Genomic DNA, 115,006 nt, shown 5'->3' with positions numbered 1-115,006 from the left:
GCAGGCGGGTGTAGGCGAGGTTGGTGGTCCAGTGGTCGCTGAGTTGGCTTTCGATGCCCAGTTCGAAGCCGCGGCGCAGGGTGCGGCCGGCGTTTTGATAAGTCGTACGGCCGCCGCTGGATTGCTGTACCACCAACTCGTCTTCGGTCGTGATCTGGAATACGGCGGCGTTGATGCGTGTGTCCTGGCCGACGCGTGCTTTCAGGCCCACCTCATACTGCGTGCTGACCGAAGGCTTGAGCGCGAAGTTGAAGCCGTTTGAGTTGCCGGAATATGCCGATTCAGCTTGCGTCGGGGTTTCAAAGCCTTTGCCAGCGCTGACGTAGCCATGCAAGTCAGGTGTGAAGGCGTACATGATGCTGACTGACGGTGTGTTCTTCTGGTAAGTCTTGCTGCCGCTGTCGTTGCCGTCGCTGAGGAAGTGGTCGTTTACTTTCATTTCCATGGTGCTGTGGCGTAGGCCTGCTTGCAGCGTCCAGTCACCGAGTAACCAGTTGGCTTGCACGAATGGGTCAAGGCTGGTGGCGGTGTCGATTTCGTCACGGCCAAGAGCGCCTTTTACGCCGTGAACGCCATTGACGGTGTTGGAATAGCCTTGGCGATCGTCCTGGCTGCGGTCGTAGTCGACGCCGGCGATCAGGGTCAGGTCGCCCGAAACGCTGGTGATAGGTTGCAACCAGTGGACGGAACCGCCGTAGAACTTCCGGTCGAACGCCACCACTCCGCCGCGCGCATTGGCAGGGTTGGTCACGCCGCTGGCGAACTTGTCAGGGATCGACAGATACTGAATCACACTCCGCCGCCCCGTATACGCATTCACCTGCAACGTCGCATCGCCGAGGTAGCGCTCGTAATTCATGCCCAATTGCTGATGGTCGATACTTTTTCGCGTGTTGTAGGTCAGTGCATTGGCACTTACCGAACGCGGATCGGCCTTATACCCTGCCCAAGTCTGGCCGAGTGGGTCCTGCGTGCCGTTCTGTTCCAGGCTGCTGTAAATCAGGGCGAGTTTGCTGTCGTCATCCGGCTGGAAGTTGAGCTTGGCAAAGGTCTGGTCGCGTCGCGCACTGCTGTGGTCGCGGTAACCATTGGTGTCCATGCGCGAGGCGTCGAGCACGAAGCCGGCACCGTTGGCGGCGCCTTCAGCAGTCAGGTGGTTTTTGTTCAGTCCGTCGCTGCCAACCAGGGTTTCGGCGCCGATGCGCGGTGGGCCTTCGCCGTCGCGGGAGAACATCTGGATCACGCCGCCGGCATTGCTGCCATACAGAGTGGCGGCAGGGCCGCGCAGCACTTCAATGCGTTCGGCTGTATCGAGGTTGAACGTGGCCGCCTGACCCTGGCCGTCCGGGGTGCTGGCGGGAATACCGTCGGCAATCAGCTTGATACCGCGCACGCCGAATGCCGAACGGGCGCCGAAGCCACGGGAGGAGATCTGCAGGTCCTGGGCATAGTTCTGGCGGTTCTGCACTACCAGGCCGGGCACGCGGGACAGGGCTTCGGAGGCGTTGATGCCGAGCTGGCCGTCACTGATTTGTTCGCGGCTGACGCCGTCCACCGAGTAAGGCAGGTCGAACGTCGGGCTGGCGCTGCGCGAACCGGTGACGACGCTGGGGTCGAGGGTCAACGAGCCGTCATCGGCCAGTGCGCTGGAGCACAGGCCCAGCAGTAACAGGGCAAGGCGAGTGGGGGCGGTTGTGTTCATGGAAAGGCCGGGTCCGTGGCGCAACGCGTCAGTAAGTGGCGTAGGCGCAAAAAAAAGCGCGAGTTTAACGGCTACCTCCCTCGTTTACCGAATTTCTGACACGTCAGGGATATGGGAAGGTTCCTACGCATATTAACGTTGTCGGGAGGCTGTGAAGGGCGGTGTGCGATGGTAGGTTTTTGGTCCCTCTACAGGATGAGCGACTTATGAAACCTAACGTTGCAGGGTTATTGGCATTGCTGGGTGTATGTTTGATAGTGGCCGGTTGCGGCACAATGACCACGGTGCTGCGTGAAGACCGTGTCACGGTCCAGTCGCTCAAAGCGAAAAAAACCTACTGCCAGTCGGTTCCGCGTGTCTACAGCGGCGTGTCTTATGATTTGTGCGTGCTGCATGCACCCCCCAGCTCAGGAAGTGGGCTTTCCTTGAACGATGTTCCATGGCCTTATCTCGATGTGGCTGTATCCGCTGTCCTGGATACACTCTTCTTGCCCTATACCGTCTACCGGCAGAGTGCCGACGGCAGTATTGAGCTTCGCTAGCCGCTTGCCGCTAACAGTTTCCTGCTGCTTTTACGCTATAATCCCGCCCTTTAGCTGTTTCCTGCCCAGGCGGGAAGCACACTTTTTTCAGGCGCACCCCGCCTGTATGCAGACTAAAAGAGGCTAGACCCCTGTGGCATTGACGATTCTTGGCCTGTCCGGCGCCCTTAGCCATGATCCTTCCGCAGCCTTGTACATCGACGGCAAGCTGATCGCGGCCGCCGAAGAAGAGCGCTTCGTACGCGACAAACATGCAAAGAACCGCATGCCCTACGAATCGGCGAAGTTCTGCCTGGAGCAGGCCGGCATCAAGCCTTCCGACGTTGACGTGGTGGCGATCCCGTTCGCCCCGATCAGCCTGTTCGGCGAGGCGCGCTGGCACTACGCCAAGCGTTACTGGTACGCCCCGGACCGCGCCCTTGACGCGATCCTGATGGGCAACCGTCGCTACAAGCGCTATCGCAACAAGATCGTCTGGTGCCTGGAGCAACTGGGCTTCGATCCGAAGAAAATCAAGATCGAGCCGGTTGAACACCACCTGGCCCACGCTTCCAGCGCCTACCACTGCTCCGGCTTCCAGGAGAAAACCGCGATCCTCGGCATCGACGGTAAAGGTGAGTACGCCACCACGTTCTTCGGCTACGGCGAAAACGGCAAGATCCACAAGATCAAGGAATTCTACGATCCGGACTCTCTCGGCGGCCTGTACGGCGCAATCACCGAATTCCTCGGTTTCGAGATGCTTGACGGCGAGTTCAAGGTCATGGGCATGGCCCCGTACGGCGATGCCAGCAAGTACGACTTCTCGCGCCTGGCCTCCTTTGAAAACGGCGAGTTGGTGATCAACACCGACTATGCCAACGTGATCGGCCTGCGTCGTTACAAAGAGAAGGGCAAGGGTTTCTACTTCTCGCCAAAACTGATCGAGTGGCTGGGTCCGAAGCGCGAAGGCGATATCGCCGACGAGCCTTACATCCACTACGCCGCGAGCATGCAGGCGCTGTTCGAGAAGCTGGCCCTGCAGATGATCGACCACTACCTGGGCGACATCCTGAAAGACACCGGCAAGCTGGCCTTTGCCGGCGGTTGCGCGCTGAACGTGAAGCTGAACCAGAAGATCATTGCCCGCGACGACGTGAAGGAGCTGTTCGTACAGCCGGCCTCCGGCGATGCCGGCACTGCTGTCGGTGCCGCGGCCTATGTGTCCCACGCCCGTGGTGTACCGGTGGAGAAGATGGAACACGTCTACCTCGGCCCGTCCTACAGCAACGAAGATGTGATTGCCGCGTGCGCCAAGCACGAAAGCAAACCGAACTGGCGCAAGATCGAAAACATGCCCCAGCGCATCGCCAAGATCATGGTCGACGGCAATCCGGTGGCCTGGTTCCAGGGTCGCATGGAGTTCGGCCCGCGTGCCCTCGGCGGTCGTTCGATCATCGGTTGCCCGAGTGCGACCGGCGTGGCTGACCGTATCAACCACCAGATCAAGTTCCGCGAGCGTTGGAGGCCTTTCTGCCCGTCGATGCTCGACACCGTGGCCCCGCAGATGATCAAGGTCGATCACCCGGCGCCGTTCATGACCTTCACCTTTGAAGTGGCGGAAGAGTGGAAGACCCGCGTGCCGGAAGTGGTCCATGAAGATGGCACCTCCCGTGCCCAGGTGCTCAAGCGCGAGTACAACCCGCGCTACTACGACATGATGAAAGAGCTGGAAGTGCTGACCGGCAACGGTGTGTCCTTGAACACCTCGCTCAACCGTCGTGGCGAAGCGATGATCTGCTCGCCGAAAGACGCGCTGGACATGTTCTTCGGCTCCGACCTGCAGTACCTGATCATGGAAGACATCCTGGTCGTCAAGGACGGCGTGGACCCTTATGACGCCGTGGTCTAAATGCTGAACCGCTTCCAGGCGTGGCGTGAGCGTGGCTGGACGCCTGTCGAGGCCGAGGTTTACGCCCAGGCCTGGCAGCGGTTTGGCGGCAGCGTGGCGACCCATCCGCAGGTGGTCGAGCGGTTGGCGGGCCTGGCGCAGATTCCTGTGCGTTACCTGGGCTGGGAGCAGGACGGCGAACTCAAGGGCGCGATTGCCACCTGGGGGCGCGACCTGGCCCTGTCCAAGGACGTGCTCAAACGCAGCGGCAAGAAAGGCCTGTTTGACCTGGGCAATGCCGAGATCATCCTGCCGATCGCTGCCGATGCGCAGTTGCCGGTGCGCCATCGCGGGCGCTACCTGTCAGCACTGAACCAGGGCCGCATCATCACCCTCAAGCCCCAGGCCGAGCAATTGGCCATGGCGCGTACCCCCGAAGACCTGTCGAAGAAGTTTCGCTACAACCAGCGCCGCGAATTGCGCCTGCTGGAAGAGGCAGGCGGTGTGGTGCGGGCGGTGAACGAGTTTTCCAGCACCGAGCTGGCGGCAATCTACTGCGATCTGTTTCAGCGCCGCTGGGGCTTTCCGGCCACGGGGGCCGAGCGTCTGGCTGAGGTGCTGGCGCTGCTCAAGGAGTTCCTGATCGGCTCGGTGCTGTTTCTCAACGATGCGCCGATTGCCGTGCAGTTGGTGTACCGGGTCGAGTCGCCAGAGTGGATCAGCATTGAGTACGTCAACGGCGGTGTTGATCCTGAAACCCGTGCGTTCAGCCCTGGCAGCGTGCTGAGCTTCCTCAACACGCAAAGCGCCTGGGAACAGGCGCGGGCCGTGGATAAGCCGCTGCGTTTTTCCTTCGGGCGTGCCGACCGCGAGTACAAGGAGCGCTGGTGCAACCCGGTGCCGGTGTTCAGCCTATGAGCCGCAAACAGCAACTGCTCAAGCGCCACCGGCGCAATAAACGCATTGCGCTGCTGATCGGCCTGCTGCTGTTGATCGCGGCCGGTGTGCTGGTGGCCTGGTGGCTGCCGCTGATCCTGGCGGTGTTGCTGTGGGTGGCCCATGAAGCCTGGTTTGCCGACCACCTGTTTTATTCGCCCAAGGATGACTACCAATACAGTTTTGCGCCGAGTGGCCAGCAGGTCGGATTGCGTCTGGAGGGCGGCAGGTTGCTGGCAGATACGCCGCTTGAGCTGGCTGGCGATGAAACGCTGATCGTCGAAGTACAGCTCAAAAGCAACCTGTGGGGGCGTTTCTTTGATCCTGCGGTTGAGTTTCTGGACGATCGCCAGGCGTTCGAGCGCGGTGTGGTCGGCAAGCGTTACCTGAACCTCACGGGCTCGGCGCAGGCATTGGCCGCGGGTGAGCTGCGCCTGCGCGGGCGTTTTTGCCGCGTGATCGGCCAGCCGGTCTTGTGGGTGTTTCGCCAGCCCGATGCTGCGCGCCATCGCGTGATGGTGATCGCCCCTCATGCCGACGATGCCGAACTGGCCGCCTTCGGCCTGTACGGCCAGGCGGATGAAAGCTGGATCGTGACCCTGACCGCCGGTGAGATCGAGGCCGAGCACTATCAGCAGATGGGCCTGCCCAAGGCTGAAGCGGCGCGGATCAAAGGGCGCCTGCGCGCCTGGGACAGCATTGCCGTGCCACGCTGGGCCGGCGTGCCCGAGGCGCACTGCGTGCAGTTGGGGTATTTCTGCCTGCAACTGCCGGCCATGCGTAACGCCCCCGACCAACCCCAGGCATCGCGCGAAGCGCAGTTGGACGATACGCGGCTGTTCCGCCAGTTCAATGCCCTGGCGTTGCCGGGGGATGTGGACGGTGCGCCGACCTGGAATAACCTGATCGCTGACCTGCGGGCAGTGTTGCTCAAGGCGCGTCCCGAGGTGATTGTACTGCCCACGCCAGTGCTCGACCCCCACCCTGACCATATCTGCGCCCACACCGCGGTGGTGCAGGCGTTGCAGGGACTTGAGTGGCAACCGACCACGTTGCTTGGCTACGCCAACCATCTGCACGATAACGACCGTTGGCCCATGGGTGATTCCGGTGCTGGCGTCGCTTTGCCGCCGCAGTTCGATGCTGGCCAGGTGCTTGAACCTTATTGCCGGGTGCTGAGCGAGAGCCAGCAGCAGGACAAGGCCATGGCGCTGGGCATGATGCATGACTTGCAGCCCCGTGCGCCGTTCAAGCGCCGGGTGCGTCGCCTGTTGCAGCAATGGCTGGCTGGTCGTGGTCCATCGCCTTACGGCGAGAATGAGTTTTTCCGTAAGGCCGTGCGTCGTCACGAGCTGCTTTGGGTGCTGAAGCAGGACTGAAATTGACTTTTTTCGTCGGGCTGCGTGCGCGTAGCAGCCCGATTGCCTCATGGAGTGATATGAAGCCTCGTTTCAAGGTTTTGCAGTTGCAGCCTGACTACAACGTCAAACTCAATGATTTCGCCGATCTCGGTGAGCAGATCGTCAAGGCGTTGCCGACCGAGCGATTCGAGGTGACGTCGGCCTTTCTCAGCGGGCGACCGCAGCCGGGCCAGCCGTTGAGCGTGGCGGATCATTCCAAGTATTTCGAGTTTCCCGAGAAGGCTCTCAAGGGCATTCGCCTGGGCGCCATGTGGGAAATCTACAAGTACTGCCGCGAGCAGAAGTTCGACGTGGTCATCTGCAATCGCTTCAAGTCGGTGAACATGATGCTGTCGCTCAACCGCTGGTTGAAGATCCCATTGTGCATTGGTATCTCTCACGGTTTCGGCGAGTACGAGCGCGCCTATCGCCGGCGCCAGACGCGTCGTTTGGTCAGCCCGGCCTGGCGCTTTGTCGGGGTGTCGGCGGCGGTCAGGGATTACCTCGTCGGGCTCAACTGCGGTTTTACCCGAGAGAACACCACCTTCGTCACCAACGCCATCGATATTCCGCAGGCCGAAGCCTTGCAGCTGCCGCGCGAGCAGGCGCGCCAGGCGCTCGGGCTGCCGCTCGACGCGCGAATCATCGGCGCATTGGGGCGCCTGGTGCCGATCAAGGGGCACACGCACCTGCTGCAGGCGTTCGCCCGCCTCAAGGACAAATACCCCAACGCCCAGGTCGGCATCATCGGTTCCGGCCGTGCCGAGGCGGATTTGCGCGCAGACATCGAGCGCCTCGGTCTCACCGGCCGTGCGCACCTGCTGGGTTTTCGCGAGGATGGCCTCAAGTATGTGCGTGCCTTCGATATCTGGACCATGCCTTCCTTGCTTGAGGGGCTGGGCCTGGCGCTGCTGGAAGGCATGAGCGGGCGCCTGCCGGTGATTGCCTCCAACGGGCCGGCCATGCTGCCCCTGGTAGAAGGGGCGGGCGGTTTGTCCCACGAGCCGGGCAATGTCGAGCAACTGACAACTGCCCTGGACACTTATTTGGCCATGAGCGATGAGCAATTGCGCGCCAAGGGTGAGCAGGTGTTCCGTTACCTGGAAGAGAACCACGCCTTGGCCGAGTTCCAGCAGAAGTACCTGAACCTCATCGAAACCGGTTTGAAAGAAGTAGGTAGAGCATGACAGCGCAACAACCCCTGGTCTCAGTGATTATCGCGTCCTACAACCACGGCCGGTATATCGAAGAGAGCATCCTCAGCGTGCTCGGCCAGACGTACCCGAATATCGAACTGCTGGTGGTGGATGACGGCTCCACGGATGACAGTGTCGAACGCATCCAGCGCTTGCAGGCCAAGCACGGCTTTGATTTCCAGGTGCAGCAGAATCAGGGGCTGACCGCCACGCTCAACGCTGCCATCGCCCGCGCCAAGGGCAGCCTGATCGCACCGTTCGGCTCCGATGACATCATGCTGCCGGACCGTCTCGCCATCCAGGTGGCCTATATGGCGGACAAGCCGAAGGTGGGCATGTGCGCCGGTAATATCGAGCTGATCGATGGTGATGGCAACCTGCACCCGGAGAAAAAGCAGCGCCGCGACGTGCCCTTTCGCAGCCTGGATTTCGACGACATGTTCATGGACCGCAAGCCTTTCCCGCCAGCGCCGACCATGTTGATTCGCCGCGAAGTGCTGGAAGAAGTGGGTGGTTTCGACCCGTTGATTCCTCTGGAAGACCTGCTGATCCAGCTGAAGATCACGGCTGCCGGCTACACCATCGACGCTCTTGGCGTGGTGATGGCGCGCTACCGGCAGCACGCGAACAACACCTACAAGAACCACCGCTACATGATCCAGAACATTCTCAAGACCTATGCCCATTTCAGCGAGCATCCGGCCTACGACGCGGTGCGCTACAACTTCCTGAACTCGATGTTCTTGAAGACCGCCGACCGTGACCGGCCGCTGGCGCGAGAGATACTCAAGCAGATCCCGTTGAAGTTCTGGGGGCGCAAGACCTTGCGTGGCTTGGTGCGATTGTATCTGGCGCCCCTCAGGGCGTGAGGCGGCAGGCGCGGTGAAAAAGGCGACTATCAGCAGTGATAGTCGCCTTTTTTTATCAGGCGGCGGGGCGGCTCAGCGCCAGTACGTGTTCGCGGATTTTCGCCGTGGCGCCTTGACTGGCAACCGACGCATAACCTTTGGCCAGCTGTTCGAAGTGTGTCTCAAATAACCAGGCGCGGTCCTGCGGGTAGCGCTGCATATGACGCAGGTTGCGCTGGCGCAAGGCGTTGCGCAGCGGCGATGGGTAGATGCGCAGGTCGGCGATATCGATCAGGCCGAACTCGCCGTCGTCCATCAGCAGAACGTTGCCCAGGTGCAGTGAGCGGAAGTACACGCCGCGCTCATGCAGTTGGGCCATGAACTGGCCGAAGCGTTCGATCAGCGATTCGCGCAGGCTGTTGTCCAGGCTTTGCAGGGCCTGGCGCAGGGTCAGGCCGGGCAGTGGCGAATAGCTGACAGCACTGCTTGCATCGGGCAGACGGTAGAGGCCCAGAATCTGCGGTGTGGGGATACCCAGGGTGCGCAATTGCTCGGCGTTGCTGGCAAACCGTTCGGAATAGGGGTTGAAGCTGCCAGAGGTATACCACCGGCGTGGGCGGAACACTTTGAGGAAGCGACCGTCGGCCAGGCGCAGGACCTTCGGGCCCAGGCCGTCGGCTTCGATCACGTGGGCATCGGCGCACAGTTGATTGAAGCCTTCAGGCTGCAGGTTTTGCACCGGTATGCGCAGCAGGCTGCGACGGCGCTGGGCCATGCTCAGGCCGGTGATGATGGCCAGTGGAATCCACAGCAGGAACCAGTGCTCCTTGGGGCGTGACAGGATGCCACCGCCTTCGGTCAATCCGGCGCCGATGCCATAGGCAAGCAGCGACGATGCCAGGATAAACAGTGGTTGCGCACGTTCTTTGAGGCCTTTATACAGGCCCCAGCCGAGCATGAAGATCCATGGGATAAACCCGATGATCCCGACGTAATACAGCACGCCCAGGGCAAAGCTGTGCGGCTCGCGCAGCTCGTAGCCGTCGGACAGGGTCAGGTACAACTCGGAGTCATAGCTGTGGCCGATCCAAGGATGTTCAGCAATGCGCTGCAGGGACATGCCCCACAATTCGAAGCGGAACGAGCTGCCGCGAGTGGTGATCTGTTCGGGGTAGAGCAGCAGAAGCCCGACGCCGCCCAGAATCATGCCGGCTATCAGCAAGGCTGAGCGGCGGTTGCGGCTGACGAAGGTCATCCACAGGATGGTCAGTGTCAGGGCGACCAACGGTGTGCGTGAGCCCGTGGCCAGAACCGCCGCGAGCATGACCGCCAGAGCCGGGGCGCTGAACCACAGGACGTTCAAGCGCTGGGTGGTCATGCAGACATATAGCCAGTAGACGCAGAAGAAACCGAATAGATGAGAGCTGAGCAGCGGGTTGTCGAGGGCGCCACGCCCACCGATCATGCGCATGCCCGGTTCGAAGCCTTTGACGAAGGCCACCAGGTTGCACAAGCTCACCACGAGTGCAATCACAGCAGCACTGAAGAAGATCGGTTTGAACAGTTCGTTGCGGTAATGCAGTAACAGACCGCAGCCGCCAAACAGCATGAAGGTATTGAGCGGGCGCTTGAACAGGTCGGTGTCGGTGGTGGGCTCGGGGCTCCACATCAGGCTGGCCAGGGCCCAGGCAGAGAAGGCCAGGAATGCGAGCGCCAGGGGCTCACGCAGTAATTCCTTTAACTCCCGAGGGCGCATGCACAACATGAACAGGGTCGGTACGCTGAACAGGATGTAGACGATTCGATGCAGCACGTTGCGGTTGGACACGAAGAACAGCGAACTCAGTAACAACAACAAGCCAATGGGCAAAATCCATAGGACCAGGAAGTCGAAAACGCGATTTGAGCCATAGATCAGGCGCTTGGAGTGCATACAGAAAAGCCATTCCATTTAGAGAAAGCCGACCATCTTAAAGTAGTGGCTATATAATGTCGCTGGTCGGGACCGACCAGGCTGTGGGTCATGCAGGGTGCAAGTACAACAGAGAAGCTGTGCTAAAGTCAGCCTCCTTTTTCAAAACGCCGCGTGATATGACCGACTCCAGTCCGAGCGCAAGCCCTTCGAGCTTGAAAATATACTTCCGTCTGCTCAGCTATGTCAGACCCTATGCGGGTCTGTTCGCATTGAGTATCCTCGGATTTCTGATTTTCGCGTCGACCCAGCCCATGCTGGGGTACATCCTCAAGTACTTCGTCGACGGTCTGTCCAATCCTGAAGCCGTACTGTTCCCCAGCGTGCCATTCCTGCGGGACCTGCAGTTGCTGCAGGCGGTGCCGCTGCTGATCATCCTGATCGCCGCCTGGCAGGGCCTTGGTTCGTTCCTCGGTAACTACCTGCTGGCCAAGGTTTCCCTGGGCCTGGTGCACGACCTGCGGGTGCAGTTGTTCAACAATCTGCTGACACTGCCGAACCGCTATTTCGACAACCACAACTCCGGGCACCTGATTTCCCGCATCACCTTCAACGTGACCATGGTCACGGGCGCGGCCACTGACGCTATCAAAGTGGTGATCCGTGAAGGCATGACGGTGATCTTTCTGTTCGCCTCGCTGCTGTTCATGAACTGGCGCCTGACGCTGGTGATGATCGCTATCCTGCCGTTGATTGCAGTGATGGTGAGCACGGCCAGCAAGAAATTCCGCAAGCAGAGCAAGAAGATCCAGGTGGCCATGGGCGACGTGACGCACGTCGCGTCGGAAACCATCCAGGGCTATCGCGTGGTGCGCAGCTTTGGTGGCGAAGTCTACGAGGAAAAACGCTTCCTCAAGGCCAGCCAGAGCAACACCAACAAGCAACTGCGCATGACCCGTACCGGCGCGATCTACACGCCGGCGCTGCAATTGGTGATCTACACCGCGATGGCGGTGCTGATGTTCCTGGTCCTTTATCTTCGCGGCGATGCCTCGGCAGGTGACATGGTGGCCTACATCACCTTGGCAGGCCTGTTGCCCAAGCCGATTCGTCAGCTCTCGGAAGTCAGCTCGACGATCCAGAAGGGTGTGGCCGGCGCCGAAAGCATTTTTGAACAGCTGGACGAAGAGGTCGAAGTTGATCGCGGCACGATCGAGCGTGACAAAGTCAGCGGTCGTCTTGACGTACGCAACCTCAATTTCACCTACCCAGGCACCGAGCGCCATGTGCTCAAGGACATCAGCTTCACCGCCGAGCCAGGGCAGATGATTGCCCTGGTAGGGCGTTCGGGCAGCGGTAAATCGACCCTGGCCAGCCTGATCCCGCGTTTCTATCATCATGAAAGCGGCGAGATCCTGCTGGACGGCATCGAGATCGAGAACTACAAGCTGCTCAACCTGCGCAAGCACATCGCCCAGGTGACCCAGCACGTGACGCTGTTCAGCGACACCGTGACCAACAACATCGCCTACGGCGACCTGGCCGGCGCACCACGTGCGGAGGTTGAGGCGGCGGCTGCGGATGCCAATGCCAAGGACTTCATCGACCAGTTGCCCAAGGGCTTCGATACCCAGGTCGGCGAAAACGGTGTGCTGCTGTCCGGCGGTCAACGCCAGCGCCTGGCTATTGCCCGTGCCCTGCTGAAGAACGCACCGTTGCTGATTCTCGACGAGGCCACCTCGGCCCTCGACACCGAGTCCGAGCGCCACATTCAGGCGGCGCTGGACAAGGTCATGCAAGGTCGCACCACCCTGGTGATCGCGCATCGTTTGTCCACCATCGAGAAAGCTGACCTGATCCTGGTGATGGACGATGGCCGGATTGTCGAGCGTGGCACCCACGGCGAACTGTTGGCACAGAACGGCTACTATGCCCGCCTGCACGCCATGGGACTGGATGCGCCGGTTTCCGCCGACATCACCTGACCTTCTGTGCAGGAGCCGGCTTGCCGGCTCCTGCATTGCAAAACCCTCCCGCAATCCTCCTGTAACCCTGTGCTAATATCGCGCCCCTGTTCATTTTGTATGTGGGTTGCTCCATGAAGTTGTCCATGCCGCGATTCGATCAAGCCCCTGTCTTGGTGGTCGGCGATGTCATGCTCGACCGTTACTGGCATGGCGGTACCTCACGGATTTCCCCTGAGGCACCGGTACCGGTAGTCAAGGTCGAGCAAATCGAAGACCGTCCAGGTGGCGCTGCCAACGTTGCCCTTAACATTGCCGCCCTCGGCGCCCCGGCCTCCCTGGTCGGCGTGACCGGCGACGACGAAGCCGCCGACAGCCTGGCCAACAGCCTGCGCGGTGCTGGCGTGCGCGCGCTGTTCCAGCGCATCGCCCACCAGCCCACCATCGTCAAGCTGCGGGTCATGAGCCGGCACCAGCAATTGCTGCGTATCGATTTCGAAGAACCTTTCACCACTGACGCCCTTGCCCTGCGTGGCCAGGTCGATCAGTTGCTCGAAGGCATCAAGGTGCTGGTGTTGTCCGACTACGGCAAAGGCGCCTTGAAGAATCACCAGGAACTGATCCAGGCCGCCAAGGCCAAGGGCATTCCGGTATTGGCCGATCCCAAGGGCAAGGACTTCTCGATTTATCGCGGAGCCAGCCTGATCACGCCTAATCTCAGTGAGTTCGAAGCCATCGTCGGCGGTTGCACCGATGAGCACGATTTGGTGACCAAGGGCGCGGCGCTGATGGCCGATCTCGACTTGGGCGCCTTGCTGGTGACCCGGGGTGAGCACGGCATGACCTTGCTGCGTCCGGGCCACCCGGCGATGCACTTGCCGGCACGTGCCCGCGAAGTGTTCGACGTGACTGGCGCCGGCGACACCGTGATTTCCACCCTGGCCGCCTCGATTGCGGCGGGCGAAGAACTGCCCCACGCTGTGGCCCTGGCCAACTTGGCGGCAGGCATTGTGGTGGGCAAATTGGGTACCGCTGCCATCAGCGCGCCTGAATTGCGGCGTGCGATCCAGCGCTCCGAAGGTTCGGAGCGCGGTGTACTGACCATCGAACAACTGCTGCTGGCCATTGACGACGCCCGTGCCCACAACGAAAGCATTGTGTTCACCAATGGCTGCTTCGACATCCTGCACGCCGGTCACGTGACGTACCTGGAGCAGGCGCGCGCCCAAGGTGATCGCCTGATCGTTGCGGTCAACGACGACGCGTCGGTCAGCCGCCTCAAAGGCCCTGGCCGTCCGATCAACAGTGTCGACCGTCGCATGGCAGTGCTCGCGGGGCTGGGCGCGGTGGACTGGGTGATCAGCTTCCCTGAAGCGACCCCGGAAAACCTGCTGGCCCAGGTCAAGCCCGACGTGCTGGTCAAGGGTGGCGATTACTCCGTCGATCAGGTTGTCGGGGCCGATATCGTCAGTGCCTACGGCGGCAAGGTCAAAGTGCTGGGCCTGGTCGAAAACAGCTCGACCACGGCCATTGTCGAGAAAATCCGCAACAATGAGTAAACGCGTTCTTATCACCGGTGGCGCCGGTTTTATCGGCTCGCACCTGGTCGATGCGCTGCTTGCCAAAGGCTACGGCGTACGGGTGCTGGATAACCTGTCCACCGGCAAGCGCAGCAACCTGCCGCTGGACAATCCGCGCGTTGAATTGCTGGAAGGTGATGTAGCCGATGCCGAGCTGGTGGCCCGCGCCGCCGTCGACACAACGGCGGTGGTGCACCTGGCGGCAGTGGCCTCGGTGCAAGCGTCGGTGGATGATCCGGTCAGCACGCACCAGAGCAACTTCGTCGGCACCTTGAATGTCTGCGAAGCTATGCGCAAGGCCGGCGTAAAACGTGTGGTATATGCCTCCAGCGCCGCGGTCTATGGCAACAATGGCGAAGGCGCTTCGATTGACGAAGAAACCACCAAGGCGCCGTTGACGCCCTATGCGTCCGACAAGCTGGCTGGCGAGCACTACTTCGACTTCTACCGTCGCCAGCATGGCCTGGAGCCGGTGATTTTTCGCTTCTTTAATATCTTCGGCCCCCGCCAGGACCCTCATCGCCGTATTCCGGCGTGATCAGTATCTTCAGCGAGCGCGCGCAGCAGGGCGTGCCGATTGCCGTGTTTGGCGATGGCGAGCAAACCCGTGACTTCATGTACGTGGAAGACCTGGTGGATGTGCTGGTGCAGGCCATTGAAGCGCCGTCGGCACCGTTGGGCGCCATCAATGTGGGCTGGAACCGCACCACCACCCTCAAGCAGGTGTTGCAGGCCTTGGAAGAAATCGTCGGCAAGCTGCCAACGGTGACTTACGGGCCGGCGCGTTCCGGGGATATTCGGCATTCGCGGGCGAATAACCAGCGCTTGCTGGCGAGCTTCACGCTGCCGGAGCCCACGCCGTTGAAGGTTGGGCTGCAGCGCTTGCTCGAAGGCTGAACGCAATCAAGTGTGGGAGCAGGCAAGCCAGCTCCCACATTCAAGCCTTGGCTTTTTTCTTCGGCACGATCTTGCGCAACATCCGCTGTGCCAGGCGCTTCAATTTCGACTCTTTCTCAGGCATAGCCAAACCCTGTTGGCGTAGCCAATCCTTCCAGCGAATCCGCTCCTCACGCACCAGCCAGCCTTCCTGTTGGGCGAAGCTCTCCGCCAGGTACAAGCCGCGAGTACTTGCCGGGTACAGCTGGTCTTTCTTGACGGTGTACAACTCGGCCAGAGGCTGGCCATCTTTCAGCGGCATCAGGTACAGGTCGGGGCGCTGACGGTCCAGGCGTGCCACCAGTTGATCGCCTTCCAGGCGCTCGTCCACATGGAACAGGCTCAGGGACTTGGCTTCCTTGGGCACTTCCAGGCGCAGGTCGTAGATCAATTGCAGGGAGGCGGTGGGCAGGTGCACGTAGGCGCGGGGGCGCTCGATCAATTGAGTGGTGGCGCAACGTACCGGGCGGGCGGCACCGGACAGCGGGCTGAGGCGAAAGGGCAAGGCTTCACGATAATGCAGCGCGGCGGAATAGGGCGCCGGTAGCCAGGTGTCGTTGAAGCGTCCGCCAAGCCAGCCTTCCGGGGTTTCCAGCAGGCACTCTTCGGCAATTTCCTGGATCGCAGTGTGCAGCGGCAGGTTCAGTTCGTGGGCGGGCACATAGCCGGAAATCAGCTTGAGGACCACATCGCCACGGTCCTGGCGGCGCTGGCGTACCAGCACCCAATAATCGCGGTTCTGCCAATGCAGGGTCAGGCGTACGGATACGCCGAGGTTGGCCAGCTCCAGGGCGAAGCGTTCCGGGTCGGCCACCTCCACCGGTTTGCGGCGTTGCAGGGTCTGGGCAAAATTGAGCGGCATGCCGACGCTCTGGTAACTCAGGCCTTCGGGGGTGGCTTCGACGTGCAGCGGCAGTGTCTTGAAGTTGCTGGGGTTTTTTCTTATGAGCGTTCGCGGCATGTCGGCTCCTTCTTGCGACGGGGTCGGCCGCGTGGGCGGCATCAGAGTTGACGAATGACTTGGGCAGCGGTCGCCACGTTATGGGCCAGGTGCAGCGGATTAATGGTCCCGACAATAGCACTGGCGACGCCCGTTTGCGCAAACAACAGCATGAAACTCGCCCAAATTGGATCCATTCCAGGCTCCAGGCACACGTGGCCGCTGGCTAATGCCTTTTTCACCAGGATGCCCTTGCCATGGGCCGCCGCATAATCAATGACGGCTTTCTCGGTCTGTTCGTTCAAATTGTAGGTGATCATGGCGCAATCGCCCTGTTCCAGAGCCTTCACGCCGCCTTCTACGGTTTTGCCGGAGAAGCCGAAACCACGGATCTTGCCTTCCTTTTTCAACTCGGCCAGGGTCTGGTAGACCTCGCAGTCGTTGAGGATGTGCAGGTCGTTGCCGTCGGAGTGCACCAGCACCATGTCGATAAAATCGGTTTCAAGTCGTTTCAAACTGCGCTCGATCGACAGGCGGGTGTGGGCCGCGCTGAAGTCGTGGCTGGACAGGCCATTCTCGAACTCTTCACCGACCTTGCTGACGATCACCCAGTCCTTTCGCTGGCCACGCAGCAGCGGGCCCAGACGTTCCTCGCTCATGCCATAGGCCGGCGCCGTGTCAATCAGGTTGATGCCCAGTTCGCGGGCCTGTCGCAACAGCATGCGGGCTTCGTCGTCACCAGGAATCTGAAAACCGCTGGGGTATTTCACCCCTTGGTCGCGGCCCAGCTTGACGGTGCCCAGGCCCAGTGGCGAGACCATCAGGCCGGTGCTGCCCAGGGGGCGATGCAGGTCGTGAAGGGTGGGCAGGCTCATGGCAACAATTGCTCCCAGGCAGGTACGCCGATGGCGGGTTTTGGCAGGGCGGGCAGAGGTTCGCTGGCAGTCGGGCGGATCCCGTCACGTTCCAGGCGGTTGATCACCCGATCGGCGAAGTCCGGCGCCAGTGCCAGTTTGGTCGGCCAGCCCACCAGCAGGCGGCCTTCCTCGGCGATGAAAGCGTTGTCGGGACGGGTCAGGCCTGATTGCAGCGGCTCGGCACGGTCGACCCGCAGAGTGGCCCACTGGGTCTGGCTCATGTCGATCCACGGCAGCAATTGCGCCAGCTCTTTCTGCGCGGTGGCGATCTGTTCTTCCGGTGTGCGCGCTACGCCATCGGCTTCGGCAATGTCGCCGCCCATGTACCACACCCAGTTGCCATCGGCTGCCGGGTGAGTGGTGACGGTGATGCGCGGCTTGGTGCCGCCCCCCAGGCAGTGGGCATACAACGGTTTCAGGCCGGGGCCTTTGGCGATGATCATGTGCAACGGGCGCTTTTGCATCGCTGGCTGGTTCAGACCCAGCGCGGTCAGCAGGTCCGCCGTGCCGGCGCCGGCACTCAACACGATACGTTGGGCGCGGATCTCGCGGCCGTCCACGTTCAAACCCACCAGTGTGTTGCCTTCACGCAAGGGTTCGATATGTTGTCCGGCGAGCAAACCATCACCGGCCAGCTGGGCCAGGCGTTCGATCAGGCTCGGCACGTCAACGACCAACTCTGCCAGGCGATAGACTTTGCCCTTGAAACGACGGTCTTGCAGGGCAGGCGGCAGGTCGTCCCCCTTGACCTGATCGACACGGCCGCGCACGGCCTTGCTGGCGAAAAAGCTGGTGAGGTTGCCGGCGAGCGTGCCGGGGGACCACAGGTAATGAGCGTCGGACAACAGGCGCACGCCGGTCAGATCCAGCTCACCGTTACCCGCCAGCGCTTCACGCCAGCGGCGCGGCATGTCGGCAATGGCTTCGGAGGCGCCGGTGAGCGCACCGTGCAGGGCGTATTTCGCACCGCCGTGAATGATCCCCTGGGACTTCACGCTTTGCCCGCCACCCAGGGTGGCGCTTTCCACCAACACCGTGGAAAACCCCTGGCGGCGCAGGCGCGCATTCAGCCAGAGGCCTGCAACCCCGGCGCCGACAATCAGAACGTCGGTGGACATAACGGATGGCATGGGCAACCTCAGTGTTCAAGACAAGAGGCGCAGTATACAGCGTGTTGAAGGGTGGTCAGTGCCCGGCGGTTTTCGAGAACAACTGGATCACCACCACGCCCAGCACAATCAGGCCCATCCCCAGCATCGCCGGGATATCCAGCTTCTGCCCGTAGATGAACAGCGCCGCGATGCTCACCATCACAATGCCCATCCCGGCCCACACGGCGTAGGCGACACCCACCGGCACTGTGCGCACCACCAGCGTCAGCATCCAGAACGCCACACCGTAGCCGACGATCACCAGCAGCAGGGGGATCGGCGTGCTCCAGCCCTTGATGGCCTTCATGGAAACGGTGGCGATCACTTCCGAGCAGATGGCAATGGCCAAGTAGTAGTAAGCGACGTTCATGGGTCAATCCTCGGGTAAAGCAATCAGATAAGGCTGGCATTCTAGCGTTCAGTCAGATGGGGTAAAGTCATTACCTATCCGAATAAGAGATGGGTCGAGCCATGAGTGTGCAGTGGGATCTAGAGCAAATGCGCCTGTTTGTCAGCGTCGCCGAACACCGTTCGTTTTCGGCCGTGGCGCGTCAGCAGCGCAAGGCGCAGTCGGCGGTGAGCAATGGGATTGCGATGCTGGAGGCGGACCTTGGCGTCAGCCTGTTCGAGCGTAGCAGCGGCCGCCAACCGCGGCTGACGGAAGCCGGCAGCGTATTGCTGGAGGAGGCACGCGAAGTGTTGCGCCAGTGTGAACGGCTCAATGGCCGGGCACTGTCACTGACCCGCGGCGAGGAGGCTTGCCTGCGCCTGGCCCAGGATGAAGCCATGCTGTTTCAGCCGGTACTCGATAGCCTGGAGGCGCTGGCGGGCAAGTACCCGTTGCTGGAAGTGCAGCTGTCCAGCGCCGCGCAGGGCGATGTGGCCCGTAAGCTGGTGGAGCGCAAGGCTGACCTGGGTCTGCTGTTCTATCACGATCAAATCCCCGAAGCCCTGGAGCGACGGGTTGTCGGCAGTGTGGAGATGGTCACGGTATGCGGCGTGAATCATCCGCTGGCCAAGGAACCGTACGTGACGTGCCAGCGTCTGGCGCAGTTCCGTCAGTTGTTGATGTCGACCCAGACCAGCGTCTACCCCGGCAGCGAAGCCGCCAGCCCGTTGGTGTGGCGCGCCGACAGTTTCTACGTGTTGGCCGAATGGCTGATGAGCGGCCTGGGCTGGGCCTGGCTGCCCCGGCATATCGTGCAGTACCCGACCTATCAGCAACAAATGGTTGAGCTGGACAGCGAATGGACGCCGCCGGCCTTGGTGGTGGAGCTGGTCTGGCGGCGCGACGAGCATCTGGGGCCTGCCGCGCGCTTCCTGGCCAAACGATTTGCCGAGTGCTTGCAGGCGATCGACTGAAAAAGCCGATAAACTCCGCCGCCATGAATAGAACTCTCTACAGCTGTCTGTTTTACCTGGCGCTGCCCTTGGTGGCTTTACGTCTGTGGCTGCGCGCGCGCAAGGCGCCGGCCTATGCCAAGCGCGTCGGCGAGCGCTTCTCCTATGGCTTGCCGGTGATGCAGCCGGGCGGGATCTGGGTGCATGCCGTGTCGGTGGGCGAGAGCATTGCCGCCGCGCCCATGGTGCGCGGGTTGCTGGCGCGTTATCCGACGCTGCCGATCACCGTCACGTGTATGACGCCCACCGGGTCCGAGCGCATCCAGGCGTTGTTCGCCAACGAGCCGCGCATCCAGCATTGCTACTTGCCGTATGACTTGCCGTGCGCCGCCAAACGTTTCCTCGATCGCGTGCAGCCGAAACTGGCAGTGATCATGGAAACCGAGCTGTGGCCCAACCATATCCACGCCTGCGCCCAGCGAGGGATTCCAGTGGCGTTGGCGAATGCACGGTTGTCGGCGCGCTCGGCCAAGGGCTACGCACGCTTTGCCAAACTGACGGCGCCGATGCTGTCGCAGATGAGCCTCTTCGCTGTGCAGACGCAGACCGAAGCCCAGCGCTTCCTGAGCCTCGGGGCTCGCCCGGAAACCGTCGAAGTCACCGGCTCGATCAAGTTCGACCTGACCATCGACCCCGAACTGCCGGCGCGGGCCGCTGCGTTACGCGCGCAATGGGGCGCCAGCGAGCGCCCGGTGTGGATCGCCGCGAGCACCCATGAAGGTGAAGATGACGTGGTGCTGGCGGCGCATCGACAACTGCTCGACAGCTATCCCAATGCGCTGCTGATTCTGGTGCCGCGTCACCAGGAGCGCTTCGGGCCGATGTTCGAACGGTGTCAGCAACAAGGCTTTGCCACGGTGCGCCGTTCCAGCGGCGACGCGGTCACCGCGCAAACCGCGGTACTGCTCGGCGACACCATGGGTGAATTGCTGTTTCTGTATGCCCTCGCCGACAGCGCTTTTGTCGGCGGCAGCCTGGTGGCGACGGGCGGGCATAACCCACTGGAACCGGCGGCCTTGGCATTGCCGGTGATCATGGGGCCGCACGTGTTCAACTTCCTCGAAATCACGGCGATGATGCGCGAAGCGGGAGCGCTGCGCGAGGTGGATGACGCCGAAGGATTGGCCGAGGCCGTGCGCCAGTTGTTCGAATTGCCGCAGGATGCCCGCAAGATGGCGCAGGCTGGCCTCAAGGTGATGCAGGCCAACCAGGGCGCGCTCAAGCGCCTGCTGGACGGTTTGGACAAACTGCTTACCCGCTGACACCACCAATCAACTGTGGGAGCGGGCTTGCTCGCGAATGCGGTGTATCAGTACCAGATGCACTGGCTGACACACCGCATTCGCGAGCAAGCCCGCTCCCACATTGGTTATACGCTGTGTTTAATAGCCGGGACGGGCCTTGAGTTGTTCGGCGGCGGCCTTGGCCAGGTCCGGCGGCAGGAAGTCGCGGTCCGGGTTGTAGTCAGCCTTGAGGTAGCGCGCCAGGTCCTGCAAGTCGCCTGGGTTCAAGGTGCCCGCGGCTTGTTTCAGGCGCAGGTTGTCGAGGATGTAGTCGTAGCGGCTGTTGTTGTAGTTGCGCACCGACGCGTAGAGCTGGCGCTGTGAGTCCAGCACATCGACGATGTTGCGCGTACCCACCTGGTAGCCGATTTCCGTGGCTTCTACTGCGCTCTGGTTGGAGATGATCGACTGGCGGCGCGCCTGCACCTGCTCCACATCGGTGTTCACCGCACGGTGCAGGTTGCGGGTGTTTTCCACCACCTGGCGGCGCAGGCCTTCGCGCTGCTGCTCGGTCTGGCCCAGGCGCGAGTAGGATTCACGCACTTGCGAGCTGGTCAGCCCGCCGCTGTAGATCGGGATGCTCAGGCGCAGGCCGATGGTGCGTTGTTCCACATCGCCACGGTACGGCGTGCCGAAAGCATTCGGGTTGCTGAAGCCCAGGGCGTCGTTGTCACCTTTTTCGTATTGCGCCACGGCGTCCAGGGTCGGTGCATGCCCGGCCTTGCGCTGCTTGAGGGTTTCTTCGGCGGCGGTGACGGCGTAGTTGCTGGCGAGCAGGTTCAGGTTCTGGCGGCCGGCGGTTTCGACCCAGGCCTTGGCGTCGTTCGGCAGCGGCGGCAACACTGGCAGCGTGTGGACAATGCCCTGGATCGAGTTGTACTGACGGTTGGTCAAGGTGATCAATGCTTCGAACGCGTCTTCCACCTGGCGTTGGGCCAGGATGCGGTTGGCGCGGGCGGTGTCGTAGCTGGCCTGGGATTGAAGGACATCGGTCTTGTCCGACAGGCCGACGTCAAAGCGTTCGTTGGACTGGTCCAGCTGGCGTTTGAACGCATTTTCTTCGGCCTTGGTCGAGGCCAGGTTGTCCTGGGCACGCAGCACGGCGAAATAGTTTTCGGCGCTTTGCAGGATCAGGTTCTGTTCGGTGGCCGACAGTTGCAGCGCAGCCTGCTCGTTGGTGGCCTCGGCCGCCTGCAGTTGGAACCAGCGGTCGGCGCGGAACAGGGGCTGGCTCAAGGTGGCGCGCCAGGAGTGCGCGTCGCGGTTGGCGGTGGCGGCGGGCGTGTCGATCTGGGTGCGCACGTTATTGATATCGGCACCACCGGTCAGGTTCGGTAGCAGCCCGGCGCGGGCCTGGGGCACCACTTCTTTTTGCGCGCCGTATTGGGCACGGGCAGCGGCCAGGTCGGCGTTGTTGTCCACGGCTTCCTGGTAGACGCTGACCAAGTCGGTGTTGGCGGACAAGGGCGCTTCAGCTGCCCAGACCATTCCGTTGGTCGCACAAGACACGGCGAGAGCCAGTGAAAGTTTGCGCAGCATGAGGCGATCCCTAGTTTAAATATTACGGTGATAATTTAGCGCCCAAGGCTAAGGCGGGCCATTCCTGGCGTCAAGCATTGTGGCGGCAACCGAGTGTAGTGGTGCTGACTCGGCGCAACAATCCCGCAATCACGCCATTCATCACGCTGAATGCACCGCTATTGGCAATTTGCCCGCGGCATGGTCTAGACTGGCCGCGTTCTTGTCGGGGTGCCTTGTTGGAAGGCTGAGATCGGTAAATACCGGATCCCGTTGAACCTGATCAGGTTAGCGCCTGCGTAGGGAACAAGATTTCTCGTCACCCGGCGAGTCCTCTTGTGCTTCGTCCGGGATGCTGTTCATTTATTGAGCAGCCCTCGTGCACAGAGCACAGCACTGGTTTCAGTGCGTTCATCCGTCCCAGGTTCGCTCCGACAAAAATCCACCGCCTGGATAGTTGGAGAGCCCGTGATGAGCACAGAAATAAAAAGTACAAAACTGAAAAACACCGTGCACCTGAGTGAATCGGCCAAGGTCGACTCCGGCTCCGTGCAGCCGTTTACCCGCTCGCAAAAAATCTACGTGCAGGGCACTCGCCCGGACATCCGCGTGCCAATGCGCGAAATCAGCCTGGACGTGACCCCCACCGATTTCGGCGGTGAAATCAACGCGCCGGTTACCGTGTACGACACCTCCGGCCCCTACACTGACCCGAATGTGATCATCGACGTGCGCAAAGGCCTGGCCGATGTGCGCTCGCCGTGGATCGAAGTACGCAACGACACCGAACGCCTGCCGGGCCTCAGTTCGCACTTCGGTCAACAGCGTCTGAGCGATGCCGAACTGACCGCGCTGCGCTTCGCCCACGTGAAGAACCCGCGTCGCGCCAAGGCCGGCGCCAACGTCACGCAGATGCACTACGCACGCAAAGGCATCATCACCGCCGAGATGGAATACGTCGCCATCCGCGAAAATATGAAGCTGGAAGAAGCCCGCGCCACCGGCTTGCTCGACCAGCAGCATGCCGGCCATAGCTTCGGTGCCAGCGTGCCGAAAATCATCACCCCCGAATTCGTGCGCGAAGAAATCGCTCGCGGCCGCGCGATCATCCCGGCCAACATCAACCACACCGAACTGGAACCGATGATCATCGGCCGTAACTTCCTGGTGAAGATCAACGGCAACATCGGCAACAGCGCCCTGGGGTCGTCCATCGAAGAAGAAGTGGCGAAACTTACGTGGGGCATTCGCTGGGGTTCGGACACGGTGATGGACTTGTCCACCGGCAAGCACATCCATGAAACCCGCGAGTGGATCATCCGCAACTCGCCAGTGCCGATCGGCACCGTGCCGATCTACCAGGCCCTGGAAAAAGTCGGCGGCGCCGCCGAAGACCTGACCTGGGAGCTGTTCCGTGACACCCTGATCGAACAGGCCGAGCAGGGCGTCGACTACTTCACCATCCATGCCGGCGTGCTGCTGCGCTACGTGCCGCTGACCGCCAAGCGTGTGACCGGCATCGTTTCTCGTGGCGGTTCGATCATGGCCAAGTGGTGCCTGGCGCACCACAAAGAGAACTTCACCTACACGCATTTCGACGAAATCTGCGAAATCATGAAGGCCTACGACGTCAGTTTCTCCCTTGGCGATGGCCTGCGTCCCGGTTCGATTGCCGACGCCAACGACGCCGCGCAGTTCGGCGAGCTGGAAACCCTGGGCGAGCTGACCAAGACCGCCTGGAAGCACGACGTGCAAACCATGATCGAAGGCCCCGGCCACGTGCCGATGCAGTTGATCAAGGAGAACATGGACAAGCAGCTGGAGTGCTGCGACGAAGCGCCGTTCTACACCCTCGGCCCGCTGACCACCGACATTGCGCCGGGCTATGACCACATCACCTCCGGTATCGGCGCGGCGATGATCGGCTGGTTCGGTTGCGCCATGCTTTGCTACGTCACGCCCAAGGAACACTTGGGCTTGCCGAACAAGGATGATGTGAAGACCGGGATCATCACCTACAAGATCGCCGCCCACGCGGCGGACCTCGCCAAAGGCCATCCGGGTGCACAGATCCGCGATAACGCCTTGAGCAAGGCGCGTTTCGAGTTCCGCTGGGAAGACCAGTTCAACCTCGGCCTGGACCCGGACACCGCGCGCTCGTATCACGACGAAACCCTGCCGAAGGACTCGGCCAAGGTCGCGCATTTCTGCTCGATGTGCGGGCCGAAGTTCTGCTCGATGAAGATCACCCAGGAAGTGCGTGAATACGCGGCCAACCAGCGCATTGAGGCGGTGGACGTGGATGTGGCCAAAGGCTTGGCCGAGCAGGCGCAGCGGTTCAAGCAGGAAGGGAGTCAGCTGTACAAAAAGGTCTGATCCGAGGCGGCGGTGCCTGCACCGCCGTCATCGCGGGCAAGCCCGGCTCCCACAGTTGATCGCGTTGTACACAGCTTTTGTGTCCACAGCCGGTCCCTTGTGGGAGCCGGGCTTGCCCGCGATAGCGATCTCCAAAACAACACAGTGTCCCTCAGAGATAACACCCTTGAGCATTCAACCCAGCACTTATTCCCCGGACATTGCAGTGTCCGCTGACAAACGCGTCTTCGGCGCCCGCGACCTGTTCTCCCTCTGGTTCTCCCTCGGCATCGGCTTGATGGTCCTGCAAACCGGCGCATTGCTCGCGCCAGGCTTGGGCCTGTCCGGTTCGTTGCTGGCGATTTTCCTCGGCACCCTGGTGGGTGTCCTGCTGCTGGCCGCTGTCGGCGTAATCGGCAGCGACACCGGCCTGTCCGCCATGGCCGCGCTCAAGCTGAGCCTTGGGGCGAAGGGCGCGAGCCTGCCGGCGTTGCTCAATTTGCTGCAGCTGATCGGCTGGGGCTCGTTCGAAATCATCGTGATGCGCGACGCGGCCAGCCTGTTGGGCACGCGGGCGTTCAGTGAAGGCAGCCTATTGGCCAGCCCATTGCTGTGGACCCTATTCTTCGGCGGTCTGGCGACGCTGCTGGCGGTCAGTGGTCCGCTGACCTTCGTGCGCCAGATCTTGCGCAAATGGGGCATCTGGTTGTTGCTCGCCGCCTGCCTGTGGCTCACCTGGAACCTGTTCGCCAAAGCCGACCTCGCCACACTCTGGGCCAAGGCGGGTGACGCTTCGATGCCGTTCGCGGTGGGTTTTGATATCGCCATCGCCATGCCGCTGTCGTGGCTGCCGCTGATCGCCGATTACTCGCGTTTCGGCAAGCGCGCCCACAGCGTGTTCGGTGGCACGGCGCTGGGGTTCTTTATCGGTAATTTCTGGCTGATGAGCCTGGGCGTGGCCTACACCCTGGCGTTTGCACCGAGCGGTGAAGTCAACGCGCTGTTGCTGGCGTTGGCTGGGGCCGGCCTGGGGATTCCGCTTCTATTGATTCTGTTGGACGAATCGGAAAACGCCTTCGCCGATATTCACTCGGCGGCGGTATCCAGCGGGATGTTGCTGCGTTTGAAGGTCGAGCACCTGGCGTTGGCCATCGGCGTGGTCTGCACGCTTATCGCCTGCTTTGCACCGTTGGCGCAGTACCAGAACTTCCTGTTGTTGATCGGCTCGGTATTCGCGCCGCTGTTTGGGGTGGTGCTGGTGGATCATTTCATCCTGCGCCGTCGTAGCGGGGGTGCAGTAGCCAGCTTGCGCTGGCCGGCGCTACTGGCCTGGCTGGGCGGTATCGCCACTTACCACTTGCTGGCCCATCTGTATCCGGACATCGGTGCAACCCTGCCGGCGCTGGTGCTGGCAGGGCTGTTGCAACTCATCCTGGGCCGGGTCTTCAGCGGCGCGCGGGCACCAGCTCAGGCTTGAGGATGCCCTCCAGGCGCGAGTACGGAATCTGCAACTCGACGTGGCCCAGGGCATACGGTGCGATGGTGGTGGTGGGGTACTTGAGGATCACGCCGCCATAAGTCAGCGCCACGTTCGGGGTTTTCTGGAAGGGGTAGGTTTTCACATACTCCGGCTCCAGGCTCAGGCGGGTGCTGATCAGCCAGCTGTTGTGAGCCACCTGGGCGGCTTTCCAGAACGCCTCTTCCTTGCCGGGCAACAGCATGTCGGTCAGGGTCAGGGCCTTTTGCTGCTGGCGCGAATAGTTGATGAATGCACGGCCCGGTTCGCCGTGGGTGGCACCTTGGTCCAGGTAGCTGGATAACTCGATGATCACCAAGCCGTCATGCTGTTCACGTACCTTGGCCTGCAGGTACATGCTGTTGCGTGGGGCGGCCGTTTTCAGGAATTGCTCGCGGTAGGTCTCAAGACTGGTCGGCAGCGGGTCGTTCGGGCTGGTGCGGGTCATTTCCAGCAGGCGCTGTTCGATCAGTGCATCCAGCTTCGGCTCCTTGGCAAAGTGCACGGTGTCGATATTCACCAGTGGGCAGTCGGCGCTGGCGCAGCCTGGCTTGCTCTGCTCGGTGGCGTCGCGGGTGGCGTCCAGCGGGGTTTTGTAACTCGGCTGGAACAGGCTTTGGCAGGCACCGAGGGTCAATGCGATGCAGGCCACGGAGGCGATTTTTAAAAGCGACATGGATGTCCTTCGTCTAGCGATAAGAGCGAAATTTGTGGAGCTTCGACTACCGGCAGGGCAGTCAGTTCGCCACTAAGCTGATTAGAGTGAGTTTGACGCCCGCCGTCTATCCCGGCAACTGGAAAGGGGCTGCATCCAGAGGCATGAGCGCGTTAGGATGGCGCCAATTGCGCAGGCTCAACGAGGAAGGGATATGACGGACATCGCAAAATCGACGCCGAGCACTATCGAAATTGTTCAGCGCGACAATGCCTACCAGGGCTTCTACAAGCTTGATCGCGTGCAACTGCGCCACGAGAAGTTCGATGGCGGCATGAGCCGGGTGATCAATCGCGAAGTCTTCGTTCGTCACGATGCCGTGTGCGTGCTGCCCTACGATCCGAAGCGCGATACGGTGGTACTGATCGAGCAGTTCCGCGTAGGCGCCATGGGTCGGACCGACAACCCGTGGCTGGTGGAAATGGTCGCCGGCCTGATCGACAAGGATGAAGCGCCGGAGGAGGTTGCACACCGCGAAGCCGAGGAGGAAGCTGGGCTGACATTCTCGGCGCTGTGGCCGATCACCCAGTATTTCCCGTCGCCCGGCGGCAGTACCGAATTTGTCCACTTGTACCTGGGCCGTTGCGACAGCTCGGGCGCGGGGGGCGTCCATGGATTGGAAGAAGAAGCTGAAGATATCCGCGTCACCGTATGGGCCTTCGAAGATGCCCTGCAAGCGGTGCGCGACGGCAAAATTTCCAATGCAGCCAGCATTATCGCCCTGCAATGGCTTGCGCTTAATCGCGCGGAAGTGAGGGGGTTATGGCAGTAAAGGCACGGGAACGTTATCGAGTCGACCTGATCGGGTTGCAAGCGGCCTGCGAGGCCAACTATGCGCGGCTGATGCGCCTGCTGCCCGACATGCGCCATGCCCCCGAGGCGCGGCGCATCGGCGTGACCCATGGCGATCAAATGCTTGGCGTGCTGGCACTGGAAGTCATCGTCAATTGCCCGTACACCACCACCCTGCGCGTGCGCCAGGAGCACAGCCTGCCATGGTTGCCGGTGCCGCAACTGGAAGTGCAGGTGTACCACGACGCGCGCATGGCCGAAGTGATCAGCGCCGAACATGCGCGGCGCTTTCGCAGCATCTATCCTTACCCCAACGTGTTCATGCACCAGCCCGATGAGAAAGCACAGCTCAATGTGTTCCTCGGTGAATGGTTGAGCCACTGCCTGGCCCTGGGCCACGAGTTCGAAGTTGTGCGGTAGATGTGAACTGCATCTGCTTCCTAAGGTTTCCTCTTGTGTCCTGCCCCAGCATAATCACGCCACACGTCCATTCCTGTGATTGCCTTGGGAGAGCGCCTTGCCGAGCGTATCCACTGTGAGCCCCGATGCGCCTGCATTGCTGGTGCAATTGTCCGACAGCCACTTGTTTGCCGAGGCCGACGGTACGCTGTTGGGCATGAACACCCGCGACAGCCTGCAAGGCGTCATCGAATTGGTGCGCGCGCAGCAGCGGCGTATTGATTTGGTGTTGGCGACGGGGGACCTGTCCCAGGACGGCACACTGGAGTCGTACCAGCAATTTCGAGACATGACCCGGCAGATCGACGCCCCGGCGCGTTGGATTCCCGGCAATCACGACGAGCCGCAGATCATGGCCCACGCCGCCGTGCACAGCGATCTCTTGGAGCCGGTGGTCGATATCGGTCACTGGCGCGTCACTCTGCTGGACTCCGCTGTCCCCGGTTCGGTGCCGGGTTACCTGCAAGACCAGCAACTGCAGCGGCTCGCCCAGGCCCTGAGCGAAGCGCCGAATCGTCATCATCTGGTGTGCTTCCACCATCATCCGGTGCCCATCGGTTGTGCCTGGATGGAGCCCATCGGTTTGCGCAATCCCGATGCGTTGTTTGCCGTGCTCGACCGTTTCCCGCAGGTACGGGCGGTGCTCTGGGGCCATGTGCACCAGGAAATCGACCGCGAGCGCAACGGCGTGCGGCTGCTGGCATCGCCCTCCACCTGCATCCAGTTCGCGCCGGGCAGTGAAGATTTCAAGGTCAGCGAGCAAGCGCCGGGTTACCGCTGGCTGCGCTTGCATGCCGACGGACGGTTGGAAACTGGGGTGGAGCGGCTTCAAAATTTTGCATTTACCGTGGATTACGGCAGCAACGGCTATTAATAGCTGTAAACGCTGATCAACATGTGGGAGCGGGCTTGCTTGCGAATGCAGTGTTCCAGTCACCGGCGGTATTGGCTGACACACTGCCTTCGCGAGCAAGCCCGCTCCCACATTGGATCTTCAGTGTATTGGGGATAGAGGGACTCACACACCACCCCGATCCCTGTAAACTGCGCCTCTTTGGCTGAGTCACGGAGAGCCTGGCATGTCTGCCTCGATCCTGTATATCCACGGTTTCAACAGTGCGCCTGTGTCCAACAAGGCCAGCCAGTTGATCACCGTGATGGGCGCCATCGGCCTGGCCGACCAATTACGCGTGCCGGCCCTGCATCACCATCCCCGTCAGGCAATTGCACAGTTGGAAGCGGCGATCGCTGAACTGGGGCGGCCACTGCTGGTCGGCAGCTCACTCGGCGGCTACTATGCAACCCATCTTGCCGAACGCCATGGCCTCAAGGCGCTGTTGGTGAACCCGGCGGTCAGCCCCCATCGGATGTTCGATGGTTACCTGGGCACCCAGAAGAACCTCTACACCGATGAAACCTGGGAACTGACCCACGATCACGTCACGGCGCTGGCCGAGCTGGAAGTACCGGCGCCCCAGGACGCCGCGCGGTATCAGGTGTGGTTGCAGACCGGGGATGAAACCCTGGATTATCGCCTCGCCCAGCAGTACTACCGGGCCTGTGCCTTGCGCATCCAGGCCGGCGGCGACCACGGTTACCAGGGGTTCGCAAGGCAATTGCCGGCGATGTTGAGCTTTGCGGGCATTGGCGCAGATCAGTATCAATCCTTCGATTTTTCTTCACTGTAAAAATCGCAGGTCACTTTTTAATCGAACGACTCACGACGAGACCCCATGGCCACTCCCAGCGCTAGCTCTTATAACGCCGACGCCATCGAAGTCCTCTCGGGCCTCGACCCGGTGCGCAAACGCCCCGGCATGTACACTGACACCAGTCGGCCGAACCACCTTGCCCAGGAAGTCATCGACAACAGCGTCGACGAAGCCTTGGCCGGTCACGCCAAGTCGGTGCATGTCATTCTCCACGCTGACCACTCCCTGGAAGTGTCCGACGATGGTCGCGGCATGCCGGTGGACATCCACCCCGAAGAGGGGGTGCCGGGCGTCGAGCTGATCCTCACCAAACTGCATGCCGGCGGTAAGTTCTCCAACAAGAACTACCAGTTCTCCGGCGGCCTGCACGGCGTGGGTATTTCAGTGGTCAACGCCTTGTCCACGCTGGTGCGGGTCAAGGTCAAGCGCGACGGTAACGAGTACCAGATGACCTTCGCCGATGGCTACAAAGCCACCGACCTAGAAGTGATAGGCACCGTTGGCAAGCGCAACACCGGCACCAGCGTGTACTTCGCGCCGGATCCGAAATACTTCGATTCGCCGAAATTCTCCATCAGCCGCCTCAAGCATGTGCTCAAGGCCAAGGCTGTATTGTGCCCAGGCCTAGTGGTGACCTTTGAAGACAAAGGCACCGGCGAGAAGGTCGAGTGGCACTACGAAGACGGCCTGCGTTCGTACCTGGAAGATTCCGTCAGCGACTTCGAGCGTCTGCCCAACGAGCCGTTCTGCGGCAGCCTGGCCGGTAATAAAGAAGCCGTGGACTGGGCGTTGCTGTGGCTGCCGGAAGGTGGCGACAGCGTGCAGGAAAGCTACGTCAACCTGATCCCGACGGCCCAGGGCGGCACCCACGTCAACGGCTTGCGTCAAGGCTTGCTGGATGCCATGCGCGAATTCTGCGAGTACCGCAACCTGTTGCCGCGCGGCGTGAAGCTGGCGCCGGAAGACGTGTGGGAGCGCATCGCGTTCGTGCTGTCGATGAAAATGCAGGAACCGCAGTTCTCCGGTCAGACCAAGGAGCGCCTGTCGTCCCGCGAGGCGGCGGCGTTTGTCTCCGGCGTGGTCAAGGACGCTTTCAGCCTGTGGCTCAACGAGCACCCTGAACTGGGCCTGGCCCTGGCCGAGCTGGCGATCAACAACGCCGGCCGTCGCTTGAAGGCGAGTAAAAAGGTCGAGCGCAAGCGCATCACCCAGGGCCCGGCGTTGCCCGGCAAGCTGGCCGATTGCGCCGGGCAAGACCCGATGCGCTCCGAGCTGTTCCTGGTGGAAGGTGACTCCGCCGGCGGTTCCGCCAAGCAGGCACGGGACAAGGAGTTCCAGGCGATCCTGCCGTTGCGCGGCAAGATCCTCAACACCTGGGAAGTCGATGGCAGCGAAGTCCTGGCCAGCCAGGAGGTGCACAACATCGCCGTGGCCATTGGTGTGGACCCAGGCGCGGCGGACATGAGCCAACTGCGCTACGGCAAGATCTGCATTCTCGCCGACGCCGACTCCGACGGTCTGCACATCGCCACGCTGCTGTGCGCACTGTTCGTGCAGCACTTCCGCCCGTTGGTCGAGGCTGGCCACGTCTACGTCGCCATGCCGCCGTTGTACCGGATCGACCTGGGCAAGGAAATCTATTACGCCCTGGACGAAGCCGAGCGTGACGGCATCCTCGACCGCCTGGTGGCCGAGAAGAAGCGTGGCAAACCACAGGTCACGCGATTCAAAGGGCTGGGTGAAATGAACCCGCCGCAGCTGCGCGAAACCACCATGGACCCGAACACCCGGCGCCTGGTGCAGTTGACGCTGGGCGACGACTTCGCCGCCACCTCAGAAATGATGGACATGTTGCTGGCGAAGAAACGCGCGCCGGATCGCAAGTCGTGGCTGGAATCCAAAGGCAACCTGGCCGAGGTTCTGGGCTGATGCGCACAGGTTTCGCCCTGGCGATCCTGATGTTGAGCGGGCTTGCGGCTACCCAGGTGGCTGCCGCGCCCGTGGCTGAGCTGAAACTGGTGTCCGAACACCCAGTGGACGGCATGCGCGGTGGCAACCTGTCGGGTCTGGCGCTGTGTGGCAAAGAGTTATGGACGGTTTCCGATCGCGACGACGACCAGATCTATCGACTTGATACCCGCGCAGCGGTGTGGAAAGCCGAGAGGTACGGGATCGTTGTGCCGCCAGTGCCTGAGTCTGGGTTGCCCTGGGGGTTGCGCTCGCGAACCAAGGCCGCGTCGTTCATTCGCGGTGGCGACCTGGATTTTGAAGGCATCAGCTGTGATGCCGAGGGAAATCGCTACATTGTCAGTGAAGCCCATGCGGCGGTGCTGAGAGTGCCGTTTTCCGGCGAGCAGGGTGATACCGAGTGGTTGAAGATCGCCCCAGGCATGGTGCGCGAAGCGCGTGCAAGTGGCATGTTGCTGCATTTCAATGCCTTGTTCGAGGGCTTGGCAATCAGCCCGGACGGCAATCAGATCTGGCTGGCGGCCGAGCGTGAGCGACGGGGCTTGATCTCGATCAAGCGTGGGCAGAGCGTTTGGGATTGTGAGGGCGCCTGCGTGTTGCTGAGCGAGGCCGGCAAGGACGTGCAGCCAGCCAAGTTCACCAATGCCAAGGCGGTATCCAAGGATTTCGCCGACCTGGCGCTGTTCAACGGCAAACTGTTTACCCTGGAGCGCAATGCGTTCCAGATTTGCCGACGCGATCCCGCCACGGCCAAGGTCGAGCTGTGCTGGTCGTTTGCCGACGAGACCCTGGCGCCCGAGCGGCGCTACGCCCAGCCTTATGGCTTGGCCGAAGCCCTGTTGATCGACGCGGAGGGGGCCTGGCTTGGCATTGACAATAATTTCGGCCCCCGCGCCGATGGTGAAAAACGCCCCATGGTCTATCGTTTCGCCGCCCCTGCCGGTGGCTGGAGCGCCCGCCCATGAGCCCCTGTTTTTTTGAATTGACCCGGTGCAGCGGCAGTTCCGCTGCGCCTTATCCGACAATGATGAGGCCCGCATGAGTGACATCCTCGCAGACAGCTTAGACGGCGTAGAACGCCGGTCGCTGGCTGACTTCACCGAAAATGCCTACCTCAACTACTCCATGTACGTGATCATGGACCGTGCCTTGCCGCATATCGGCGACGGCCTGAAGCCTGTACAACGGCGCATTATCTACGCCATGAGTGAGTTGGGCCTGGATGCCGATTCCAAGCACAAGAAGTCGGCGCGTACCGTGGGTGACGTGCTCGGTAAGTTCCACCCCCATGGCGATTCCGCCTGCTACGAAGCCATGGTGCTGATGGCCCAGCCGTTCAGCTATCGCTACACACTGGTAGACGGCCAGGGTAACTGGGGGGCGCCGGATGATCCCAAATCGTTCGCCGCCATGCGATACACCGAGGCGCGTCTGTCGCGTTATTCGGAAGTCCTGCTGAGCGAACTGGGGCAGGGCACTGCCGACTGGGGGCCTAACTTCGACGGCACCCTCGACGAACCGTTGGTGTTGCCGGCACGTTTGCCGAATATCCTGCTCAATGGCACCACGGGCATCGCAGTCGGCATGGCCACCGACGTGCCGCCGCACAACCTGCGTGAAGTCGCCACCGCTTGCGTGCGCTTGCTCGATGAGCCGAAGGCCACGGTGGAACAGCTTTGCGAGCACATCCAGGGCCCGGACTACCCGACCGAAGCGGAAATCATCACGCCGCGCGCCGACCTGTTGAAGATGTACGAGACCGGCAAGGGCTCGGTGCGCATGCGCGCCGTGTACCACATCGAAGATGGCGACATTATCGTCACCGCACTGCCGCACCAGGTGTCGGGTGCCAAGGTGCTGGAGCAGATCGCCGCGCTGATGCAGGCCAAACCGTCGAAATTGCCGCAAGTTGCCGACCTGCGTGACGAATCCGACCACGAAAACCCCTGCCGCATCGTGATCATCCCGACCAACAGCCGGGTCGACCACGAAGTGCTGATGCAGCATCTGTTTGCTAGCACGGACCTTGAGTCCAGCTATCGGGTCAACGTCAACATCATCGGTCTGGACGGCAAGCCGCAGCTGAAAAACCTGCGCAACCTGCTGGTGGAGTGGCTGGAGTTCCGGGTGCAGACCGTGCGTCGTCGCCTGCAATTCCGCCTGGACAAGGTCGAGCGTCGCCTGCACCTGTTGGACGGTTTGCTGATTGCTTACCTCAACCTGGATGAAGTGATCCATATCATCCGTACCGCCGAGCATCCGAAAGCCGAGTTGATCGCGCGTTTCGAGCTGAGCGAGATCCAGGCTGACTACATCCTCGACACCCGTTTGCGTCAGTTGGCGCGGCTGGAAGAAATGAAGCTGCGCGACGAACAGGACGCGCTGCTCAAGGAACAAGCCAAGCTGCAAGCCCTGCTGGGCAGCGAAGCCAAGCTGAAGAAGTTGGTGCGCAGCGAGCTGATCAAAGACGCCGAAACCTACGGCGATGACCGTCGTTCGCCGATCGTCCAGCGCGCTGAGGCGAAAGCTCTGACAGAAACCGAACTGCTGCCAAACGAGAAAATTACCGTCGTTCTGTCGGAAAAGGGTTGGGTTCGTTCCGCCAAAGGGCATGATATTGACGCCACTGGCTTGTCGTACAAGGCGGGCGACGGCTTCAAGACCGCCGCCGCCGGGCGTTCCAACCAGTTTGCGGTGTTTATCGACTCCACCGGGCGCAGTTATTCGGTACCGGCCCACACCTTGCCGTCTGCACGGGGGCAGGGTGAGCCGTTGACCGGGCGCCTGACGCCGCCGCCAGGTGCAAATTTCGAGTGTGTGTTGCTGCCGGACGATGATGCGCTGTACGTGATTGCGTCCGACGCGGGTTATGGTTTTGTGGTGAAGGGTGAAGACCTGCAGGCCAAGAACAAGGCAGGCAAGGCCTTGCTGAGCTTGCCGAACAACGCCAAGGTGATCCTGCCGCGGCCGGTGGATGACCGTGAGGGCAACTGGTTGGCCTCGGTGACCACCGAAGGGCGTTTGCTGGTGTTCAAGATCAGTGATCTGCCGCAGTTGGGCAAAGGCAAGGGCAACAAGATCATCGGTATTCCCGGCGAGCGCGTGGCCAGTCGCGAAGAGTACGTGACCGACATCGCAGTGATCCCGGAAGGCGCGACTTTGGTGCTTCAGGCCGGTAAACGTACGTTGTCCCTGCGTCCCGATGACCTTGAGCACTACAAGGGTGAGCGTGGCCGGCGTGGTAACAAATTGCCACGTGGCTTCCAACGTGTGGATGCTTTGCTGGTGGAAACGCCGGTTTAACGCGTATTAGAGCCCTCGATCTACGATTTAACGCGTAGATCGACGCTTTGGCGCTGGAGTCATGGCGCATATTCACGGATGATATGGCCTTTCCAGCGCCGGCGTGGCCGAGCGTGTTTAGGTTATTTTTAGTATTACATTGTGGTTCGCCTTGTGGCAGCCACCTGGATGGGATGATGACTGCTCCACGCCTTCCTTTATTTTTTATGCTCGCTGGCCTTTTGGGGCTGGCGGGTTGCAGCACACATCAGCCGGTGTCGCTGTACCAGCTGGACAGCGGAAGTCCGGCTCAACCCGCACAGACGGCTGGCATGGCCGTCTTGCTGGGCCCGGTGATCGTTGCCGACTACCTGCAACGCGAAACACTGCTGCAACGTCAGAACGACGGCAGCCTGCAAGGTTCCACGGATGGTCGTTGGGCGGGCAGCTTGTCTTCCGACATCAACCAATTGATGTTGCGCCAGGTCGCGGGTCAACTGGATAGCCAGCGTGTGGTGCTGGCGCCCGCGCCGACCGGGTTTACCCCGGATGTGCAGGTGTTGCTGACCATTACCCGTCTTGACTCTGGTGCGTCGCAACCGGCGATTCTCGATGCGCAGTGGCGCTTGATCGATCGTCGTGGCCAGGTGCGCGATAACCGCATCGTGCACCTGCAGGAGGAGCATACCGGCACCACCGCGTCCCAGGTCCAGGCCCAGGGCGTGTTGTTGCAGCATCTGGCACAGCAGTTGTCGGTGGCACTCAAGCCATTGGCCAACCAACCGCCGATTGCCGAAGTGCCGCGTAAGCAGAGCGCTCCGGTACAGGCCAAGCCGGCACAACCGCAGAAGCCGAAGATGCCGATGGCGACGCCGATTCGCACGGATATGGAAGTGTTCAGGTTCTGATCTGAAACGCGCACAAAAAAAGGCCCGCTTACTCAGCGGGCCTTTTTTTTGGGGCCAAGCGTTGGGGCCTGGCACCGTTTCACTGTGGGAGGGGGCGCGGGGATTCAGTTATTGATGGGCTAACTGATACTTCGCTATCGCGGGCGAGCCCGCTCTCACATGAGTCATACAGGGTTATTTGGTGCGGGTCTCGTGCATCCGCGCCAACTGCCGCTCCAGCATCGATGGGTACGGCTCCATCAATCTCTCCACGCAACTGGCGCCCTCTGGGCTGGCAATCGGGCGGATACGTGCGCGTTGGCGGATCAGCGTGTCTTCGCTGATCTTGCGCTCCACCAGCAACAGGTTGCGGCTGTGCTGCGACAGCGCCAGGGCGTCTTGGGCGCTCTCGGTGAGCAGCAGGTCGATCTGGGTCATGCCAAACAGATCATCGCTCACCGTCAGGCCCAACTGCAGTTGCAAGGTAATGCCGCTGTCGGCCACTTCGATCTGCAGGGCGTGGCCCAGGGCGCGCAGCAGCTCGCCGCAGCAAATCGCGTTGGTCAGGTAGTCTTCGCCACTGTCTTCGCTGTGGAACAGCATCAGCGTGCTGCCGTCGTTCAGGGTGTGCAGTTCGCTCTGATACAGCGACGCGGCCTGGTCGAGGCAGTCGCGGTAACGCTCCAGCAGCTCGGTCAGGCGTGCACGGGGCAGCCGACGCAACTGATCCTGCGCACCCAGTTGCACAGCCAATACCGCGCTGAACTGGGGTTCGGCGTTCTTCACCGGGGCCGGTTTCGGTGCGACGGCCGGTGTGCTGGCCGAGGTGTCGCGCAGGTCGGCGAACGGATCTTCGTCGTCCAGCTCGTCTTCTTCGGCTTTGAACGCCTGGCGGGTAGCAGGCTTCAGGCCCGCTACCGGAGCGTCTTGCACTTCACGCTCAGGCTCGTCGTCGTAGTCGGTTTCGTCGAGCTCGGGCTCTGGCTCCACTTCGCGCACCACCGGCTCCGGGGCGAAGCTGGCGTGCAACTGGCGAGCGAGGTCGCCGATCTCATCCTGGCGGTCGGTGGCCGGGGTGTGTTCGTCGATATCGCGCAGCCAGATACGCAATTGCATCAGCGGCGTGGAGATATGTCGGCCCAGGCGCAGGCTCAAGGCCAACGCCAACGCCAGCAGGATTGCGCTCAAGATGCCCATGCTTTGCAGGCTGATGGTCATCGGCTGCTGGAATTGCTGCATGTCCAGGCTGATGCGCAGTTGGCCAGCCTTCACGTCCTGAAACGTAATATTGCTCTGGTACAGGCCTTCGGCTTCACCCAGCAGGCCGTTTTTCGGGCGCTGCCCGGCTTCGGCCATGATCCGGTTGTCCACGCTGTAAATAGCGGCGTGAGCCACCAGCGGGTTCTTGGTCAGGTTGTTGAGCAGCACGTTGAGGCTGAGAATGTCGTTGGACACCAACAGCTCAGTCGCCGAGGTGGCGGTCTGGGTGGTCAAGCTCTCGCCCAGGGCGTCGGCTTGCTCGTGCATGGCCTGTTTGAACTGCAAACCCATCACGCAGGCGTAGATCACCAGGGCCAGGGCGACCAGGATCACGTTATGGCTGGCGATGCGTAATGCGATCGGTACACGGCGGTGGCGCAGTGCCCGGAAGATCAGCAGGAAGAAGTTATCGGTTTTTACTGGCGTGGGCCGGTTCACTTGCGCTCGGCTCTTGGTCCGTGAAGTTGACGCGCAGTATAGCGACAGCCCTAGAACCGGCAAAGCGCTGGCTGTGCCCGATGGTCACTGAAAGTGGGTAGAATGCGGTTTTTTTCCAGCCTGGGGGTGCGCCTTGCGCGAAATTGTCCTGATTAACATCACTGGGGAAGACCGCCCGGGTCTTACCGCGGCCATTACCGGCGTTCTGGCCCAGGGTGGTGTGAACATTCTCGACATCGGCCAGGCAGTGATCCACGACACCCTGTCGTTCGGCATCCTGGTCGAGATTCCGAGCACTGAACAGGCGTCTTCAGTACTCAAGGACATCCTGTTTACTGCGTATAAGCTGGATCAGCAGGTGCGCTTCACCCCGGTGTCCGAAGAGGACTACCAGCACTGGGTGGCTGGTCAGGGCAAGAAACGCCACATTGTGACGCTGCTGACCCGTAAGGTCACCGCCGAGCAACTGCAGCGCGTCAGCTCCATTACTGCGCAATATGGCTTGAATATCGACCATATCGACCGTCTGTCGGGTCGCATGCCGCTGGATACCCCGGCCGACCAGGGCAAGGGCTGCATCGAGTTCTCCGTGCGCGGTGAGCCAGCCGACCCGCAAGCCTTGCGGGCCGAGTTCCTCAGCGTGGCCCAGGAGCTGAACGTCGATATCGCCTTCCAGGAGGATTCACTGTTCCGGCGTAACCGTCGCCTGGCGGTGTTTGACATGGACTCCACGTTGATCGAAGCCGAAGTCATCGATGAACTGGCCAAGGCTGCGGGCGTCGGCGAGCAGGTTGCCGAAATTACCGAGCGCGCCATGGCCGGTGAACTCGACTTCCGCGCCAGCTTCAAAGAGCGCCTCGCGCTGCTCAAGGGCCTGGACGTGAGTGTGCTGGATTCCATCGGCGCCTCCCTGCGCCTGACCGAAGGCGCCGAAACCCTGTTCGCCGAACTCAAGCGCCTGGGCTACAAGACCGCCATCCTGTCCGGCGGCTTCACCTACTTCGCCAAGCAATTGCAGGCCAAGCTGGGCATCGACTACGTGTTCGCCAACGAGCTGGAAGTGGTGGATGGCAAGGTGACCGGCATGGCGGTCGAGCCGATTGTCGACGCACAGCGCAAGGCGGATCTGCTCAAGGAGTTGGCCCACAAGGAAGGTTTGCGTCTGGAGCAGACCATTGCGGTCGGCGACGGTGCGAATGACTTGCCGATGCTGGCGATTGCCGGGCTGGGTGTAGCGTTCCGCGCCAAGCCACTGGTCAAACAATCGGCGAAGCAGGCGATTTCGACCTTGGGGTTGGACGGCGTGCTGTATCTGCTGGGCTTCCGCGACCGCGACGGTCAGCTGTAACTGAATAAATGCGGTAAAAAAATGTGGGAGCGGGCTTGCTCGCGAAAGTGGTGGTTCAGTCACTGACGTGTTGACTGATACTCCGCATTCGCGAGCAAGCCCGCTCCCACATTGGGTGTTTTGTCAGGCTTTAGGTAAAGCGATACCCTGGCCCATCTGCACCGGCGAACCCGCCACCAGCGCTTCAGCCCACGTCACCTGACCCGGCCCAAACAGCACGATCGCGGTCGAACCCAGCTTGAAGCGACCCAGCTCCGCGCCTTTCTCCAGGTGAATCGGCGCGCGTGCAGCCTCGTCATAGCGGAAGGTTTTCAGCTCACGCTTCGGCGGTGTCACCAAGCCAGCCCATACGGTTTCAATCGACGCCACAATCATCGCACCCACCAACACCACGGCCATTGGGCCGCGTTCGGTGTCGAAGATGCAGGCAACCCGCTCATTACGTGCGAACAGCTCGGGTACGTTTTCAGCGGTGGTCTGGTTGACCGAGAAGATGCGGCCAGGAATGTAGACCATCTCGCGCAGGGTGCCGGCCAGTGGCATGTGCACACGGTGGTAGTCCTTGGGCGACAGATAAACCGTGGCGAAGTCACCGCCCATGAACGGCGCTGACAAGGCCGAATCGCCACCCAGCAGCTCCAGCACGCTGAAACTGTGCCCCTTGGCCTGGAACACCCGACCATGCTCGATCGGCCCCAACTGGCTGGCCGCGCCATCGGCTGGGCTCAGCACCGCACCTGGGGTTTGGTCCAGTGGGCGCGCGCCGTCTTTCAGGGCGCGGGTGAAGAAGGCGTTGAAGTGCTCGTAGGCGGTCAGGTCTTCAACCAAGGCCTGGGACATGTCCACTTGATAGCGCTTGGCGAACCAGGCAGTGAAGGCATTCTTGAACCAACGCACGCGGCATTCGGCAATGCAACCGGCCAGGCGCGACAGCAAGTGGTGCGGCAGCAAGTACTGGCTGAGGATAAACAACTGCTTTTTCATAACTGTCCTTAAACCTTAAATCTCGACGGGGGTGTCGGGGTGGTTGCCCCATTCGCCCCAGGAACCGGCATAACCTTTGACTCGCGGATAACCGAGCGCCTTGGCCGCCAGGTAGGTGAAGCCAGAGCGGTGGTGAGTCTGGCAGTGGGTGATGATTTCTTTGTCTTTGGTCAGCCCGAGGTCTTCGAGGATCTGCGGCATGTCGCGGCGGATACGCAGGTTGCGCGCCTTGTCCATGCCGGACGTCCATTCGAAGTTCACTGCGCCGGGAATGTGCCCGCCTTTGGCTGCGAGCACTTTCTCGCCGGAATACTCCAGCGGACCGCGTGCGTCCCAGATACCCAGGTCGGGCGCGCCGAGGCGGCTTTGCAGGTATTCGCGGGTGGCTGTTGGGCCATCATGCAGCGTCAGGCTGACGGGGTTGCCGACCGGGGTGGGCACGTCAGTCGAAACCGGGCGTTTTTCTTCCAGCCAGGCCAGCAGGCCACCGTCGAGGTAGTGGTACTTCTGGTGGCCGATCACGTCGAGCATCCAGATGAAGCGCCCGGCCCAGCCACCGCCTTCGTCGTCATAGACCACGTAAGTGGCGTCCGGGGTGTGGCCCAGTTCGCCGAACAGTTTCTCAAGGTCGGCCTTGTTGGGCAGCAGGCCAGGCGCCGGCGGCTGGCCCAGTTGGGTGCGCTTGGGGTCAACGAAATGTGCGCCGGGGATGTGCCCTTCGGCGTAGCGGGCGGCACTGGTAAGGTCCACCAGTATCAAGTGTTCGGCATCGAGGCGACCAAGCAGGTCGCTGGGTTCGATCACCAGCGGCAAGCCAGAGAAGTCAGGCATGTGAGGTCTCCTGTGCACAAATGTTGGCGATAAAAGAGGGCGATTGTAGCGCAAGCATCAGGCGCTGCGGTTGGTAAAGCAGTGCAGGGCTTTCTCGATGCATTGGGCGGTTTTACCGAAGGCCTGCACGGTGGTTTCCGAGAACGGCCCACCGCCCTGGTCGGCCACCATCAGCATCACCACCTTGCCATTGCAACTCAGGGACCGCAGTAACAGGTGTTCGCCGGTGAACAGGCGGCGCAGGACCGGCGGCAGCAAGGCCGAGAACTGGGCGTGGTTTTCAGGGTTGAGGCGCACTTGGGCGGACTTTTCCAGCAAGCGCTGCAGCAACGTACTATTGACCACATCCAGGCTCAAATTGGCTGCATCCTTCGGCAGGCCATCGGCCTGGTGCACACGCAACGTACTCAAGGCGCGGTCAGCCATCAGCAGCATGACCCGCTGCATACCACTGGCCACCAAGGCCTCCTTGGCGCACGTGGTCAAGTGCATGGCGTTGGCAAAGCGGCTCGGCTCCACCAGCAGTTCAGTACAGCGTTTGCGCCACACGGCCAGGGCCTCGGCGGTGGGCGGCGGCGCGGGGAGCAGGCCGCGATGAATCTTCTGTACATGCCACGGCCAGATCAGCGACAGCGCCGGGTGCCAGAGGTCAGGCATCAAGGTGGTGCGGGCGCTGGTGACAGCCTGTTGGTGGACCAGTTGCTGCACCTCGCCCAAGGGCTGTTGCAGGTACAGCGCAGTGAGCAACTGCCAGCGTTCGGTGTGCGGGCAGGTCCAGGACTCCTGGGCCGACATTGCCAGGCCGTTGGCCAGCAGCACGGTGTTGGCCGGCTGGTTCAGCCAGCGGCGCAGGTTGGGTTCGGCATCGAGCAATTGCTGGTGGCGCAGCGGGTCGTCTTCACGGGCGATGTGCAGGGCCTTGACCAGCAGGCGCTGCTCGCTCATCAGCAACGTGTAGCCCTGGGATACCCAGATCGGCAGGTGCCAGGCTTCGGTCAGGCCGACGCACAGGTCCAGCAGGCGCACGCCGAACAGTTCTCGCTCGACCTCGCGGGCTGACTGGCCTTTGTGGATCACCCGCAGTTCCCATTCTTCCAGGAGTTTGGGATAGGCGACCGCCATTGGCCACAGCGGCGACAGAAACAACAGGCTGCCCCAGTGAATGTCCTGCCACAGCCGCGCCAGGCGACTGCCGAACAAGCCGTTGGCTTGCTGCGACGCGTGCTGGCTGATCAGCAGAAGTTGGCGCAATGCCACGGGGATCTCATTGGCCGGCACCGAAGGCAGACGTGCCAGCAGTTCTTCGGCGCGCTTGAGGCCCAGGCGGTTGAGCGCCACTTCAAGGTTTTCTGCCGGTTCCGCCAGGCTGCCATGGGTGTGGCTGTTGGCCTCGCGCATCACGCTGAGGACGAGCGCCGGGCTGCTTTGCATCAGCTCGGCAATATCTCGCAATGAACTGCGGCTGTCGCGGATGCCTTTGCACACGCGGTCGTGACTGGCCTGGGGGACAGGCAGCCGTACATCGTCCAGGCACTTGATCCAAGCGGCGAGAGAGTTGGGTTTTGCAGTTGGGACTGTCGTTTCATTAGCCATGATAGGGGCGCGATCATCACTTGCGGTCTACACGCCCGGAGCGGGCCGAACTGGCTTTTCGCCTTAACGGGCTATAGTCTGGCGCAGTTTTGCCGATAAGTAGAACAAGAGTTTTCTGCTACACCCAATATGTCCATGAACCCGACGGCGCAAGTACTCATCTCCTATGGCTAAAATTATCGGCATCATCGTCGTCTTCGCGAGCGTGCTCGGCGGGTACGTCCTGTCCCACGGTAAAATTGCGGCACTGATCCAGCCTTTCGAGGTGATGATTATTGGCGGTGCCGCACTGGGTGCCTTCCTGCAGGCGAACCCCGGCTACATGACCATGCACGTGATCAAGAAGTCGCTGGGCATGTTCGGTTCGCGCTTCACCCACACCTTCTACCTGGAGGTGTTGGGCCTGGTCTACGAGATCCTCAACAAGAGCCGCCGCGAAGGCATGATGGCCATCGAGGCCGACATCGAAGACGCCGCGGCCAGCCCGATTTTCGCCAAGTACCCGGCCGTGCTCAAAGATGAGCGCATGACCGCCTACATCTGTGACTACCTGCGCATCATGTCCTCCGGCAACATGGCCCCCCATGAGCTGGAAGGCCTGTTCGACATGGAATTGTTCAGCCTTAAAGAAGAGCTTGAGCACCCCTCCCACGCCGTGACCGGCATCGCTGACGGTATGCCGGGTTTCGGTATCGTCGCGGCGGTACTCGGCATCGTGGTGACCATGGCGTCCCTGGGTGAGGGCGACCAGGCTGCCATCGGTATGCACGTGGGTGCGGCATTGGTCGGTACCTTCTTCGGTATTCTCGCGGCCTACGGCTTCTTCGGTCCGCTCGCCACCTCCCTGGCCCATGACGCCAAGGAAGAAATCAACCTGTACGAGTCGATCAAGGCCAGCCTGGTCGCCTCCGCTTCCGGGATGCCGCCATCGCTGGCGGTGGAGTTCGGTCGCAAGGTGCTGTACCCCAAGCACCGCCCAAGCTTCGCCGAGCTGGAACAAGCGGTTCGCGGTCGCTAAGCCATGGAAAACAACCAGCCGATAATCATCAAGCGCGTCAAGCGCTTCGCTGCGGGGCACCATGGCGGCGCTTGGAAGATCGCCTTCGCCGACTTTGCGACGGCGATGATGGCGTTCTTCCTGGTGCTGTGGCTGATGTCCACTGCCACGCCGGAACAGAAGATCGCCATTGCCGGCTACTTCAAAGACCCGATTGGTTTCTCGGAAAGCGGCACGCCCTTCGTGATCGACCTGGGCGGCTCACCGCAGTTGGCGCCTGAGCGCACCATCAACCCGGAAATCAAGACCGAATCGCCTCAGGAGAAAATCCCGATCGAGCGCGATACCGTCGAGGCCATGGCTGAACAGGTCGAGCAGGAGCGTCTTGAGCTGTTGCTGCAAGAGCTGCAGAACAAGGTCGAGGAAAACCCGCAGTTGCTGAAGTTCAAGGATCAGATTTCGTTCGAGATCACCCCGGACGGTTTGCGCATCCAGATCACCGATGCGGCCAACCGACCGATGTTCGACTCGGGCAGTGCGCGCTTGAAGCCGTACTTCGAAGACATCCTGCTGGCCATGGCCGACACCATCAAGGCGGTGCCGAACAAGATCAGCATCAGTGGCCACACCGACGCCAAACCCTATGCGGGGCAGGGCGACTTCGGCAACTGGGAGCTCTCGGCCAACCGTGCCAACGCAGCTCGTCGTGCGTTGGTGGCCGGTAGCTACCCGGACCCGCAAGTCGCGCGCGTGGTGGGGTTTGCGTCTTCGCAGTTGTTTGATGCGAAAGACCCGTTCAACCCGATCAACCGCCGTATCGATATCGTGGTGCTGACCAAAAAGGCCCAGCGTGCGATTGAGGGTGACCCGCCGCCGGCACCGCAACCCACCCAAGGTGCAGGCGCGCCGGGTGAAGTGCCGGCCGATCCGAACGCTATTCCGCCAGGACAGGAGCCGTTGCCGGCGCATGAACTGCGCCAGAAGCTGAATTTGTTTGATGAGGGTGGGGTGAAGGATCCAACGGTGCCAGGTACGGGTTCGTAGGCTTCACATACAACAAGGCCGCGATGATCGCGGCCTTGTTGTTTCAGCAGTTTAATAACTGCTTTCGGGCAGACTCGCAATAATCGACCGATAGCTGTTCATCCGCTGCTGCTGCACACGCCCATCCTCCAGCGCCTTGAGCAACGCACAGCCCGGCTCGCGGTCGTGTTTGCAGTCGCGGAAGCGGCAGGTGCCGATCAGGTCGTTGAATTCGATGAAGCCCGCTTCCACATCGCTGCGGCTGACGTGGCCGAGGCCGAATTCGCGGATGCCTGGGGAGTCGATCAACTCACCGCCGCCGGGGAAGTGGAACAGCCGCGCGGTGGTGGTGGTGTGGGTGCCCTGTCCGGACAGTTCCGACAGCGGGCCCACGCGGGTGTCGACTTCCGGCAGCAGGCTGTTGACCAGCGAGGATTTACCCACGCCTGACTGGCCGACAAACACGCTGATGCGCCCGTCCAACTGCTGTTGCAGCTGTTCCATACCATTACCGTGATGCGCCGAAACCTCCAGCACCGGGTAACCGAGGGTGCGGTACACCGCCAGCAAGGCGTTGAGCGCCGGGGCGTTCTGTTCGTCGATCAGGTCGAATTTGTTCAACAGCAACAGCGGGCGGATGCCGGCGTGCTCGGCTGCGACCAGGTAGCGGTCGATCAGGTTGGCATGCGGCTCAGGCAGTGGCGCGAACACGATGACAATCATGTCGACGTTGGCCGCCACTGGCTTGAGCTGGCCGCGGCTGTCCGGGCGGCGCAGTTCGGTGGTGCGAGGCAGTTGGGCGACGATCACGCCGATGCCCTGGTTGCCGGCACGCCAGACCACTTTGTCGCCGGTGACCAGCGCAGGCAGGTTGGCGCGCAGGTGGCAACGGGATACCGAGCCTGCGAGTTCGCCTTCCAGCGCCTCGACTTCGACCTGTACACCAAAGTGCGCGATCACCAGGCCCGTTTGCTCGGGGCCCAGGTCGCCGCCTTCAAGCGCTTCCACGGCGGAGGATTCACGTTTGGCGGCGCGAGCGGCGCGTTCACCTTGAATCTTTTCGATGCGCCAGTTTTGGCGACGGTTGAGCTGGCGTTTGGCCATTGGTGTTCCGTGTCGATAATACAAAGGTTGGGTAAAACGGTCGCGAGTCTAGCATGCCCCTGCCTGCTAAACTGCGCAGCTAAGCCAAGGTGCCAAGAGAATCAAGCCATGCAAAACCCACAGAACCTGATTTGGATCGATCTGGAAATGACCGGTCTGAACCCTGACACCGACGTCATCATCGAAATGGCGACGATTGTCACCGACAGCAACCTCAACACCTTGGCCGAAGGGCCGGTGATTGCCATCCACCACAGCGACGCCGTCCTCGCCACCATGGACGAGTGGAATACCCGCACTCATGGCAACTCCGGCCTGACCCAGCGCGTGCGCGACAGCCGTATCAGCATGGCCGAAGCAGAAGCCGAGACCATCGCCTTCCTGGAAAAGTGGGTGCCCAAGGGCAAGTCGCCGATCTGCGGCAACAGCATCTGCCAGGATCGTCGCTTCCTTTATACGCATATGAAGGCGCTGGAAAGCTACTTCCACTACCGCAACCTGGATGTGTCCACGCTTAAGGAATTGGCCGCGCGCTGGGCGCCGGAAGTCAAAGACAGCTTCCATAAAGGCAGCACGCACTTGGCGCTGGATGATATTCGCGAGTCGATTGCCGAGCTGCAGCATTACCGCAAGCATTTCATCAAGGCCTGAAGATGTGGCGCCTGGCCCGGCGCCATCGCAGGCAAGCCAGCTCCCACGCTTGACCGTTTTGTCACGACGCGCGCGGAACAAATGGGGGAGCTGGCTCGCCTGCGGTAGGGTCGACGCGGTCTTTCGCCAAGCGCCCTCTTTTGGTGCCATCAGCAAATGATTAGACTGCCGGCCTCAATGCAAGGATCGCCATCATGCTGCTGATGCTCTACCTCATCGCCATCACCGCCGAAGCCATGACCGGCGCGCTGTCGGCCGGACGGCGTGGCATGGACTGGTTCGGCGTGGTGCTGATCGCGTGTGTGACGGCGTTGGGTGGCGGTTCGGTGCGTGATGTGCTGCTTGGGCACTACCCGCTGACCTGGGTCAAGCACCCGGAATACCTGGTGCTGACCTCCATTGCCGCACTGGTGACGATCTTTATCGCACCGCTGATGCGCCGCCTGCGCTCGCTGTTCCTGGCGCTGGACGCCGTTGGCCTGGTGGCCTTCACCCTGATCGGTTGCATGACTGCGCTGGAAATGGGCCACGGCATGCTGGTGGCATCGGTCAGCGGGGTGATCACCGGGGTCTTCGGCGGCATCCTGCGCGACATCTTCTGCAACGACATCCCGCTGATCTTTCGCCGCGAGCTGTACGCCAGTGTGTCGTTCCTCGCCGCCTGGTTTTATATGCTGTGCCTTTATCTGGAGCTGCCCAGCGAGCAAGCGATCCTGCTGACCCTGTTCAGCGGCTTTCTACTGCGCCTGCTGGCGATCCGTTTTCACTGGGAAATGCCCAAGTTCGTCTACAACGACGATGTGCACTAGCGGCTGGCGTGCTGGTTCAGTGCCCATTCCACGTGTTCGCGCACCAGTTCCGACGGGTAATCCCGGCGTGCCTTCAAAGCCTCCAGCACTGGAATGCTCGACGGCGCATTGCCCAGGCCCACCGCGAGATTGCGCAGCCAGCGCTCGTAGCCGGCACGACGCAGCGGTGAGCCTTCGGTGCTGCTGAGGAATTTATCCTCGTCCCACATAAACAACTCGGCCAGTTCTGCGTTATCCAGATTGTGGCGTGGCTTGAAATCGCTTTCGCCGGTAGCGCGGGCGAAACGATTCCACGGGCACACGATCTGACAGTCATCGCAGCCGAACACGCGGTTGCCGATCAGTGGGCGCAGGTCCTCGGGAATCGCGTGTTTGAGCTCGATGGTCAGGTAGGAAATGCAGCGTCGCGCGTCCAACACATAGGGACCGACTAAGGCATTGGTGGGGCAGATGTCCAGGCAAGCAGTGCAGCGGCCGCAGTGTTCAGTGCTGTGGGGCGCGTCGATCGGCAGCGGCAAGTCGACAAACAGCTCGCTGAGGAAGAAGTAACTGCCCGCCTTGCGATTGAGTACCAGGGTGTTTTTACCGATCCAGCCCAGCCCGGCTTTTTCGGCGATGGCTTTTTCCAGCACTGGTGCGCTGTCGACAAAGGCGCGGAAACCGAAAGGGCCGATCTGCGCCTGGATGCGGTCAGCCAGTTGCTGCACGCGCTTGCGGATCAGCTTGTGATAGTCGCGGCCCAGGGCGTAACGCGAGATGTAGGCTTTTTCCGGCTTGGCCAGTAATTGGGCCATTTGTGTATCGCCCGGTAGGTAATCCATGCGCAGCGACACCACGCGCAAGGTACCGGGCACCAGTTCATCGGGATGAGAGCGTTTGCTGCCATGGGCGCCCATGTACTCCATCTCGCCGTGATAGCCCGCTTCGAGCCAGCGTTGCAGGTGCTGCTCATGCTCGGCGAGGTCCAGGCCGCTGATGCCTACTTGTTGAAAGCCCAGTTCGCGGCCCCAGTCTTTGATCGATTGGGCGAGGGCGGGCAGATCGGTGGTGATGGCAGGCATGAGACAAGGGAAACCGCAGGTTAGATAGGTATAATTCTGCCAGACATCGGAGCTCGAAGACGCATGCCGCAGACAAAACACGCAATAACCGACGTACAGTCCCTCTTGCACGGCCATTTGCCGCAGCTGGCGGCGCGCTCCCCGGACGACCATAAAGGCCGGTTTGGCCACCTGTTGGTCATAGGTGGCGACCGCGGCTTGGGTGGCGCAGCCTTGCTGAGCGCAGAAAGTGCCTTGCGCAGTGGCGCGGGCATGGTGTCCCTGGCAACGCGCCTGGAGCACGTGCCAGCTGCTTTGGCTCGCTTGCCGGAAGTCATGACGGTGGGTGTGAGCTCAGCCAACCAACTGATGGGCCTGCTGGAAAAGATCTCGGTCATTGTGATCGGGCCTGGCCTTGGAGACGCGTCCTGGGGCAAAAGCCTGCTGTCTGTGGCCGCCAACGCCAAGCAACCGCAAGTCTGGGACGCCGATGCCTTGAACCAACTCGCCAGCGGCAGCGTCAGCTTGCCGGCCAACTGCGTGATCACCCCGCATCCGGGGGAGGCCGCGCGGTTGTTGGGCATTTCGATAGCCGAGGTTCAGGCCGATCGCCTTAAGGTGGCGCGCGCGTTGAGCCAGACATTCAATGCAGTGGCTATCCTCAAGGGGGCTGGCAGTTTGATTGCCAGCCCGGACGGACGTGTTTCACGGTGTGAACAAGGTCATCCGGCAATGGCAACTGCAGGGCTGGGCGATGTCCTGGCCGGCCTGGTGGGCGCGTTGCTGGCCCAGGGCATGCAGGCCTATGAGGCAAGCTGTCTGGCGGTTTGGTTGCACGCCACGGCGGGCGATCGCCAGGGCACCTTTGGTCGTGGCTTGGCTGCCAGCGACTTGATACCTGCCATTCGTCAATTGTTGGAGGAGCAGTCGCCGTGTCTGAAGTAATCCTTTTCCTGGCCGATGAAGAGGCCACCGTTGCGTTCGGGCAACGCCTTGCGCAGGTGACGGCAGGGACAGGGCTGATCTTTCTGGAAGGCAACTTGGGGGCGGGCAAGACCACGTTGTCCCGAGGGATTATCCGCGGGTTGGGCCACACTGGGGCAGTAAAAAGCCCTACGTTCACCCTGGTCGAACCCTACGAAATCGGTGCGGTGCGCGCCTTCCACTTTGACCTCTATCGTCTGGTGGACCCCGAAGAGTTGGAATACATGGGGATCCGGGATTACTTCGATGACGATGCGTTGTGCCTGATTGAGTGGCCAGATAAAGGCACAGGCTTTTTGCCAAAGCCTGACATGACCATTACCATTACGCCGCATGAGCACGGGCGTCAGTTGAAGTTGTTGCCCCAGAGCGCGCGCGGCCAGTCGTGGTGCGCCGCTTTGGCATTGGAATTCAAATAATTGGTGGGGTTAGGTATGCGCTTTCGCGCGTTGGTTGCTGTCGTGGGGGTGTTGCTTGCGGCAATGACTGTCAATGCTCTGGCTGCTTCACAGGTAAAAAGTGTGCGCCTGTGGCGAGCGCCGGATAACACGCGACTGGTGTTCGACCTGTCTGGGCCGGTCCAGCACAGCGTCTTTACCCTGACGGCGCCCGATCGCCTGGTGATCGACATCAACGGCGCGACCCTGGCCGCGCCGTTGAAAGTGTCCACCGCCAATACCCCGATTACCGCCATGCGCTCGGCCCAACGGACACCGACCGACCTGCGCGTGGTGATCGACCTGAAAAAGGTCGTGACCCCGAAAAGCTTCTCCCTGGCGCCTAACGCCCAGTACGGCAACCGACTGGTGGTCGACCTGTTCGACAATGCCGCCGATGCCAACCCGCCACCTGCACCGCCCCCGAGTGTTGCGACTGTCCCGGCGGTTCCGGTCAATCCGTCGCAACCGCAGGTCAAGCTGCCTCCGCCACCACCGGCTCCGGCCGGCAAGCGCGACATTATCGTGGTGATCGATGCTGGTCACGGTGGTGAGGATCCGGGTGCCTCCGGTTCACGCGGTCAGCATGAAAAAGACGTGGTACTGGCGATTGCCCGTGAACTGCAGCGTCAGATCAATGCGATGAAAGGCTACCGCGCCGAGCTGACCCGTACCGGCGACTACTTCATTCCATTGCGCGGCCGTACCGAAATCGCCCGTAAGAAGGGCGCCGACCTGTTCGTGTCGATCCATGCCGACGCTGCGCCTTCGGCCGCAGCCTTTGGCGCCTCGGTGTTTGCCCTGTCGGATCGCGGCGCTACCTCCGAGACCGCGCGTTGGCTGGCCGACAGTGAAAACCGTTCCGACCTGATCGGCGGAGCCGGCAACGTATCACTCGATGACAAGGACAAAATGCTCGCCGGTGTGTTGCTCGACCTGTCGATGACCGCTTCGCTGACGTCCAGCCTGAACGTCGGCCAGAAGGTCCTGAGCAATATCGGCCGCGTTACGCCGCTGCACAAACAGCGCGTAGAGCAAGCGGGCTTCATGGTGCTGAAATCGCCGGACATCCCCTCGATCCTGGTGGAAACCGGCTTTATCTCCAATTCCAACGAAGCCTCGAAACTGGCGACCGGCAGCCACCAGCAGGCGCTGGCGCGTTCCATCAGCGCCGGTGTTCGCCAGTTCTTCCAGCAGAATCCGCCACCGGGCACCTATATCGCCTGGCTGCGTGACTCCGGGAAAATCGCTCAGGGCCCGCGTGACCATCGCGTGCAGCCCGGCGACACCCTGGCCATGCTGGCCGTGCGTTTCCAGGTGTCGGCCGCTACCTTGCGCAGCGCCAACAACCTGAAGACGGATGAATTGAAAGTCGGCCAGGTGTTGACCATCCCTGGCACTGAATTGGCGGCACAGTAATGAGCGAATCCATTCTGGACAACGGCTCACGCATCGAACTGCTGAGCCCACGTCTTGCCAACCAGATTGCGGCGGGCGAGGTTGTGGAGCGTCCGGCATCGGTGATCAAGGAACTGCTGGAAAACAGCATCGACTCCGGCGCCAAGCGCATTGATGTCGACGTGGAGCAGGGCGGCGTCAAGCTGCTGCGGGTGCGTGATGATGGCAGCGGCATTTCTTCCGACGACTTGCCGCTGGCCTTGGCGCGTCACGCCACCAGCAAGATTCGCGACCTGGAAGACCTGGAACGGGTGATGAGCCTGGGCTTTCGCGGTGAGGCCCTGGCCTCTATCAGCTCTGTGGCGCGCCTGACCCTGACGTCTCGCACTCGCAGCGCCGAGCAGGCCTGGCAAGTGGAAACCGAAGGTCGCGACATGGCACCTCGGGTCCATCCGGCAGCCCATCCCGTCGGTACTTCGGTGGAAGTGCGCGACCTGTTCTTCAACACCCCGGCGCGGCGTAAATTCCTCAAGGCCGAAAAAACCGAATTCGATCACCTGCAGGAAGTCATCAAGCGCCTGGCCTTGGCCCGCTTCGACGTGGCGTTTCACTTGCGTCATAACGGCAAGACCATCCTCAGTTTGCACGAAGCCCACGATGACGCCGCGCGCGCTCGCCGTGTGTCGGCGATCTGCGGGCCGGGGTTCCTGGAGCAGGCGCTGCCGATTGAAATCGAACGCAATGGCCTGCGCCTGTGGGGCTGGGTCGGCTTGCCGACCTTCTCCCGCAGCCAGGCGGACTTGCAGTATTTCTTTGTGAATGGCCGTGCGGTGCGCGACAAACTGGTGGCCCACGCGGTGCGCCAGGCCTATCGCGATGTGCTGTTCAACGGGCGGCACCCAACGTTTGTGCTGTTTTTTGAGGTCGACCCGTCGGTGGTGGACGTTAACGTGCACCCCACCAAGCACGAAGTGCGCTTCCGTGATGGACGCATGGTGCACGACTTCCTCTATGGCACCCTGCACCGCACCCTGGGTGATGTGCGTCCGGACGATCAATTGGCCGCGCCCATTGTGACGGCCGTGGTCCGCCCAAGTGGCCCGCAAGCCGGTGAGTTTGGCCCCCAGGGCGAAATGAGCCTGGCGGCCAACCTGTTGCAATCGCCGCAGTCGCAACCGTCCTATACCGCGCCGAATGCCGGCGCCGGCTCGGGTTATCAATACCAATACACCCCGCGTCCACAGTCGGCGGTGCCGGTGGCTGAGGCCCAGGCTGCTTACCGCGAGTTTTTCGCGCCGCTGCCGGGTGCTGAACAGGGCGCGCCGGTTGCCCTGCCGGAAGGCGGTGGAGATATCCCGCCGTTGGGCTACGCGTTGGCGCAGCTCAAGGGCATCTACATCCTGGCGGAAAACGCCCATGGCCTGGTGCTGGTGGACATGCACGCCGCCCACGAGCGGATCATGTACGAACGCCTCAAGATTGCCATGGCCAGCGAAGGCCTCAGCGGCCAGCCGCTGCTGGTGCCGGAGTCGCTGGCAGTCAGCCAGCGCGAGGCCGATTGTGCCGAAGAGCACCACAGCGTGTTCCAGAAGCTGGGCTTCGAACTGCAGCGCCTGGGCCCGGAAACCCTGGCCATCCGCCAGATTCCTGCGCTGCTCAAGCAGGCCGAGGCCAACCGGCTGGTGGCCGACGTACTGGCTGACCTGATGGAATACGGCACCAGTGACCGCATCCAGGCCCACATCAACGAACTGCTCGGCACCATGGCCTGCCACGGTGCCATTCGCGCCAATCGCCGCCTGGCCTTGCCGGAAATGAACGGCCTGCTGCGCGACATGGAAAACACCGAACGCAGCGGGCAATGCAACCATGGCCGACCGACCTGGACCCAGATGGGCCTGGACGATCTGGACAAACTCTTCCTGCGCGGCCGTTGATGAGTGCCTTGCCCCCCGCCATCTTCCTGATGGGCCCCACGGCCGCCGGCAAGACCGACCTGGCCATCGAGCTGACCAAGGTGCTGCCGTGCGAGCTGATCAGTGTCGACTCGGCCCTGGTTTACCGGGACATGGACATCGGCACCGCCAAGCCATCAAAAGCGCTGCTGGCCCAGTATCCGCATCAGTTGATCGACATCATCGACCCGTCAGAGAGCTATTCGGCCGCGGATTTTCGCACAGACGCCCTGGCTGCCATGGCTGACATCACCGCGCGAGGCAATATTCCGCTGCTGGTGGGCGGCACGATGCTCTATTACAAGGCTTTGCAGGAGGGCCTGGCGGACATGCCGCCGGCCGACGCCCAGGTGCGCGCCGAACTGGAAGAAGAGGCTGCACGCCTTGGCTGGCAAGCCTTGCACGACCAGTTGGCGTCGGTAGACCCAATATCTGCCGCGCGCATTCACCCCAATGACCCCCAGCGCCTCACTCGCGCCTTGGAGGTCTGGCGTGTCAGCGGGCAGACCATGACTGAACACCGGCTGAAACAAAGTGCGCAAAGTGCTGACGCAGGCGCATCTGGCGCATCACAATTGCCCTATACTGTGGCGAATCTGGCCATCGCTCCGGCAAATCGCCAGGTGCTGCATGAACGAATTGCACAAAGATTCACAATTATGTTGGAACAGGGGTTTGTGGACGAGGTCGTAGCTCTGCGTTCCAGAGGTGACCTGCACCCAGGGTTACCTTCGATACGTGCTGTAGGCTACCGTCAAGTCTGGGATCATCTGGATGGCAAGCTGACGTCAGCCGAAATGCAGGAACGCGGCATCATTGCCACGCGCCAATTGGCGAAACGCCAGTTCACCTGGTTGCGCAGCTGGAGCGATTTGCACTGGCTGGACAGTCTGGACAGCGACAATCTGTCACGCGCCTTGAAATACTTGGGAACGGTCTCCATATTGAGCTGAGTCCCTGCAATTGCCGTCTATCCTTGGGGGTGTGACGGCCATAAGCTATCTATTTTCCGATTTTTTTATTATTGATCCTTAAAGGAGTGCGGCACATGTCAAAAGGGCATTCGCTACAAGACCCTTACTTGAATACTTTACGTAAAGAGAAAGTGGGGGTTTCCATCTACCTGGTCAACGGTATCAAGCTGCAGGGCACGATCGAGTCGTTCGACCAGTTCGTGATCCTGCTGAAGAACACCGTCAGCCAGATGGTCTACAAGCACGCTATCTCGACAGTCGTTCCAGTTCGTCCAATCCGTCTGCCTAGCGCAGCAGGTGATGATGCAGCTGACGCTGAGCCAGGTAACGCCTGATAGGAGTCTCCTTTGTTCTTTGAGCGCCACGGTGGTGGTGAGCGAGTAATCCTCGTTCACTTGGATGGACAGGACCCTGAGGCGCGCGAAGATCCGCAGGAGTTTCAGGAGTTGGCAAATTCGGCCGGCGCCGAGACCGTTGCGTTTTTTAACGTACCGCGTCATCGGCCAACCGCCAAATTCCTGATTGGCAGCGGCAAGGTCGAGGAACTGCGCGACCTGGTGCACGCCGAAGAAGCCGATCTGGTGATCTTCAATCACGTCCTCACGCCCAGTCAGGAACGTAACCTCGAACGTGTCTTCGAGTGTCGCGTGATCGACCGTACCGGTCTGATTCTCGATATTTTCGCCCAGCGCGCCCGTACCCATGAAGGCAAGCTCCAGGTCGAACTGGCCCAGCTTGATCACATGAGCACCCGCCTGGTCCGCGGCTGGACTCACCTTGAGCGTCAAGGTGGCGGCATCGGCATGCGTGGTCCGGGTGAAACCCAGCTCGAAACCGACCGACGCCTGTTGCGGGTTCGCCTGCGCCAGATCAAGGGTCGCCTGGAGAAGGTACGCAGCCAGCGTGAGCAATCACGACGGGGTCGTTCCCGTGCGGATATCCCGACCGTGTCGCTGGTGGGCTATACCAACGCCGGCAAATCCACACTCTTCAATAACGTGACGAAATCGGACGTGTACGCGGCCGACCAACTGTTCGCCACCCTCGACCCGACCTTGCGTCGTCTGGATCTGGACGACCTGGGGCCGATTGTCCTGGCCGACACCGTAGGTTTCATTCGTCACTTGCCGCACAAGCTGGTCGAGGCATTTCGGTCTACGCTCGAAGAGTCGAGCAACTCCGACCTGCTGTTGCACGTGATCGATGCGGCCGAACCGGATCGCATGTTGCAGATTGAACAGGTGATGCTGGTACTGGGCGAGATCGGTGCCCAGGACTTGCCGATCCTCGAGGTCTATAACAAACTCGATTTGCTTGAAGGCGTTGAGCCACAAATCCAGCGCGATGAGAACGGCAAGCCCCAGCGGGTCTGGCTGTCGGCGCGTGATGGCAGTGGTCTTGAGTTGCTTGAACAAGCCATTGCCGAGTTGCTTGGCAGCGATTTGTTCGTCGGCACCTTGCGCTTGCCCCAGCGTTTTGCTCGACTGCGTGCACAGTTTTTCGAGCTGGGTGCGGTGCAGAAAGAAGAACACGACGAAGAAGGTGTCAGCTTGCTGGCCGTTCGATTGCCGCGCTCGGAGCTGAATCGGCTGGTCAGCCGTGAAGGCGTTGTACCGGCAGAGTTCATCGAACAACACACTTTGCAATAAAAGCCTCCTAAAGCGGTTGTGCCGCGGTGGCAGGCATTCTGTAGCATTGGTCGGCGCGCCGTGGGTGCGTCTTTGCTTTATCAGATGGAGAGCGCTATGGCTTGGAATGAGCCGGGTGGCAACTCGAATAATCAGGATCCTTGGGGTGGTAAACGCCGCAATAATGGCGACCGCAAGGGGCCACCAGATCTCGACGAGGCCTTCCGAAAGCTGCAGGAAAGCCTGAATGGGTTGTTCGGTGGTGGAAAAAAACGGGGTGGTGACGACGGTGGTCGCACAAGCAAGGGCGGCGGCTATGGCCTGCTGGGCCTGGGTCTTGTCGTGCTGGCGGCCGTATGGCTGTACAGCGCCGTCTACGTGGTGGACGAGCAGGAGCAAGCCGTGGTGCTGCGCTTCGGCAAATACTACGAGACTGTCGGCCCTGGCCTGAACATCTATTTCCCGCCGATCGACAAGAAGTACATGGAAAACGTCACGCGTGAGCGTGCCTACACCAAGCAGGGCCAGATGCTGACCGAAGACGAGAACATCGTCGAAGTGCCGCTGACCGTGCAGTACAAGATCAGCAACCTGCAGGACTTCGTGCTGAACGTTGATCAGCCGGAAATCAGCCTGCAACACGCTACCGAAAGTGCCCTGCGCCATGTCGTCGGTTCTACCGCGATGGACCAGGTGCTGACCGAAGGGCGTGAATTGATGGCCAGCGAGATCAAGGAGCGCCTGCAACGGTTCCTCGATACCTATCGCACCGGTATTACCGTCACCCAGGTGAACGTACAGAGCGCAGCCGCACCGCGCGAAGTACAGGAAGCCTTCGATGACGTGATCCGTGCCCGTGAAGACGAGCAGCGCTCGCGCAACCAGGCTGAAACCTACGCCAACGGCGTCGTGCCGGAAGCCCGTGGTCAGGCCCAGCGCATCCTCGAGGACGCCAACGGTTATCGCGACGAAGTGGTCTCTCGTGCCAAGGGTGAGGCGGATCGCTTTACCAAGTTGGTCGCCGAGTACCGCAAGGCGCCAGAAGTCACGCGTGAGCGTCTGTACCTGGACACCATGCAGGAAGTCTTCAGCAACACCAGCAAGGTTCTCGTGACCGGCAGCAAAGGTGGGCAGAACAACCTGCTGTACCTGCCGCTGGACAAGATGATCGAAGGTGGTCGTAGCAGCACCAGCGCACCGTCCACCGGTTCCACTGCCGCTGCCAACGAAGCGAGCGCCCGTGCGGCCGCTGACTTGCTGCAACAGCAAACACGTACCAGGGAGAGTCGTTGATGAGCAATAAATCGCTGACCGCCCTGATTGTGGGCGTCGTCGTGGTCATCGCTGCCTGGAACTGCTTCTACATCGTGGCTCAGACCGAGCGTGCGGTGCTGCTGCAATTCGGTCGCGTGGTCCAGGCGGATGTCCAGCCGGGCCTGCATGTGAAAGTCCCCTACGTCAACCAGGTGCGCAAGTTCGACGCCCGCCTGATGACCCTGGATGCACCGACACAGCGCTTCCTGACCCTGGAAAAGAAAGCCGTGATGGTTGACGCTTACGCCAAGTGGCGCGTCAAGGATGCCGAGCGCTTCTACACTGCGACCTCCGGCCTCAAGCAGATTGCCGACGAGCGTTTGTCGCGCCGTCTGGAGTCGGGCCTGCGTGACCAGTTTGGTAAGCGCACCCTGCATGAGGTGGTTTCCGGTGAGCGTGATGCGCTGATGGCTGACATCACCCGTTCGCTGAACACGATGGCGGAAAAAGAGCTGGGCATCGAAGTGGTTGATGTCCGGGTCAAGGCTATCGACCTGCCGAAGGAAGTGAACCGCAGCGTGTTCGAGCGGATGAGCACCGAGCGTGAGCGTGAAGCCCGTGAGCACCGCGCCAAGGGTAACGAGTTGGCAGAAGGCATCCGAGCGGATGCCGACCGTCAGCGCCGTGTCCTGCTGGCCGAAGCCTATCGCGAGTCTGAAGAGGCCCGTGGTGATGGCGATGCTCAAGCGGCGGCGATCTACGCCAAGGCCTACGGACAGGACCAGGAGTTCTACGCGTTCTACCGTAGCCTTCGCGCCTACCGTGAAAGCTTCGCGAACAAAACCGACGTCATGGTGCTGGACCCAAGCAGCGACTTCTTCCGCTACCTGGAAAAGTCCAAGTAACCAGCCTGTGATTCTGTAGGTGTCATCTCCGTCGGGCGGCTAAAACGCCTGGCGGGGTGATCCTTTCAGAAAACGGGTGTATGATGCGGCAGCCGGGAAATTCCCGGCTTTTTTGCGTCTGCATGTTTGATTCGGCAGGCGTGACAGGTTTTTCGAGGAAAGTGCCCGACGAGGCCGATTACAGGCCGTTCGTCACGTCGCTCTTGCGCGTGGTTTATGCAGGGGGCGGGTGTTTTCTGCTTCACTCAAGGCTCGGCCGAGGGCTGGCCGCCCGGATCAAAGGGGAATGGCGTAATGGCAACGGTAGACCGCTGGCTGCTGCCAGATGGCATCGAAGAAGTACTGCCACCAGAAGCTGCGCGCATTGAAGTAGCGCGTCGCCAGGTGTTGGATCTGTTCCAGAGCTGGGGTTACGAGTTTGTCGTGACCCCCCATATCGAGTACCTGGAATCCCTGCTGACCGGCGCGGGCCAGGACCTGGATCTGCGCACCTTCAAGGTCATCGACCCGCAGTCGGGCCGGCAAATGGGTTTCCGTGCCGACATCACGCCGCAAGTGGCGCGTATCGATGCGCATACCCTGCGCCGCGAAGGTCCGAGCCGTCTTTGCTATGCCGGCAGCGTGCTGCATGCACAGCCGCGTGCGTTGTCGTCGTCCCGGAGCCCGATCCAGCTGGGCGCCGAGTTGTACGGCGATGCCAGCCCGAGCAGCGATGTTGAAGTGATCAGCTTGATGCTGGCCATGCTGCAATTGGCCGATGTGCCGGATGTTCACATGGACCTGGGACACGTGGGTATCTACCGTGGCCTGGCCCGTGCGGCTGGTTTGTCCGGTGAAGTGGAACAGCAGCTCTTCGATGCCTTACAACGCAAGGCCATCGATGAAGTGATCGCCCTGACCGCCGGTGTGCCTGCCGATCTGGCTGACATGCTGCGTGCATTGGTCAACCTGTGCGGCGGCCGTGAAGTGCTGGTCGCCGCGCGTCAGCGCCTGGCCAACGCGCCGGCGCCGGTACTGGCTGCGCTGGACGACGTGCTGGCGATTGCCGAGCAGTTGTCGGCGCGCTTCCCGGAGCTGCCGCTGTACTTTGATCTGGGTGAGTTGCGCGGCTACCACTACCACACTGGTGTGGTGTTCGCGGTATTTGTACCGGGTGTTGGCCAGGCCATCGCCCAAGGTGGTCGTTATGACGATATCGGCGCCGACTTCGGTCGGGCGCGTCCGGCCACTGGTTTCTCCACCGATTTGAAAACCCTGGTGACCCTGGGGCGTGCTGAGGTCGAGCTACCGTCTGGTGGCATTTGGATGCCCGACAGTACGGACGCAGCACTCTGGCAGCAGGTTTGCCAGTTGCGCAGTGAGGGTCAGCGTGTCGTCCAGGCTTTGCCTGGGCAACCATTGGCCGCCGCCCGTGAAGCGGACTGCGACCGGCAATTGATTCTGCAGAACGGGCTTTGGCAAGTATCGCCACTGGCTTCTTGAGTTTTCCTGCCGGCCATCGCCGGCACCAAGTTTGCGCGAATGAGGACAAGTGTTATGGGTAAGAATGTCGTAGTCCTGGGCACCCAATGGGGTGATGAGGGCAAAGGCAAGATCGTTGATCTGCTGACCGAACATGCTGCCGCCGTAGTGCGCTACCAAGGTGGTCACAACGCTGGCCACACCCTGGTCATCGATGGCGAAAAAACCGTCTTGCACCTGATCCCGTCGGGTGTACTGCGCGAAGGCGTGCAGTGCCTGATCGGCAACGGCGTCGTGGTTGCACCTGACGCCCTGCTGCGTGAGATCACCAAGCTGGAAGAGAAAGGCGTACCGGTGCGTGAGCGCCTGCGTATCAGCCCGTCTTGCCCGCTGATCCTGTCCTTCCACGTTGCGCTGGACCAGGCCCGTGAAAAGGCCCGTGGCGAGCTGAAGATCGGTACGACCGGTCGCGGCATCGGCCCGGCCTACGAAGACAAGGTTGCACGTCGTGGCCTGCGTGTGGGCGACCTGCTCAACATGCCGCGCTTTGAAGACAAGCTGCGTGAACTGGTGGATTACCACAACTTCATGCTGGTGGGTTACTACAAAGAGCCAGCCATTGAGTTCGAAAAGACCCTGGCCGAGTGCAAGGAATACGCTGAGCTGCTCAAGCCGCTGATGCTGGACGTGACCGCCGAGCTGCACGACCTGCGTCGCGCTGGCAAAGACATCATGTTCGAAGGTGCCCAAGGTTCGCTGCTGGACATCGACCACGGTACCTACCCGTACGTGACCAGCTCCAACACCACTGCGGGTGGCGTTGCGACCGGTTCGGGTGTTGGCCCGATGTTCCTGGACTACATCCTGGGCATCACCAAGGCTTACACCACTCGCGTAGGTTCGGGCCCGTTCCCGACTGAGCTGTTCGACGAAGTCGGTGCGCACCTGGCCAAGCAAGGTCACGAGTTCGGCGCGACCACCGGCCGTGCTCGTCGTTGCGGCTGGTTCGACGCGGTTATCCTGCGTCGCGCTATCGATGTGAACAGCATCTCGGGCATCTGCCTGACCAAGCTGGACGTGCTCGACGGTCTGGAAACCATCAACATCTGCATCGGCTACAAAGACGCAGAAGGTAAAGATGTGGCCCCGACTGACGCTGACAGCTACGTAGGTCTGCAGCCTGTGTACGAAGAAGTGCCGGGCTGGACCGAATCGACCGTGGGTGCCAAAACCCTGGAAGAACTGCCAGCGAACGCCCGTGCCTACATCAAGCGTGTTGAAGAGCTGATCGGCGCACCGATCGACATTATTTCGACAGGTCCGGACCGCAACGAAACCATCGTTCTGCGTCACCCGTTCGCTTAATAAGCTGTTGATGTAAAAAGCAAAGGGCTCCTCGGGGAGCCCTTTGTCGTTTCTGTCGTTCGGGCGGCACGACCTTTGCTTCGGTTCTCTCTTTCGCGGTGCTATCAAATTAATGGCACCCGTGGTCGAGGGATTCCCGATGTCTGCCGTTCTCTCATTGTTACAAAGCCGTCTGTTGCGGCCGGTGTTCGTTACCCTAGGTATCGCTCTTTTGGTGCAAGTGCTGGTGGCGGTTGCTCTCACACGCAGCACGGTCACGGCGCTGGAGGCTGATCTGGGCAATCGCCTGGGTATCGACAGCCAGAAACTGTCGGCTGAGCTGGCCCAGGCTGGTAAAGAAGTCACATCCAGCCTGGACAGCTTGTCGACCAGTACCCGTCAGCGTCTGACCGCGGGGCTTTCAACCCGCCTGCAGGAAGAGCAGAAGCAGCTGCGTGCGACCCTGGAAAAAGACCTGCAGGACTCCGCCAATGACATGGCGCAGCTGCTGGCCTCGGTGGCGCCGCGTGCCATGTGGGACAGCGACGTGCCGACGCTGTCGGAGTTCGCCCGGCGTGCCCAGCGTAATCCCAACGTGCTGTTCGTAGTGTATGACGACGCGGCGGGTGAGCATTTGACCCGCTACCTCAATCGTGAAAACCCGATCAACCAGGCGTTGTTGGAAAAGGGCAAGGGTGACCGCGCCTTGGATAAAGTGTTGAACGCGGCGAAAGACGACCCTTCTGTGTTTTATGTCGAAGCGTCCATCAGCCCCAATGGCGTGGAGATCGGCAAGGTGCGCATGGGGGTTTCCACTGCCGCGGTGGAGGCTGACCTGGTGGCGCTGGATAAGCGTTTCGCCGCACTGATCGCCAGTGGTGACCAGCTGGTGGGCGACAGTCTCAAGGGCGCGGCGGCTGATAGCGCTGCCGCCATGGGCGCCCGCCTGCAATCCGCACAGGCCACTGCAACCCAGATGACCGCCAATACCACCGGCGCCGTCCAGGACGCTGCTGGCACCTTGCGCTGGCGTATCGGCATGGGGCTCGCGCTGGTCGGTTTGGGTGTATTGCTGTTGATCGCCATCGTGCTGGGGCGCCGGGTAGTCAATCGCCTGAAGTTGCTGATCGCGGCCATGGATGACTTGGCTGCGGGCGAGGGCGACCTCACCAAGCGCGTGCAAATCAGCAGCAAGGACGAAATCGGCGACATGGCCTCGGCGGTCAATCGCTTTGTGGATAAGTTGCAGCCCATCGTGCGCGAAGCCGGGGATGTGGCCCAGCGTACGGGTGTGGAAATCGGTGCCATGACCTTGCGCAATGCCGGTGCTGACGCAGCGGCCGGCTTGCAGCGCGATGAAGTGGCCGAGAGCTTGCGCGCACTGTCGCAAATGGCCGACGAGGCACAGGCCGAAAGCCATGCGATGCAGGCGGCGTTGCAGCAGGTCGTGGATATTCGCCAGGCGACCGATGAGAACTCGCGCACTTCAGCCGAGGTCGGCAGCCTGATCGAAGCGTTGGCAGGCCAGGTACAGGCGGGGTCCCAGGTGATCGAGCGGCTGGCCCAGCAAAGCGAGCAGATCGAGGTGGTGTTGACCGTGATTCATGGTATCGCCGAGCAAACCAACCTGCTGGCGCTCAATGCGGCAATCGAAGCGGCGCGTGCCGGTGAAACCGGACGCGGCTTTGCCGTGGTGGCGGACGAAGTGCGGGCGTTGGCGAGCAAGACCCAAAGCTCCACGGGCGATATCCAGGCGCATATTGTGGCGTTGCAGCAGGGCGCGCGGGAAGCGGTGGACACCATCGGCAAGGCCGGGCGCCAGGCCAGTGAAGGTTTGCTGGTACTGCGCGACAGCGTGCGCCTGCAGCAGACGGTGCAGGCTTCGGTGGAGCAGGTGCATGCCGCGATAGGCTTGGCGACGCGTGCGGCAGAGCACCAGGCCCAGGGTGCCCATGCGGTGCGTGGTCGGGTCGAGGTCATCCATGCCCAGGCCGAACGTGCCGCCCAGGCGGTGCAGGAGACCACCGCCAGTGGCAAGGTGCTGGATGGATTGGCAGCGCAGTTGAAGGCGAGCCTGGGGCAGTTCCGGGCCTAGCGTCGCCTGTTACGGCGTCATCGCGGGCAAGTCCAGCTCCCACCTTGGAATGCATTCCAAAGGTGGGAGTCGGGCTTGCCCGCGATAGCGGTCTCAGCGGCTCAGGTATATCCGCGTCGTGAGCACATACACCGGCAACCCAGACACCAGGATCAACAGTGCTGCATAGGGCGCCGCCGCCGCGAATTCCACATTCGAGGTGTGCGCCCACACCGCCGTCGCCAGGGTATTGAGCCCGGTCGGACTGAGCAGCAGCGTCGCCGTCAGTTCTTTCATTGCATCCAGGAATACCAGTGCAAATGCTGCGCCGAGCGCCGGGAAGATAATCGGCAAGGTCACCCGGCAAAATGCACTGAACGACGAGGCGCCCAGCGTGCGCGCAGCGTCTTCAAGCTGCGGCGCAGCCTTGTTCAACGCTGTGCGAATCGGCGCTTGGGCCAGCGGCAAGAACAGCAGCGCATAAGCAATCAGCAACAGCGCGGAGGTCTGGTACAGCGCCGGCACATAGTGCAGGGCGAAATACACCAGGGTCAGTGCAATCACCAGGCCTGGCAGGGCGTGCAGGAGGTACGGTAGGCGTTCGGCCCAGATCGCCAGCCGGCCCTTGTAGCGCACCACCAGCAACCCGACCGGTACGGCCAATACCAGGCACAGCGCGGCGCCTGCCAGGGACAGCGCCAATGAGGACAGCAACGCCTCGCCGATCTCCGCCACCGGGAATGCTGCGGAAGATCCCACTGCCAACCAGTAACCGAGCATCCCCAGCGGAATCCCGCTGCCGATGATCGCCAACGCCAGGCAATACACCTGGCCCAAGGGTGCCCACTGACCCAGTCGAACCTGCTCCGCATGCCGCGCCGCGCCCTGACCGATACGCACATGCCGGCCCTTGCCGCGGACCCGCAATTCCAGCCATAGCAGCGTCAGGCACATCACCAACAGCACCGCCGAGAGCATCGCGGCGTTGGCATTGCTGAATTCCAGTTCGAACTGCTGGTAGATCGCGGTGGTAAAAGTTTGCAAGCCGATGATCGACAGCGCGCCGAACTCCACCAGCATATGCAGTGCAATCAATAATGCCCCGGCCAGTAGCGACGGCCACAGCAGCGGCAATGTGATGCGAAAGAACACGCCCCAGCGATTCAGCCCCAGGGTGCGGGCCGACTCCTCCAGGGAGGGGTCAAGATTGCGCAGGGTCGCTGCCACCGGCAGAAAAACCAGCGGATATTTCGACAGGCTCATCACCAGGATGGCGCCGCCGAGCCCTTCGAAACTCGCGCTCAGCGACACCCAAGTGAAGCTGCTGACAAACGCCGGTACCGCGAATGGCAGGCACAGGATCACGCCCCAGATGCGTCGCCCTGGCAGGTTGCTACGCTCCAGTAGCCAGGCCAGGGACAGGCCGATTACGGCGCACGTGACCGTCACCCCGACCATCAACGCCAAGGTGTTGCGCAGCAACCCGAACACATACGGCCGCCATAGCAGGTGTACCGCTTCCGCCCAGCCGGCCTGCCAGGCTTTGAGCCCGACATAGGCCAGCGGCAGCAGGCTCAAGCCGACCAAAAACAGCACCGGCAACAACAGCCAGATCGACGGTCGCTTGGGCCTTGGGCTGAAACCCCCGCGCAGGGCGGGGGCGGGTAGCGATGGGTTCATCAGTTCAAGCCAACGTCACGTTCCAGGTCCAGGGCTTCTTCGGCGTTGCCCAGGTCGGCAGGGGTGACTTTCGGCGGTTGCAGCTCGCTGAAAGGCTTGAGGCCGCGGTTGGATTCCATGCCTTTGCGCAGAGGGTACTCGGCCGAGGTGTTGGTGATCACGCGCTGGCCTTCTTCGCTGACCATGAATGCCAGCAGTTGCTGGGCTTCCTTGGGATGCTTGCTGGACTTCAGCGCCGCCGCCGAAGACACCGTGATCAAGCCACCAGCATCGCCATTGGTGAAGTAATGCAGTTGGGAATCCAGGTTGGTTTTTTCTTTTTTCAGGGCGAACCAGTAGTAGTTGTTCACCAGCACGGTAGCCACTTCGCCATTTTCAACAGCTTTGAGGGCGACCATGTTGTTGCTGTACACCTTGCCGAAGGCGCGCAGGCCGGTCAGCCATTCTTCGGCGGCTTCACGACCGTGCAGCTTGATAATCGCCACGGCCTGTTCCTGGAAAGCGCCGCTGGTGGGCACGAAGCCGACCTTGCCTTGCCACTCGGGGCCGGCGAAATCCAGGACCGATTTCGGCAGGTCTTTTTCAGCGATCAGTTTCGGGTTGAAGGCTACAACGCGAGTGCGCGCGGTCACGCCCATCCAGTCGCCATTGGCGCCGACATAATCCTTGGGTAATACATCGAGGGTGCTGGCGTCGATTTTCGCCAGCAGGCCTTGTTCGCCGAGTTTGTTCAGCGGTGGCGATTCTTCGGTGTAGATCACGTCGGCAGGCGAGCGGTCGCCTTCTTCAACGACCTGGCTGGCGAGCTGATTACTGCTGCCCTTGCGTACGTTGACATGAATGCCGGTCTTGGCCTCGAAGGCTTTGGCGAGTTCATCGCCGACTTCTTTGTGCTGGCCGTTGTACAAGGTCAGGGAAACCTTGTCGGCGGAATAAGCGGTGGGCGAGAGCAGGGTCAGGCCGAGCAGAGTGAGGGTCAGGCCACGCAGAAGAGATGTCTTGAGACGGGTATCGCGGATGGTCATCCGAAGTTTTCCTCGCTTATGTGCAACAAATCATTGCAAGGATAAACGATAAAGCTTCTCAGGTGCGGGCGAGGGGCAAATCGCTGGGGAAGTTTTTCAGGCCAGGAAACGAAAAAACCCGCTTTCGCGGGTTTGATCTGAATTTGGTGCCCAGGAGAAGACTCGAACTTCCACGACCTTGCGATCACCAGCACCTGAAGCTGGCGTGTCTACCAATTTCACCACCTGGGCATTATCAGCAACGCTTGCGCTGTTGATGGAACGAACTATACGGAGGCCTTTTTGATCTGTAAACCCCTGATTCGAAAAAATAAATCAAGTTTTCCGTTAAAAATCAAAGGCCTGAAACGAAAAAACCCGCTTTCGCGGGTTTAATCTGAATTTGGTGCCCAGGAGAAGACTCGAACTTCCACGACCTTGCGATCACCAGCACCTGAAGCTGGCGTGTCTACCAATTTCACCACCTGGGCATTATCCAACAACGTTGCCGTCGTCGATGGCGCGCACTATACGGAGGGGTCATTAAGCTGTAAACCCCCGCCACGAAAAAATCCTGGAAAATTTCGCCAATGGTCGTGCAAGCTGCTCGTCGGGGGCTGCAAAGGGCTTTTAAAGGCTTGTTGGCGTCTGAAATTTCCCGTTTCAATACGCGTATGCCAAACTAACCCGCATATAGACAAGGTGAAAACTCTCTAATGGCCGATTGGCAGTCCCTCGATCCCGAGGCCGCTCGTGAAGCGGAAAAATATGAAAACCCTATTCCTAGCCGCGAACTGATCCTGGCGCATCTCGCCGATCGGGGTTCGCCTGCTAGCCGCGAGCAGTTGGTTGAAGAATTCGGTCTGACCACCGAAGACCAGCTCGAAGCCCTGCGCCGCCGTTTGCGTGCCATGGAGCGCGATGCTCAACTGATCTATACCCGCCGTGGCACTTACGCGCCTGTGGATAAGCTCGACCTGATCCTGGGGCGCATTGCCGGCCATCGTGACGGCTTCGGTTTCCTGATTCCGGATGACGGCAGCGACGACCTGTTCATGAGCCCGGCGCAAATGCGCCTGGTGTTCGATGGTGACCGTGCCCTGGCGCGCGTTTCCGGCCTGGACCGTCGCGGTCGCCGTGAAGGCGTCATTGTCGAAGTGGTATCCCGCGCCCACGAGTCCATCGTTGGCCGTTACTTCGAGGAAGGCGGCATCGGCTTTGTGGTGCCGGATAACCCGAAGGTCCAGCAGGAAGTGCTGATCACGCCGGGCCGTAATGGCGCCGCCAAGGTCGGCCAGTTCGTTGAGGTGAAGATCACCCACTGGCCAACGGCGCGCTTCCAGCCACAGGGCGACATCGTTGAAGTGGTCGGCAACTACATGGCGCCGGGCATGGAAATCGACGTTGCGCTGCGCACCTACGATATTCCTCACGTCTGGCCCGAGGCTGTGCTGAAAGAAGCCGGCAAGCTCAAGCCAGAAGTGGAAGAGAAAGACAAAGAAAAACGCATCGACCTGCGCCATCTGCCGTTTGTCACCATCGACGGCGAAGACGCCCGCGACTTCGACGATGCGGTCTACTGCGAGGCCAAGCCCGGCAAGCTGCGCCTGTTCTCCGGGGGCTGGAAGTTGTTCGTCGCGATTGCCGACGTGTCCAGCTACGTGAAGATCGGTTCGGCCCTGGATAACGAAGCCCAGGTACGCGGCAACTCCGTGTACTTCCCTGAGCGCGTGATCCCGATGCTGCCTGAGCAGCTGTCCAACGGCCTGTGCTCCCTGAACCCGAAAGTCGACCGTTTGGCCATGGTGTGCGAGATGACCATCTCGAAAACCGGCGAAATGACCGACTACCAGTTCTACGAAGCGGTGATCCACTCCCAGGCGCGTCTGACCTACAACAAGGTCAGCACCATCCTGGAAACGCCGAAGACCAGCGAAGCCAAGGCTCTGCGCAGCGAGTACGCTGATGTGGTGCCGCACCTCAAGCAGCTTTACTCGCTGTACAAGGTGTTGCTGGGCGCACGTCATACCCGTGGCGCGATCGATTTTGAAACCCAGGAAACCCGGATTGTCTTCGGTTCCGAGCGCAAGATTGCCGCGATCACCCCGACCACGCGTAACGATGCGCACAAGCTGATCGAGGAGTGCATGCTGGCGGCCAACGTGGCCACGGCTGAATTCCTGAAGAAGCATGAGATTCCTGCGTTGTACCGTGTGCACGACGGTCCGCCGCCTGAGCGTCTGGAAAAACTGCGCGCCTTCCTCGGAGAGCTCGGCCTGTCCCTGCACAAAGGCAAGGACGGCCCGACGCCGAAGGACTACCAGGCTCTGCTCGCCAGCATCAAGGACCGTCCGGATTACCACGTGATCCAGACCGTCATGCTGCGCTCCCTGAGCCAGGCGGTGTACAGCGCCGACAATCAGGGCCACTTCGGCCTGAATTACGAGGCGTACACCCACTTTACCTCGCCGATTCGTCGTTACCCGGACCTGCTCACGCACCGCGCGATCCGCAGCGTGATCCACTCCAAGCAGAACACGCCGCACGTCAAGCGCGCCGGTGCGATGACCATTCCGAAGGCACGGATCTATCCGTACGACGAAGCGGCCCTGGAACAGTTGGGCGAGCAGTGCTCCATGAGCGAGCGCCGTGCCGACGAGGCCACCCGCGACGTGGTGAACTGGCTCAAGTGCGAGTTCATGAAAGATCGTGTGGGCGAGACCTTCCCTGGCGTGATCACGGCCGTGACCGGCTTTGGCTTGTTTGTCGAGCTGACCGACATCTACGTCGAAGGCCTGGTGCATGTCACCGCCTTGCCGGGTGACTACTACCACTTTGACCCTGTGCATCACCGCCTGGCGGGCGAGCGCACCGGCCGTAGCTTCCGCCTTGGCGATACCGTGGAAGTGCAGGTCATGCGTGTCGACCTCGACGAACGCAAGATCGACTTCGGCATGTCTGACAAGCCAGCCGAATCGCCTGGCAGCCGTAAAAAGCGTGGCAGCGAACCGGCCAGTAAAGGCAAGGCTGCGCCCGCTAAGGCAACGGCCGCCGAGCCTGCGCCAGCCAAGGCCGGTCGTCGCTCGTCGACCAAGGAAAAGGCCCCCGAAGCCTACCGCCCAAGCGACGCTGCGGCGAAAAACGCCGAGCTGCGCAAGAGCCGCGAGTTGAAGCAGCAGTTGCTCAACGAAGCCAAAAGCGGTGGTAAAGCGGCGTCTGGGGGAAAGTCCCGCGGGGCGGAAAATCCGTCGAGCAAGCCTAGTAAACACCGTAAAGGCCCGCCCAAAGCGGGTTCGGCTCCCGCGAAAAGCGGCGGGTCGCGCAAACCTAAGGCCAAGTCATGAGTCTGGAAAAAATCTACGGCGTCCACGCCGTAGAAGCACTGCTGCGTCACCACCCTAAACGCGTCAAGCAAGTGTGGTTGGCAGAAGGCCGCAGCGAGCCGCGCGTGCAAGCGTTGGTCGAGCTGGCGACCCAAAACAAGGTTGCCATCGGCCAGGCCGAGCGTCGCGAAATGGACGTATGGGTCGAGGGCGTCCACCAGGGCGTGGTGGCGGATGTCAGTCCGAGCCAGGTCTGGGGCGAGGCGATGCTCGACGAGCTGCTCGACCGTACCGAAGGTGCGCCATTGCTGCTGGTGCTGGACGGCGTGACCGATCCGCACAATCTCGGCGCCTGCCTGCGTTCGGCGGACGCTGCCGGTGCGCTGGCGGTGATCGTGCCTAAAGACAAGTCGGCGACCCTGACACCCGTCGTGCGTAAGGTCGCATGCGGCGCGGCGGAAGTGATTCCGTTGGTGGCTGTGACCAACCTGGCGCGCACGCTGGAGAAGCTCCAGCAGCGCGGCCTGTGGGTCGTGGGCACGGCCGGAGAGGCCGAGGTCAGTATTTATGACCAGGACCTCACCGGCCCGACCATCCTGATCATGGGGGCTGAAGGCAAGGGCATGCGCCGCCTCACTCGCGAGCATTGCGATTACCTGGTGCATCTGCCGATGGCCGGTAGCGTCAGCAGCCTCAACGTGTCGGTCGCCACCGGCGTGTGCCTGTTCGAAGCCCAGCGCCAGCGTGGCGCCAAGGCCAAGGCCAAGGCCAAGAAGTAATCCCGAGCCTGGCACAGAACCAAAATGTGGGAGGGAGCTTGCTCCCGATTGCGGTGTATCAGTCAGCTGATGTTTGGCTGACACACTGCTATCGGGAGCAAGTTCCCTCCCACATTGGTTTCCGGTGTCAGTAACCATTGTTCAAATAATCACCAATCACCTTGCGCCGCTTCTCCCCCTTCTCTACAATTGCGCCCCTTGCCTTCCAGGCGGGCACCGATGTGCCTCCCCGTGGCAAGATCCATAAGTGTCATTCACTCCTTGTCTGACCGTTTTTGAGCGGCAGGCTACAACCCGTAAGGAGCATTCATGCGTCATTACGAAATCATCTTTTTGGTCCACCCGGATCAAAGCGAGCAAGTCGGCGGCATGGTTGAGCGTTACACCAAGCTGATCGAAGAAGACGGCGGCAAAATCCACCGTCTGGAAGATTGGGGCCGTCGTCAACTGGCCTATGCAATCAACAATGTTCACAAGGCTCACTACGTGATGCTGAACGTTGAGTGCACTGGCAAGGCCCTGGCCGAGCTGGAAGACAACTTCCGCTACAACGATGCTGTGATCCGTAACCTGGTCATCCGTCGCGAAGAAGCCGTTACCGGCCAATCCGAGATGCTCAAGGCTGAAGAAAACCGCAGTGAGCGCCGTGAGCGTCGCGACCGTCCTGAGCACGAAGGCGCTGATAGCGCTGATAGTGATGACAGCGACAACAGCGATAACGCTGACGAGTAATCCACGGACCTTTTAAGGAGCCTATCAAATGGCACGTTTCTTCCGTCGTCGTAAATTCTGCCGCTTCACCGCTGAAGACGTGAAAGAGATCGATTACAAAGATCTCAACACTCTGAAAGCCTACGTATCCGAGACCGGCAAAATCGTTCCAAGCCGTATCACCGGTACCAAAGCACGTTATCAGCGTCAGCTGGCCACCGCTATCAAGCGCGCCCGCTTCCTGGCCCTGCTGGCCTACACCGACAGCCACGGCCGCTGAGACCGGGCAGTCGACAAGTAGTAAGGGATTGAATGCATGCGCGCCTTAGCTGAGTTCATCATGCGCGGTCGTGTGCAGGCCACTCTGGTAGTGGCTGGATGTGCAGCATTGCCGTTGTTGTATTGGTTGGGTGCTGCCGCTGGATGCCTTGTGCTCCTGCGGCGCGGTTTGCAGGATGCCATTGGCGTCCTGGCCCTGGGAGTCGTGGCTGCCTTGATCTGGTGGCTGCAACTGGGCGAACCCAAAGTGCTTCTGGTGCTGCTGGGGTCGTCGAGCCTTGCGTTGGTTTTGCGCGCAAGTGAGTCCTGGGTCCGCACGCTGCTGGTCAGCGTGGCACTGGGGTTGGTGTTTTCGGTGTTGATTGACGCGGCTTTCCGCCCGCAGATCGAGGCGCTGTCGCAAGAGATCGTCAAGATCCTGCCGATGGCCCTCGGGGAACTCTACCAGCAGCTGTCGGTAGAAGAGCGAGCGCGACTGGCAACGCTGATTGCACCGGCCCTGATCGGCCTGATGGCGGTAATGATGCAGATCGTCAGTTTGCTGAGCCTGATGCTTGGGCGTTATTGGCAGGCGTTGTTGTACAACCCGGGTGGTTTTGGTCGCGAGTTTCGCAGTATCAGAATCCCCGTGGGCCCGGCGATGTTGCTGCTGGCACTTATGGTGGTCGGACCGTACTTCGGTTCACACGCCGCCTTGCTGGTGCTGTTTTGCAGCGTACCGCTGGTGTTTTCCGGACTGGCCCTGATGCATGGGCTGGTCGCGCAGAAGCGCCTGGCCAAGTTCTGGCTGGTGGGGATGTACGTAACGATGCTGGTGTTCATGCAACTGATCTATCCGTTACTCGTGGTTTTGGCCATTGTCGACGGCCTGATTGATTTTCGCGGTCGTCTGGCGCCGAAAGACGCCGATAACGCGAACGGTGAAGGTTAAAAGTTAGAGGATTTTCACATGCAACTGATCCTTCTGGAAAAAGTCGCCAACCTGGGCAACCTGGGCGACAAAGTGAACGTTAAGGCCGGTTACGGTCGTAACTACCTGCTGCCATACGGCAAAGCCACCGCTGCAACCGCTGCCAACCTGGCTGCGTTTGAAGAGCGTCGTGCTGAGCTGGAAAAAGCAGCAGCAGACAAAAAAGCTTCGGCCGAAACTCGCGCTGCCCAACTGGCTGAGCTGGAAGTGACTATCACTGCCACCGCCGGTGACGAAGGCAAGCTGTTCGGTTCGATCGGCACCCACGACATCGCTGATGCACTGACCGCCTCCGGCGTTGAAGTGCAGAAGAGCGAAGTTCGTCTGCCGAACGGCACCATCCGCAACGTAGGCGAATTCGACGTAGCCGTGCACCTGCACGCCGAAGTTGAAGCCACCGTACGCGTTGTCGTGGTAGCAGCTTAAAGCAAGCTAACTGACTGGCACCCCCGGTGTCAGGCGGTTAACATCGGGCACGATCCTGTTTACAGGTCGTGCCTTTTGTTTTTCTACACACCCCTAATTCCAAGTGGCCATGAACGATATTTCAGCTCCTGAGCAATACGATCTGCAAACCGCTGCCCTGAAGGTGCCGCCGCATTCCATCGAGGCCGAACAGGCTGTGCTCGGTGGTTTGATGCTGGACAACAACGCCTGGGAACGCGTGCTGGATCAAGTCTCGGACGGTGACTTCTATCGCCATGACCACCGCCTGATTTTCCGCGCCATCGCCAAGCTGGCCGACCAGAACTCACCTATCGATGTGGTGACCTTGGCCGAGCAACTGGACAAGGAAGGCCAGACCTCCCAGGTCGGCGGCCTCGGCTACCTCGGTGAGCTGGCGAAAAATACGCCGTCCGTCGCCAACATCAAGGCCTACGCCCAGATCGTTCGCCAGCGGGCCACGTTGCGCCAACTGATCGGCATCAGCACCGAGATTGCCGACAGCGCCTTCAACCCGGAAGGGCGCACCGCCGAAGAGATCCTTGACGAGGCCGAGCGCCAGATCTTCCAGATCGCCGAGGCCCGCCCGAAAACCGGCGGCCCGGTGGGCGTCAACGAGCTGTTGACCAAGGCCATCGACCGTATCGACACGCTGTTCAACACTGACGCGGCCATCACCGGTATTTCCACCGGCTACACCGACCTCGACGAGAAGACCAGCGGCCTGCAGCCGTCCGACTTGATCATCGTCGCCGGTCGTCCGTCCATGGGCAAGACCACCTTCGCGATGAACCTGGTGGAAAACGCCGTGTTGCGCAGCGACAAGACCGTCCTGGTTTACTCCCTGGAGATGCCAGGTGAGTCGCTGATCATGCGTATGCTCTCGTCCCTGGGGCGTATCGACCAGACCAAGGTGCGTTCCGGCCAGCTGGAAGACGACGACTGGCCGCGCCTGACCTCAGCGGTCAACCTGCTCAATGACCGCAAGCTGTTCATCGACGACACCGCGGGCATCAGTCCTTCGGAAATGCGTGCACGTACCCGCCGCCTGGTGCGTGAACACGGCGACATCGCGCTGATCATGATCGACTACTTGCAGTTGATGCAGATCCCGGGCTCCAGCGGTGACAGCCGGACCAACGAGATTTCCGAGATCTCTCGGTCCTTGAAAGCCTTGGCCAAGGAATTCAATTGCCCGGTGGTGGCGCTGTCCCAGCTCAACCGTTCCCTGGAACAACGTCCCAACAAGCGCCCGGTGAACTCCGACTTGCGCGAATCCGGAGCGATCGAGCAGGACGCCGACGTGATCATGTTCGTGTACCGCGACGAGGTGTATCACCCCGAGACCGAGCACAAGGGCATTGCCGAGATCATTATCGGCAAACAACGGAACGGTCCCATCGGCTTTATCCGCCTGGCGTTCATCGGTAAGTACACCCGCTTCGAAAACCTCGCGCCAGGCAGCTACAACTTCGACGACGACGAATAACCCGTCTGCTCAATTCCGACCATTACCGTCGGAATTGGTCAAAATTTGTGCTATATTCCGCGCCCGCGATTTTCCATCTCAACACCGGTCACCGTCATGCAAACAGCCAAGCCGTTATTTGACTATCCCAAGTACTGGGCCGAATGTTTCGGTCCAGCGCCATTCCTGCCCATGAGCAGGGAGGAGATGGATCAGCTTGGCTGGGATTCCTGCGACATCATCATCGTCACCGGTGATGCCTACGTTGACCATCCGTCGTTCGGCATGGCGATCATTGGCCGGTTGCTGGAGTCCCAGGGCTTCCGCGTCGGGATCATTGCCCAGCCGAACTGGCAGTCCAAAGACGACTTCATGAAGCTCGGCGAGCCGAACCTGTTCTTCGGCGTCGCGGCCGGCAACATGGACTCGATGATCAACCGCTACACCGCCGACAAGAAAATCCGCTCCGACGACGCCTACACCCCTGGCGGCATGGCCGGCAAACGCCCGGACCGCGCCAGCCTGGTGTACAGCCAGCGTTGCAAGGAAGCCTACAAGAACGTGCCGATCGTACTCGGCGGCATCGAAGCCTCCCTGCGCCGCATCGCTCACTACGATTACTGGCAGGACCGTGTGCGCAACTCGATCCTGATCGATGCCACCGCCGATATCCTGCTGTACGGCAACGCCGAGCGTGCGATTGTCGAAGTTGCCCAGCGCCTGTCGTGGGGTCACAAGATCGAAGACATCACCGACGTGCGCGGCACCGCGTTCATTCGTCGTGATACGCCGGTGGGTTGGTACGAAGTCGACTCCACGCGGATCGACCGTCCGGGCAAGATCGACAAGATCATCAACCCGTACGTCAACACCCAGGACACCCAGGCCTGCGCCATCGAGCAGGAAAAGGGGCCGCAGGATGATCCGGAAGAAGCCAAGGTCGTACAGATCCTGGCCAGCCCGCGCATGACCCGCGACAAGACCGTGATCCGCCTGCCATCGGTGGAAAAAGTGCGCAATGACGCGGTGCTCTACGCCCACGCCAACCGCGTGTTGCACCTGGAAACCAACCCAGGCAACGCGCGCGCCCTGGTGCAGAAGCACGGTGAAGTGGACGTGTGGTTCAACCCGCCGCCCATCCCGATGACTACCGAAGAAATGGACTACGTGTTCGGCATGCCTTACGCACGTGTTCCGCACCCGGCGTATGGCAAGGAAAAGATCCCGGCCTACGACATGATTCGTTTCTCGGTGAACATCATGCGTGGCTGCTTTGGCGGCTGCACCTTCTGCTCCATTACCGAGCACGAAGGTCGTATCATCCAGAACCGTTCCGAAGAGTCGATCATCCGCGAGATCGAAGAGATCCGCGACAAGGTCCCAGGCTTCACCGGCGTGATCTCCGACCTCGGTGGCCCGACCGCGAACATGTACCGCATCGCCTGCAAGAGCCCGGAAATCGAATCCGCGTGCCGCAAGCCGTCGTGTGTGTTCCCGGGTATCTGCCCGAACCTGAACACCGATCACTCGTCGTTGATCCAGCTCTACCGCAGCGCCCGTGCGTTGCCGGGTGTGAAGAAGATCCTGATCGCCTCCGGCCTGCGCTATGACTTGGCTGTTGAGTCGCCGGAATATGTGAAAGAGCTGGTTACCCATCACGTGGGTGGCTACCTCAAGATCGCCCCGGAACACACCGAGGAAGGTCCGCTCAACCAGATGATGAAGCCGGGCATTGGCAGCTATGACAAGTTCAAGCGCATGTTCGAGAAGTACACCAAGGAAGCGGGCAAGGAGCAGTACCTGATTCCTTACTTCATCGCCGCCCACCCCGGCACCACCGATGAGGACATGATGAACCTCGCCCTGTGGCTCAAGGGCAACGGCTTCCGTGCGGACCAGGTGCAGGCGTTCTATCCGTCGCCAATGGCCACTGCCACCGCGATGTACCACTCAGGCAAGAACCCGTTGCGCAAGGTCACCTACAAGAGTGACGCGGTGACCATCGTCAAGAGTGAGGAACAGCGCCGCTTGCACAAGGCCTTCCTGCGTTACCACGATCCGAAAGGCTGGCCGATGCTGCGTGAAGCGTTGACCCGCATGGGCCGCGCCGACCTGATCGGGCCGGGCAAGGACCAACTGATCCCGCTGCACCAGCCGGCTACCGACAGCTACCAGAGCGCGCGTCGCAAGAACTCGACGCCAGCCGGTAGCCATAAGGTCGCCAAGGAAACCACCACCAAGATCCTCACCCAGCACACCGGGCTGCCGCCACGTGGTAGCGACGGCAGCAACCCGTGGGACAAGCGTGAGCAAGCCAAGGCCGCGGCCCAGGCGCGCAACAAGCAGGCCGCCAAGGAGCGCGCCGATGCGGCCAAGGGCAAGGGCGGCAAGCCTGCGCGCAAGCCGGTCGTGCCGCGTTGATCGCAGCCTGAACATGCAAAACGCCAGCCTTGTGCTGGCGTTTTGCTTTCTAGCCGGTGGGTAGGCCGTTTGTTAAGGTGGCGCGCACGGCCACCACCCCTTTCAAGGAAGAACACTTATGAGCAACCCCCTGCTCAATATCGGCATGGATTCCAACCGCTCCCAATTCATGGCGCGCCAGCGCATCGAAAGCCAGATCAACCTGCCGCGCCTGTTCGCGGCCATCGACGCCGACCCCGGCATTGTCGGCGCGGGTGTCGTATATATCGATGCCGATTTCAACGTGATCACCCTGCGCGAGTTCAAGCCTATCTGCAGCATCAGGCCCAAGCGCATTATTTTGCGCGAGGCGCAGAAGTACATTTCGCCTGCGCAGTTTGTGGAACAAGTGAAGACCGATCCTCGGGAAGGACGCCTTCAAAAAGAGGCGTTTGATATGGGCCTTTCCTGTGGTGCGGCGGTAATCGGTTGGATTGTGGTGTTCAGCGGCAGTGTCGCCGTACCGTTCACGGCCGGTGCCAGTGCATTTGTGGTTGGCATTGGTATCACGGCGGCGCTGGCCAGCAGCGCGCAATGTGGGTTTGGTGTGGCGCGTACGTATAACGAAGTGCTTGATCCTGATGCCAATGACCGTATGGACGACGCCGAATGGTACGGCGCCGTTTCACCTATCCTCGATGCGGCCTCTTTGGTGGGCATTGGCACGGGTGCGTTGACTACCGTCAGGCTGCTCAAGGCCAACAAGGCCGCAGCATTGGGCAAGAGTTGGTACGAACTGCTCAAGGGCCTGAGCCGCCAGGAACGCAAGAAGTTGACCAGGGAACTGCTTAGCCTCAGGGACCCAAGCCTGACGCCCAAGCTACTCAAATTGCAGCAGCGCGCCGGCAAGATGACAAAGAGCTACAGTTCCACGGAGATCCGTCATGCCACCTTGACCCAACTCAAGGATGCCCTGGGCGGGCTCTTGGGTATCTGGGGCAGCCATAGAACGGGCCACGTAGGCACTGCCGAGACCATCGCCATTGGCCTGTACGAGGACTTGACGGAATGAACGGCTTCCCCGAGATGGGCAGTTTCCTCGCGCGCTATTTCCCCGTATTCATGGGGACGATTTTCATGGCGATCTTTTCCGGCTCCGCTGCGGTTTCCATGGCTGGCGTGACCTATTTGCGCGGCCTTGATCCCGCGCTCAAAGCCAACTATTCAATAGGCGCAATATTGGTACTGGTGGCGGTGCTGGTCTTTGGCAACGTCATGATCGCCCGCGGCTATCCCTGGGCTACGCGGCTGGTGGCGGCTTACTTGGGCGTTTGTCTGTTGTTCGTACTGCCAATGATGCAATACGATCTCAACATGCTGGTCTATGGCTCGGCTGTACTCTTTCCGCTGTTGGGGTTACTGCTGCTCAACAGCAAACGCCACCGCGAAATGCGCAAAAAACTGTTCGAGATACGCCACCTGCGCCAAGCCGCAATCGCAAGGCGCAAAACCCGTTGATTGAGTAGATTCACCACCCATCCTCATACTGGCGCCACAAATGTGTGCGGCTCTTGCACCGTGGCACGTACGTTGGCGCCGTTTTGGTGCTGTACTGCACCGGGTCTTACGATAAAGCGCAATGACCGCCGCTCTGGCATAAGTCTTGCGCGCTTTGTTCCCACGCCCTGGCTCGCAGGAGGCCGCCGTGTCGATTCATGTCGCGTTGCACCACGTTACGCATTACCGCTACGACCGCGCGGTCGAACTCGGCCCGCAGATTGTGCGTTTGCGCCCGGCGGCCCATAGCCGCACGCGGATTTTGTCCTACGCGCTGAAAGTGCTGCCCGAGCAGCATTTCATCAACTGGCAGCAAGACCCCCAGGGCAATTACCTGGCGCGGTTGGTGTTTCCGGAAAAGACCGACGAGCTACGCATCGAAGTCGACCTGGTCGCCGAGATGGCGGTATTCAACCCGTTCGACTTTTTCCTCGAACCCTACGCCGAAAACATCCCCTTCAGCTACGCCGCCGATGAGCAGCGCGAACTGGCGCCGTACCTGGAAACCTTGCCGCTGACGCCGAGGTTTGCCGCCTACCTGGCCGGAATAGACCGCACGCCGCTGCCTGCCGTGGACTTTCTGGTGGGCCTCAATCAACGCCTGGCGGCCGATATCGGCTACCTGATCCGCATGGAGCCGGGTGTGCAAACCCCGGAGTTCACCCTGGAGAACGCCTCCGGCTCCTGTCGCGATTCGGCCTGGCTGCTGGTGCAGTTGTTGCGCAACCTCGGCTTGGCCGCACGATTTGTGTCCGGCTACTTGATCCAATTGACCGCCGACGTCAAAGCGCTCGATGGCCCGTCCGGTACCGAGGTGGACTTCACCGACCTGCATGCCTGGTGCGAAGTGTATCTGCCCGGCGCCGGCTGGATCGGCCTGGACGCCACCTCCGGGCTGTTTGCTGGTGAGGGCCACATACCATTGGCCTGTAGTCCCGATCCATCTTCGGCGGCACCGATCAGTGGGTTGGTGGAACCGTGTGAGTGCGAATTCACTCACGAGATGTCGGTAGAGCGGATTTGGGAAGCGCCGCGCGTCACCAAGCCCTACACCGAAGAGCAATGGCTGGCGATCCAGGCCTTGGGCCGTCAGATCGATGGCGACCTGCTCAAAAACGATGTACGCCTGACCATGGGCGGCGAACCGACTTTCGTCTCCATCGACGATCCCGACGGCGCCGAATGGAACACTGCCGCCCTTGGCCCGGACAAGCGCCGGTTATCCGCCGAGCTGTTCCAGCGCATGCGCAAGCACTATGCGCCCAAGGGTTTGGTGCACTTCGGCCAGGGCAAGTGGTACCCCGGCGAGCAATTGCCGCGTTGGTCGCTCAACTGCTACTGGCGCCGTGACGGTGTGCCGATCTGGCACAACAGCGCGCTGATTGCCGATGAACAAGAGGATTATGGCGCGGACGGTGCGCTGGCCGGGCGGTTCCTGGCCAGTGTCGCCGAGCGTCTGAAGCTGCCGGCGCGTTTCGTGTTTCCAGCCTTCGAAGACAATTTCTACTACCTGTGGCGCGAGGGTGCGCTGCCGCAAAACGTCAACGCCCAGGACCCGCGCCTGAGTGACGACCTGGAGCGCGAGCGCCTGCGCAAAGTGTTCAACCAGGGCCTGGATAAAGTCATCGGCCAGGTGCTGCCGCTGGCGCGCACGGCGGCTAATGACCGCTGGCAAAGTGGGCGCTGGTATCTGCGCGATAACCACTGCCGACTAGTGCCGGGGGATTCGCCGCTGGGATATCGCCTGCCATTGGCCTCGCAGCCTTGGGTGACGGCGGCAGAGTACCCGTTTGTGCATCCGACTGATCCTAATCAGGATCAGCCGGAGCTGCCATCCAGTGCGCAGCTGCAACGCCACGGTGAGCCCGCGCCGAGTGATGAGCGCGTGCCCAAGGTGGACGAGTCCGCGGACTGGCTGACTCGCACCGCCCTGTGCGCCGAAGCACGGGAAGGGCGCCTCTATCTGTTCATGCCGCCCCTGGAGCGCGTTGAAGACTATCTGGAACTGGTGGCAGCCATCGAAGCCTCTGCCGAGGAACTGCATTGTCCGGTATTGCTCGAAGGCTATGAGCCGCCAGCCGACACGCGCCTGAGCAACTTCCGCATCACGCCGGACCCGGGCGTGATTGAGGTCAACGTGCAGCCCTCCGCCACCTGGGACGAATTGGTAGAACGCACCGAATTCCTCTATGAAGAGGCGCGGCAAACGCGTTTGACCACCGAAAAATTCATGATCGACGGGCGCCATACGGGCACCGGCGGCGGTAACCACTTTGTGCTGGGCGGCGCGACGCCCAAGGACTCACCGTTCCTGCGCCGACCCGATTTGCTGCGTAGCCTGATCAGCTACTGGCATAACCATCCTTCGTTGTCCTACCTGTTTTCCGGTCTGTTCATCGGCCCGACCTCCCAGGCACCACGGGTGGACGAGGCGCGCAACGACGCGTTGTACGAGCTGGAAATCGCCTTTGCGCAAATGCCTTCGCCCGGCGAGGAATGCCCGCCCTGGTTGGTGGACCGTCTGCTGCGAAACCTGCTGATCGACGTGACCGGCAACACCCACCGCGCCGAGTTCTGCATCGACAAACTCTACTCACCGGACGGCGCCACGGGCCGCCTAGGCTTGCTGGAATTGCGCGCGTTTGAAATGCCGCCCCATGCACGCATGAGCCTGACTCAGCAATTGCTGCTGCGCGCCTTGGTGGCACGCTTCTGGCGCGAACCCTACGCGCCGCCGAAGCTGGCACGCTGGGGCACTGAGTTGCACGACCGTTTCCTGCTGCCGCATTTCATCGAGCAAGACTTTGCCGACGTAATCGTCGAACTCAACGCCGCCGGTTACCCGCTGCGCGCCGAGTGGTTTGCCGCGCACCTGGCGTTCCGTTTCCCCAAAGTCGGTGACTACGCCGTCAACGGGATCGAGCTGGAGCTGCGCCAGGCCCTGGAGCCCTGGCACGTACTGGGCGAGGAGGGCGCGGTGGGCGGTACGGTGCGGTATGTGGACTCCTCTCTGGAGCGCCTGCAAGTCAAGTTGACCGGGCTGCCACCGCAGCGCTACCTGCTGACCTGCAACGGCATCCCGGTGCCGCTGCAAGCCACCGGGCGTGTCGGTGAGTTCGTCGCTGGCGTGCGTTACCGCGCCTGGCAACCGGCCAACTGCCTGCAGCCGACCATCGCGGTGCACGCGCCGCTGGTGTTCGATCTGCTGGATACCTGGATGCAGCGTTCGCTGGGCGGCTGTCAGTATCACGTCGCCCATCCGGGCGGGCGCAATTACGACAGCTTGCCGGTGAATGCCAACGAGGCAGAGAGCCGGCGCATGGCACGGTTTTTCCGGTTGGGGCACACACCAGGCAAGCTTCCGGTGCCGACGGTTGTGGTGAACGATGAGTTGCCCATGACCCTGGATCTCCGGCGTTTCCCCAATAACAACGACTAAATGCAGTTAAAATGTGGGAGCGGGCTTGCTCGCGAATGTGGTCCATCAGCCGATACATGTATTGACTGGCCCACCGCATTCGCGAGCAAGCCCGCTCCCACATTAGATTGCCGTAATTTGAGTTAATCTGAGCCCCCTTGCCTCTGCCGAGCGTTCCATGTCCGACTTGCTCGACCGTTACCCGCTGACCGCGGGCACTTATCACGAACTGCTGGACGACAGCGGTTCGGTGCGTGCCCATTGGCGGCGCCTGCTGGACCACCTGCAACGCAGCACACCCGCGCAACTGGCCCAACGCCAGGCGCTGTTGACCCGGCAGATCCAGGAAAACGGCGTGACCTACAACGTCTACGCCGATCCCAAGGGCGCGGATCGCCCGTGGGAGCTGGATTTGCTGCCCCATGTGTTGGCCGCTGATGAGTGGCAGCACCTGTCGGCCGGTATTGCCCAGCGTGCGCGCCTGCTCAATGCCGTGTTGGCGGACCTGTACGGCCCGCAGCGCCTGATCAAGGAAGGTTTGCTGCCGGCGGAGCTGGTATTCGGGCATAACAATTTCCTGTGGCCGTGCCAGGGCATCCAGCCACCGGACGGCGCTTTCCTGCACCTGTACGCCGTGGACCTGGCGCGCACACCGGATGGCCGCTGGTGGGTCACTGCCGATCGTACCCAGGCGCCGTCGGGTGCCGGTTATGCGCTGGAAAACCGCACCATCGTGTCCCGGGCCTTTCCGGATCTTTACCGTGACCTGCAGGTGCAGCACCTCACCGGTTTCTTCCGCACCTTGCAGGAAACCCTTGCCCGCCAGGCGCCTGGTGATGACCAGCCGCCGCTGATCGTGCTGCTCACGCCCGGCCGGTTCAACGAAAGTTACTTCGAACACCTCTACCTCGCGCGCCAGCTTGGCTACCCGTTGGTGGAGGGCGGCGACCTTACCGTGCGCGACAGCACGGTGTTCCTGAAAACCCTCAGCGGCCTGCGCCGGGTGCACGCGATCATGCGTCGTCTGGACGATGACTTCTGCGACCCGCTGGAGCTGCGCACCGATTCGGCCCTCGGCGTACCTGGATTGCTGGATGCCGTGCGCCAAGGCAACGTGCTGGTGGCCAATGCCCTGGGCAGCGGCGTGCTGGAATCCCCCGGCTTGCTGGGCTTCTTGCCGAAGATCAACGAGTTCCTGTTTGGTGAAGCACTGATCCTGCCGTCCATCGCCACCTGGTGGTGCGGTGAAGCGCCGGTGCTGGCCGAAGCGCTGGAAAAAATGCCGGAGCTGTTGATCAAGCCCGCATTCCCGTCCCAGAGTTTCGCGCCGGTGTTCGGCCGTGACCTCAATGACGAACAGCGCCAGGCCCTGGCCGAACGTATGCGTGCGCGGCCTTACGCCTATGTCGCCCAAGAGTTGGCGCAACTGTCCCAAGCGCCGGTGTGGCACACCGTGGACGACCACCTGCAACACCGCGCCATCGGCATGCGTGTGTACGCCGTGGCCAGTGCCGAGGGTTACCGCGTGCTGCCTGGCGGCCTGACGCGGGTGGCGGCCGAAGCCGACGCCGAAGTGGTGTCGATGCAGCGCGGCGGCGCCAGCAAGGACACCTGGGTGCTCGGCGAACGCGCCGCCGGTGGCGAACACTGGCGTGCACAGCGCGCGATTGGCGCCCATGACCTGGTGCGCCGCGATCCTTATCTACCTTCCCGCGTGGTGGAAAACCTGTTCTGGTTCGGCCGTTACTGCGAACGCTGTGACGACAGCGCGCGCTGGCTGCGTATCGTGCTGGCGCGTTATGTGGATGGCGACGACCCGCTGGCCTTGCAGGCGGCCGTTGAGCTGGGCGAAAGCCTGCGGCTGCTGCCGGAGGAGGGCGAATTGCCCGAACGCCTGCTGGCGGCGCTGCTCGGTGATGACTGGCCATCGAGCCTGCGTGCCAACTTGCAACGCTTGCAGTGGGCGGCATCGCAGGTGCGCGGCAAGCTGTCCAGGGAAAACTGGCAGGCCTTGGTGGAGCTGCAACGTGAAGCCCTGGAGCTGGAAAGCGAATCACCGGATTTTGGCGAGTTGCTGGATTTCCTCAACCGCCTGGTAATGTCCCTGGCGGCGCTGTCCGGGTTTGCCCTGGACGATATGACCCGTGACGAAGGCTGGCGCTTTTTGATGATGGGCCGGCGCATCGAGCGCCTGCAATTTCTTAGCAGTAGCCTGGCAGCCTTTCTGCGTGGCGTGGCGGTATTTGATCAGGCTGGGTTGGAGTGGTTGCTGGAGTTGGGCAACAGCAGCATCACCTACCGCTCCCGCTACCTGGCGGTGCCGCAGTTGATCCCGGTACTCGACTTGCTGCTGCTCGACGAGCAGAACCCCCACGCGGTGTTGTTCCAGCTCAAGCTGGTGAGTCGCACCCTGCGACGCCTCAACGATGACTTTGGTGTGCCGCGGGAAACCGGCCTGGGCCCATTGGTGGAGCGCTTGGCGCGATTCGACCTGGGCTGCCTGGAGAACCCGCTGTTTGGTGAATCCAGCGTGCGTGCGGCGCTGGACGGCCTGGCCGACCTGCTGCAAGCGGTGGCCGATGAGAGTGGGCAAGTGTCGGACCGCCTGGCCTTGCGTCACTTTGCCCACGTGGATGATGTCAGCCAGCAAACGGTGTCGGTGTGATGAGTGCGCGCTACCAGATTTTCCACGATACCCATTACCACTATGACAGCCCGGTGTCCCTGGCCCAGCAGCTGGCGCACCTGTGGCCACGACCGTGCGCCTGGCAGCGCTGCAGCTCGCAGCAACTGGATATCAGCCCGGAACCGACCTCGCGCCGCGACGAGCTGGACGTGTTCGGTAACCCTATCACTCGGCTGGCATTCGAGCGGCCCCATGATGAGTTGCTGGTGAACGCCGGGCTGACCGTGGAAGTACTGGCGCGGCCGGCGCTGGATTTCCAGCAATCACCCGCCTGGGACCAGACCCGCGACAGCCTGACCTACAGCAGCCAGGCTATGTCCGATGAGCTGATTGAAGCCTGTCGCTACCGCTTCGAATCGCCCTACGTGCACTTGAAGAAAACCTTCGTCGAATTCTCCGAGAGCTGTTTCCCCGCTGGTAAACCGTTGCTGCTGGGCGTACAGGCGCTGATGGAAAAGATCTTCAGCGAATTCACCTTCGATGCCGAAGCCACCCAAGTCGCCACGCCGCTTGTCGAAGTGTTGGAGCGCCGCCGTGGCGTGTGCCAGGACTTCGCCCACTTGATGCTTGCCTGCCTGCGCTCGCGAGGCCTGGCGGCGCGCTATATCAGCGGTTATCTGCTCACCCAGCCACCGCCCGGCCAGCCACGGCTGATCGGCGCCGATGCATCCCACGCGTGGGTCTCGGTGTATTGCCCGGTATCAGGCTGGGTGGATTTTGATCCGACGAACAATGTGCAGCCGGCACTGGAGCACATCACCCTGGCCTGGGGCCGGGATTTTTCTGATGTGTCGCCGTTGCGAGGGGTGATTCTGGGGGGAGGGAGCCACGACCCGGAGGTGCGGGTGACGGTGATGCCGCTGGAATAACGGTTGATTGTGTCGAGCCGGGCGGGCCGGCTCAGCACAAAGGAATTTATTCAGCCGGATCTTTTGGTGTTTCGGTCTCTTCGCTCGTTTCTTTACCATCAACATCGGCGTTCAGCCCATTGGCCTCTTCTTCTGCAGCGGCTTTCTTGCGTTGCAGTTTTTCCTCTTTCTTCTGCTCCTTGGCCAAGTCTCTCTGACGTTTGGCGAAGGAGTAATTAGGTTTGGCCATGGGCGATCCTCTAAGGTCGAAGGTGAGGGTGGCGGCGCGCAGCTGCCTTGGGACGACATGGTAGCAGCTTCAGGGTGCGCTTGGCCTTCACTTACCGCAGGCGTAGGCGGCCAATAGGCCGTTGAACAGCTGGTCGAGGCGCATGGCTCGGACTCCGATGGGTGATGAGCCGATCATAGGCAGGTAGCAGTACTTTGGCTGGTAGATTGTGTTGATAAGGCTGATAGCCTAAAGTTGTATACAATCTGTTGATTCAGATCATAAGAATTCCTGCCTGCTTCAGGCACCCTTGTCGCAATTCGCGTTTTCTAAACCCTGCCTTGGAGATTCACATGTTTGCCAAACTCGTTGCTGTTTCCCTGCTGACTCTGGCGAGCGGCCAGTTGCTTGCTGCAGAGTGCAAGGTCACTGTCGACTCCACCGACCAAATGTCCTTTAACACCAAAGCCATTGAAATCGACAAGAGCTGCAAGACATTCACCGTTGAGCTGACTCACTCCGGCAACCTGCCGAAAAACGTCATGGGCCACAACTGGGTGCTGACCAGCGCGGCCAACATGCAGCCGGTTGCCACCGACGGCATGGCCGCCGGCATCGACAAGGATTACCTGAAACCCGGTGACGACCGCATCATCGCCCACACCAAGATCATTGGTGCCGGTGAGAAAGACTCGGTGACCTTCGACGTGTCGAAGCTGGCCGCCGGGACTGACTACGCGTTCTTCTGCTCGTTCCCAGGCCACATCTCGATGATGAAAGGCACTGTGACCGTCAAGTAAGACCGCGTTATCGTTCTTCGCGAGCAAGCCCGCTCCCACATTCGACCGCGTTCCCATGTTGGAAATCGGTCAAGTGTGGGAGCGGGCTTGCTCGCGAAAGCGGTCTGAAAATCAGTACAAACCTATCGGGTTCACTTCACGGCGCAAATGGCATCACCCGCTTGTGCTCGGTCTTGCGGTACGTGTCGCAGATAATCCTGAACGCTTCCTCACGCACCGGCTCGCCGTGCAGGAATGCATCGATCTCGGCATAGGTCACGCCATGTGACGCTTCGTCCGGCTTGCCGGGTGACAGGTCTTCCAGGTCGGCTGTCGGGACTTTCTCCACCAACGATTCCGGCGCACCAAAGTGCCGCGCAATCGCACGCACCTGGTTTTTCACCAGCCCGCTCAACGGCGCCAGGTCGCACGCGCCGTCACCGAACTTGGTGAAAAAGCCCATCACCGCTTCCGCTGCATGGTCGGTGCCGATCACCAGGCCACCGGCCGCGCCCGCGATGGTGTACTGCGCCACCATGCGCATGCGCGCCTTGGTGTTGCCCAGCACGAAATCCCGGGACACCGCCGCCTTGCCTTCAAACGCGGCCACTTCATTGGCCAGGGCCTTGACCGCCGGACCGATGTTCACGGTGTGGCGCTCGTCCGGCTCGATGAAGTCCACCGAGGCCGTGGCATCGATTTCGTCAAACTGTGTTTCGTAGGGCAGGCGCACCGCGATAAAGCGGTAAGCCTCATCACCGGTATGTTCCCGCAGCTCTTTCATCGCACGTTGAGCCAAGAGGCCTGCGGTCAGGGAATCGACGCCACCGCTGATGCCCAGCACCAACGTCTTGAGCCCGGAATTTCGCAGGCAGTCCTGGATAAAGGTCACGCGGCGGGCAACCTCGGCCTCAAGGGCGGCCTGGTCGTTGAACGGCGCTTGGACCTTGAGCTGTTCAGCAATCTCACGCTGTACGGCTTGCATGATTCACTCCTTGCTAGAGATGGCAGGTACTTTGAAAACATGACGCAAATAGGCGACGAAATTCGGGTCGGTGCAATGTGTCTTGCCCGCTTCATCGGAGATCTTCGCGACGGGCTGGCCATTGCAGGCGGTCATTTTAAGCACGATGCTCATCGGTTCCACACCTGGAATGTCGCACGTCAGGTTGGTGCCGATGCCAAAGCTCACGTTAATGCGACCACGCAGCGCCCGGAATATCTCCAGCGCTTTTGGCAGTGAAAGGCTGTCGGAGAATACCAACGTCTTGCTCATCGGCTCGATGCCGAGCTTGTGGTAATGGGCGATGGCTTTTTCCGCCCATTGCACGGGGTCGCCGGAGTCATGGCGCAGGCCGTCAAACAGCTTGGCGAAGTACAGGTCGAAGTCGCCCAGGAACGCATCGGTGGTGATGCAGTCGGTCAGGGCGATGCCCAGCAGGCCACGGTATTCGCGGACCCAGCAGTCGAGTGCGGCGATCTGGCTGTCGATCAGGCGGGGGCCCAGTTGCTGGTGGGCCATGATCCATTCGTGGGCCATGGTGCCCAGTGGCTTCATGTCCAGTTCGCGGGCCAGGTGCACGTTGCTGGTGCCGACGAAACGGCCGGGGAAGTCGTGCTTGAGTACGCTGACCACTTCTTCCTGCACGCGGTACGAGAAGCGCCGACGCGTGCCGAAGTCTGCCACTTGCAGCTCCGACAACTCGTCACTGCTGGCATTGGCGGTCAGCCAGTCGAATTTGCGGTACAGCTGTTCGCGAGCCTGTTCGAGGACCACGGTCTGGTAGCGGTAGCGGTTACGCACTTCGCTGACGATGGCCAGCATCGGCACTTCAAACAGGATCACATGCAGCCATGGCCCGCGCAGACGAATGAATAATTCGCCGTTTTCGATACCGGTCTGCACGTAACGCAGGTTGAAACGGAACAGCCCGAGGAAGCGCAGGAAGTCCGGCTTCATGAAGCTGATGCGCTCCAGGAAACCCAATTGGTCGGGGCTCAGGCTCAACTCGGCGAGGCGTTCGATCTGGTAGCGGATCTCCGCCAGATAGGGACGCAGGTCTTCGCTGTTACGGCAACGAAACTCCCATTCAACTTCCACGTTGGGGTAGTTGTGCAGCACCGCCTGCATCATGGTCAGCTTGTAGAAGTCGGTGTCGAGCAAGTTCTGCACGATGCGATCGGCAAACACACTCTCGCTCATAACGGGAATCTCCAGACGGGTCGGCGATGGTCGCCGGCCTTTACGCACAATTAAGGAAGGGGGCTAGTGGCGCATAGACCTGTGGGGTTTTGCCAGTGATTTTTTCGGTGAAGCCACTGGCGCCATCGCAGGCAAGCCAGCTCCCACATTTGAAACGCATGCCAAACTGGGGAGCTGGCTTGCATGCGATGGCGATTTTCCAGGCGCTAAAGCACCTGCTCCATCATCCACTTCACGAACTCGCGCACCTTGGGCACCTCCGCCGAATGCTCCGGGTAGGCCAGGTAATACGCGTCCTCACTCGGCATCGCATGCTGCCAGGGGATCACCAGCTTGCCGTCGGCCAGTTCCTCTTCCACCAGGAATCGCGGCAACAGCGCCACGCCACAGCCGACCTGCGCTGCACGGATGCACATATAAAAGGTGTCGAAACGCGGCCCGTGATAGCTGTGCTCGGTCTGGTAGCCCTGGCTGGCGAACCAGTCATGCCAGCCTTGGGGGCGCGAGGCGTTTTGCAGCAGCACCAGGTTGCTCAGCTGTGTGGGGTCGGTGAACGGCTGTGCGGGCAAGCTCTCCGGCGCGCACACCGGTACAAGTTCTTCGCTGAACAGCTTCTGGCTCTCGGTGCCGGGGCGTGAACCCTGGCCGAAGTAGAAGGCCATGTCGGCCTTGCCTTGCAGCAGTTCGTCCGGCTCCTGCTCGTTGCACAGGTCGAGGTGGATCTGCGGATGGCGCAGCCGCCAGCCCTTGAGGCGCGGCACCAGCCAGCGTGCGCCGAAGGTGTAGGGCGTGGACACCCGCAGCACTTCGGTTTCGCCGCCGTAGGAGCGCAGGTAGTGGGTAGACATCTCCACCTGGGTGAGGATCTTGCGCACTTCCACCAGGTACAGGTCGCCGGCCGGGGTCATCTGCAAGCGCCGGCGCACGCGACGGAACAGCAGATGCTGCAGCAACTCTTCCAATTGCGCCACCTGCTTGCTCACCGCGCTCTGCGTGAGGTTCAGTTCCTCGGCGGCGCGGGTGAAGCTCAGGTGGCGGGTGGCGGCTTCGAAGCACTGCAGGGCGGTGATCGAGGGCAAATGTCTTTTGTTCAGCACGGCACGCCTCTTTTTATTTTTTGCATGAATAAACGGAATGATATCTCGCCTAATCGTCGTTTGTTGGCAAGTCTTGGGCCAGCTACAAATAAGGTCTGGATCGTCGTGCGGGCCGCGGCGCAATTTTTCTGTTTTTAGTGTGAAGGAGTGACCCATGGTTGCCGCATTGCTTGATCGTCTCGGGGTAAACCCGGCGCTGTACCAGTCGGGCAAGCAGCCCGTGCATTCGCCGATCGATGGCAGCCGTATCGGCAGCGTGCACTGGGAAGGTGCCGCCGAGGTGGAGCAACAGGTCAGTCGCGCGGAGCATGCATTCGAGGCCTGGCGCAAAGTGCCGGCCCCGCGTCGTGGCGAGTTGGTGCGCCAGTTTGGTGACGTATTGCGCGAATACAAGGCCGACCTGGGCGAATTGGTGTCGTGGGAAGCCGGCAAGATCACCCAGGAAGGCCTGGGTGAAGTCCAGGAAATGATCGATATCTGCGACTTCGCCGTTGGCCTGTCGCGTCAGTTGTACGGCTTGACCATCGCCTCCGAACGCCCAGGCCACCATATGCGTGAAACCTGGCATCCGCTGGGCGTGGTTGGTGTGATCAGTGCGTTCAACTTCCCGGTCGCGGTGTGGGCGTGGAACACCACCCTGGCGCTGGTATGCGGCAACGCCGTGATCTGGAAACCCTCGGAAAAGACCCCGCTCACGGCTTTGGCCTGCCAGGCGTTGTTCGAGCGCGTGCTGAAGAAATTCGACGGCGCCCCTGAGTACTTGAGCCAAGTGATTATCGGTGGCCGCGATGCCGGGGCCGCACTGGTGGACGACCCACGCGTCGCCCTGATCAGCGCCACCGGCAGCACGCGCATGGGCCGTGAAGTGGCGCCGAAAGTCGCCGCACGCTTTGCCCGCAGCATCCTGGAGTTGGGTGGCAACAACGCGATGATTCTCGGCCCAAGCGCCGACCTGGACATGGCCGTGCGCGCCATTCTGTTCAGCGCCGTCGGCACTGCTGGTCAACGCTGCACCACCCTGCGTCGGCTGATCGCCCATGAGTCGGTGAAGGCCGAAATCGTCACCCGTCTCAAGGCCGCCTATTCCAAGGTGCGCATCGGCCACCCGCTGGAGGGCAACCTGATCGGCCCGCTGATCGACAAGCACGGCTTCGACAACATGCAGGACGCCCTGGAGCAAGCCTTGAGCGAAGGCGGCAAGGTGTTCGGCGGCAAGCGCCAGTTGGAAGACCAATTCCCCAATGCCTATTACGTGTCGCCGGCCATTGTGGAAATGCCCGAGCAAAGTGATGTGGTGTGTACCGAGACCTTCGCCCCGATCCTCTATGTGATCGGCTACAGCGACTTCAACGAAGCCCTGCGCCTGAACAACGCCGTGCCTCAAGGCCTGTCGTCGTGCATCTTCACCACCGATGTGCGGGAGGCTGAGCAGTTCATGTCAGCTGTGGGCAGCGACTGCGGTATCGCCAACGTCAACATCGGCCCGAGCGGCGCGGAAATCGGCGGTGCGTTTGGCGGTGAGAAAGAGACCGGTGGCGGGCGTGAGTCGGGTTCGGATGCGTGGCGCGGGTACATGCGTCGCCAGACCAACACCGTGAACTACTCGCTGGAATTGCCGCTGGCCCAGGGCATTACCTTCGACTAAACCACTGACGAAACGCGGTTGAAAATGTGGGAGTGGGCTTGCTCGCGAATGCAGGGTGTCAGTCAATAGATTTACAGCTGATCCACCGCATTCGCGAGCAAGCCCGCTCCCACATTTGATTGGATTAACCAGGCGACACTGAATTTAGTTGTTTGTTAGGTCTCATCGGAGTCTGGCAATGGCACTGCGCGAAACATGTTTGTGGGAACACCTCACCCCCAGCCGGCCGGACCGTGCCGCGCTCAAGGGCGAGGTCAAGGTGGATGTGTGCGTGATCGGCGCCGGAATAACCGGTTTGTCGGCTGCCACGCATTTGCTGGAGCAAGGTAAAAGCGTCGCTGTGCTGGAGGCCCATCGCACCGGCCATGGTGGTTCGGGGCGCAATGTGGGACTGGTCAACGCCGGTATGTGGATCCCGCCGGACGAAATCGAAGCCGGTTTCGGCGAAGCGGTGGGCAGCCAGCTCAATCGCATGCTGGGTGCGGCGCCGTCCCTGGTGTTCAGCCTGATCGATAAATACAACATCGATTGCCAATTACGCCGCGAAGGCACCTTGCACATGGCGCACAACGCCCGTGGCGAGGCGGATTTGCGCAGCCGTGAAGAACAATGGAAGCGCCGTGGCGCGCCGGTGGAGTTACTCACCGGCCAGGCCTGCGAGCAGGCCACCGGTACTAAAAGGATCGCCGCCGCCTTGCTGGATCGGCGTGCCGGTACCCTGAACCCGATGGCCTACACCAGTGGTTTGGCCAACGCGGCGGTCGGTCTGGGCGGACAGTTGTTCGACCATTCTCCTGTCACCCAGCTGGAACGCCAGGGCGCGCACTGGTCGGTGCAAACCGCGCAGGGTTCAGTGCAGGCTGCACAGGTGGTGATTGCCTCCAACGCCTACACCGAAGGCGAATGGACCGAACTGCGGCGCAATTTTTTCCCCGGTTATTACTACCAGGTCGCGTCGGCCCCGCTGACGGACGACGCGGCCAGCCAAATCCTGCCGGGTGGTCAAGGTTCCTGGGACACGCGCCAGGTCTTGAGCAGCATCCGCCGCGATGCCGACGGTCGTCTGTTGCTCGGCAGCCTGGGCAATGGCAGCCAGAAACCGACGTGGTTCCTCAAGGCGTGGGCCGATCGGGTGCAGCAGCACTACTTCCCCTACCTCAAATCGGTGCAGTGGGAGTACACCTGGACTGGCTGCATCGCCTTCACCCCGGACCACTTGATGCGCCTGTTCGAGCCGGCGCCCGGCCTTGTGGCCGTTACGGGATATAACGGCCGCGGCGTGACCACCGGCAGCGTGGTCGGCAAGGCGTTTGCCGACTATTTATGTCACCAGAATCCCCAGGCGCTGCCGATTCCCTTCGCGCCGATGCAACCCCTGGCGGGGGTGGGCTTGCGTAGCTGTCTGTATGAGGCTGGATTTTCGCTGTATCACGCGGGCCAATGCCTGAGGATCGTGATCTGATCAGCGAAATACCGCTCAGAAGCCCGCATTTTCTTAGCAGGCTACTAATCTGTATTGGTGCAAGTCGTAGCAATCACGCACTGTAAATGTGCAGTTCCGTTACGCCGTTTGTTACAGCGATAGGAACTGTCGTTTATAGGCCTGGTTGCAGGTGCGACCTGTCGCGGTTGTACTGTTTGGATCCATTGGTTGCACCTTTAGGTGCTAGAGGGTTGCACGTCCTGGCGAATGGAGCCGAAACACCTGCAATAACAATGACACCGTGTCTTTTTGAAGAATAAAAACGTAATGGCACGCGCCTTGCTCTGGGCTTTCAGTGAAAGGTTTGAATGCAAGTTGTCGTGCCAAAAATCAAAAATATCGGAGCACCACTCATGTCCCAGACGTTTTACAAGAAAGGTTTTCTGGCCCTCGCCGTTGCAGCGGCGCTGGGTGTTTCTACGTTTGTTCAAGCTGATGTGAAGATCGGCGTCGCGGGGCCGATGACCGGTGCCAACGCCGCTTTCGGTGAGCAGTACATGAAGGGTGCCCAGGCGGCAGCCGATGTGATCAACAAGGCCGGCGGCATCAACGGCGAGAAAATCGTGCTGGTGGCCGGTGACGATGCTTGCGAACCCAAGCAGGCCGTCGCTGTTGCCAACCGCCTGGCCGACCAGGACAAAGTGATCGGCGTGGTCGGGCACTTCTGCTCCTCCAACACCATCCCGGCCTCCGAGGTGTATGACGAAGCCGGCATCATCGCCATCACCCCAGGCTCCACCAACCCACAAGTGACCGAGCGCGGCCTGGGTGCCATGTTCCGTATGTGCGGGCGTGACGACCAGCAAGGCATCGTTGCCGGCGACTACATCGTCGACGTGCTCAAGGGCAAGAAAGTCGCCGTCATCAACGACAAGGACACCTACGGCAAAGGCCTGGCCGATGCCACCGCAGCCCAGTTGACCAAGCGCGGCGTCAAGCCGGTGCTGGAAGAAGGCCTGACCCGTGGCGAGAAAGACTTCAGCGCCTTGGTCACCAAGATCCGCTCCACCGGTGCTGACGTTGTGTACTTCGGCGGCCTGCACCCGGAAGCCGGTCCACTGGTTCGCCAGATCCGTGAAGCCGGTTTGAAAGACGTCAAGTTCATGTCCGATGACGGCGTAGTGACTGACGAACTGGTTGCCACCGCTGGCGGCGCGCAATACGTCGACGGCGTGTACATGACCTTTGGCGCCGACCCGCGCCTGCTGCCAGACAGCAAGGCGGTGGTGGAAGAGTTCCGTAAAAACGGCACCGAGCCGGAAGGCTACACCCTGTACGCCTACGCCTCGGTCCAGGCCCTGGCCGCCGGCTTCAACGGTGCCAAGTCCAACAAGGGCGAAGATGCCGCCAAGTGGCTCAAGGCTCACCCGGTAAAAACCGTCATGGGCGAAAAAGCCTGGGATTCCAAGGGCGACCTGAAAATCTCCGACTACGTGGTTTACCAGTGGGATAAAGACGGCAAATACCACCAGCTGGAAAAGCAGAAGTAAGACTAATCACCCAAAGACCCTGTGGGAGCAGGGTTTGTGTGGGCGCTGGCTTGCCTTCGATTGCATCACCTCTGTAGCGCTGAAGTACCGAGGCGTGTGCATCGCAAGCCAGCTCCCACCCAAGCCCGCTCCCGGAGGGGAGTGGTGTCGTGATGAATATCTGTTTTTTCCTCCAGAAGCGCCGCACACCCTCCGGTGTGCAGGTGCTCACCGCGTGAGATTGCGTTATGGATGGTATTTTCCTGCAGCAACTGGTCAACGGCCTGACCCTCGGGTCGGTCTATGGCCTGATCGCCATCGGCTACACAATGGTCTATGGCATCATTGGCATGATCAACTTCGCCCACGGCGAGGTTTATATGATTTCCGCTTACCTCGCGGCGATCAGTCTGGCACTGCTGGCTTACTTCGGCATCGAATCCTTCCCGCTGCTCATTCTCGGCACCTTGATCTTCACCGTGGTCGTCACCGGCGTTTACGGTTGGGTCATCGAGCGTGTCGCCTACAAACCGCTGCGCAACTCCACCCGACTGGCACCGCTGATCAGCGCCATCGGTATCTCGCTGATCCTGCAGAACTACGCGCAGATCGCCCAGGGCGCCAAGCAACAGGGTATTCCTACCCTGCTGGCCGGGGCCTGGCGTGTCGACATCGGCAGCGGGTTCGTCCAGCTCACTTATACCAAGGTGTTCATCCTTGTGGCGGCGTTTGCCGGCATGGCGTTGCTCACTTATGTCATCAAATACACCAAGCTCGGCCGCATGTGCCGCGCTACCCAGCAAGACCGCAAGATGGCATCGATCCTCGGCATCAACACCGACCGGGTGATCTCCTATGTGTTCGTCATCGGCGCCGCCATGGCTGCATTGGCCGGCGTGCTGATCACCCTCAACTACGGCACCTTCGACTTCTATGCCGGCTTCATCATCGGCATCAAGGCGTTCACCGCGGCGGTACTCGGCGGCATTGGCTCCCTGCCTGGGGCGATGTTGGGCGGGATCATCCTCGGTATCTCCGAGTCGTTGTTTTCGGGGTTGATCAACTCTGACTACAAAGACGTGTTCAGTTTCTCCCTGCTGGTGGTGATTCTGATTTTCCGTCCCCAGGGCCTGCTTGGTCGCCCACTTGTGGCGAAGGTGTAAACATGTCTGCTGCCAAACCCATCGATATCAAGAAAAGTGTGGTCGATACAGTCCTCGCCGGGCTGATTTCACTGGTCGTGTTCGGTCCGATCGTCGGCGTGGTCCTCGACGGCTACAGCTTCAACCTGGAACCGGCCCGCGTGGCCCTGCTGGTGGCCATCGTGATGGTCGGCCGCTTTGCCATGAGCCTGTTCCTGCAAACCCCCAAGGGCGTGAAGATCCTGCAGGGCTTCGAGAGCACCGGCTCCGGCGTGCACGTACTGGCGCCGGACTACAAGTCGCGGCTGCGCTGGATCATCCCGGCACTGATCGTGATTGCCATCGTGTTCCCGATCTTCGCCAACAAGTACCTGCTCACGGTGGTGATCCTCGGGCTGATCTATGTGTTGCTTGGCCTGGGCCTCAATATTGTGGTCGGCCTGGCGGGCCTGCTCGACCTGGGTTACGTGGCGTTCTACGCCATCGGCGCCTACGGCCTGGCATTGGGTTATCAATACCTCGGCCTGGGCTTCTGGACGGTGCTGCCACTGGCGGCCATCGCGGCGGCGTTAGCGGGATGCATACTCGGGTTCCCGGTGTTGCGAATGCACGGTGACTACTTGGCCATCGTGACCCTGGGCTTTGGTGAAATCATCCGCCTGGTGCTCAACAACTGGCTGTCGTTTACCGGTGGGCCCAACGGCATGCCGGTGCCATCGCCGACCTTCCTCGGCCTGGAGTTCGGCAAGCGTGCGAAGGATGGCGGGATACCTTTCCATGAGTTCTTCGGCATCGACTACAACCCCAACATCAAATTCCTGTTCATCTACATCGTGCTTTTCCTGGTGGTGCTGGCCGTGCTGTACATCAAGCATCGCCTGACCCGCATGCCGGTCGGCCGCGCCTGGGAAGCCTTGCGCGAAGATGAAATCGCCTGCCGTTCCATGGGCCTGAACCACGTATTGGTCAAGCTTTCGGCGTTCACCATCGGTGCCTCCACCGCCGGTCTGGCCGGGGTGTTTTTTGCCAGCTACCAGGGCTTCGTCAACCCGTCGTCGTTCACCTTCTTCGAGTCGGCGCTGATCCTCGCCATCGTGGTACTGGGCGGCATGGGCTCGACGGTCGGCGTGGTGATCGCGGCGTTTGTATTGACCGTCGCACCGGAACTGCTGCGCAGCTTCTCCGAATACCGCGTGCTGCTGTTTGGCGTGTTGATGGTGGTGATGATGATCTGGCGACCGCGCGGCTTGATTCGGATCAGCCGTACCGGTGTGACCCCACGTAAAGGAGTGGCGCCATGAGCAAGGAAGTCGTGCTCTCCGTGGAACATTTGATGATGCACTTCGGTGGCATCAAGGCCTTGAGCGATGTGAGTCTCAAGGTCGAACGCAACTCGATCTTCGCCCTGATCGGCCCCAACGGCGCCGGCAAGACCACGGTGTTCAACTGCCTCACCGGCTTCTACAAAGCCAGCGGCGGCAAGATCGAACTGAACATTCGCGGCAAGCGGACCAACGTGATCCAGTTGCTCGGTGAACGTTTCCAGCCCACCGACTTTGTGTCGCCCAAACGCTTCTTCAGCCGGGTGTTCTACAAGATGTTCGGCGGCACCCACTGGGTGAACCGCGCCGGGTTGGCGCGGACGTTCCAGAACATTCGCCTGTTCAAGGAAATGTCAGTGGTGGAAAACCTGCTGGTGGCCCAGCACATGTGGGTCAACCGCAACATGCTCGCGGGTATCCTCAACACCAAGGGCTACCGCAAGGCCGAAAGCGATGCCCTCGATCACGCCTTCTACTGGCTGGAAGTGGTGGACCTGGTGGACTGCGCCAACCGCCTGGCCGGTGAGCTCTCCTACGGCCAGCAGCGCCGCCTGGAGATCGCCCGCGCCATGTGCACCCGGCCGCAGATCATCTGCCTGGACGAACCTGCTGCGGGCCTCAACCCTCAGGAAACCGAAGCCCTCAGCGCGATGATTCGCCTGCTGCGCGACGAACACGACCTGACGGTGGTGCTGATCGAACACGACATGGGCATGGTGATGAGTATTTCCGACCACATCGTGGTACTGGACCACGGCAACGTGATCGCCGAGGGCGGGCCGGACGCGATCCGCAACGACCCGAAAGTGATTGCCGCCTATCTGGGCGCCGACGAAGAGGAGTTGGTATGAGTGCACCTATCCTCGAAATGAAGGACCTGGACGTGTACTACGGCCCGATCCAGGCCCTGAAAAAAGTCTCGCTGCATATCAACGAAGGCGAAACCGTCAGCCTGATCGGCTCCAACGGCGCGGGCAAATCCACGCTGCTGATGTCGATCTTCGGCCAGCCACGGGCCGAGTCGGGCCAGATTCTCTACAACGGTGTCGACATTACCCACAAATCGTCGCACTACATCGCTTCCAACGGTATTGCGCAGTCACCGGAAGGGCGGAGGGTATTCCCCGACATGACCGTCGAGGAAAACCTGTTGATGGGCACCATCCCCATTGGCGACAAGTTTGCCCAGGAAGACATGCAGCGCATGTTCGAGCTGTTCCCACGGCTCAAGGAACGACGTAATCAACGCGCCATGACCATGTCCGGCGGCGAGCAGCAAATGCTCGCCATCGCCCGCGCGCTGATGAGCCGGCCCAAGCTGTTGCTGCTCGACGAACCGAGCCTGGGCCTGGCGCCGATTGTGGTGAAGCAGATCTTTTCCACCCTGCGTGAGCTGGCATCCACCGGGATGACCATCTTCCTGGTGGAGCAGAACGCCAACCACGCGCTGCGCCTGTCGGACCGCGCGTATGTGATGGTTAACGGCGAGATTCGCCTGACAGGCACCGGTAAGGAATTGCTGGTGAATGAGGAAGTGCGCAACGCCTACCTCGGCGGGCACTAATCTAAAGGTTGGCGCAGCCCCCCTGTGGGAGCGGGCTTGCTCGCGAATGCAGTGGATCAGTCAGTACACCTGAAACTGACCCACCGCACTCGCGAGCAAGCCCGCTCCCACATTTGTTTTGTGGCATTCACAACGTCTCCGCCAAATTGTGGAAAACAAATCCAGGCTCCCTCCAAAGCGCGACATATAGCCGCCGCAAATCTCTGTTTTGTCACAGTTTTGACTTGTCCCCATCCGCTGTGGAACCGGCTGTGGGTAACGTGGGAGTAGCTGGCTGAAAGCCAATAACCGCGTGGCTTGTAGCGCGACGGTTGTTTTTTGATCAGCTGGTTTTGGGCAACCGGTAGAGGTCTTTGTCAACCTGTTTATAGACACAGGTATATGACCGAAATATGTCTCGCCAGCCTGTGGATAAGTCTGTGACTAAACTCTGGAAAGACGGCCGCAGAGGCCGGAATGACTGGCCTGGAGCCATCGTTCTGTTTTTCCGAGGGGCGACGGGCCTACATACGCCCCGGCCAAGGTCAAGCAAAAAACTTTCTAAAACCGTCTGTAGCCCTTATGAATAGAGGCCTGAAGCATTGTGTAGTTGCCCCCAAAGACTGTGGGCGCAGTTGTGGATAACCTGCGCGCATATGGCTACAAGCCACGGTCTGTAGGGCTTTGCGTGACATGGTTAAAAAGTGATCAGTCCAGTGTCAAGTTGTGTGCTTAGCGGTTGCCGCAATCGCGGCGTAAGGGCATTCTGCTGGCTGATTTTTTCCCGATGCCCGCAAGGAGAACACCATGTCCGACACGCTGTTTATTACTGGCGCAACCTCAGGTTTCGGCGAAGCCTGCGCCCGTCGTTTTGCCGAAGCCGGCTGGAAACTGGTGCTCACCGGCCGTCGTGCCGAGCGTTTGAATGCGCTGGTCGAAGAGCTTTCCAAGCAAACCGAAGTGCACGGCCTGGTGGTGGACGTTCGGGATCGCAAAGGCATGGAAGACGCGATCGCCAACCTGCCGCCGTCGTTCGCCACGCTGCGCGGGCTGATCAACAACGCCGGCCTGGCCGTAGGCACCGACCCTGCGCCCATGTGCAACCTCGATGATTGGGAAACCATGGTCGACACCAACATCAAGGGCCTGCTGACCACCACCAACCTGCTGCTGCCTCGCTTGATCGCTCACGGTCGCGGCGCGGGCATCATCAACCTGGGCTCGATTGCTGGCAATTACCCGTATCCGGGCAGCCACGTGTACGGTGGCTCCAAGGCGTTCGTTAAGCAGTTCTCACTGAACCTGCGCTGTGACCTGCAAGGTACTGGCGTGCGGGTAACCAACATCGAACCGGGTTTGTGCGAGAGCGAGTTCTCGCTGGTGCGTTTTGGCGGTGACCAGGCGCGGTATGACGCGACTTATGCCGGGGCCGAGCCGATCCAGCCGCAGGATATTGCAGACACGATCTTCTGGGTCATGAATACGCCAGCGCATGTGAACATCAACCGGTTGGAGTTGATGCCGGTGAGCCAGACCTGGGCTGGCTTTGCGATCGAGCGTGGGGCCAAGGCTTAAGACCGCGTCGCCCGCATCGCCGGCAAGCCAGCTCCACATTTGAGCGTATTCACACAGTCAAAGGTGGGAGCTGGCTTGCCGGCGATGGCGCCAAATCGGCCAAAACACGACATAAGGTACACTCCCCCCGGTAAAACCCCTCCGCACCGTGCGGATTTAAGGTTTTGACGGGAGGAAATGTGAGTAACCGAGGTGAGCAGGCACTGCTCAAACAATCGACCATCCTGATGTTCGCAGTCGCGATCGCCGGGATTGTCACGGGTGTGGTATCCGGCGCCCAATCCATTCTGTTCGACGGGTTTTTCTCGCTGATCGCCACCGCCATCAAGGTGTTGATGTTGATCACGGCCAAGCTGATCGCGAAGAAAAGCAACGAACGTTTCCAGTTCGGCTATTGGCATCTGGAGCCCATGGTGCTGCTGATCGAAGGCAGTTTCCTGTTGCTGATCGCCATCTATGCGTTCCTCAACGGTGTGTTCGGCATTATCAATGGCGGCCGCGAGATCGAGTTGGGGCTGGTGATCATCTACGCGGCGGTGTTTACCGTCGTCGAGTTCGCCTACTTCTTCTACGTGCGTTATCGCAATCGCCAGCTGAAATCATCGCTGATCCAGTTCGACAACATCAGCTGGCTGGTGGACGCGATGCTGTCGGTGGGCTTGCTGATCAGTTTCCTCGCGGCACTGTTGCTCAAGTCCCAAGGCTATGGCGAGTGGGCGGTGTATGTCGACCCATTGATCCTGATCCTGCTGGCCTTGAGCATGCTGGCGCCGGCGTTCAAGATCCTGCGCCCGGCCTTGCGCGAGGTACTGGGGATCGCTCCGGACCAGTTGGACGACAAGGTGCGCGAAGTGATGGATGCGGCCCAGGCCAGGCATGGTTTCGACGACTACGTGTCCTACGTGCAAAAGCACGGACGGGCACGGTTTATCGAGATACATGTGGTGTTGCCGGCGGATTACCCGGTGGATAACGTTGCGACCCTGGACGGGCTGCGCGAAGAGATATCCACAGGGCTCGGCACGCCGGATGCGGCGCGCTGGCTGACGATCAGCTTTACCGGAGATCGCAAGTGGATTGCATAAGGCCCTGGTAGCAGGTCGCCAAGTGATATGGCGTGGTCGACGGCATGTCCCGTCGGCTCACGACGCCCTTGGCATCCAGGCATTCATTCCAGCCTTTTGCATGCAGGAAGTGCTGTTGCAACGCCAGCAATTGGCGTTGCAGCAGCGCTTCGCTGTCCGGCCGCAAGGTCAGTGCCCGCAGGTACTCGGCCTGGGCCCAGATACGCTGGGTGCCGTCGCGGACCGTGCCGTCTAGCGCCAACATGCCGCTGACCGCACCGCTGACGTTATCCACACCCTTGAGTTCCGCGTAGGCGAAAGCCCGGGTCAGGGACGCATGCAGCGGCGTACCCCGCAGCACTTCCGAAGACTCCAGCAAAAAGAACCATTCGAACTGGTGCCCCGGCTCGAACCAGTTATCCACAGCGCCCAGCGGTTTTTCCATCATCACGCCGTGCTGGCGGTCGATGAAACGCTGCTGCATGGCCGTCGCCAGCGCCAGCAGGGCGGCTTGCACCTCGGCGTCTGCTCGTACCGCGAGGGTGGCAAGGAACGCTTCGGCCAAGTGCATCAGCGGGTTTTGCAGCGGGCCGGACTTGAGCGATGACCAGTTGCGCTCCAATACGGCCTCGTACAGGCCGTCGCCTGTGGAAAACCGTTTGGCAACGACTTCCAGAGCGGCATTGAGCACCGATTCCACCAACGGCTCACGCACCTTGGCCCAGTAATGGGCGCAGGCAAAGATGATGAAGGCGTGGGTGTAGAGGTCTTTGCGCTTGTCCAGCGGCTGGCCGGACGGGTCGATGCTGTAGAACCAGCCGCCGTGCTCGGCGTCGTGGAAGTGCCGTTGCAGGGACCGGAACAGTGCCGCTGCACGCTCTTGCGCGAAGGCTGCGCCGGGCTCGTCGATCAGGCTGGCAAACAGGTACAACTGCCGGGCGCAGGCCATGGCGCGGTAGCGTTGCGGGGGCAGAGGGCGATGATCGGCGTCGAGCGCCTCATAGGGCAATGCCAGTTCGGCATTCCAGCCCGGACCTTGCCAGAGCGGCACGATCAGGCTGTGGAAGTGCGAAAGCACGGTGTTCAAGGAGGGTTGGGAAGCGCTGGGCATTGGCTGGCGTCGTCACGGCAGGGGTGTAGGCGCGCATGGTATCAGGCTTGGGTTCGGTGGTGTCTGGTCTACCGCTATCGGGGGCAAGCCCCCTCCCACATCTGGACCGTATTTCAAGGATGTACTCGGTCAACTGTGGGAGCGGGCTTGCTCGCGAAGGAGCCTTCAGCAGCGCTGCAAATCAGCCAGCGAGCAACCAAACCCCAGTCGCCGCCGAAGCTGCCCCGGCAATCCGCACCAACGGCGCCGCTGCCGCCGGCAGAAAGCGCACCACCGCATAACCGGCCGCGTGCAGCACCGCGGTTGCACCGACAAACCCGGCTGCATACGCCCACGGGCTGGACATGTCCGGCAGCTCCAAACCATGCGCCACACCGTGGAACAGTGCGAACAACGCCGTCGCCCCCACAGCCATGAACAGCGGCGGCCGCACCGCCAGTGCCACCGCCAGGCCCAGGGCCAGCACCGACGCAGCAATCCCGCTTTCCAATGCCGGCAACGCCAGGCCTTCAAAACCCAGTACGCCGCCTATCAACATGGTGCCGACGAACGTGCAGGGCAGGGCCCAACGGGCGGCGCCTTTTTGTTGGGCGGCCCACAAACCGACGGCGACCATCGCCAGCAAGTGGTCGATGCCACTCAGGGGGTGGCTGATACCGGCCACCAGGCCGTTGTCGCCATGGCCAGGGTGAGCGAAGGCCAGGGCTGGGGCCAGCAGCAGGGCGGCGGCGGTGAAGAGTTTCTTGAGGCTCATGGACAGGTTCCTTAAGGGTTGATCAGGCGGCGGTCAGCAGGCCTTGGCGTTCGATGAAGGCGACGATGTCCTCCAGGCCGACCCCGGTTTTCTGGTTGCTGAACACAAAGGGTTTGCCGTTGCGCATGCGGGTGGTGTCGCTGTTCATCAGCTCCAGCGACGCGCCGACCAAGGGCGCCAGGTCGATCTTGTTGATCACCAGCAGGTCGGATTTGCAGATGCCAGGTCCGCCCTTGCGCGGCAGCTTGTCGCCGGCGGACACGTCGATCACGTAGATGGTCAGGTCCGACAGCTCCGGGCTGAAGGTGGCCGAGAGGTTGTCGCCGCCGGACTCCACCAGGATCAGGTCGAGTCCAGGGAAGCGGCGGTTGAGCTGGTCGACGGCTTCCAGGTTGATCGAGGCGTCTTCACGGATCGCCGTGTGCGGGCAGCCGCCAGTTTCCACGCCGATGATGCGCTCCGGCGCGAGGGCCTGGTTGCGCACCAGGAAGTCCGCATCTTCGCGGGTGTAGATGTCGTTGGTGACCACCGCCAAGTTGTAGCGATCACGCAGCGCGAGGCACAGGGCCAGGGTCAGGGCTGTCTTGCCGGAGCCCACCGGGCCGCCGATACCGACACGCAAAGGTTGGGTGTTCATATGTGCTTTTCTCCTAGGAACGGAATAGGCGGCTGTACTGGCGCTCGTGGGCCATGCATGCCAGGGACAGGCCGAACGCGGCGCTGCCGAAATGGTGGGGGTCGATGCGACTGGCGTCCTGCTGGGCTTGTTGCAGCAACGGCAGCAATTCGCTGGTCAGGCGCTGGGCGGCTTGCTGGCCGAGGGGCAAGGTTTTCATTAGCACGGCCAATTGGTTTTCCAGCCAGCTCCACAGCCAGGCGGCGAGGGCATCGGCGGGGCTGATGTGCCAGGCGCGTGAGGCCAGGGCCCAGCCCAACGCCAAATGCGGTTCGGAGCACGCTTGAAGGACGGCACGGGCGGCTTCATCCAGTTCCGGCAGGCCGTTGAGCAGTTGTTGCAGGGAGTAGCCCATCTGCCGGCTCTCTTGATACAGCTCGCGGGTCTCACGGCTGGCGCGATGTGCCTCGCACAGCTGGGTCAGACGCGGCCAGTCAGCATCGACCGCCGCTTGGCAGTGGGCGAGCAACACCGGGGCTTCAAAGCGCGCCAGGTTGAGCAGCAACTGATCGCTGATCCAGCGTCGCGCACTGGCAGCATCGCTGACGCGACCGTTCTCCACCGCCATTTCCAGGCCCTGGGAATAGCTGTAGCCGCCAATCGGCAATTGCGGACTGGCCAGACGCAACAGCGCCCAGGCTGGGTTCATAGACGCACGCCGAACTGGTGCAGCTTGGGCGGGTAGTTGAAATCTTCATCGCCATGGCGCGAGTGGTGGTGTCCGCCGCCGTAGGCGCCATGTTCCGGCTGGAACGGCGCCTCGATGGTTGCTGTCTGCGCGCCCAGTTGTTCGAGCATGGCCTTGAGCACATAGTCATCGAGCAGGCGCAACCAGCCATCGCCGACCTGCAATGCCACATGGCGGTTACCCAGGTGATACGCCGCACGCGTCAGTTCAAATGCGCTGCTGCAGGTGACGTGCAGCAGGTGTTCAGGCCGGGCGCACACGCGTACGACTCGTCCGTCCTCGGCCTGTAGGAATTCGCCATCGTGCAGCGGTGGCTGGCCGCGCTCCAGGAAAAGGCCGACGTCTTCACCGTCGGCACTGAAACAGCGCAGGCGGCTTTTGCTGCGGGCTTCGAAGTTCAGCAGCAACTCGGCGGACCAGAGGGCTTGGGGGGCGATTCGGCGGTGGATCACCAGCATCAGGAAGCTTCCAGCTATGAGCGATGAAGCAGCTAGAGCAAGGGGCTTGCCAACCTCGATGGGGAGTAGGAATTGCCTGTAGGCAAGCGCGGCATGCCACTAAACAGGGCGAGGAAAAATGCTCGACGTGCGCCAAAGTGGTGCGCAATGTTGCGTGTTGCACGCGTGATGGGCATTTTCGGATTTTCCCTACACGTTATGGGGAATCGGCGTTCATCACCTTACCTGCGAGATCATTAGGCTGTGCGCCGTGTTTAATTCACTGCGACGTTCATCATGTTCAAATCATTTTGTTGCCTGGTTATTGTCAGCCTATCTCTCGCGCTTTCATCGGCTTCCGCGAATTTGAAGTCCCATCCGTCCTTCAGCACTTCGCTGAAGCAAGCGTCTATCGAGGATGTGGTCGACCGCGCCCACGAACTGCTGGGTACGCCTTACAAGTGGGGTGGCACCTCGGCGGACCAGGGTTTTGATTGCAGCAGCCTGCTGGTCTATCTGTTCAAGACCGAAGCCAATATCCAGTTACCGCGCACCACTGCGGCCATGCAGCGGTCAACAGCAGCCACTATCAGGCGCAATGCGCTCAAGGCGGGTGATGCGGTGTTTTTCAAAGGAAATGGGGGCGGACAAGTCAGCCATGTGGGCCTTTATATAGGCGAGGGCAAATTTATCCATTCACCCCGCGCAGGCAAGCACATCCGCATCGACTCATTGAGCAACAGCTACTGGAACAAGAATTACACCACCGCCAAGCGTTTCCACACGGCAGGGTGATGGCTTTACTCGGTGCTGCCCAAACCCTGCCAGTGCTTCAAGCCGATAAAGATAAAGCGCAATTGCTGGGTGATTTTTGCCTGGGGCGTGAGGTGTTCAGGCAGCGCCTGGGCCGGTGGGTCGATGATGTCGGGAAGGGTGGCGAACACACTTTTGACGATCAGGTCGGCCATCACATGCAGACCTTCGGCATCCAGGTGCTGCAGTTTTGGCATGAGCGTCAGGTCGGCCGCCAGGTCGCGGGTGATGTCTTCACGCAATGCACCGATCGCCTGGCGCACCGCCAGGCAGCCGCCGTATTGCTCGCGGGCCAGGAACAGGAATTGCGAACGGTTGGCCGAGACCACGTCGAGAAAGATCCGCACGGAGGCATCGATAATGCCGCCCATCACGAATTCGTTGTGGCGCACCAGACGGATCGTGGCGCGGAAGGTCTGGCCGACTTCACTCACCAGCACGAGTCCCAATTGGTCCATGTCGGCAAAATGCCGATAGAAACCGGTGGGCACGATACCAGCCGTTTTTGCCACTTCGCGCAGGCTCAGGCTGCCAAACCCACGGCCACACTCCATCAGATGGCGGGCTGCGTCCATCAGGGCGAGGCGGGTCTGTTGCTTCTGTTCGGCGCGGGGCAGCATGGGCGGGCGGGCTTTGTCGGCGAGTACAGCGACGCACTCTAGCAAAACAGTTCTGTTGGCGTCGAACTTGGCGGGGAAGGGCGTGACGCGATCTACAGGAAAGCAAAAGCCCGATCGACAGATCGGGCTTTTTTCTCGGCCACCACGGGGTTAGCTCTGTGCTTGATGCAGTTCTTGCAGACGGTCAGCACCGCCTTCAGCAACGCCTTCGGTGTAGGCGCGTTTGTTGGCTTGTTCTGCACCGCCTTCGACCAGACCTTTCTGTTCCAGACGATCACGGCCACCTTCGGCAACAGCATTGCGCTCCAGCAGGCGATCAGCACCACCTTCAACCAGGCCTTTTTCTTCCAGGCGGTTGCGGCCGTTTTCGGTCAGGCCTTCGGTGTAAGCGCGTTTGTTGGCGTGTTCCGAACCATTTTCAGCGACAGCGCCTTTGGCGTAGTCACGGTTCTCGTCTTCTTGCGAACCGCTGCGAGCGACGGTCTGGCTGAAATGAATGGCGTCAGCTTTGACTTGGGGTGTGGCCTGTTCGGCGGCTGGCAGGGCGAAGGCACTGGAAGCCAGGATAGATAACAGGGCGGTAGCGAGTAGTTGGCGTTTCATGATGGGTTGCTCCTTGGGAGGGCGATAAAGTGGGTACAGGGCTAATGCTACTCTCGATAAGTCGATATAAAAGTTCATAAACACAATGGTAATAATCAACAGAATTGATTGTTCTAGGCGGAGGCTCTAGAACGGGCCTCTCAAGCACGCGGTTTTGCACCGGGGTGGGTATTTTCGACACGTTCGTGGGTAACAATGGTGCGCCGTCGTAGGCCGAATCTGTCGAGTTGGTCAGAAATTGAGGTTTTTCCAGGCAAATCGGGGATTGGGTTAAACCCCCAGGCGGTTTGCCAGTCGGAGTTCTATAAACTGTCTTAAAGGGCTGTCACCCAGCCAGTCGTATTCAGGAGTCCTGTGCAATGACGCGCACTCGTAAAATTGTCGCTTGGAGCTGCGCCAGCTTCGCTCTGTTAATCGCTGTGGCGGTGTTGGTCCTGGTGTTCTTTGACTGGAACCGCATCAAGCCGCCCCTCAATGCCAAGGTTTCTGAAGAACTGCATCGGCCATTTGCCATCAACGGCAACCTGGCGGTGGTGTGGGCGCGTGAACCCGATGAAGGCGGCTGGCGCGCCTGGGTACCATGGCCTCATGTGATTGCCGAAGACCTGACCCTGGGCAACCCGGACTGGTCTAAGAACCCGCAGATGGTCACCCTCAAGAAGGTGGAACTGCGCATTTCTCCCCTGGCGTTGCTGGTGCAGCGTGTGGTGATCCCGCGTATCGATCTCACCGAGCCGAGCGCGCAATTGCAGCGCCTGAGCGATGGCCGCGCCAACTGGACCTTCAAGTTCGACCCCAAGGACCCAAACGCCGAGCCTTCCAACTGGGTGGTGGACATCGGTGCCATCGGCTTCGATAAGGGCCACGTGACCCTCGACGACCAGACTCTAAAGACTCAATTGGATGTGATCATCGACCCGCTGGGCAAACCCATTCCCTTCGGCGAAATCGTCGGCGACGCTGATGCCAAGAAGGCCTTGGAAAAAGGCTCCGCCCCGCAGGACTATGCGTTCGGCCTCAAGGTCAAAGGTCAGTACCACGGCCAGAAGCTCGACGGCAGCGGCAAGATTGGTGGCCTGCTGGCCCTGCAGGACGCGGCCAAGCCGTTCCCGCTGCAAGCCCAGGTCAACATTGGCGACACCCGCATCGCCCTGGCCGGCACGCTGACCGACCCGATGAACCTCGGCGCGCTCGACCTGCGCCTGAAACTCGCCGGTTCCAGTCTGGGCAATCTCTACCCACTGACCGGCGTGACCCTGCCAGATTCGCCAGCCTATTCCACCGACGGTCATCTCATCGCGAAGCTGCACGAGCCCAACGGCGCTTCGTTCCGCTATGAAAATTTCAACGGCAAGATCGGCAACAGCGACATCCACGGCAACCTCGCCTACGTCGCCAGCCAGCCACGGCCCAAGCTCAGTGGCGCCTTGGTGTCCAACCAACTGCTGATGACCGACCTCGCACCGCTGATCGGCGCCGACTCCAACGCCAAACAAAAAGCCCGTGGCGGTGACAGCAAACAACCGGCGACCAAAGTGTTGCCGGTGGAAGAGTTTCGCACCGAGCGCTGGCGTGTCATGGATGCCGATGTGGAGTTCACCGGCAAGCGCATCGTGCACAGTGCCGATTTGCCCTTCACCGACCTCTACACCCACCTGGTGCTCAATGATGGCGAGCTGAGCCTCGAACCCCTGCGTTTCGGCGTCGCCGGCGGCAAGCTGGACGCGCAGATTCGCCTCAACGGCCGTATCACGCCAATGGAAGGTCGCGCCAAACTCACTGCGCGCAACTTCAAGCTCAAGCAGCTGTTCCCGACCTTCGAACCGATGAAAACCAGCTTCGGTGAACTCAACGGCGATGCCGACATTTCCGGGCGTGGCAACTCCGTGGCGGCACTCCTGGGCACCTCAAACGGTGACCTGAAGATGCTGATCAACGACGGCGCCATTAGCCGTGGCCTGATGGAAATCGCCGGGCTCAACGTGGGCAACTACGTGGTGGGCCGCCTGTTTGGCGACAAGGAAGTGAAGATCAACTGCGCGGCGGCGGACTTCGGTATCAAGACAGGCCTGGCGACCACGCGTTTGTTTGTGTTCGATACCGAGAACGCCATCATTTACATCGAGGGCACGGCGAACATGGCCACGGAACAGTTGGACCTGACCATCAATCCGGAATCCAAAGGCTTCCGCCTGTTCTCCCTGCGCTCACCGCTGTACGTCAACGGGCCGTTCATCAAGCCCAATGCGGGTGTGAAAGCCATTCCGCTGGCATTGCGGGGCGCGGGCATGGTTGCGCTGGGTGTGGTTGCCGGCCCGGCGGCCGGGTTGCTGGCATTGGTCGCGCCGAGCGGTGGTGAGCCGAATGAGTGCGCGCCGTTGCTGCAGCAGATGAAGGAAGGCAAGGCGCCGAAAACAGTAAAAGGCTAGCCTCCGGTAGGGATGAAAATCGCGTCTGATATGCAGGAGCCTGAAGGGAAATATCCATTAGCCCTGTTGACGGTAACTCGTCTACTGTCAACGCTAACAGGTAGATGCCCGTTTCTATCGCAGTGATTGCGTATAAAAAAGCCCCAAGTAGGAGCGGTCGCTCCCCTTGGGGCTTTTTTGGCGGCGCCTATCGAGGGTGGCCTACAGGCTTTCGAGAATATCCGCCATGTCGTCGGCGTGCTCTTCTTCCTGAGCCAGGATTTCTTCAAACAGACGGCGCGTGGTTGGGTCCTTATCACCGATGTACTGGATGATTTCGCGGTAGCTGTCGACGGCAATCCGCTCGGCGACCAGGTCTTCGTAGACCATTTCCTTGAGGTCCTTGCCGGCCACGTATTGCGCGTGGGAGTTTTTCGACAGCAGGTCCGGGTTGAACTCCGGCTCGCCGCCCAACTGCACGATACGCTCGGCGAGTTTGTCGGCGTGTTCGGCTTCCTGGGTGGCGTGCTCAAGGAACTCCTGCGCGGCCACTGCAGCCTTGATGCCACTGGCCATGAAGTAGTGGCGCTTGTAGCGCAGTACGCAGACCAGCTCGGTGGCCAGCGAGGCGTTCAGCAGGCGAATGATTTCTTCGCGGTCGGCATCGTAGCCTTCGGTCACGGCACCGTTCTCGACGTTCTGGCGGGCGCGGCTGCGCAGGGTCGCAACGTCAGTCAAGTTTGCTTCGGTCATCTCAATCTCCTGGTACTAATCCGGTTTTGCGCCACGCTCTGCCGGCGTGATCGCTCCAAGTTGTGAGTCCCGCGCAACACAAAAAGTTTTATCGGATTTTACAAGGCGTGACCGGACAGCCTGACTTCCTCCTGCATCCACTGGAAGAATGCTCGCACTGGCGGATGGCGCTCGCGGCCCGGTACGCACAACGCGCTGTAACCCGCCCCGTCCACGCTGATCCGGGGCCGGTAAGGCACCAGTAACCCCGAAGCCAGACTTTCCGATACCAGAATGTTGCTGGCCAGGACCAGGCCCTGACCGGCGATGGCTGCTTGCAGCGCGTAGTGCTCTTCGTCGTATTCGCGCAATATCGGCGCGTCCCGCAACCAGCGTTCCCCAGCCTTCTCGCACCAGGCTTGCCAGCCCAGCGCGTAGAGCTTGGAGTTGTGCCAGCGCACGCTGATCAGTGTGGGAGCTTGCGTTTGGGCCAGCACCACCTGCTCGGGGGAGCCGTATACCGCAAAAGATTCATCGAACAAGCACAAACCATAGAGGTTGGGGTAGTCATCGAGGCTATAGCGGATCACCAGATCGACGCTGGCATCTTGCTGCAAGTCGACGACTTCACACTGCGTATCCAGGCGCAGGTTGATACCAGGGTGTGCGGCGTAAAACCGTCCCAACCGTGGCACCAGCCATAAGGCGGCGAAGGCTGGCGTGGTGGATACGGTGAGGTGCCCGGTGCTGCGTTGCGGGCGCAGGGTGTCGAGGCTTTGCGCCACGTCCAGCAGGGCACCGTGCACGCTGTGGAACAGCCGTTCGCCACACTCCGTCAGGCGCACCTGGCGTGGCAGACGTTCGAACAGCGGCACCCCCAGCCAGGTTTCCAGGCTGCGGATCTGGTGGGAGACCGCCGTGGGTGTGACCGACAGTTCCTGGGCGGCAGCCTTGAAACTGAGCAGGCGCGACGCCGATTCAAAGGTGCGCAGCGCGGTGAGGGGTAGCGAGGCAAACATTTCAGCTCCATGGATGAAATGGATTCATCCGGATCAACTATTGCTCATTTGTCGGAAGTACCCAGCGACTCTAGATTTGCGCTTAAGAACGACGGCTATCCAGACCGTCTGAGTCTAACTCGCGAAGGTCATACAGATGAAAAAAATGCTAGTTATCCACGCCAGCCCCCGTGGCGAACGTTCCCACTCGCGGCGCCTGGCCGAATCCTTTCTCGACGTGTGGCAGGCCGCCAACCCTGGCGCGCAGGTCACGCGGCGCGAAGTGGGTCGAGCGTCGATTCCTCACGTCAGCGAAGCGTTCGTCGCGGCGAATTTCTACCCCGAACCGCAATCCATGCCCAAGGTGATGAAGGCCGACCTGCAACTGAGCGATGAACTGGTCGCAGAGTTGATTGACCACGAAATCCTGGTGATTTCCATGCCCCTGTACAACTTCGGCGTGCCCAGCGGCCTCAAGGCCTGGATTGATCAGATCGTGCGCATGGGCCTGACCTTTGATATCACTCAAGACAGCCAGGGCATCGCGCAGTATCAGCCTTTGCTCCAGGGCAAACGTGCACTCATCATCACCAGCCGGGGCGGCAATGGCTTTGGTCCGGGTGGCGAGTTTGAATGGATGAACCATGCCGACCCGCACCTGCGCACGGTACTGGGCTATATCGGTATCGAGGATGTGCGGGTGATTGCTGCCGAAGGTGAAGAGTCGGACAAGAGCGTATTCCAGCGTGCCTATGCCGACGCCGAGCGCCAGTTGCATGACCTGGCTGGGCACTTCTAAAAAGCCCGGATGTCATGGGGTGGTCACGTCGGTTGATCTAGGATGGACCTATTACTTCCATCGCCCTGGACGCCTGCTCCATGCCGCAATCCCTTGCCACGCGTTACCCCTTGGTGCTGGTCCCCGGCATGCTCGGGTTCGTGCGCCTCGTTTGGTTTCCCTATTGGTACGGCATCGTCCCGGCGCTACAGGCGGGTGGCGCACAGGTGTTTCCTGTGCAGGTGGCGCCGCTGGACTCCAGTGAAGTACGTGGCGAGCAATTGCTGGTGCAGATCGAGCGCATCCGCCGTGAAACGGGGGCCGACAAGGTCAACCTGATCGGTCACAGCCAGGGCGCGCTCACCGCGCGGTATGCGGCGGCCAAGCGCCCGGAGTGGGTGGCGTCGGTCACGTCGGTGGCCGGGCCCAACCATGGCTCCGAGCTGGCGGACCACATTCATCTCAATTACCCAGTGGACGGCGTGAAGGGGCGGATCATGAGCGCGCTGTTTCACCTGGTCGCCTGGGTGATGGGCGTGTTGGAGACCGGCTATCGCGGGCCACGCTTCAAGGCGGACTTGCAGGCCTCCCATCATTCGCTGACGAGTGCGGGCGTGGCGCTGTTCAATCAGCACTATCCACAGGGGTTGCCACAGACATGGGGTGGGCAGGGGGCAGAAGAGGTCAACGGCGTGCGTTATTACTCGTGGTCCGGCACTTTACAGCCGGGCATTACTGACCGTGGTCGCAACCTGTTCGATGGCACCCACCGCAGTTGCCGCCTGTTCGCCCGCAGCTTTGTGCGTGAAAAGGGCCAGTGCGACGGCATGGTCGGACGCTACAGCTCGCACCTGGGATGGGTGATCGGCGATGACTACGCCCTGGACCACTTCGATATCGTCAACCAGTCCCTGGGCCTGGTGGGCAAGGGCGCCGAGCCTATCCGACTGTTTCTCGAGCATGCCCGGCGCTTGAAGGATGCCGGGGTCTAGCGCACCGGGGTGGTCCAGCGTTCCGACAGAATGACCCCACCCAAGGTCAGCAAACCGCCCACCAAGTGATACAGCGCCAACTCTTCCTTCAACACTACGGCGGCGATCAATGCAGTGATCAACGGCAGCAAGTTGAAAAACAGCGTGGTGCGGCTCGGGCCCAAGGTCTTCACCGAATGCATCCACGCCAGTGGCGCCAACATCGAGGCCAGCAGGCACGCATACAGCACCAACGGAATGTTCGCCCAGCCAAGGCCCGCTTTCGCGGAGAACAGGAACAGCGGGAACAGCACCACCACCGCCACCAGCACCTGCAGATACAGCAACACCAACGGCGGCAGGCGCAGCTGCCATTTTTTCAGCAGGGTGCTGTAGACCGCGTAGGCCAGTGTCGCGACCAGCATCATGCCGTCACCCAGGTTGACCCCGTGTTGCAGCAATGCGTCGAGGCTGCCGGCGGAGACCACCACCACGACGCCGGCAAATGACAGCACGGCACCGGTCAGCGCGCCGTAGGTCAGGCGCTGGCCCAGGCTGATGATCGCCGCCGTCAGCGCCATCAACGGCATCAACGACAGGATGATCCCCATGTTGGTCGCCGTGGTCAGCGACGCGGCGTAGTACGCCAGGCTCTGGTACACCGCCATGCCCAGCACGCCGAGGATGAATACCTTGCCCAGGTTCGGGCGGATCAGCGCCCAGTTGGCGATCACCGGCTTGATCATGAACGGTGTAAACAGCAGCGCCGCCAGCAACCAGCGGTAAAAGCCGATTTCTGCAGGGAACAGCGCGCCCACGGCCAGCTTGTTGACGACGGTGTTGCCAGCCCAGATGAAAATGGCCAGCAAGGGATAAGCGTATTGCATCGAAATGAACCAAGTGTGTTGATGAGGCAGGATTATCCATTGTCTGGATCGAAGCCTATACTGCGATCCAGACAAACCACCTCTGTATCCAGACAATATGGCCAAGCACAACGTACGCCTTCCGGATTTTCCCCGGCTGCCGAGCCCGGTGTACTTTCGCTATTCGGATTTCGCGCCCGACACCGAGTGCACCCCGCACCAGCACTTCTGGGGTTCGCTGGACTATTCGGCCAGCGGCGTGATGCGCATGGAAGTGGCCGGTAACCGCTTCATGTCGCCGCCGCAATACGCGGTGTGGGTGCCACCCCACACCGAACACAGCTCCTACAATGCCGAGGCGATCGTCTATCACTCGGTGGGCCTGGCGCCGGAACTCTGTGAGCGGCTGCCGCAACAGCCTTGCACCCTGGCCATCAGCGATATCCTCAAGGCCATCCTCAGCGATTTCGCCCAGCGTGACGTGAACATGCCGCAGACCGACGCCGACATTCGCCTGGCCCAGGTGCTGGTGGACCAGCTCAAGCAGGCGCCGATCCACGATTGCTTCCTGCCTTACGCCCGTCACCCCGGCCTGCTGGGCGTACTGGAAGGCCTGCAGGCCGACCCTGCCGACAATCGCCCCCTGGCTCACTGGGCAGAGCAAGTCCACGTGAGCGAACGCACCCTGGCTCGCCTGTTTGTGCGGGAGCTGGGCATGAGCTTCGGCGAGTGGCGCCAGCGCCTGCGCTACCTGGCGGCCATTGAAGCCCTCGACAGTCAGCGCAGCGTGCAACATGTCGCATTTGATCTGGGCTACAGCAGCGCTTCGGCCTTTATCGCCATGTTCCAGCGCCAGGCGGGCTGCACCCCAGAGCAATACCGGCGGACGCATATCCGTAGTCGGTGAAGATGTAACAGGCTTTGACTACACTACCCGGTAGGCCGTGCCCTCCTGCACGGCAACAGGGAGAAAACTCCATGAAGATGCTGCGAATTCCGTTGTTGATGATGGGCCTGCTGCTGTGTTCCCAAGGTTTTGCCGCCACCGCCCAGCAAAATAAAATGACCACCTGCAATGCCGAAGCGACCACCAAGACGCTCAAGGGGGACGAGCGCAAGGCCTTCATGAAGACCTGCCTGTCCGCCCCGGCGGCCAATGACGCCAAGACCCTGACGCCGCAGCAGCAGAAGATGAAGGATTGCAATGCGTCGGCGAAAACCAAGGCGCTGACTGGCGATGCGCGCAAAACCTTCATGAGCACCTGCCTCAAAGGCAGTTGAGTAGGCGAATCCCCTGTGGGAGCGGGCTTGCTCGCGAAAGCTGTTTTTCGTTCAACACCTCAGTGACTGAACCCCCGCTTTCGCGAGCAAGCCCGTTGCCACGCTGACAAGTTTGCAACACCAAGACCTCTCGCTTGATTCCTTCAAGGCTGGCAGACTGCCCATCCTTTAACGCCGTTCGTTTTGAGGCTGTATGCCAACGTTTTCTCAGCGTCACGTGATATTGCTGGCCAGCTACATCATCATTTTCGGCGGACTGCTGCTGGTGCTGCCGCTCAAATTGTTGCCCAGCCTGCTGGCCGGTCTGTTGGTGTTCGAGCTGGTCAACATGCTGACCCCCCAACTGCAACGGCTGATCGAAGGCCGGCGCGCGCGCTGGCTGGCGGTGGCGCTGCTCGGCACCTTGATCGTCAGTGTGCTGACCCTGATCTTCGCCGGTGCCATCAGCTTCCTGCTCCACGAAGCGGAAAACCCCGGGGCTTCCCTGGACAAATTCATGGGCGTGGTCGACCGCGCGCGCGGCCAGTTGCCGCCGTTCATCGATGCCTATCTGCCCGCCAGCGCCGCCGAGTTCCGCGTGGCCATCGGCGACTGGATGAGCAAGCACCTGAGTGAACTGCAACTGGTCGGCAAAGACGCCGCCCACATGTTTGTCACCCTGCTGATCGGCATGGTGCTCGGCGCCATCATTGCCCTGCAGCGCGTGCCCGACTTGACCAAGCGCAAACCCCTGGCCGCCGTGCTGTTCGATCGTCTGCACTTGTTGGTCCAGGCCTTTCGCAACATTGTCTTCGCGCAAATCAAGATCGCCGCGCTCAACACCGCCTTCACCGCCGTGTTCCTCGCCGTGGTGCTGCCGCTGTGCGGGATTCACCTGCCGCTGACCAAAACCCTGATCGTCCTCACGTTCCTGCTCGGCTTGCTGCCCGTCATCGGCAACCTGATGTCCAACACGCTGATCACCATCGTGGCGCTGTCGCTGTCGATCTGGGTGGCGGTGGCGGCACTCGGGTATCTGATCGTGATCCACAAGGTCGAGTACTTCCTCAATGCGCGCATTGTGGGTGGACAGATCAGTGCCAAGTCGTGGGAGTTGTTGCTGGCGATGCTGGTGTTTGAGGCTGCGTTTGGGCTACCCGGCGTGGTGGCGGGGCCGATTTATTACGCGTATCTCAAGAGTGAGTTGAAGCTTGGGGGAATGGTTTAGAGATTGATGTTGCTTGGGCCGGCCCCTTCGCGAGCAAGCCCGCTCCCACCTTTGAACGCGTTCCAACGTTGGAACTCAGCCAAAGGTGGGAGCGGGCTTGCTCGCGAAGGGCGCACCGCCGTTCAAGCTAACGCTCAGCAGCCGTAGCGCTTACTGGCTTCAATCGCCAACCCGCTGCCGATACTGCCAAAGATATTCCCTTCCACATGCCGCGCGTTCGGCAACATCGCCGAGATGCTGTGGCGCAGCGCCGGGATTCCGCTGGAACCGCCAGTAAAGAACACGGTGTCCACCTGGGCCACGCTCACCGACGCATCGTTGAGCAATTGCGTGACGCTGTTGCGCACGCGTTCCAGCAAGCCATCGATGGCCGACTCGAACAGCGCCCGGCTCAGTTCCACGCTCAGGCCCGGTTCAACCCGATCCAGCAGCACATGGCGACTGTCTTCGTGGGTGAGTTGGATCTTGGTTTCTTCCACTTCCATGGCCAACCAGTGGCCGGCGCGCTGCTCGATCAACTTGAACAGACGGTCGATGCCCCCGGTGTCTTCGATGTCATAACGCATGCTGCCCAGCGCCAGCTGGGATTTCTGCGAGTACACCGAGTTGATGGTGTGCCAGGTGGCCAGGTTCATGTGATGGCTGGTGGGCATGTAGGCGCCGCTCTTCAT

98 protein-coding genes, 2 tRNA genes, 1 pseudogene and 1 riboswitch (2 of these 102 cut by a window edge) are annotated in these 115,006 nt (G+C 61.1%); of the genes and pseudogenes, 68 read left to right on the top strand and 33 right to left on the bottom strand.

The genetic code is table 11. The features are described 5' to 3' along the window. A protein-coding gene (locus AB4O08_RS10285; RefSeq protein WP_460114846.1) for a TonB-dependent receptor family protein crosses the window boundary here: on the bottom strand, positions 1-1,702 show its 5' portion. Its footprint begins 398 nt before the window's first position; only the first 1,702 of its 2,100 coding nucleotides appear in the window; it begins with the start codon at positions 1,700-1,702; the stop codon falls past the left edge of the window. Positions 1,703-1,908: 206 nt separating this feature from the next. Between AB4O08_RS10285 and AB4O08_RS10280 the strand changes: the two genes are divergently transcribed. The 6 genes from AB4O08_RS10280 (at position 1,909) to AB4O08_RS10255 (ending at position 8,515) form a co-directional block, all read left to right on the top strand. Beyond that, entirely contained in the window at positions 1,909-2,244 is a 336-nt protein-coding gene (locus AB4O08_RS10280) for a YceK/YidQ family lipoprotein (protein ID WP_010213675.1), read from the top strand. 133 nt (positions 2,245-2,377) lie between these two features. Further along, complete coding sequence (locus AB4O08_RS10275; protein ID WP_010213673.1) at positions 2,378-4,135, top strand: carbamoyltransferase family protein; 1,758 nt, start codon at positions 2,378-2,380, stop codon at positions 4,133-4,135. Beyond that, complete coding sequence (locus tag AB4O08_RS10270; RefSeq protein ID WP_044286540.1) at positions 4,136-5,032, top strand: antimicrobial resistance protein Mig-14; 897 nt, start codon at positions 4,136-4,138, stop codon at positions 5,030-5,032. Then, a complete protein-coding gene (locus AB4O08_RS10265) occupies positions 5,029-6,429 on the top strand; it encodes a PIG-L deacetylase family protein (RefSeq protein WP_042571380.1) in 1,401 nt (466 codons plus the stop codon). The genes AB4O08_RS10270 and AB4O08_RS10265 overlap by 4 nt, the downstream gene beginning before the upstream one ends. Positions 6,430-6,488: 59 nt before the next feature. Then, positions 6,489-7,637, top strand: a complete 1,149-nt coding sequence (locus AB4O08_RS10260) for a glycosyltransferase (protein WP_010213669.1) — start codon at positions 6,489-6,491, stop codon at positions 7,635-7,637. Continuing rightward, the gene (locus tag AB4O08_RS10255) at positions 7,634-8,515 is read left to right on the top strand and encodes a glycosyltransferase (protein WP_010213668.1); all 882 of its coding nucleotides are present in this window, start codon (positions 7,634-7,636) and stop codon (positions 8,513-8,515) included. Before AB4O08_RS10260 ends, AB4O08_RS10255 begins: the two co-directional genes overlap by 4 nt. Positions 8,516-8,570: 55 nt before the next feature. Here the strand turns inward: AB4O08_RS10255 and AB4O08_RS10250 are convergent, their stop codons facing one another. After that, positions 8,571-10,427, bottom strand: a complete 1,857-nt coding sequence (locus tag AB4O08_RS10250; RefSeq protein WP_010213667.1) for an O-antigen ligase family protein — start codon at positions 10,425-10,427, stop codon at positions 8,571-8,573. 158 nt (positions 10,428-10,585) lie between these two features. Between AB4O08_RS10250 and msbA the strand changes: the two genes are divergently transcribed. The 3 genes and pseudogenes from msbA to AB4O08_RS10235 all read left to right on the top strand — a co-directional run bounded on the left by msbA (position 10,586) and on the right by AB4O08_RS10235 (position 14,847). After that, on the top strand, positions 10,586-12,391 hold the full coding sequence (gene msbA, locus AB4O08_RS10245; protein WP_010213666.1) for a lipid A export permease/ATP-binding protein MsbA: 1,806 nt from the start codon (positions 10,586-10,588) through the stop codon (positions 12,389-12,391). Between the two features lie 113 nt (positions 12,392-12,504). Continuing rightward, positions 12,505-13,929, top strand: coding sequence for a bifunctional D-glycero-beta-D-manno-heptose-7-phosphate kinase/D-glycero-beta-D-manno-heptose 1-phosphate adenylyltransferase HldE (gene hldE, locus AB4O08_RS10240; RefSeq protein WP_010213665.1), 1,425 nt, complete (start codon positions 12,505-12,507; stop codon positions 13,927-13,929). Then, positions 13,922-14,847: pseudogene (locus AB4O08_RS10235) on the top strand (NAD-dependent epimerase/dehydratase family protein). Before hldE ends, AB4O08_RS10235 begins: the two are co-directional and overlap by 8 nt. A 40-nt stretch (positions 14,848-14,887) precedes the next feature. On the opposite strand, the gene AB4O08_RS10230 reads toward AB4O08_RS10235, so the two are convergent. The 4 genes from AB4O08_RS10230 to AB4O08_RS10215 are packed head-to-tail and all read right to left on the bottom strand — an operon-like array spanning position 14,888 to position 18,264. Next, the gene (locus AB4O08_RS10230; protein ID WP_021493253.1) at positions 14,888-15,847 is read right to left on the bottom strand and encodes a hypothetical protein; all 960 of its coding nucleotides are present in this window, start codon (positions 15,845-15,847) and stop codon (positions 14,888-14,890) included. Between the two features lie 41 nt (positions 15,848-15,888). Continuing rightward, positions 15,889-16,701 (bottom strand): aldo/keto reductase, encoded by an 813-nt coding sequence (locus AB4O08_RS10225; RefSeq protein WP_010213660.1) that lies wholly within the window; start codon positions 16,699-16,701, stop codon positions 15,889-15,891. Continuing rightward, positions 16,698-17,873 (bottom strand): NAD(P)/FAD-dependent oxidoreductase, encoded by a 1,176-nt coding sequence (locus tag AB4O08_RS10220; RefSeq protein ID WP_010213658.1) that lies wholly within the window; start codon positions 17,871-17,873, stop codon positions 16,698-16,700. The genes AB4O08_RS10225 and AB4O08_RS10220 overlap by 4 nt, the downstream gene beginning before the upstream one ends. 55 nt (positions 17,874-17,928) lie before the next feature. Then, complete coding sequence (locus AB4O08_RS10215) at positions 17,929-18,264, bottom strand: DMT family transporter (RefSeq protein WP_010213655.1); 336 nt, start codon at positions 18,262-18,264, stop codon at positions 17,929-17,931. Between the two features lie 101 nt (positions 18,265-18,365). Here AB4O08_RS10215 and AB4O08_RS10210 point away from each other — a divergent pair, with 101 nt between their 5' ends. Together AB4O08_RS10210 and waaA are read left to right on the top strand one after the other, a co-directional pair. Further along, positions 18,366-19,256, top strand: coding sequence for a LysR family transcriptional regulator (locus AB4O08_RS10210; RefSeq protein ID WP_010213654.1), 891 nt, complete (start codon positions 18,366-18,368; stop codon positions 19,254-19,256). A gap of 23 nt (positions 19,257-19,279) precedes the next feature. Further along, positions 19,280-20,557 carry a lipid IV(A) 3-deoxy-D-manno-octulosonic acid transferase gene (waaA, locus tag AB4O08_RS10205; RefSeq protein WP_010213652.1) on the top strand — a complete coding sequence of 426 codons (1,278 nt, stop codon included), beginning with the start codon at positions 19,280-19,282 and terminating at the stop codon, positions 20,555-20,557. Between the two features lie 120 nt (positions 20,558-20,677). Here the strand turns inward: waaA and AB4O08_RS10200 are convergent, their stop codons facing one another. Then, positions 20,678-22,117, bottom strand: a complete 1,440-nt coding sequence (locus AB4O08_RS10200; RefSeq protein WP_010213649.1) for a TolC family outer membrane protein — start codon at positions 22,115-22,117, stop codon at positions 20,678-20,680. Between the two features lie 196 nt (positions 22,118-22,313). After that, a riboswitch (TPP riboswitch) is annotated at positions 22,314-22,419 on the top strand. A gap of 148 nt (positions 22,420-22,567) precedes the next feature. On the opposite strand from AB4O08_RS10200, the gene thiC reads away from it, so the two are divergent. Both thiC and cytX read left to right on the top strand, forming a co-directional pair. After that, a complete protein-coding gene (gene thiC, locus AB4O08_RS10195; RefSeq protein ID WP_010213648.1) occupies positions 22,568-24,472 on the top strand; it encodes a phosphomethylpyrimidine synthase ThiC in 1,905 nt (634 codons plus the stop codon). Between the two features lie 166 nt (positions 24,473-24,638). After that, positions 24,639-25,928 (top strand): putative hydroxymethylpyrimidine transporter CytX, encoded by a 1,290-nt coding sequence (cytX, locus tag AB4O08_RS10190; protein ID WP_137205734.1) that lies wholly within the window; start codon positions 24,639-24,641, stop codon positions 25,926-25,928. On the opposite strand, the gene AB4O08_RS10185 is transcribed toward cytX, so the two are convergent. After that, positions 25,897-26,643 carry an RsiV family protein gene (locus tag AB4O08_RS10185; protein WP_042571384.1) on the bottom strand — a complete coding sequence of 249 codons (747 nt, stop codon included), beginning with the start codon at positions 26,641-26,643 and terminating at the stop codon, positions 25,897-25,899. The two genes, cytX and AB4O08_RS10185, sit on opposite strands and share 32 nt — an antisense overlap. A 193-nt stretch (positions 26,644-26,836) precedes the next feature. On the opposite strand from AB4O08_RS10185, the gene AB4O08_RS10180 reads away from it, so the two are divergent. The 8 genes from AB4O08_RS10180 to AB4O08_RS10145 all read left to right on the top strand — a co-directional run bounded on the left by AB4O08_RS10180 (position 26,837) and on the right by AB4O08_RS10145 (position 35,803). After that, positions 26,837-27,454 (top strand): NUDIX domain-containing protein, encoded by a 618-nt coding sequence (locus tag AB4O08_RS10180; protein WP_010213645.1) that lies wholly within the window; start codon positions 26,837-26,839, stop codon positions 27,452-27,454. After that, positions 27,445-27,894, top strand: coding sequence for a DUF1249 domain-containing protein (locus AB4O08_RS10175; RefSeq protein WP_003171323.1), 450 nt, complete (start codon positions 27,445-27,447; stop codon positions 27,892-27,894). The genes AB4O08_RS10180 and AB4O08_RS10175 overlap by 10 nt, the downstream gene beginning before the upstream one ends. Positions 27,895-27,991: 97 nt before the next feature. Continuing rightward, positions 27,992-28,807 carry a 3',5'-cyclic-AMP phosphodiesterase gene (cpdA, locus tag AB4O08_RS10170; RefSeq protein ID WP_069672804.1) on the top strand — a complete coding sequence of 272 codons (816 nt, stop codon included), beginning with the start codon at positions 27,992-27,994 and terminating at the stop codon, positions 28,805-28,807. A gap of 205 nt (positions 28,808-29,012) precedes the next feature. Next, positions 29,013-29,621, top strand: coding sequence for a YqiA/YcfP family alpha/beta fold hydrolase (locus tag AB4O08_RS10165; protein WP_010213640.1), 609 nt, complete (start codon positions 29,013-29,015; stop codon positions 29,619-29,621). Between the two features lie 45 nt (positions 29,622-29,666). After that, positions 29,667-31,574 (top strand): DNA topoisomerase IV subunit B, encoded by a 1,908-nt coding sequence (parE, locus tag AB4O08_RS10160; protein ID WP_010213638.1) that lies wholly within the window; start codon positions 29,667-29,669, stop codon positions 31,572-31,574. After that, positions 31,574-32,578: an esterase-like activity of phytase family protein gene (locus AB4O08_RS10155; RefSeq protein WP_044286548.1), complete on the top strand. Its 1,005-nt coding sequence runs from the start codon at positions 31,574-31,576 to the stop codon at positions 32,576-32,578. The genes parE and AB4O08_RS10155 overlap by 1 nt, the downstream gene beginning before the upstream one ends. Before the next feature lie 73 nt (positions 32,579-32,651). After that, positions 32,652-34,916: a DNA topoisomerase IV subunit A gene (gene parC, locus AB4O08_RS10150; protein ID WP_010213634.1), complete on the top strand. Its 2,265-nt coding sequence runs from the start codon at positions 32,652-32,654 to the stop codon at positions 34,914-34,916. 176 nt (positions 34,917-35,092) lie between these two features. Then, a complete protein-coding gene (locus AB4O08_RS10145) occupies positions 35,093-35,803 on the top strand; it encodes a PqiC family protein (protein ID WP_074900656.1) in 711 nt (236 codons plus the stop codon). A gap of 174 nt (positions 35,804-35,977) precedes the next feature. Here the strand turns inward: AB4O08_RS10145 and AB4O08_RS10140 are convergent, their stop codons facing one another. Further along, on the bottom strand, positions 35,978-37,480 hold the full coding sequence (locus AB4O08_RS10140) for an AhpA/YtjB family protein (RefSeq protein WP_010213632.1): 1,503 nt from the start codon (positions 37,478-37,480) through the stop codon (positions 35,978-35,980). A 133-nt stretch (positions 37,481-37,613) separates the two neighbouring features. Here AB4O08_RS10140 and serB point away from each other — a divergent pair, with 133 nt between their 5' ends. Next, positions 37,614-38,828 carry a phosphoserine phosphatase SerB gene (gene serB / locus AB4O08_RS10135; RefSeq protein ID WP_010213630.1) on the top strand — a complete coding sequence of 405 codons (1,215 nt, stop codon included), beginning with the start codon at positions 37,614-37,616 and terminating at the stop codon, positions 38,826-38,828. A gap of 123 nt (positions 38,829-38,951) precedes the next feature. On the opposite strand, the gene asd is transcribed toward serB, so the two are convergent. From asd to AB4O08_RS10120, 3 genes are read right to left on the bottom strand one after another with little or no spacing between them, the layout of a single operon-like run. Beyond that, positions 38,952-39,812, bottom strand: coding sequence for an archaetidylserine decarboxylase (asd, locus tag AB4O08_RS10130; protein WP_460114845.1), 861 nt, complete (start codon positions 39,810-39,812; stop codon positions 38,952-38,954). A 15-nt stretch (positions 39,813-39,827) separates the two neighbouring features. After that, complete coding sequence (locus tag AB4O08_RS10125; RefSeq protein ID WP_198831859.1) at positions 39,828-40,643, bottom strand: rhodanese-like domain-containing protein; 816 nt, start codon at positions 40,641-40,643, stop codon at positions 39,828-39,830. 57 nt (positions 40,644-40,700) lie between these two features. Continuing rightward, on the bottom strand, positions 40,701-42,236 hold the full coding sequence (locus tag AB4O08_RS10120) for an HDOD domain-containing protein (protein ID WP_010213625.1): 1,536 nt from the start codon (positions 42,234-42,236) through the stop codon (positions 40,701-40,703). A gap of 166 nt (positions 42,237-42,402) precedes the next feature. Here AB4O08_RS10120 and motA point away from each other — a divergent pair, with 166 nt between their 5' ends. Both motA and motB read left to right on the top strand, forming a co-directional pair. After that, on the top strand, positions 42,403-43,254 hold the full coding sequence (gene motA, locus AB4O08_RS10115; RefSeq protein ID WP_010213623.1) for a flagellar motor stator protein MotA: 852 nt from the start codon (positions 42,403-42,405) through the stop codon (positions 43,252-43,254). A 3-nt stretch (positions 43,255-43,257) separates the two neighbouring features. Then, positions 43,258-44,277: a flagellar motor protein MotB gene (gene motB / locus AB4O08_RS10110; RefSeq protein ID WP_010213622.1), complete on the top strand. Its 1,020-nt coding sequence runs from the start codon at positions 43,258-43,260 to the stop codon at positions 44,275-44,277. 51 nt (positions 44,278-44,328) lie between these two features. Here motB and rsgA read toward each other — a convergent pair whose 3' ends face one another. After that, positions 44,329-45,360 (bottom strand): small ribosomal subunit biogenesis GTPase RsgA, encoded by a 1,032-nt coding sequence (gene rsgA / locus AB4O08_RS10105; RefSeq protein WP_003171340.1) that lies wholly within the window; start codon positions 45,358-45,360, stop codon positions 44,329-44,331. Between the two features lie 108 nt (positions 45,361-45,468). Here rsgA and orn point away from each other — a divergent pair, with 108 nt between their 5' ends. Together orn and AB4O08_RS10095 are read left to right on the top strand one after the other, a co-directional pair. After that, complete coding sequence (orn, locus tag AB4O08_RS10100) at positions 45,469-46,011, top strand: oligoribonuclease (RefSeq protein ID WP_010213620.1); 543 nt, start codon at positions 45,469-45,471, stop codon at positions 46,009-46,011. A 191-nt stretch (positions 46,012-46,202) separates the two neighbouring features. Continuing rightward, the gene (locus AB4O08_RS10095; RefSeq protein WP_174555606.1) at positions 46,203-46,820 is read left to right on the top strand and encodes a trimeric intracellular cation channel family protein; all 618 of its coding nucleotides are present in this window, start codon (positions 46,203-46,205) and stop codon (positions 46,818-46,820) included. Here the strand turns inward: AB4O08_RS10095 and queG are convergent. Then, positions 46,817-47,881 (bottom strand): tRNA epoxyqueuosine(34) reductase QueG, encoded by a 1,065-nt coding sequence (gene queG, locus AB4O08_RS10090; protein ID WP_460114844.1) that lies wholly within the window; start codon positions 47,879-47,881, stop codon positions 46,817-46,819. The genes AB4O08_RS10095 and queG overlap by 4 nt on opposite strands. A gap of 63 nt (positions 47,882-47,944) precedes the next feature. On the opposite strand from queG, the gene AB4O08_RS10085 reads away from it, so the two are divergent. The 12 genes from AB4O08_RS10085 (at position 47,945) to AB4O08_RS10030 (ending at position 62,295) form a co-directional block, all read left to right on the top strand. Then, positions 47,945-48,805: an NAD(P)H-hydrate dehydratase gene (locus AB4O08_RS10085; protein WP_460114843.1), complete on the top strand. Its 861-nt coding sequence runs from the start codon at positions 47,945-47,947 to the stop codon at positions 48,803-48,805. Continuing rightward, entirely contained in the window at positions 48,793-49,263 is a 471-nt protein-coding gene (tsaE, locus tag AB4O08_RS10080) for a tRNA (adenosine(37)-N6)-threonylcarbamoyltransferase complex ATPase subunit type 1 TsaE (protein ID WP_010213616.1), read from the top strand. The genes AB4O08_RS10085 and tsaE overlap by 13 nt, the downstream gene beginning before the upstream one ends. A gap of 15 nt (positions 49,264-49,278) precedes the next feature. Then, positions 49,279-50,700, top strand: coding sequence for an N-acetylmuramoyl-L-alanine amidase (locus tag AB4O08_RS10075; protein WP_010213615.1), 1,422 nt, complete (start codon positions 49,279-49,281; stop codon positions 50,698-50,700). Continuing rightward, positions 50,700-52,616 carry a DNA mismatch repair endonuclease MutL gene (gene mutL, locus AB4O08_RS10070; RefSeq protein ID WP_460114842.1) on the top strand — a complete coding sequence of 639 codons (1,917 nt, stop codon included), beginning with the start codon at positions 50,700-50,702 and terminating at the stop codon, positions 52,614-52,616. Before AB4O08_RS10075 ends, mutL begins: the two co-directional genes overlap by 1 nt. Further along, a complete protein-coding gene (gene miaA / locus AB4O08_RS10065) occupies positions 52,616-53,587 on the top strand; it encodes a tRNA (adenosine(37)-N6)-dimethylallyltransferase MiaA (protein ID WP_010213612.1) in 972 nt (323 codons plus the stop codon). Before mutL ends, miaA begins: the two co-directional genes overlap by 1 nt. 95 nt (positions 53,588-53,682) lie before the next feature. Next, complete coding sequence (gene hfq / locus AB4O08_RS10060; RefSeq protein WP_003171355.1) at positions 53,683-53,943, top strand: RNA chaperone Hfq; 261 nt, start codon at positions 53,683-53,685, stop codon at positions 53,941-53,943. A 12-nt stretch (positions 53,944-53,955) separates the two neighbouring features. Next, on the top strand, positions 53,956-55,257 hold the full coding sequence (gene hflX, locus AB4O08_RS10055; protein ID WP_010213610.1) for a ribosome rescue GTPase HflX: 1,302 nt from the start codon (positions 53,956-53,958) through the stop codon (positions 55,255-55,257). Between the two features lie 96 nt (positions 55,258-55,353). After that, entirely contained in the window at positions 55,354-56,529 is a 1,176-nt protein-coding gene (hflK, locus tag AB4O08_RS10050; RefSeq protein WP_010213608.1) for an FtsH protease activity modulator HflK, read from the top strand. Beyond that, the gene (gene hflC / locus AB4O08_RS10045; protein WP_010213607.1) at positions 56,529-57,395 is read left to right on the top strand and encodes a protease modulator HflC; all 867 of its coding nucleotides are present in this window, start codon (positions 56,529-56,531) and stop codon (positions 57,393-57,395) included. The genes hflK and hflC overlap by 1 nt, the downstream gene beginning before the upstream one ends. Positions 57,396-57,689: 294 nt before the next feature. Continuing rightward, positions 57,690-58,877: an ATP phosphoribosyltransferase regulatory subunit gene (locus tag AB4O08_RS10040; protein WP_010213606.1), complete on the top strand. Its 1,188-nt coding sequence runs from the start codon at positions 57,690-57,692 to the stop codon at positions 58,875-58,877. Between the two features lie 54 nt (positions 58,878-58,931). Continuing rightward, positions 58,932-60,221 carry an adenylosuccinate synthase gene (locus AB4O08_RS10035; RefSeq protein ID WP_010213605.1) on the top strand — a complete coding sequence of 430 codons (1,290 nt, stop codon included), beginning with the start codon at positions 58,932-58,934 and terminating at the stop codon, positions 60,219-60,221. A gap of 139 nt (positions 60,222-60,360) precedes the next feature. Continuing rightward, positions 60,361-62,295 (top strand): methyl-accepting chemotaxis protein, encoded by a 1,935-nt coding sequence (locus tag AB4O08_RS10030; RefSeq protein WP_010213604.1) that lies wholly within the window; start codon positions 60,361-60,363, stop codon positions 62,293-62,295. Between the two features lie 93 nt (positions 62,296-62,388). Here AB4O08_RS10030 and AB4O08_RS10025 read toward each other — a convergent pair whose 3' ends face one another. From AB4O08_RS10025 to AB4O08_RS10010, 4 genes are all read right to left on the bottom strand, one after another. Beyond that, entirely contained in the window at positions 62,389-63,954 is a 1,566-nt protein-coding gene (locus AB4O08_RS10025; protein WP_010213603.1) for an ABC transporter permease, read from the bottom strand. Further along, positions 63,954-64,979: an iron ABC transporter substrate-binding protein gene (locus tag AB4O08_RS10020; RefSeq protein ID WP_460114841.1), complete on the bottom strand. Its 1,026-nt coding sequence runs from the start codon at positions 64,977-64,979 to the stop codon at positions 63,954-63,956. Before AB4O08_RS10020 ends, AB4O08_RS10025 begins: the two co-directional genes overlap by 1 nt. A 144-nt stretch (positions 64,980-65,123) precedes the next feature. After that, positions 65,124-65,210 (bottom strand) — tRNA-Leu (locus tag AB4O08_RS10015). A gap of 152 nt (positions 65,211-65,362) precedes the next feature. Continuing rightward, positions 65,363-65,449: transfer RNA gene (locus tag AB4O08_RS10010), tRNA-Leu, on the bottom strand. 225 nt (positions 65,450-65,674) lie between these two features. Here AB4O08_RS10010 and rnr point away from each other — a divergent pair. The 13 genes from rnr to AB4O08_RS09945 all read left to right on the top strand — a co-directional run bounded on the left by rnr (position 65,675) and on the right by AB4O08_RS09945 (position 83,862). Next, the gene (gene rnr / locus AB4O08_RS10005) at positions 65,675-68,302 is read left to right on the top strand and encodes a ribonuclease R (RefSeq protein WP_021493243.1); all 2,628 of its coding nucleotides are present in this window, start codon (positions 65,675-65,677) and stop codon (positions 68,300-68,302) included. Continuing rightward, a complete protein-coding gene (rlmB, locus tag AB4O08_RS10000; RefSeq protein ID WP_137211603.1) occupies positions 68,299-69,060 on the top strand; it encodes a 23S rRNA (guanosine(2251)-2'-O)-methyltransferase RlmB in 762 nt (253 codons plus the stop codon). Before rnr ends, rlmB begins: the two co-directional genes overlap by 4 nt. Before the next feature lie 309 nt (positions 69,061-69,369). After that, the gene (gene rpsF, locus AB4O08_RS09995) at positions 69,370-69,792 is read left to right on the top strand and encodes a 30S ribosomal protein S6 (RefSeq protein WP_003236224.1); all 423 of its coding nucleotides are present in this window, start codon (positions 69,370-69,372) and stop codon (positions 69,790-69,792) included. Between the two features lie 28 nt (positions 69,793-69,820). Beyond that, complete coding sequence (gene rpsR / locus AB4O08_RS09990) at positions 69,821-70,051, top strand: 30S ribosomal protein S18 (protein ID WP_002551829.1); 231 nt, start codon at positions 69,821-69,823, stop codon at positions 70,049-70,051. A 36-nt stretch (positions 70,052-70,087) separates the two neighbouring features. Further along, the gene (locus tag AB4O08_RS09985; RefSeq protein ID WP_010213598.1) at positions 70,088-70,981 is read left to right on the top strand and encodes a YybS family protein; all 894 of its coding nucleotides are present in this window, start codon (positions 70,088-70,090) and stop codon (positions 70,979-70,981) included. A gap of 18 nt (positions 70,982-70,999) precedes the next feature. After that, entirely contained in the window at positions 71,000-71,446 is a 447-nt protein-coding gene (rplI, locus tag AB4O08_RS09980) for a 50S ribosomal protein L9 (RefSeq protein WP_003171376.1), read from the top strand. 109 nt (positions 71,447-71,555) lie between these two features. Continuing rightward, positions 71,556-72,953, top strand: coding sequence for a replicative DNA helicase (gene dnaB / locus AB4O08_RS09975; protein ID WP_010213597.1), 1,398 nt, complete (start codon positions 71,556-71,558; stop codon positions 72,951-72,953). Between the two features lie 96 nt (positions 72,954-73,049). Continuing rightward, positions 73,050-75,353, top strand: a complete 2,304-nt coding sequence (locus AB4O08_RS09970; protein WP_010213596.1) for a YgiQ family radical SAM protein — start codon at positions 73,050-73,052, stop codon at positions 75,351-75,353. Between the two features lie 118 nt (positions 75,354-75,471). After that, entirely contained in the window at positions 75,472-76,404 is a 933-nt protein-coding gene (locus AB4O08_RS09965; RefSeq protein ID WP_021493241.1) for an NAD synthetase, read from the top strand. Further along, a complete protein-coding gene (locus tag AB4O08_RS09960; protein WP_010213594.1) occupies positions 76,401-76,850 on the top strand; it encodes a hypothetical protein in 450 nt (149 codons plus the stop codon). The genes AB4O08_RS09965 and AB4O08_RS09960 overlap by 4 nt, the downstream gene beginning before the upstream one ends. Positions 76,851-77,037: 187 nt before the next feature. After that, positions 77,038-80,328: a transglutaminase family protein gene (locus AB4O08_RS09955; RefSeq protein WP_010213592.1), complete on the top strand. Its 3,291-nt coding sequence runs from the start codon at positions 77,038-77,040 to the stop codon at positions 80,326-80,328. A gap of 157 nt (positions 80,329-80,485) precedes the next feature. Beyond that, a complete protein-coding gene (locus AB4O08_RS09950; RefSeq protein ID WP_010213590.1) occupies positions 80,486-82,972 on the top strand; it encodes a circularly permuted type 2 ATP-grasp protein in 2,487 nt (828 codons plus the stop codon). Further along, positions 82,972-83,862 (top strand): transglutaminase family protein, encoded by an 891-nt coding sequence (locus AB4O08_RS09945; protein ID WP_010213588.1) that lies wholly within the window; start codon positions 82,972-82,974, stop codon positions 83,860-83,862. Before AB4O08_RS09950 ends, AB4O08_RS09945 begins: the two co-directional genes overlap by 1 nt. Before the next feature lie 46 nt (positions 83,863-83,908). Here the strand turns inward: AB4O08_RS09945 and AB4O08_RS09940 are convergent, their stop codons facing one another. Next, positions 83,909-84,091: a hypothetical protein gene (locus AB4O08_RS09940; protein ID WP_010213587.1), complete on the bottom strand. Its 183-nt coding sequence runs from the start codon at positions 84,089-84,091 to the stop codon at positions 83,909-83,911. Between the two features lie 332 nt (positions 84,092-84,423). Between AB4O08_RS09940 and azu the strand changes: the two genes are divergently transcribed. After that, a complete protein-coding gene (gene azu / locus AB4O08_RS09935; protein WP_010213586.1) occupies positions 84,424-84,870 on the top strand; it encodes an azurin in 447 nt (148 codons plus the stop codon). Positions 84,871-85,006: 136 nt separating this feature from the next. Here azu and nadE read toward each other — a convergent pair whose 3' ends face one another. The 3 genes from nadE to AB4O08_RS09920 form a co-directional block, all read right to left on the bottom strand. Beyond that, a complete protein-coding gene (nadE, locus tag AB4O08_RS09930; protein ID WP_010213585.1) occupies positions 85,007-85,834 on the bottom strand; it encodes an ammonia-dependent NAD(+) synthetase in 828 nt (275 codons plus the stop codon). A 3-nt stretch (positions 85,835-85,837) separates the two neighbouring features. Beyond that, positions 85,838-87,052 carry a nicotinate phosphoribosyltransferase gene (gene pncB / locus AB4O08_RS09925; RefSeq protein ID WP_010213584.1) on the bottom strand — a complete coding sequence of 405 codons (1,215 nt, stop codon included), beginning with the start codon at positions 87,050-87,052 and terminating at the stop codon, positions 85,838-85,840. A gap of 206 nt (positions 87,053-87,258) precedes the next feature. Beyond that, positions 87,259-88,149: a LysR family transcriptional regulator gene (locus AB4O08_RS09920; RefSeq protein ID WP_044286560.1), complete on the bottom strand. Its 891-nt coding sequence runs from the start codon at positions 88,147-88,149 to the stop codon at positions 87,259-87,261. A gap of 154 nt (positions 88,150-88,303) precedes the next feature. Here AB4O08_RS09920 and amaB point away from each other — a divergent pair, with 154 nt between their 5' ends. The 9 genes from amaB to AB4O08_RS09875 all read left to right on the top strand — a co-directional run bounded on the left by amaB (position 88,304) and on the right by AB4O08_RS09875 (position 99,413). Beyond that, positions 88,304-89,794: an L-piperidine-6-carboxylate dehydrogenase gene (gene amaB, locus AB4O08_RS09915; protein ID WP_010213580.1), complete on the top strand. Its 1,491-nt coding sequence runs from the start codon at positions 88,304-88,306 to the stop codon at positions 89,792-89,794. A gap of 178 nt (positions 89,795-89,972) precedes the next feature. Then, positions 89,973-91,256: an L-pipecolate oxidase gene (amaA, locus tag AB4O08_RS09910; RefSeq protein WP_010213579.1), complete on the top strand. Its 1,284-nt coding sequence runs from the start codon at positions 89,973-89,975 to the stop codon at positions 91,254-91,256. 374 nt (positions 91,257-91,630) lie between these two features. Beyond that, complete coding sequence (locus tag AB4O08_RS09905) at positions 91,631-92,767, top strand: branched-chain amino acid ABC transporter substrate-binding protein (protein WP_010213577.1); 1,137 nt, start codon at positions 91,631-91,633, stop codon at positions 92,765-92,767. A 227-nt stretch (positions 92,768-92,994) separates the two neighbouring features. Next, positions 92,995-93,909, top strand: a complete 915-nt coding sequence (locus AB4O08_RS09900) for an ABC transporter permease subunit (protein ID WP_010213575.1) — start codon at positions 92,995-92,997, stop codon at positions 93,907-93,909. 2 nt (positions 93,910-93,911) lie between these two features. Further along, positions 93,912-95,189: a high-affinity branched-chain amino acid ABC transporter permease LivM gene (gene livM, locus AB4O08_RS09895; RefSeq protein WP_010213574.1), complete on the top strand. Its 1,278-nt coding sequence runs from the start codon at positions 93,912-93,914 to the stop codon at positions 95,187-95,189. Then, complete coding sequence (locus tag AB4O08_RS09890; RefSeq protein ID WP_010213571.1) at positions 95,186-96,061, top strand: ABC transporter ATP-binding protein; 876 nt, start codon at positions 95,186-95,188, stop codon at positions 96,059-96,061. Before livM ends, AB4O08_RS09890 begins: the two co-directional genes overlap by 4 nt. Continuing rightward, on the top strand, positions 96,058-96,774 hold the full coding sequence (locus AB4O08_RS09885) for an ABC transporter ATP-binding protein (protein WP_010213569.1): 717 nt from the start codon (positions 96,058-96,060) through the stop codon (positions 96,772-96,774). Before AB4O08_RS09890 ends, AB4O08_RS09885 begins: the two co-directional genes overlap by 4 nt. Before the next feature lie 786 nt (positions 96,775-97,560). Further along, a complete protein-coding gene (locus tag AB4O08_RS09880) occupies positions 97,561-98,328 on the top strand; it encodes an SDR family oxidoreductase (protein ID WP_460114840.1) in 768 nt (255 codons plus the stop codon). A gap of 179 nt (positions 98,329-98,507) precedes the next feature. Beyond that, complete coding sequence (locus tag AB4O08_RS09875; RefSeq protein ID WP_021493237.1) at positions 98,508-99,413, top strand: cation diffusion facilitator family transporter; 906 nt, start codon at positions 98,508-98,510, stop codon at positions 99,411-99,413. Here the strand turns inward: AB4O08_RS09875 and AB4O08_RS09870 are convergent. The 5 genes from AB4O08_RS09870 to ureE all read right to left on the bottom strand — a co-directional run bounded on the left by AB4O08_RS09870 (position 99,385) and on the right by ureE (position 103,079). Beyond that, a complete protein-coding gene (locus AB4O08_RS09870; RefSeq protein ID WP_069672801.1) occupies positions 99,385-100,503 on the bottom strand; it encodes an AGE family epimerase/isomerase in 1,119 nt (372 codons plus the stop codon). The two genes, AB4O08_RS09875 and AB4O08_RS09870, sit on opposite strands and share 29 nt — an antisense overlap. A 181-nt stretch (positions 100,504-100,684) precedes the next feature. Then, positions 100,685-101,257 carry a HupE/UreJ family protein gene (locus AB4O08_RS09865; protein WP_021493235.1) on the bottom strand — a complete coding sequence of 191 codons (573 nt, stop codon included), beginning with the start codon at positions 101,255-101,257 and terminating at the stop codon, positions 100,685-100,687. Positions 101,258-101,279: 22 nt separating this feature from the next. Then, positions 101,280-101,894 (bottom strand): urease accessory protein UreG, encoded by a 615-nt coding sequence (gene ureG / locus AB4O08_RS09860; protein WP_010213562.1) that lies wholly within the window; start codon positions 101,892-101,894, stop codon positions 101,280-101,282. 13 nt (positions 101,895-101,907) lie between these two features. Further along, positions 101,908-102,582: an urease accessory protein UreF gene (locus AB4O08_RS09855; RefSeq protein ID WP_460114839.1), complete on the bottom strand. Its 675-nt coding sequence runs from the start codon at positions 102,580-102,582 to the stop codon at positions 101,908-101,910. Continuing rightward, complete coding sequence (gene ureE, locus AB4O08_RS09850; RefSeq protein ID WP_047544041.1) at positions 102,579-103,079, bottom strand: urease accessory protein UreE; 501 nt, start codon at positions 103,077-103,079, stop codon at positions 102,579-102,581. Before ureE ends, AB4O08_RS09855 begins: the two co-directional genes overlap by 4 nt. 276 nt (positions 103,080-103,355) lie before the next feature. Between ureE and AB4O08_RS09845 the strand changes: the two genes are divergently transcribed. Then, on the top strand, positions 103,356-103,853 hold the full coding sequence (locus tag AB4O08_RS09845) for a C40 family peptidase (protein ID WP_021493234.1): 498 nt from the start codon (positions 103,356-103,358) through the stop codon (positions 103,851-103,853). 5 nt (positions 103,854-103,858) lie between these two features. Here the strand turns inward: AB4O08_RS09845 and AB4O08_RS09840 are convergent, their stop codons facing one another. Both AB4O08_RS09840 and AB4O08_RS09835 read right to left on the bottom strand, forming a co-directional pair. After that, complete coding sequence (locus tag AB4O08_RS09840) at positions 103,859-104,491, bottom strand: TetR family transcriptional regulator (RefSeq protein WP_010213557.1); 633 nt, start codon at positions 104,489-104,491, stop codon at positions 103,859-103,861. Between the two features lie 150 nt (positions 104,492-104,641). Continuing rightward, positions 104,642-105,094, bottom strand: coding sequence for a hypothetical protein (locus AB4O08_RS09835; RefSeq protein WP_010213556.1), 453 nt, complete (start codon positions 105,092-105,094; stop codon positions 104,642-104,644). Between the two features lie 359 nt (positions 105,095-105,453). Between AB4O08_RS09835 and AB4O08_RS09830 the strand changes: the two genes are divergently transcribed. Continuing rightward, positions 105,454-107,523 carry an AsmA family protein gene (locus AB4O08_RS09830; RefSeq protein WP_010213555.1) on the top strand — a complete coding sequence of 690 codons (2,070 nt, stop codon included), beginning with the start codon at positions 105,454-105,456 and terminating at the stop codon, positions 107,521-107,523. A gap of 201 nt (positions 107,524-107,724) precedes the next feature. Here AB4O08_RS09830 and AB4O08_RS09825 read toward each other — a convergent pair whose 3' ends face one another. Together AB4O08_RS09825 and AB4O08_RS09820 are read right to left on the bottom strand one after the other, a co-directional pair. After that, a complete protein-coding gene (locus AB4O08_RS09825; protein WP_010213553.1) occupies positions 107,725-108,255 on the bottom strand; it encodes a ferritin-like domain-containing protein in 531 nt (176 codons plus the stop codon). 98 nt (positions 108,256-108,353) lie between these two features. After that, positions 108,354-109,253, bottom strand: a complete 900-nt coding sequence (locus AB4O08_RS09820) for a LysR substrate-binding domain-containing protein (RefSeq protein ID WP_021493232.1) — start codon at positions 109,251-109,253, stop codon at positions 108,354-108,356. Positions 109,254-109,389: 136 nt separating this feature from the next. Here AB4O08_RS09820 and AB4O08_RS09815 point away from each other — a divergent pair, with 136 nt between their 5' ends. Together AB4O08_RS09815 and AB4O08_RS09810 are read left to right on the top strand one after the other, a co-directional pair. Next, complete coding sequence (locus AB4O08_RS09815) at positions 109,390-110,031, top strand: FMN-dependent NADH-azoreductase (RefSeq protein WP_021493231.1); 642 nt, start codon at positions 109,390-109,392, stop codon at positions 110,029-110,031. Positions 110,032-110,111: 80 nt separating this feature from the next. Then, a complete protein-coding gene (locus AB4O08_RS09810; protein ID WP_045791353.1) occupies positions 110,112-111,002 on the top strand; it encodes an esterase/lipase family protein in 891 nt (296 codons plus the stop codon). On the opposite strand, the gene AB4O08_RS09805 is transcribed toward AB4O08_RS09810, so the two are convergent. Further along, the gene (locus AB4O08_RS09805) at positions 110,999-111,868 is read right to left on the bottom strand and encodes a DMT family transporter (RefSeq protein WP_010213549.1); all 870 of its coding nucleotides are present in this window, start codon (positions 111,866-111,868) and stop codon (positions 110,999-111,001) included. The genes AB4O08_RS09810 and AB4O08_RS09805 overlap by 4 nt on opposite strands. 97 nt (positions 111,869-111,965) lie before the next feature. On the opposite strand from AB4O08_RS09805, the gene AB4O08_RS09800 reads away from it, so the two are divergent. From AB4O08_RS09800 to AB4O08_RS09790, 3 genes are all read left to right on the top strand, one after another. Next, positions 111,966-112,754, top strand: coding sequence for an AraC family transcriptional regulator (locus AB4O08_RS09800; protein ID WP_010213548.1), 789 nt, complete (start codon positions 111,966-111,968; stop codon positions 112,752-112,754). Positions 112,755-112,825: 71 nt separating this feature from the next. After that, positions 112,826-113,128, top strand: a complete 303-nt coding sequence (locus AB4O08_RS09795; RefSeq protein ID WP_010213547.1) for a PsiF family protein — start codon at positions 112,826-112,828, stop codon at positions 113,126-113,128. Positions 113,129-113,321: 193 nt separating this feature from the next. Further along, a complete protein-coding gene (locus tag AB4O08_RS09790) occupies positions 113,322-114,335 on the top strand; it encodes an AI-2E family transporter (protein ID WP_010213545.1) in 1,014 nt (337 codons plus the stop codon). Between the two features lie 134 nt (positions 114,336-114,469). On the opposite strand, the gene AB4O08_RS09785 is transcribed toward AB4O08_RS09790, so the two are convergent. Beyond that, a protein-coding gene (locus AB4O08_RS09785; protein ID WP_044286563.1) for an Hsp70 family protein crosses the window boundary here: on the bottom strand, positions 114,470-115,006 show its end. Its footprint extends 732 nt past the window's final position; the window shows 537 of its 1,269 coding nt (coding positions 733-1,269); its start codon lies off the right edge, out of view; the stop codon is at positions 114,470-114,472.

Source organism: Pseudomonas sp. H3_E07, assembly GCF_054668895.1.
The sequence above is the reverse complement of the archived record's forward strand: the minus strand, read 5'-3'. Positions and strand labels throughout refer to the sequence as shown.

What these genes read in the sequence shown, in the direction of transcription:
- AB4O08_RS09970 (WP_010213596.1), top strand. Translation starts at nt 73,050, where the DNA reads ATGCAAACAGCCAAGCCGTTATTTGACTATCCCAAGTACTGGGCCGAA.
- rpsF (WP_003236224.1), top strand. Translation starts at nt 69,370, where the DNA reads ATGCGTCATTACGAAATCATCTTTTTGGTCCACCCGGATCAAAGCGAG.
- AB4O08_RS10120 (WP_010213625.1), bottom strand. Translation starts at nt 42,236, where the DNA reads ATGGCTAATGAAACGACAGTCCCAACTGCAAAACCCAACTCTCTCGCC.
- rnr (WP_021493243.1), top strand. Translation starts at nt 65,675, where the DNA reads ATGGCCGATTGGCAGTCCCTCGATCCCGAGGCCGCTCGTGAAGCGGAA.
- AB4O08_RS09835 (WP_010213556.1), bottom strand. Translation starts at nt 105,094, where the DNA reads ATGAAACGCCAACTACTCGCTACCGCCCTGTTATCTATCCTGGCTTCC.
- AB4O08_RS09820 (WP_021493232.1), bottom strand. Translation starts at nt 109,253, where the DNA reads ATGTTTGCCTCGCTACCCCTCACCGCGCTGCGCACCTTTGAATCGGCG.
- AB4O08_RS09845 (WP_021493234.1), top strand. Translation starts at nt 103,356, where the DNA reads ATGTTCAAATCATTTTGTTGCCTGGTTATTGTCAGCCTATCTCTCGCG.
- AB4O08_RS10145 (WP_074900656.1), top strand. Translation starts at nt 35,093, where the DNA reads ATGACTGCTCCACGCCTTCCTTTATTTTTTATGCTCGCTGGCCTTTTG.
- AB4O08_RS09985 (WP_010213598.1), top strand. Translation starts at nt 70,088, where the DNA reads ATGCGCGCCTTAGCTGAGTTCATCATGCGCGGTCGTGTGCAGGCCACT.
- AB4O08_RS10030 (WP_010213604.1), top strand. Translation starts at nt 60,361, where the DNA reads ATGTCTGCCGTTCTCTCATTGTTACAAAGCCGTCTGTTGCGGCCGGTG.
- amaB (WP_010213580.1), top strand. Translation starts at nt 88,304, where the DNA reads ATGGTTGCCGCATTGCTTGATCGTCTCGGGGTAAACCCGGCGCTGTAC.
- AB4O08_RS09945 (WP_010213588.1), top strand. Translation starts at nt 82,972, where the DNA reads ATGAGTGCGCGCTACCAGATTTTCCACGATACCCATTACCACTATGAC.
- azu (WP_010213586.1), top strand. Translation starts at nt 84,424, where the DNA reads ATGTTTGCCAAACTCGTTGCTGTTTCCCTGCTGACTCTGGCGAGCGGC.
- AB4O08_RS10255 (WP_010213668.1), top strand. Translation starts at nt 7,634, where the DNA reads ATGACAGCGCAACAACCCCTGGTCTCAGTGATTATCGCGTCCTACAAC.
- AB4O08_RS10260 (WP_010213669.1), top strand. Translation starts at nt 6,489, where the DNA reads ATGAAGCCTCGTTTCAAGGTTTTGCAGTTGCAGCCTGACTACAACGTC.
- motB (WP_010213622.1), top strand. Translation starts at nt 43,258, where the DNA reads ATGGAAAACAACCAGCCGATAATCATCAAGCGCGTCAAGCGCTTCGCT.
- rplI (WP_003171376.1), top strand. Translation starts at nt 71,000, where the DNA reads ATGCAACTGATCCTTCTGGAAAAAGTCGCCAACCTGGGCAACCTGGGC.
- AB4O08_RS09790 (WP_010213545.1), top strand. Translation starts at nt 113,322, where the DNA reads ATGCCAACGTTTTCTCAGCGTCACGTGATATTGCTGGCCAGCTACATC.
- AB4O08_RS09815 (WP_021493231.1), top strand. Translation starts at nt 109,390, where the DNA reads ATGAAAAAAATGCTAGTTATCCACGCCAGCCCCCGTGGCGAACGTTCC.
- orn (WP_010213620.1), top strand. Translation starts at nt 45,469, where the DNA reads ATGCAAAACCCACAGAACCTGATTTGGATCGATCTGGAAATGACCGGT.
- AB4O08_RS09900 (WP_010213575.1), top strand. Translation starts at nt 92,995, where the DNA reads ATGGATGGTATTTTCCTGCAGCAACTGGTCAACGGCCTGACCCTCGGG.
- AB4O08_RS09855 (WP_460114839.1), bottom strand. Translation starts at nt 102,582, where the DNA reads ATGAACCCAGCCTGGGCGCTGTTGCGTCTGGCCAGTCCGCAATTGCCG.
- AB4O08_RS09880 (WP_460114840.1), top strand. Translation starts at nt 97,561, where the DNA reads ATGTCCGACACGCTGTTTATTACTGGCGCAACCTCAGGTTTCGGCGAA.
- AB4O08_RS09940 (WP_010213587.1), bottom strand. Translation starts at nt 84,091, where the DNA reads ATGGCCAAACCTAATTACTCCTTCGCCAAACGTCAGAGAGACTTGGCC.
- AB4O08_RS10200 (WP_010213649.1), bottom strand. Translation starts at nt 22,117, where the DNA reads ATGCTGCGCAAACTTTCACTGGCTCTCGCCGTGTCTTGTGCGACCAAC.
- AB4O08_RS10265 (WP_042571380.1), top strand. Translation starts at nt 5,029, where the DNA reads ATGAGCCGCAAACAGCAACTGCTCAAGCGCCACCGGCGCAATAAACGC.
- AB4O08_RS10215 (WP_010213655.1), bottom strand. Translation starts at nt 18,264, where the DNA reads ATGAACGTCGCTTACTACTACTTGGCCATTGCCATCTGCTCGGAAGTG.
- AB4O08_RS10035 (WP_010213605.1), top strand. Translation starts at nt 58,932, where the DNA reads ATGGGTAAGAATGTCGTAGTCCTGGGCACCCAATGGGGTGATGAGGGC.
- AB4O08_RS10185 (WP_042571384.1), bottom strand. Translation starts at nt 26,643, where the DNA reads ATGTCGCTTTTAAAAATCGCCTCCGTGGCCTGCATCGCATTGACCCTC.
- thiC (WP_010213648.1), top strand. Translation starts at nt 22,568, where the DNA reads ATGAGCACAGAAATAAAAAGTACAAAACTGAAAAACACCGTGCACCTG.
- AB4O08_RS10225 (WP_010213660.1), bottom strand. Translation starts at nt 16,701, where the DNA reads ATGAGCCTGCCCACCCTTCACGACCTGCATCGCCCCCTGGGCAGCACC.
- AB4O08_RS09810 (WP_045791353.1), top strand. Translation starts at nt 110,112, where the DNA reads ATGCCGCAATCCCTTGCCACGCGTTACCCCTTGGTGCTGGTCCCCGGC.
- parE (WP_010213638.1), top strand. Translation starts at nt 29,667, where the DNA reads ATGGCCACTCCCAGCGCTAGCTCTTATAACGCCGACGCCATCGAAGTC.
- AB4O08_RS10025 (WP_010213603.1), bottom strand. Translation starts at nt 63,954, where the DNA reads ATGAACCCATCGCTACCCGCCCCCGCCCTGCGCGGGGGTTTCAGCCCA.
- AB4O08_RS10155 (WP_044286548.1), top strand. Translation starts at nt 31,574, where the DNA reads ATGCGCACAGGTTTCGCCCTGGCGATCCTGATGTTGAGCGGGCTTGCG.
- asd (WP_460114845.1), bottom strand. Translation starts at nt 39,812, where the DNA reads ATGAAAAAGCAGTTGTTTATCCTCAGCCAGTACTTGCTGCCGCACCAC.
- AB4O08_RS09840 (WP_010213557.1), bottom strand. Translation starts at nt 104,491, where the DNA reads ATGCTGCCCCGCGCCGAACAGAAGCAACAGACCCGCCTCGCCCTGATG.
- amaA (WP_010213579.1), top strand. Translation starts at nt 89,973, where the DNA reads ATGGCACTGCGCGAAACATGTTTGTGGGAACACCTCACCCCCAGCCGG.
- rsgA (WP_003171340.1), bottom strand. Translation starts at nt 45,360, where the DNA reads ATGGCCAAACGCCAGCTCAACCGTCGCCAAAACTGGCGCATCGAAAAG.
- AB4O08_RS09795 (WP_010213547.1), top strand. Translation starts at nt 112,826, where the DNA reads ATGAAGATGCTGCGAATTCCGTTGTTGATGATGGGCCTGCTGCTGTGT.
- AB4O08_RS09905 (WP_010213577.1), top strand. Translation starts at nt 91,631, where the DNA reads ATGTCCCAGACGTTTTACAAGAAAGGTTTTCTGGCCCTCGCCGTTGCA.
- AB4O08_RS09960 (WP_010213594.1), top strand. Translation starts at nt 76,401, where the DNA reads ATGAACGGCTTCCCCGAGATGGGCAGTTTCCTCGCGCGCTATTTCCCC.
- AB4O08_RS09890 (WP_010213571.1), top strand. Translation starts at nt 95,186, where the DNA reads ATGAGCAAGGAAGTCGTGCTCTCCGTGGAACATTTGATGATGCACTTC.
- queG (WP_460114844.1), bottom strand. Translation starts at nt 47,881, where the DNA reads ATGCCTGCCATCACCACCGATCTGCCCGCCCTCGCCCAATCGATCAAA.
- miaA (WP_010213612.1), top strand. Translation starts at nt 52,616, where the DNA reads ATGAGTGCCTTGCCCCCCGCCATCTTCCTGATGGGCCCCACGGCCGCC.
- AB4O08_RS10125 (WP_198831859.1), bottom strand. Translation starts at nt 40,643, where the DNA reads ATGCCTGACTTCTCTGGCTTGCCGCTGGTGATCGAACCCAGCGACCTG.
- parC (WP_010213634.1), top strand. Translation starts at nt 32,652, where the DNA reads ATGAGTGACATCCTCGCAGACAGCTTAGACGGCGTAGAACGCCGGTCG.
- waaA (WP_010213652.1), top strand. Translation starts at nt 19,280, where the DNA reads ATGAATAGAACTCTCTACAGCTGTCTGTTTTACCTGGCGCTGCCCTTG.
- ureG (WP_010213562.1), bottom strand. Translation starts at nt 101,894, where the DNA reads ATGAACACCCAACCTTTGCGTGTCGGTATCGGCGGCCCGGTGGGCTCC.
- AB4O08_RS09870 (WP_069672801.1), bottom strand. Translation starts at nt 100,503, where the DNA reads ATGCCCAGCGCTTCCCAACCCTCCTTGAACACCGTGCTTTCGCACTTC.
- AB4O08_RS09805 (WP_010213549.1), bottom strand. Translation starts at nt 111,868, where the DNA reads ATGCAATACGCTTATCCCTTGCTGGCCATTTTCATCTGGGCTGGCAAC.
- hldE (WP_010213665.1), top strand. Translation starts at nt 12,505, where the DNA reads ATGAAGTTGTCCATGCCGCGATTCGATCAAGCCCCTGTCTTGGTGGTC.
- AB4O08_RS10230 (WP_021493253.1), bottom strand. Translation starts at nt 15,847, where the DNA reads ATGCCGCGAACGCTCATAAGAAAAAACCCCAGCAACTTCAAGACACTG.
- AB4O08_RS10020 (WP_460114841.1), bottom strand. Translation starts at nt 64,979, where the DNA reads ATGACCATCCGCGATACCCGTCTCAAGACATCTCTTCTGCGTGGCCTG.
- AB4O08_RS10220 (WP_010213658.1), bottom strand. Translation starts at nt 17,873, where the DNA reads ATGCCATCCGTTATGTCCACCGACGTTCTGATTGTCGGCGCCGGGGTT.
- AB4O08_RS09865 (WP_021493235.1), bottom strand. Translation starts at nt 101,257, where the DNA reads ATGAGCCTCAAGAAACTCTTCACCGCCGCCGCCCTGCTGCTGGCCCCA.
- hflC (WP_010213607.1), top strand. Translation starts at nt 56,529, where the DNA reads ATGAGCAATAAATCGCTGACCGCCCTGATTGTGGGCGTCGTCGTGGTC.
- AB4O08_RS10270 (WP_044286540.1), top strand. Translation starts at nt 4,136, where the DNA reads ATGCTGAACCGCTTCCAGGCGTGGCGTGAGCGTGGCTGGACGCCTGTC.
- AB4O08_RS10040 (WP_010213606.1), top strand. Translation starts at nt 57,690, where the DNA reads ATGGCAACGGTAGACCGCTGGCTGCTGCCAGATGGCATCGAAGAAGTA.
- nadE (WP_010213585.1), bottom strand. Translation starts at nt 85,834, where the DNA reads ATGCAAGCCGTACAGCGTGAGATTGCTGAACAGCTCAAGGTCCAAGCG.
- AB4O08_RS10175 (WP_003171323.1), top strand. Translation starts at nt 27,445, where the DNA reads ATGGCAGTAAAGGCACGGGAACGTTATCGAGTCGACCTGATCGGGTTG.
- AB4O08_RS10165 (WP_010213640.1), top strand. Translation starts at nt 29,013, where the DNA reads ATGTCTGCCTCGATCCTGTATATCCACGGTTTCAACAGTGCGCCTGTG.
- motA (WP_010213623.1), top strand. Translation starts at nt 42,403, where the DNA reads ATGGCTAAAATTATCGGCATCATCGTCGTCTTCGCGAGCGTGCTCGGC.
- AB4O08_RS10210 (WP_010213654.1), top strand. Translation starts at nt 18,366, where the DNA reads ATGAGTGTGCAGTGGGATCTAGAGCAAATGCGCCTGTTTGTCAGCGTC.
- dnaB (WP_010213597.1), top strand. Translation starts at nt 71,556, where the DNA reads ATGAACGATATTTCAGCTCCTGAGCAATACGATCTGCAAACCGCTGCC.
- pncB (WP_010213584.1), bottom strand. Translation starts at nt 87,052, where the DNA reads ATGAGCGAGAGTGTGTTTGCCGATCGCATCGTGCAGAACTTGCTCGAC.
- hfq (WP_003171355.1), top strand. Translation starts at nt 53,683, where the DNA reads ATGTCAAAAGGGCATTCGCTACAAGACCCTTACTTGAATACTTTACGT.
- AB4O08_RS09800 (WP_010213548.1), top strand. Translation starts at nt 111,966, where the DNA reads ATGGCCAAGCACAACGTACGCCTTCCGGATTTTCCCCGGCTGCCGAGC.
- msbA (WP_010213666.1), top strand. Translation starts at nt 10,586, where the DNA reads ATGACCGACTCCAGTCCGAGCGCAAGCCCTTCGAGCTTGAAAATATAC.
- AB4O08_RS09830 (WP_010213555.1), top strand. Translation starts at nt 105,454, where the DNA reads ATGACGCGCACTCGTAAAATTGTCGCTTGGAGCTGCGCCAGCTTCGCT.
- mutL (WP_460114842.1), top strand. Translation starts at nt 50,700, where the DNA reads ATGAGCGAATCCATTCTGGACAACGGCTCACGCATCGAACTGCTGAGC.
- ureE (WP_047544041.1), bottom strand. Translation starts at nt 103,079, where the DNA reads ATGCTGGTGATCCACCGCCGAATCGCCCCCCAAGCCCTCTGGTCCGCC.
- AB4O08_RS10075 (WP_010213615.1), top strand. Translation starts at nt 49,279, where the DNA reads ATGCGCTTTCGCGCGTTGGTTGCTGTCGTGGGGGTGTTGCTTGCGGCA.
- rpsR (WP_002551829.1), top strand. Translation starts at nt 69,821, where the DNA reads ATGGCACGTTTCTTCCGTCGTCGTAAATTCTGCCGCTTCACCGCTGAA.
- AB4O08_RS10250 (WP_010213667.1), bottom strand. Translation starts at nt 10,427, where the DNA reads ATGCACTCCAAGCGCCTGATCTATGGCTCAAATCGCGTTTTCGACTTC.
- AB4O08_RS09825 (WP_010213553.1), bottom strand. Translation starts at nt 108,255, where the DNA reads ATGACCGAAGCAAACTTGACTGACGTTGCGACCCTGCGCAGCCGCGCC.
- AB4O08_RS09950 (WP_010213590.1), top strand. Translation starts at nt 80,486, where the DNA reads ATGTCCGACTTGCTCGACCGTTACCCGCTGACCGCGGGCACTTATCAC.
- AB4O08_RS10180 (WP_010213645.1), top strand. Translation starts at nt 26,837, where the DNA reads ATGACGGACATCGCAAAATCGACGCCGAGCACTATCGAAATTGTTCAG.
- AB4O08_RS10085 (WP_460114843.1), top strand. Translation starts at nt 47,945, where the DNA reads ATGCCGCAGACAAAACACGCAATAACCGACGTACAGTCCCTCTTGCAC.
- rlmB (WP_137211603.1), top strand. Translation starts at nt 68,299, where the DNA reads ATGAGTCTGGAAAAAATCTACGGCGTCCACGCCGTAGAAGCACTGCTG.
- AB4O08_RS09965 (WP_021493241.1), top strand. Translation starts at nt 75,472, where the DNA reads ATGAGCAACCCCCTGCTCAATATCGGCATGGATTCCAACCGCTCCCAA.
- AB4O08_RS10280 (WP_010213675.1), top strand. Translation starts at nt 1,909, where the DNA reads ATGAAACCTAACGTTGCAGGGTTATTGGCATTGCTGGGTGTATGTTTG.
- AB4O08_RS09885 (WP_010213569.1), top strand. Translation starts at nt 96,058, where the DNA reads ATGAGTGCACCTATCCTCGAAATGAAGGACCTGGACGTGTACTACGGC.
- livM (WP_010213574.1), top strand. Translation starts at nt 93,912, where the DNA reads ATGTCTGCTGCCAAACCCATCGATATCAAGAAAAGTGTGGTCGATACA.
- hflK (WP_010213608.1), top strand. Translation starts at nt 55,354, where the DNA reads ATGGCTTGGAATGAGCCGGGTGGCAACTCGAATAATCAGGATCCTTGG.